A 91,578-nucleotide genomic window follows, 5' to 3' on the forward strand; every position below is an offset into this window, starting at 1 on the left:
TGAACTGGTCATTGACCACTCGGTGCAGATCGACTTCGCCGGTAACGCCGGCGCCCTTGAGCGCAACATGGAGATTGAGTACCAGCGCAATGGCGAGCGGTACCAGTTCCTGCGCTGGGGTCAGACCGCGTTCGATGACTTCCTGGTGGTCCCCCCGGGAATGGGTATCGTGCACCAGGTCAACCTGGAGTACCTGGCCCGCACGGTGATGACCCGCGAGGTCACCACCGGCGACAGCACTGTGCTGCAGGCCTACCCCGACACCTGCGTTGGCACCGACTCGCACACCACCATGGTCAACGGGCTCGGCGTCCTGGGCTGGGGTGTGGGCGGCATTGAGGCCGAGGCGGCCATGCTGGGCCAGCCCGTCTCGATGCTGATTCCCCGCGTGGTGGGCTTCAAGCTGACCGGTGAGATCCCTGCCGGCGCCACCGCGACCGACGTCGTGCTCACCATCACCGAGAAGCTGCGTCAGCACGGTGTGGTCGGCAAGTTCGTCGAGTTCTACGGCGAAGGTGTCAGCGCTGTGCCGCTGGCGAACCGTGCGACCATCGGCAACATGAGCCCCGAGTTCGGTTCGACGGCTGCGATGTTCCCGATCGACGAAGTGACGATGGATTACCTGCGGCTCACCGGCCGCCTAGAGGAAAACCTGGCACTGGTCGAGGCGTATGCCAAGGCGCAGGGCATGTGGCATGACCCGAGCAAGGAGATCGCTTTCTCCGAGTACCTGGAATTGGATCTCTCAACGGTGGTTGCCTCGATCGCCGGCCCGAAGCGCCCCCAGGACCGGATTGACCTGTCGCGTGCCAAAGACCAGTTCCGGAAGGACATCCACGACTACGTCAGCTCGGTGGACGACGCAGCGCTCGACGAGGCCCTCGAGGAATCGTTTCCGGCCTCTGATGTCCCCGCGATGACCTCCACGGTGAGGCATGCAGGGCGCTCACGCGTAATGGGTCGGCCTTCGGACGCAGTCCAGGTCACCCTGTCGGATGGTCGGGCGTTTGAGTTGGACCACGGCGTCGTCACGATTGCGTCGATCACCTCGTGCACCAACACGTCCAACCCGTCGGTGATGATGGCCGCGGCTCTGCTGGCCCGCAACGCTGTGGACCGCGGGCTCACCGCGAAACCCTGGGTGAAGACCTCGATTGCTCCCGGCTCCAGAGTGGTGACTGACTATTTCGACACATCAGGCCTGACCCCCTACCTCGAAAAACTGGGATTCTATGTCGTTGGATACGGCTGCGCCACGTGCATTGGAAACTCGGGTCCCCTTGAAGAGGAGATCGCTGCAGCTATCCAGGAAGAGGGCCTGGCGGTCGCCGCGGTGCTCTCCGGGAACCGAAACTTCGAGGGTCGGATCAACCCTGACGTGGTGATGAATTACCTCGCCTCACCGCCGCTGGTGATTGCTTACGCCCTCGCCGGCACCATGGACTTCGACTTTGAATCAGATCCCCTGGGGCAGGACCGGGAGGGGACCAATATTTTCCTGAAGGATATCTGGCCCACCCCGGCGGAGATCCAGCAAACCATTGACTCCTCAATCGACCGGGAAATGTTCGACAGGGGCTACGAAGGAATCTTCGACGGCGACCACCGATGGAAGGCACTCGACACCCCTCACGGAAGCACTTTCGCCTGGAGCGCGGAATCCACCTATGTCCGCAAGCCACCGTACTTCGAGGGGATGAAGGCGACGCCGGACCCGGTCGCCGACATTGCGGGCGCGCGGGTGCTCGCCGCGCTCGGTGATTCGGTGACCACCGACCACATCAGTCCCGCCGGATCCTTCAGGGGGGACAGCCCCGCGGGACGCTACCTGCTCGAACGCGGGGTGAACCGAAAGGACTTCAACTCCTATGGGTCCCGCCGTGGCAATCACGAGGTGATGATTCGTGGCACCTTCGCCAACATCCGGCTGCGCAACACCCTGTTGCAGGGGGTCCAGGGAGGATTCACCCGGGACTTCACGCAGACCGGGGGCCCACAAACCTACATCTACGACGCCGCCGTGAACTATCAGGCAGCCAAAATCCCCCTGGTGGTTCTGGCCGGAAAGGAATACGGTTCCGGCTCCTCCCGCGACTGGGCGGCGAAAGGCACCGCGCTGTTGGGCGTCCGTGCCGTCATTGCCGAGAGCTTTGAGCGGATCCACCGGTCCAACCTGATCGGCATGGGGGTGTTGCCCCTGCAATTTCCGTCGGGGCAGAGCGCGGCAAGCCTGGGCCTGACCGGCACCGAGACCTTCGCCGTCGCAGGGGTGACGGAGCTTAACGAGGGCAGGACCCCGAAGACGGTCCGAGTCAGTGCCGAGTCGGAGGAGGACGGCGACACGATCACGTTTGACGCGGTGCTGCGCATCGACACTCCGGGGGAGGCCGACTACTACCGCAACGGTGGAATCCTCCACTATGTGTTGCGACAGCTCACAGCCAACCCGCGTTAGAGTTAATAACCCGCAGGCGTAGGTCCAGCGGGAATGACCAACACAAGGAGGCACCGATGGGACTCTTGGAAACCATCCGCCACCCCCAGGATCTGAGCAAGCTCAGCGGCGACCAGCTGGCGCGACTCGCAGGTGAGATTCGTGACTTCCTGATCACGAACGTTTCCCGGACCGGAGGGCACCTCGGCCCCAATTTGGGGGTCGTTGAACTCACCCTTGGCATGCACCGTGTCTTTGATTCCCCGCGTGATTCGATGATCTTCGACACCGGTCACCAGTCCTATGTGCATAAACTCCTCACCGGTCGCCAGGATTTCAGTACGCTGCGCCAACAGGGCGGGCTCTCCGGATACCCTTCGCGGGCTGAATCCGAGCACGACGTCGTCGAAAGCTCCCACGCATCATCCTCCCTGTCCTGGGCGGACGGCATATCCCGTGCCCGGGTCCTCGCAGGCGAGGGCGACCGCTACACGGTAGTTATGGTGGGCGACGGCGCCCTGACCGGCGGGATGGCCTGGGAAGCCATCAACAACATCGCCGCGGACAAGCGTCGCCGCGTAGTGATCGTCGTGAACGACAACGGCAGGTCCTACGCACCGACCATCGGGGGAGTGGCCGACTATCTGGCGTCCCTGCGTCCCACGCTAGACACGGTCCGTACCCACCGCGTCTATGAGGGCACTCTGGACTGGTCCAAACGACGCCTCCAGAACGGCGGGCCGCTCGGACGGTTCGCTTACAAGAGCCTGCACGCCACCAAGAAGGGCATCAAGGACTGGTGGGCGCCCCAGGGGTTGTTCGAGGACCTCGGAATGAAGTACATCGGGCCCATCGACGGCCACGATATGCCAGCCGTTGAGCATGCGCTCCACCAGGCACGCAACTACGAGGGCCCGGTGATCGTGCACGCGATCACTGAAAAGGGGTACGGCTACGCGCCGGCCCGGGCCCACGAAGCTGACCAGTTCCACGCGGTAGGCATCATTGATCCAGAGACCGGCCAGCCCATCGGTGCAGCTGGACCACAGTCCTGGACCAGTGTGTTTGCCGACGAAATCGCTGCCTTGGCCGACGAGCGCAAGGACATCGTCGGCATCACCGGCGCCATGCTCATTCCCGTCGGTCTCCACAAATTTGCTGAGAAGTACCCCGACCGCGTGTTCGACGTCGGGATCGCCGAGCAGCACGCCCTCACCAGCGCCGCGGGCATGGCCTTCGGCGGGTTGCACCCGGTCGTGGCGCTGTATGCAACGTTCCTGGGGCGCGGATTCGACCAACTCCTGATGGACGTTGCCCTGCACAAAGCGGGGGTGACAGTGGTTTTGGACCGCTCGGGCGTGACCGGCCCCGACGGCGCCAGCCATCACGGCATGTGGGATATGGCGATGCTCCAGATCATCCCCGGATTGCACCTGGCAGCTCCACGGGATGCCACCAGGCTGCGTGAGGAACTGAGGGAAGCGATAGCGATTGGCGACGCGCCGAGCGTGGTGCGCTACTCCAAGGGCGCCGTTGGCGCTGAGGTGCATGCGATTGAACGGCTCGACGACGGCGTCGAGGTGCTGTCCCGCCGCCCAGTGGGGTCCAGCAACAACGATGTCCTCATTGTCAGCGTCGGCGCGATGAGCGAACTGGCCCTCGACGTGTCCAACCGGTTGGGTGCCCAGGGGATCAGTTCGACCGTGATTGATCCACGCTGGGTGCTCCCGGTGCGCAAGTCAGTGATCAGGATGGCCGCCGAACACCGGATCGTCATTGTGATTGAGGATGGTGTGCGGGCTGGCGGTGTCGGGTCACGGATCCGGCAGGAAATGCGCGCCGTCGGCGTGGATACCGCTTTGAACGAGGTGGGACTGCCCGTCGAGTTCCTCGACCACGGCACGCGCAGCGAAGTGCTGGAACGCGTTGGGCTGACCGCGCGCAAGGTGGCCCAGGACGTCGTCGAGCAGGTACTGGGTACCCGGGTGCCGGTTGCTCGTCCCCTCCCGGGACAGAATGCCCCCGTCACCGGGCAGTTGCCCAAGCTCTGATCGGGTGGGCACAGAAAGTCGACGGCCAAAAGCCGGGCGCCTGAAACAGTCTGTGAGACAATGAACGTGGCTGGCAGGGGAACCACATTCCCCGGCCGGTCCAGTGACAGGCTTCCGGCTTCGCCGGCGACGCTTCAGAGCGCATCGTGAAAACATCCGAACGGATGGGATGCCGTGAATCCGCTGTGCAGGCCAACCGCTGGGAAAGCAGCGGATAAGGAAAAGCGCCACTGGTCTTCGAGTGATGCCGCACCCCACGGATGGTGCGACCTCGAAGCTCACTTAGACGACTTCCGGTAGACGCGAGGCGCCAAGGTCCGCGAACAACCGACATATTGCCCCCGGGGGCGTCGGAATGTGGCCGACGCCGCAGGGGCTGGAGCAAAACACCATATGGATACTCAGCAGAACCCGACAGAGCAGAATCCCACAGAGCAGAATCCGGCCGAGCAGAGTCCGGCCGGCCAGGTCCAGGACACCGCGGTGGAGCAGCCCGATGTGCCAGTGAAAAAGGCCACGAGGACCCGCCGCAAAAAAGCGGATCCTGTAGCTGGCGACGCAGCCTCGACGACGGTCGATCCGGCAGAAACGGCAGAACCGGCAGCCGCACCGAAGCGTCGTGCTACTCGCAGCCGTAAGGCCGCCACCAGCGATATTGTGCTCCCCGATGAGCCCACCACACCACCCACCGGCGCCGAGTCCGGGTCTGAACCAGCAGCTGCTGCGGCGGAGCCAGTGAAGGCACCCGTCCGACGCCGGACCACCCGCAAGGCCGGTAGCCCCAGCGGGGCACCAGTCGCGGTCGAACCCGTGGCCACAGCGCCGGATGAGGCCGCCGTCGGCGAGACGGTTGATGTCGCTGATGTCCCGCCAGCCGAGGACGTGCAGACGCCCGTGAAAAAGACGACCCGGCGCCGTTCCACTGCAGCTCAGAAGAAGGCTCCCGCCGCCGAAGAGGCTGCAGCGCCCACCGATCAGGGCGGCGATGCCGGCCGTAGCGCTCCGGTTCAGGAGGACCCTCCCGCCGCGCAGGCCCAGGAGAGCGCCCCCGTCCAGGAACCCATCTCCGTATCAACGGCGTCCGATCCCTTCAGCATCCCCGCGTCGCTGTTCCATGCGCCGGACCTGAGTGTTGCGGTAGCGCCGGTTAGGAAGGCTGAGGTTCCCGCCGACGCTGACGCCGACGCAGATGACGACGAGGATGGCGATAGCGAGTCCGGGGGGCGCCGCCGCCGTCGGAACCGCCGCAGCCGTGGCAAGGGTCGCGTCGACCAGGATGGCGCCGCGGACGGGAACGCCTCAAACCCTGACGCGGGTCCGGAGGAGGACACCGGCGACGGCGTGACCTCCCGCCGCCGTCGCAGGCGCCGCCGTGGAGACCAGGATCTCGAACTGACCGGTGGTCAGGATGACGATCCACCCAACACCGTGACCCGGGTTCGTGCGCCGCGGCAGGCCCAGGAGTCGGCTCCGTCCAACAAGGTCACCAGCGTCAAGGGTTCTACCCGGCTCGAGGCCAAGAAGCAGCGACGCCGGGAGTCCCGCGACACGGGCCGCCGCCGTCAGGTCATCACCGAAGCTGAGTTCCTTGCCCGCCGGGAGTCCGTGGACCGTCAGATGATCGTCCGCCAGCGCGACGACAGGATCCAGATTGCTGTGCTGGAGGACGGATTGCTCGCGGAGCATTTCGTCTCCAAGACCCAGCAGGATTCGCTGATCGGCAACGTCTACCTGGGCAAGGTTCAGAACGTGCTGCCCAGCATGGAAGCAGCATTCGTTGACATTGGCCGCGGCCGCAATGCCGTCCTGTATGCAGGTGAAGTCAACTGGGACGCCTCACGTCTCGACGGGCAGCCGCGCCGGATCGAACTGGCATTGAAGTCCGGTGACACCGTCCTGGTGCAGGTCACCAAGGACCCGGTCGGCCACAAGGGCGCCCGCCTGACCAGCCAGATTTCCCTCCCAGGCCGCTACCTGGTGTATGTGCCGGGCGGTTCAATGACCGGTATCTCCCGGAAGCTCCCTGACGTGGAACGCAACCGGCTCAAGCGGATCCTGAAGGATCGGCTCCCCGAGAACGCCGGTGTCATTGTGCGCACCGCGGCGGAGGGGGCCAGCGAGGAAGAGCTGACCCACGACATCAACCGGCTGCGGTCGCAGTGGGAAACCATCGAGGCGAAGTCGGGCTCCACCAAGTCCCTGGCCCCCGAACTGCTGTATGGCGAGCCTGACCTGACCATCAAGGTGGTCCGGGATGTCTTCAACGAGGACTTCTCCAAACTGATCGTCTCCGGTGAGGAAGCCTGGGACACCATTGAGGCCTACGTGATGTACGTGGCACCCGACCTGGTGGGACGCCTCGAGAAGTGGACCGGCAACGAGGACATTTTCCTCGCCAGCCGGATCGATGAACAGATCCACAAGGCACTCGACCGGAAGGTGTACCTGCCCTCTGGCGGGTCACTGGTGATCGACCGCACCGAAGCCATGACCGTGGTCGACGTCAACACCGGCAAGTTCACCGGCAGCGGTGGCAACCTGGAAGAAACAGTCACCAAGAACAACCTGGAAGCCGCCGAGGAAGTTGTCCGCCAGCTGCGCCTGCGCGATATTGGCGGCATCATTGTCATTGACTTCATCGACATGGTCCTGGAAGCCAACCGTGACCTGGTGTTGCGCCGGATGGTGGAATGCCTGGGCCGCGACCGGACCAAGCATCAGGTTGCTGAGGTCACCTCCCTGGGGCTCGTCCAGATGACGCGGAAGCGGATGGGCACCGGGCTGCTGGAGGTCTTCGGTGAGAACTGTGAGCACTGTGGCGGGCGCGGCGTCGTCACCCATGACGAGCCGGTGGAGCACAAGCGGCACGCCGTCGCCCCCGATAACCACCAGCAGCATCTGCGCCAGGAGAAGGTCTCCCGCAGCGAACGCAAGCGAAACCGGAGCCGGTCCAACTCGCCCGCCGACGAGGACCAGCAGACACCCGAGGCGCCGCAGGACGACGCCGAGCGTCAGGCCCGGGCTGAAGCAGCCCGGGTGGCACTCGCCAGCATCGCCGCAGCCACCCACGCAGCGCACGAGGCTGAGGGGCATCCTGTGACCGACGATGCAGCCGAGGTAGTCCTGACCATCAACGGCGAGACGGTGAGCCTGCCCCGCGCCGAGGCCAGCGATGCCGAAGTGCAGGAAGCCCGCCGGCTCACGCTCGATAGCCTCACCCAGGCCTTCGACCGCAAGCCAGCGTCAGCCGACTCCGCAACCGACCCGGTGGTCGAGCCGGCTGCGGAACCGGTCGTGAGCCCCGAGCCCGCTCCTCGCAGTCCACGACGTAACCGCCGGAGGGCTGCCAGCAGCCCCCAGGGCACGGCTGCGACGTCGGCTATCGAGCGGCAGCAACCGGGACAGGGGGAGTCAACGGGCCAGCCGGCGGCACAGTTCGTCGCCAGCGTCCAGGCGGCACCTCGCCGGGACGGGACGGCGGCGCCTGCCAAGGATGAGCCGATGATCCTCGGTGTAGGGGTTCCAGCGTCCGAGTTGTAGCCGCAAGCCGGGCACGCGACGCGCCCACACACCGGGGGATTTGCAGGAAACCGCCGAACTGGCGTAATCTTGATCTTCGGTGCGTTCGCCTTCTAACCGGTTATCCGGGGCGTCGATGCACAGCGTCAGCGGCAGGGCCAAAGTAGTGTGGTTTGCCGGTGTAAGTACGCACATAGTAGTTTTCCAAGCATAGTTGTCGAGAGAAGTGAGTTCCCAAGTGGTGTACGCGATTGTCCGCGCAGGCGGCCGCCAAGAAAAGGTTTCCGTGGGAGACCTCGTAACCCTTGACCGCGTCACCGGTAAGGCCGGCAGCAGCTTTCAGCTGCCCGCCCTCCTTCTGGTCGACGGCGACAAGGTAACCTCAGCAGCAGACGACCTGGCAAAGGTCGCTGTGACTGCCGAGATCATTGAGAATCTTCGTGGACCGAAGATTGTCATCCAGAAGTTCAAGAACAAGACCGGCTACAAGAAGCGCCAGGGTCACCGTTCAGAGCTGACCCGCGTCAAGATCACAGGCATCAAGTAACCTCTTCGTTCTTTATCAAAAGGTAGGCAAAGCAGATGGCACATAAGAAGGGTGCGAGTTCCACTCGCAACGGTCGCGATTCAAACGCCCAGTACCTTGGCGTCAAGCGGTTCGGTGGACAGGTTGTCAAGGCTGGCGAAATCATCGTCCGCCAGCGTGGCACCCACTTCCACCCCGGCGCTGGCGTTGGCCGCGGCGGAGACGACACGCTGTTCGCGCTGGAGGCCGGCTCGGTTGAGTTCGGTAGCCGTCGTGGACGCCGCGTTGTCAACATCGTCGGCGCAGTCGCAGAGTAGTTTCTGCGCACCAAGCATTAGGCAGTGAGGTGGGGTGAGCCGATCCGGCTCGCCCCACCTTCTTTTTAAGCCGGGATAGACTCGGCATCAATTCACAATCTTGAAGGAGTTCAACGTGGCAAGCTTCGTTGACCGGGTGGTTCTGCATGTGTCGGGCGGTACCGGCGGTCACGGCTGCGTTTCCGTCAAGCGGGAAAAATTCAAGCCCTTGGGTGGTCCCGACGGCGGTAACGGTGGCGACGGCGGCAGCGTGATCCTCCGCGTCGACTCGCAAACCACCACCCTCCTGGACTACCACCACGCACCACACCGGCACGCCACCAACGGCGGCAACGGGATGGGCGACTGGCGTGGCGGCAAGCAGGGCGAAACCCTGATCCTGCCGATGCCAGACGGCACAGTCATCAAGACCAAGGATGGCGAAGTACTCGCCGACCTGGTCGGCGAAGGCGCCGAGTTCATCGCGGCCTCCGGTGGTCAGGGCGGCCTCGGAAACTCCTCGCTCTCCTCACAGAAGCGCAAGGCGCCCGGCTTTGCCCTGCTCGGCATCCCCGGCGACGCCCGGGACATCGTGCTGGAGCTCAAATCCATTGCGGATATCGCGTTGGTGGGTTTCCCCTCTGCTGGCAAATCAAGCCTCGTCGCAGCGATGTCCGCAGCTCGCCCCAAGATCGCCGACTACCCCTTCACCACACTGGTGCCGAACCTCGGAGTCGTCGAGTCCGGCGACGTCCGGTACACCATCGCCGACGTGCCTGGTCTCATCGAAGGGGCCAGCGAAGGCAAGGGCCTGGGCCACAACTTCCTGCGCCACGTCGAACGCTGCGCCGCCCTGGTGCACGTCCTGGACTGCGCCACCCTGGAATCTGACCGCAACCCGCTGAACGACCTCGACATTATTGAGCGTGAGCTGGAAAAGTACGCGGTCGATATGAGTTTCGCAGGCCCCGACGGCGACGTCGTTCCACTGAACCAGCGACCCAAACTGATTGCCCTGAACAAGGTCGATGTGCCCGACGGAAAGGACATGGCGTCCTTCGTCAGGCCCGAACTGGAGGCCCGCGGCTACCGCGTGTTTGAGGTGTCGGCGTCCAGCCACGAGGGGCTCCGGCAACTCGGGTTCGCGATGGGCGAGATTGTTTCCGCCGCCCGCGCCGAGCTCAAAGCCACCCCACCCAAAATTGTGCCGCCAGTGCTGCGTCCCCGTGCGGTCAACTCGCGCGGCTTCATCATCCGCAACGAGGAGAAAAACCTGCTGCCACTGTTCCGGATTCTCGGCGAGAAGCCCGAGCGTTGGGTCAAGCAGACGGACTTCAACAACGACGAGGCGGTCGGCTACCTGGCCGATCGGCTCGCAAAGCTCGGTGTGGAAGAGCAGTTGTTCAAGAGCGGCGCCAAACCCGGCGACACGGTGGTCATCGGCGAGGACGACGGCGTCGTGTTCGACTGGGAGCCCACCATGATGGGCGGGGCCGAGCTGCTGGCGTCTCCACGCGGCACCGACATCCGGCTCGCTGAGTTTGTCAGGCCTACCCGCGACGAGAAGCGCGAGGACTACCAAGACCGCAAGGACGCCCGCGCTGCGGCACGGCTCGACCTTGAAACCGAGCGTAAAGCCGGGATCTGGACCGAATCGGTCAACTACAAAACCCGGACCTCCCCGGGAACCACCATCGAAACCTCCCAGGCTGTCCCGGACAAGGCTGGAGACGACGACGTGCCGGGGGACAACCCGGCGCCGGCCTCAGATAGCGAAGAAGCCGGACACTAAGGTGACGACGACTGTGAAACGGCCCCTCAAAACCCGGTCCGGTCTGGCGAAAGCCAAGCGGATCGTCGTCAAGGTGGGTTCGTCGTCGCTGACGTCCATCACCGGCGGTCTGTCGGAGGAGGCCCTGGTAGGGCTCTCCAACGTCCTGGCTGCCCGCCGGAACGAAGGCACCGAGGTCATCCTCGTCTCGAGTGGTGCCATCGCAGCAGGGCTGGCGCCCCTCGGGCTGAAGCGCCGACCCAACCAGTTGTCATCCCAGCAGGCCGCAGCGAGTGTGGGCCAGGGCCTGCTGATGGCGCGCTACACCGCAGCGTTCGGGGCCCACGGCGTGACGGTCAGCCAGGTGCTCCTGACCGCCGAGGATCTGATCCGCCGCGGCCACTACGCCAACGCCCATCGGGCGATGGAACGGCTACTGAACTTCGGCGTCGTCCCGATCGTGAACGAGAACGACACGGTTGCGAGCCACGAAATCCGGTTCGGTGACAACGACCGGCTGGCTGCCCTGGTGGCTCACCTGGTGAAAGCCGATGCGTTGGTGCTCCTGTCCGACGTCGACTCCCTCTACGACGGTCCACCAAAGGACGGTGCGCAGCGGATTCCCGAGGTGCGCGGCCCCGAAGACCTTGAGGGAGTCGAAATCGGCCGCACCGGCAAGGCCGGCGTCGGAACCGGCGGCATGGTCACCAAGGTTGAAGCGGCAACGATCGCGGCGAGCTCGGGCATCCCCGCCCTCGTCACCTCGGCCGAGAATGCCGCCGCCGCGCTGGCAGGGGAAGACGTCGGTACCTGGTTCAGCACCAACGGTCGCAGGAAACCCATCAGGCTGTTGTGGCTCGCCCATCTCGCTGACATTCGGGGCACGCTCACCCTCGATGACGGTGCGGCGAAAGCCATTGGGGAGCGCCGTCGCTCACTGCTACCGGCAGGAATTGTGTCAGTCGGAGGGGACTTCGAAGCTGGCGATCCGGTGGCGATGACTGACACCAGTGGTGCGGTCGTGGCCCACGGGCTGGTCAACTACAGCTCGTTCGAACTGCCGAGAATGCTGGGCCGAACCACCCGGGAGCTGTCCAAGGAACTCGGGCGGGAGTACGAGCGTTCGGTAGTCCACGTGAACGATCTGGTGGTGCTTCGTTAGACTGGGTCAATGACTTCAGTGACCGAACAGCAGACAGATGTGACAGCCGCAGTGCACGCGATCGCTGATCGTGCGCGTGAGGCAGCCCGTCAGGTGGCAACCGCGAACCGGGCGTCCAAGGACGGTGCCCTGCTCGCTGTCGGCGCGGCCCTCGTCGCCAACAGCCCAGCGATCCTTGCAGCCAACGCGTTGGATGTTGAAGCGGGACAGGCCAACGGCACCTCCAAAGCCCTCCTGGATCGGCTCAGCCTCACCGAAGAGCGAATCGAGGGGCTTGCGACTGCGTTACAGAACCTTGCCGGGCTCCCTGATCCCGTGGGATCGGTGGAGCGGGGGCAGACCCTTCCCAACGGGGTGCGGATGCGTCAGATCCACGTACCGCTCGGCGTCGTCGCCGCCATTTACGAGGCGCGACCCAACGTGACGGTTGACATTGCTGGCCTTGCTCTCAAGAGTGGCAACGCTGTCATCCTGCGCGGCGGAAGCGCAGCAGCACACACAAACTCGGCGTTGCTCGGCATCATTCGCGACGCCCTGGTGAGCTCGGGTCTGCCGGCCGATGCTGTGCAGAGCGTCGATGATTATGGGCGCGAAGGCGCCAACGTCCTGATGAAGGCGCGAGGCCGGGTGGATGTCCTGATTCCCAGGGGCGGACGCGACCTGATCCAGACGGTCGTGACCAACTCGGCTGTGCCGGTGATCGAGACGGGCGAGGGCAACGTCCACATCTACGTCGACCAGAGCGCGGACCCCGCGATGGCGGTGGACATCCTGTTGAACGCCAAAACCCAGCGACCCAGTGTTTGCAACACCGTCGAAACCCTCCTCGTGCACCGCGATGCGGGCGCTACCGCGGACGTCCTGAGGGCGCTGTCCAACGCAGGGGTGCGGCTGCATGTAGACCAGCGCACCCTCGACAGCCTGCCCGACGGCGTGACCGCCGATCTTGCCACAGATGACGACTGGGCCCGCGAGTACATGGACCTCGATCTGGCGGTGGCCACGGTGGACTCCATGGAGGAAGCCATCGCTCATATTCGTCAGTGGACCTCAGGTCACACTGAAGCCATCATCACGAACGACCTGGGCAACTCCGAACAGTTCATCGCCGGCATCGATTCGGCCGCAGTGATCGTCAACGCATCAACCCGTTTCACCGACGGAGCCGAGCTGGGGTTGGGCGCCGAAGTGGGTATCTCCACCCAGAAAATGCATGCGCGTGGTCCGATGGGACTGCGTGAGCTGACGACCACCAAATGGATCCTTCAGGGCGACGGCCAGGTCCGGTCCTAGGACGACGCTGCGAAGCGCGTAACATGGTAGGGAACCTATCCACCGGTTGGTGCTGACCGGTACGCCAACACTTGATTTCTAGGGGAAATTTATGCTTTCTCAGCTTCTCAACGCCACACTCGTCGCCAGCGAGACTGGCGGGGGCCACGGGGGACACGTCGAACTGCCGATGGACCCGGTGCTGTACGGGGTTATCATCATGGGTGCGTTGGTCGCCTTGATGCTTGTCACCCTTGCCTTCTCGAGCCTCGGCAATCGCCACGAGGCTGTCGAAGAGCATGCGGATCCCCACAAGCAGCACCCCAACAAGCACGACCACGGCGAAGCCTCACACCGCTAGTCGCGGGGCGGGGAAGGTACCTGAGTCGCACCACGTGAATCCAGCTGACAGAGCACACCCGGACGGAAGTCCGTGGCGCCTAGGCGTCATGGGCGGCACCTTCGACCCCATTCACCACGGACACCTGGTGGCTGCGAGTGAAGTCGCAGCCGTTTTCAACCTCGACGAGGTAGTATTCGTGCCGACCGGACAGCCATGGCAGAAGGCCGAACGTGAGGTCAGCGCGGCCGAGCACCGCTACCTGATGACAGTGGTCGCGACAGCTTCCAATCCGAGCTTCACGGTCAGCAGGGTGGATATCGACCGCCCGGGTCCCACCTACACCATCGACACCCTCCGGGATCTGAAGGCCGAGCGGCCTGAGGCGGAGTTGTTCTTCATCACCGGGGCTGACGCGATGGCCCAGATTCTGTCGTGGAAGAATGCTGACGAACTATGGTCGTTAGCCCACTTCGTCGGGGTCACCCGTCCTGGCCATGAACTCGATGGCAAGGGTAAGGATGTGAGTTTGCTGGAGGTGCCCGCCATGGCAATTTCCTCCACCGATTGTCGACGGCGAGTTGCCGCCGGCGATCCAGTCTGGTACCTAGTGCCGGACGGCGTGGTGCAATACATCGCCAAGCACGGACTGTACCGCGACATCCCAGGAGCTCCTGGACCACACGTTTCACACGACGACACAAAATCTACTACTGGGTGAGAAAGCAATGAGTAACGGCAACGAATCCGCACAGAGCCGGAAGTCTCTTCGGCATACCCGCGGGACTAACGCCGACGGTCAGACTCCCGACCTGTCCGATCCCGAACCGATCCATCCGGAGCGGCGCAGTCGTCGCGCCGCTGACGCTCCCGTCGATGCGGCGTCAACCCACCCGGTCGAGCGGGTTTCGCAGACTCGTGCCCGCGACCGGGAAGCGCTCAGGGCCTACCGCGCCCTGGCGGAGCAGCGCCCTCCTGCTGAGGCTGTACCCGAGCCCTCACGCCGCCAGCGCCGCGTCCAGCAGCTTGGTGCCTCCACTCCGAGTCATCAGACACTTCCGCCGACGGCTGCTGAGACAGCGCCCGAGGTGGACCGCCCCGTCGCCGGTTTGGGGCCCGTGCGCGAGGGCGGCAGGCGGGACCGCCGTCGTCGGATGGACGGACCGACCGACCGGGCTGAGGGGAATGCTGCCAAGCCGACCGGACAGGCAGCCGGGCCAGAGGACGATTCGGCCGCTGTGCCAGTCGACCAGATGAGTGTTCAGCAGGCGCTGGCCGCGCGCGAAGCCATCGTGCAGCAGGCCCAGGAACAGGTCGCACAGATGGAGACTGTTAACGACGACGATCCTTTCACGGTCGACCTGGAAATCCTTGCGCAGCAGAAAGCACTTGCTGAACGTGCCGCCGTCCTCAACAGCCGCGCCCAGAAGATGCAGCAACTCGCGCAGGCCAACGAGCAGTGGAAGCCGAGCGCCAACGACCCCACCACGGCTCACAACCTGTCGATTGTGTCGCCCAAGGAGTTCATCCGGGTTCCAGGGGTGCCCCATGAGGTCCACTCAGCGGGGCCAACGGCGCCAACCTCGGACGCGGCCGTTCCCATTGGGGCACGCACGGCTCACGGGCTTGAACCACTCGATGCCATGACGGCGGGGCTGGCGCGCGTCAAGCGCCTGCAGCTATTGCAATATTCCATTGTCAGTCTGGGCGCTTTGGCGCTGGTCACCGGAATCATGATGATTTCAGGTGTCTTCAATTGAACAAGACGGCTGACCACACTCAAGGAGATAAGTGAGCGCTAACGAAACGTCCATCGCGATTGCCCGGGCCGCTGCACATGCAGCGTCGGAAAAAATCGGTCAGGACATTGTGGCTATTGACGTCAGCGAACGGCTGGCGATTACCGACGTCTTCCTGGTTGCCTCGGCTTCCAGCGAACGGCAGGTCAACTCGATCGTCGATGGTATCGAGGAGGAGCTGTCCAAGCAGGGTTTGAAGCCTGTTCGCCGTGAAGGGCGCAGCGAAGGCCGGTGGGTACTGCTGGATTACCTGGACGTCGTCATCCACGTCCAGCATGAAGAGGACAGGGTTTTTTACGCCCTGGAACGCCTGTGGGGGGACTGTCCGGTCATTGACCTGCAGCTCGACGCCACGCCACCGGCTTCGGCTGACGCCGCTTCCACTGTCGAGTGAGGTTCGCCGCCACTGAATCGGCTGGCGCTCGAAGGATCATTTTTTGGCGGCACGGACGGACCGACTGGAATGCTCGAGGGCTGTTCCAGGGTCAGGAAGACATTCCGCTCGACGAGCTGGGCAGGCAGCAGGCACGGGAGGCTGCCGCCGAGCTGGCTCATTTAGCGCCCGTCCGGCTGGTGTCCTCAGACCTGGCTCGGGCGGCCGATACTGCGGCCGAGCTGGCGTCCCTGACCGGGCTTTCGGTGGAACTGGACCCGCGGGTTCGGGAAACCTTCGCCGGGCAGTGGCAAGGGTTGGCGTTTGCCGAGATCGCGGCGCGGTTTCCTGCCGACCAGTCGGCCTGGCGATCGGGCGATCCTGGGGTACGTGCCGGTGGCGGAGAGAGCCGGGTCGACGTCGGGCAGCGTATGGCTGCAGGGACGCTCGACGCTGTTTCCAGCCTCTCCGCCGGGCAGACGCTGGTCGTTGCGAGCCACGGCGGTTCGATCCGGGCCGGTCTCGCCGCTCTGATGGGTATGCCTCCCGAATTATGGTCTTCGCTCTCGGGCGTTTCGAACTGTCACTGGTCGGTGCTGGAGGAACTCGATCAGGGTTCTACGGCGATCAGCCGGTGGCAGCTGACCGAGCACAATGTGGGTCTGTCCTCGATGCCTTCCACCCCGTTGGAAGGTTAATAGCGGGCTGACAGTGGCATGGAAACGGCCGATTTTGCAGGGGGCGGATTGTTGACTAAACTAAGTAAGTTGCTCCGGCCAGTTCGGCGGGGTGGCACCAAGGAATTGGGGCTATGGCGCAGCTGGTAGCGCACCTGCATGGCATGCAGGGGGTCAGGGGTTCGAATCCCCTTAGCTCCACCACCTGATCCGCTGGAACAATGGCTTGTGGTCGTTGGTCCAGCGGATTTTTCTTTGTCCGAATGAATTCAGTACGGCGCCCGGCGTTTCGAAGCAGGTAATTAATCGGCACCCGCCGCGCAGACGCTACTCGTGGCTCCGCTTCCGCGCTTGCGGCCCTAGACCGTCGAGACTTCGCGCAGTGTGACCCCGACTGTATCGCCGTCCCAGAGGACCGGCGGAAACACCATGCGCAAATACGCTCAGCAGGACCGTAAAGGCCACAATAGAGACTGCCTGACCCACGACGGACGGCTCATTCAGCTGTTCCACGGCCAGGAGTGCAAACACAATTGAGGCCAGGCCACGGGGCCCGAACCAGCCGATGAACAGCACGGTCTCCCTGTCCATAGTGGTGCCCACGAGGCTGAGCCCGACGGGAAGCATACGGATTACGGTGAGGCTCAGAACGGCGTAGAGGAGAGTAGCTGGTGAGAAGTATTCGAACGCAACCGGCACCAGCGCAGCGCCAAAAAGAAACCACACACCAAGTGCGAGCACCTCGCCGAGCAGTTCCGGCAACACAGCGATTTCGTCCACATTGGCGACATCCCGCGGGATCGTAGCGCCAAAGGCGACACCAGCGACGAATGCTGCGATGAAACCGTTGCCTCCAATGCTCATCGCGATGGCGAAGCTGCCAACCGCCGCAGCGAGTGTTGCGAGCCGCCGCCCGCCGTGGAGCAGCCAGCCCCTTCGTGATGAAAACGAGATGACCTTAGCGGACCCAAGGCCAACGGCCATCCCCACGACGACGCCGACCGCCAGCTCCATCAGCGCGCCCAACCCGTCGTTGTGTTCGCCGACTACCCCAAGTTGAGACGCGGCGATTGCGAGTGCCAGCATGACGATCGGCGTCGCAATGCCATCGTTCAGACCGCTCTCGACGTTCAGCGAGCGACGTACGCGGTCGGGGATGTTCTTATCGTTGATCACCTGGGCGCTCAGTGCTGCGTCAGTTGGTGCCAATGCTGCACCCACGAAGCAGGCAAGGGCCCAGCCCAGGTCATCGAATAACCATGCAGCGAGCACTGATCCGAAAACTATGGAGAGCATGAGGCCGATGCCTAGCAAACGCACGGGGACGCCGATGTCCTGGCGGAGCTTCGCCACATTCACCCTCGCTGCGTCCGAAAAGAGGAGCAGCGCGAGCGTTAGTTCGGCGATTGCATGGACCGATGGGGTGTCTACATCGACCGTTAGAGGTCCCCACTCCGGATTACCCAGAAGGAAACCTGCCACTACGAAGACCAGGGGCCCGGTTATGTTCGACCGGGCAAGACGGTCGGACAGCACAGCCCAGGCCAGGGCCACGATTGCGAGAACGGCTAACAGAGGCTCGGTCATCTTTTCTCACCTACCAGGTGATGTCTTCCGCGGTCGACCCGGAATTAGCAGGTGAGCTCGCTTTCCAGGTTGCTTCGGGCGGTCTTGACAGCCTCTATCTCATCTTCCAGTGACTCAGTCGCCTCAGCTAATGTGGCGTCGTCGGGAACGCCATTGACGGCGCTGCTGAACTCATCCTGGGCAGAATCCAGTTCCTCAACGCGGTCCCGGGTGACGTCCTCGGAGGAATCCACCAAATCGTCACGAGCGGCGCTCACCTCGTCCCGTGCTGAACGGATTTCATCGATCGTCGCGTCCATTGTCAGAGTGTCCTCGAAGTTTTTCAGCGCAGTTGCGTAGGCCTCAGATGCTTCGCATGTCTGCGATACGTTCTCCTCGGGGCTGGAGGAGCAGCCGGAGATCGCCACAATGGCTATCCCGAAAGTGGCAGTTCGTAGCAGAAACTTGTGATGCTTGTCCATCGGACTTTCCTCCCAGGCATGTTCGCGAGGATTGTGATCCCTCGTCGTGCGCTCTCCATCGTGGACCCGATCGCGCCTGGTCTACTTCACCTACACGGGGTGAACCTCATTGGCCTTTCAAGGCGAGGTCGTCGGATTTGATCAGAGCATCACCCGGTCAGGATGAGCCATCACCTTGCTAGATCACGCCATAATTACGAGCGACAGCACCGGAAATCACGCTTTAGGAGCCTGACATGGGTCCAGTTATTGGAGAAGTTCTTTCCTCGGCTTTGGGCATTGCCGTCAGTCCGATTCCGATTATCGCGGCCATCCTGATGCTCATGACACCGAAGGCGAAGACCACGGCTGTTGGTTTTCTCCTTGGATGGTTGGGTGGGATATCCGTCACAGCAACGGCGTTCACTCTGCTCTCGTCGCTGCTTCCCGACACCGAAGAGGACGGGTCTCAACCGATTCGCGGCGTAATCCACCTGGTTTTGGGTGTGGTGCTCTTCAGGATGGCCGCCAAACAATGGCGTAACCGCCCGAAAGAGGGCGAGGAACCCCCACTTCCGAAATGGATGCACGCCATTGATGGCATAGAGTCACCAAAGGCATTCGGGATGGGCCTCCTGTTATCAGCAGCCAACCCCAAGAACCTTGTAATGGCCGCCTCTGCTGGGCTGATTATTGGCTCCGCGTCCCTTGGTTTTGGAACCGGGACCGGCGTCATCATACTCTTCACCGTTCTGGCTGGTTCCACGGTGCTCGTACCCGTCGCCGGGTTCCTGATGGCTCCGAACCGCTTCCATAGCCGACTCAGTCGGCTTCAGATCTGGCTCGTCAGGGAAAACTCGACGACCATGTCAGTGCTCCTGCTGGTACTTGCCGTCACCTCAATCGGGGAAGGTATAGGTAACTTCTGATGGGCCGCCACCGCCGTCATTATCCGGACTGTCGACTCAAGTCGTCGACGGAGGCCCCATGGACCTGACGCAGTTGGACCTGACGCAGTACCTTCCGGCGACAACATCGTGGTGGGCGGTCCTTGCCGCGGCATTCTCGATCATCGCCGGCTGGATCACTGCCCGCTATGCACGGCGGGCGACTCTTGTGCTCCTCACCCGAACACCCGGCATCTCAGATGACCTGTCCTATCTGGTTGCCCGGATCATCCAGTATGTGTTGATACTCGGCGGGGTGGGATTCGCTTTGGCATTCCTGGGCGTGAATGTACAGCCGCTTCTCGCGATAGTAATTGTTGCTGTCGTTGCATTCGTCCTGGTTGTCCGGGGCTTTGTGGAGAATTTCACCGCCAGTATGCTCATTCAGTCGCGGCAACCGGTCCGGGTTGGGGACGAGATTCAGGTGGAGGGTCCCGAAAGCGAGATTACCGGAACTATCACGGAACTGAACGCCCGCTCCGTCATTATGGTGACGGTGGACGGACGGACCGTCCACACACCCAACGCCATCCTGCTGGGCGGTGTGGTGGTCAATCACTCCCGCCAAGGGCTGCGCCGCAGCGAAGTTCAAGTCCGGACTTCCCGAGATGACGGCGGAACGCTTGAGGCGACTCTCGCCTTTTTGCGGGCGGCCGTAGCAGAGGTCGAAGGTGTAGCGGACAGCAAACCACCCCGCGCCCTGGCCGTTGCCACGTCACCGAACCGGTGGACGGTCCGGGTTCAGTACTGGCACCATCCACTTTCGGGCCCATCAGTCACCTCAGATGTCCTCAGTGGGCTGTCGGGTGCGCTCGAGGACGCCGGACGGTCCGTCTCTGTCACTGCGGTACCAGGGGAGCCGCCGCTCATCCCGCCAGATCTGCTCTAGCTACTGCCGGAATTCACCCTGGATGGGTGAGTGCGGCGCACCCGCTGAGCGGTCTACTGGAGGCAACTGCTGCCAAGTACAAAGGAAAAGCCATCATGGCGCGTAACCAGCCGAATATTCTCGTTATTTGGGGAGACGACATCGGGATCTCCAACATCAGCACCTACAGTGAAGGCCTCATGGGGTATCGCACGCCCAATATTGACCGCCTCGCCGCGGAGGGAGCGAAGTTCACCGACTACTACGGAGAGCAAAGCTGCACGGCAGGGCGCGCGGCGTTCATCTGCGGTCAGAACCCGATCAGGACCGGTCTCACCAAGGTCGGCATGCCGGGAGCGCCTCTTGGGTTGCAGGCCGAAGATCCCACCATCGCTTCAGCGCTCAAGGAGTGCGGCTATACAACCGGACAATTCGGCAAGAACCACCTCGGTGACCGGGACGAGTTCTTACCGACCCGACATGGCTTCGACGAGTTCTACGGTAACCTGTACCACCTCAACGCGGAGGAGGAACCGGAACTTCCCGACTACCCGACGTCCGAGGACATGCCCCACTTCCGCGAAAGGTTCGGCCCCCGAGGTGTAATCCACTCTTGGGCGAAAGAAGACGGCACACAGCGTGTGGAAGATACCGGTCCTCTAACGAAAAAGCGGATGGAAACCATTGACGACGAAGTGTTCGTTGAAGCCCGCCGATTCATTTCCGACGCCAGCGCCAGCGAGAATCCTTTTTTCGTTTGGTTCAACACAACACATATGCACTTCCGAACCCACGCCAAGCCCGGTAGCAAGGGCCAATCCGGCCGCTGGCAATCCGAGTACCACGACACGATGATCGATCACGACAACCTCGTCGGAGATATGCTCAACCTCCTGGACGATCTCGGGATTGCCGACGACACGATCGTGTTGTATTCAACCGACAACGGTCCCCACATGAACTCCTGGCCCGACGCTGGCATGACGCCCTTTCGGGGGGAGAAGAACACCAACTGGGAAGGCGCCTATCGAGTACCCTCACTGATTCGCTGGCCAGGCACAGTTCAAGCAGGAACCGTGTTCAACGGCATCGTGAGCCACGCAGACTGGTTTCCGACGCTGCTCGCTGCAGCAGGCGACACGACCATAGTGGACCGGCTGAAGGTCGGCGCTGAGCTCGACGGGGAGCATTACAAGGTACATCTGGACGGCTACGATCAAAGTGACTACCTAGCAGGGCGATCCGACGAGAGCGCGCGCCAGCACTTCTTTTACGTATCTGACGACGGCGACCTGACTGCTGTGCGATTCGACAACTGGAAACTGGTGTTCCTCGAGCAACGGGCACAGGGCACGCTCCAGGTCTGGGCGGAACCCTTCGTACCCCTGAGGATCCCGAAAATGTTCAATCTGCGCACGGACCCCTACGAGCGCGCCGACACCACGTCGAACACTTACTACGATTGGGTCCTTGACCATGCGTGGGTCGTCGTTCCGATGCAAGCCTACGTCCAACAAATGCTCAAGACCCTGGAGGACTTTCCGATTCGGCAAAAGCCTGCCAGCTTTAGTCTTGCACAGGTGTTGGACAAGCTGCAGAGCGGAATATCCAATTCATGACCGTGACCACAACCCTTGCGGACAGAGGCCGACGGGAGGGTATGCACTTCATCAACGGTGGCTCATTCACCATGGGGTCCGACGTCCACTACCCCGAGGAGGCTCCCGCCCGTCGCGTCCAGATCAATGGTTTCCGGGTGATGGTTGGTCCCGTGACCAACGCCCAGTTTGCCGCTTTCGTCAGGGACACTGGCCACCGGACGGTTGCCGAACGGCCGTTGCGCCCCGAGGACTATCCCACCGCGCCTCCAGAAAACCTGGTACCAGGATCACTGGTTTTCGTTGGAACCGCTGGTCCAGTGGACTTGAGGCATCTGAGTCAGTGGTGGCGCTGGACCCCTGGCGCGTGCTGGCGACGGCCGGAGGGACCGGGGAGCCGCCTGGCGAATCGGGCCGATCACCCGGTCGTGCATGTTGCCTACGAAGATGCAGAAGCCTACGCATCCTGGGCCGGCCTCACCCTGCCGACCGAGGCGCAGTGGGAGTACGCCGCCCGGGGTGGCATTGAGAGTGCCACCTTCACCTGGGGCGCTGAACCAGAGGCGGACTCTGAGGCCTTGGCGAACTACTGGCATGGAGACTTCCCCTGGCGGGCGGAGCGTGGCTACGGGGCAACTTCTCCCATTGGATCCTTTCCCGCGAACGGGTACGGACTGTACGACATGGCGGGCAATGTATGGGAGTGGACGAAGGACTGGTATGTCAAAAACCGCTGGTCCGACGTCCACGGTTGCTGCGTGCCGCTTGATCCGCGAGGAGGGACTATGGCTGACAGCGTCGACAGAAGGCAACCACAGTTTGCTGTGCCGCGGAAGGTTGTCAAAGGCGGATCCTACCTCTGCGCCGACAGCTACTGCCTCCGCTATCGTCCGTCCGCACGCCGTCCGCAGATGGTCGACACCGGAATGAGCCATATCGGATTTCGCTGCGTCGAATCGATTGGAGTGTCCAAAGTCGACTAATTGGAGACGTTCGGCGTCGCCAGTCTTTGGGGCGGCTTCTGTTGTCGTCATGGGTGGGCTAACGCTTGTCGACCCTACCCACCCGGACGATCGGGACCGCCGCACGATGCGTGTGGCCTACGGTGTTGTGTCGGGCCTTAACGCAGGCGTCACGATCGGTGGCAAGCAGCTACCCCTGAGGGTCCTGGCAGGCCTCGCCTCAGGGGTGGCCGCGCTTCGCTTCGCTGCCGCCAGCGAGTCAATCGACTTACGACTGGAGAGGAAACTTTGCCAGTTTGGAGTTCAGCACCCACGACGATGGATGGCCGTGGGCACGGCAGTGTTCATCTTCGCCGGATATCTCGCGGACCGTGCTGCGGCCAAGCAGGAACGCCGCCTTGAGGAGCATGCCGAGCTGGTGAGCGACGTCGTCGTCGATCATTCCGACGGAACAACCACACTGATTTAGGAAGACGGCTCCGAGTCGTGTTTCGGCCGATGTCCGGCGATTGCGGCGCGGACGTCTCCCTCTTCGTGACCGCCCTCTTTTTTGCCGAACGGCAACACTTTGAGCAGCGGGTGCAGCACGGCCATCACCATCAGACCCCAGGCGAGTCCCAGGACGGTCGAGCAGAGGGTGTTCACGAGCCAGCCCAGGAAACCGCCGACCACTGCGATCCCGACGACGGGGGCCTCGAGGGCATGGACCAGGTCGTATGGTAGGTGCCAACCAAGGTCATACACACCCTGCAGCATGATGTGCCCGCCGACCCACAGCATGGCGATTGTGCCGATGAAGGTGATGGCGGCGAGGACGGAGGGCATCCCCTTCACGAGCGCCTCGCCGAATCGTTTGGAGCTGGCGGAGTCTTTGGTGGTCAGGTGCAGGCCGATGTCGTCCATCTTCACGATCAAAGCGACGGCTCCGTAGACGATCACGGTGATCGCAATCGCCACGACGACCAGGATGATGGCCCTGACCCAGATCGATTCATCAGCCACCTCGTTCATCGAGATGACCATGATCTCGCAGGACAGGATGAAGTCGGTGGTGATGGCACCCTTGGTGACCTTAGCCTCCGCCTCCGGCCCCCGGTCCACTGCCGGTGCCTTTTCCGCATCGTGATGCCCGCGGAGCTTGTGCCAGACTTTCTCAGCACCCTCATAGCAGAGGTAGGTGCCGCCCAGCATGAGGATGAAGGGGATGACCCACGGGATGAAGGCACTGATGAGCAGCAATGCCGGAAGAATGATCAACAGCTTGTTACGGAGCGATCCCCAGAAGATCTTCTTGATCATCGGCAATTCGCGGGACGGGTCCGCCCCGGACATGTACTGCGGGGTGACGGCGGCGTCGTCGATCACCACGCCTGCCGCTTTGGCGCCAGCCTTGGCAGCACCAGCAGCAACATCGTCCACCGAGGCAGCCGCGATGCGGGCGAGGGCTGCGACATCGTCCAGCAGGGCGACGAGACCGCCGCTCACAGTAAAGGTCCGGACTGTTTGCGAGCGGAGAACCGGGCGCGTGGGCCTCGGCTGAGGCGTGTGATCAGCATGCTTCAAGTATATGGTCGGATGCGGATTCGACGGGGATAGCGAGGCAGGCGACGGTGACGGATCCGATCTCTGCGGCGGCCATCAGCCGCCAGCCCAACTTGCTCCAGAAGAAAACGTCGGTTCATCCAATGCGGGTGATGCGGTGACCTCCGCGGAGGAGCACAGTGCTGAGGTATAAGCATCGGGACCCACCGCGGGCCCCGGTGATCCATCGCTGAAGGAGCGCAAGTGGAAATCCTTTCAACAGTCTGGGACTTCTTTTGGTTACTGATCTGGATCTATGCAGTGATCGCTTTCCTGACCCTGCTGTTCTCGGTTGTGGCGGATCTGTTTCGCGACGAGACACTGTCAGGTTGGCTCAAAGCGGCATGGCTCATTTTCCTGGTGTTTGTGCCGTTCATTTCCATCCTCGTCTACCTGATCACACGGGGCGACGGGATGGCGGACCGTGGCCAGCGATTGGCCACCGAACGCAGGGAGGCCCAGGCCGAGTACATCCGTTCGGCCGTTGGGACCAGCATCAGCGACGAGATTTCCAAGGCCCGTGCTCTCCTCGACGCGGGAACCATCAGTGCCGAGGAGTACGAGCTCATCAAACAGCGGACGCTAGCCCGGTAACGCAGTTGCGCTGCCAGACAACACCCGACGCTCACGGCGTCACCTTCTAGGGAGTAGCTATGGATTTCTGGAACAGTTTTTGGAACATCTTCTGGTTCCTTTTCTGGATCTACGCAGTGCTGGCTTTTGTCACAATTCTGTTCTCAGTCATCGCTGATCTTTTCCGGGACAAAAACCTCAAAGGATGGCAAAAGGCGGTCTGGCTGGTAGGCCTCATTTTCCTGCCTTTCCTGTCGATCCTCGTGTATCTCATTGTGCGCGGCAACGGTATGACTGCTCGGAACGAACAGCAGGCAATTGCCCGGCATGATGCTCAGTCCGCGTATATCCGGTCGGTATCCGGTGTCAGCCTCAGTGACGAGATCAATAAGGCGAGAGCGCTCCTCGATGCGGGGACCATCACCGATCAGGAGTACACATTGATCAAGCAGAAGGCACTGAGCGCCTAGACCGGGTCAGTGTGGTGTGATGATTAATCGGCCGATGGTTTCACCGGTCTCGAACGCACGGTGCGCCTCTGCGACCTTGTCCATCGGGAAGGACTCGGCGATGTGGGGTTTGATGATGCCGTCGGTGAGCAGTTGCGAAGCGTGCTCGATTGCGCTGGGGGCGGGCTGGCCGGCGAAGCCGCGGACCCGGCGCCGACCGGCCGGGATCGAGGCGAACACCGCTCCGAATGCGGACGGTGACTTGAGTGCCGCGGTCGTCACCATGCGCCCGCCTGATTTCAGTCGCTTCCGCCACGCCAGGAGATCGACGCCAGTCGTATCGAAGATACCGTCGACGCACGGGATGTCGCCGGGGCCGGTCCGGCGGTAGTCCAGGACCTGATCGGCACCGAGGCCCATAACGAAGTCGGCCATCTGGTCGGTCGCGATGCCGATGACCCGAGCGCCGCGGTGTACGGCCAGCTGGACCATCGCCGAGCCCATCCCTCCTGCAGCGCCGCGAACAACGACGGTGTCCCCGGGCGCGACGGGGACATGCTTCATGGCAGTCCAGGCGATGGTCGCAGGGACCAGAGCGGATGCCGCTTCCTCAGGGGTCAGACCGGTTGGAGCCGGCGCCGCGGCCTTGGAAGGAAGCAGCGCGTAGTCGGCGAGCATCCCCACCGGGAGCGAGAACGCGTTACCAAGGACCCCCCAGACCCGGTCGCCCGGCACAAAGCGGGTGATCTTCTCCCCGACGGCGTCAACGACGCCCACCAGGTCGATGCCCGTGCCGTAGGGCGGCTTCGTTCGGGTGACGCGTTCATACCCACCAGCTCGGGCAAGCACATCGACATGGTTGACGCTCGTTGCTTCGACGCGCACACGGATCTGATTCTTACCGGGATTTGGCATGTCCACGGTGACCTCGGTGAGGACCTCGGGGGATCCATACGATTCGATCTGAATTGCTCTCATGGGGCTTCCTTACTACGATATGTGGAGCACCTGCTCCAGGTACTCTGTATAGCATAAGTGGATTACCTACTCCAGTTAGGGGGATTGCGTGCGTGCCGACGCCGAGCGCAACCGCGAGCGAATCATCGAATCAGCTTCCAATCTGTTTGACGACATTGGCACATCGGTCTCGCTCAACGACATTGCGGCAGGCGCCAACGTGGGCATCGCCACGCTTCTGCGACGGTTTCCCGACAAGCAGGCCATTATCGACGCGGTGTTCACCCGCGACCTCGACCTGTGGCTGGCCAGCGCAGGCCGGGCGCGCACCTCGGACAGCCCGGGGATGGCGTTTCTGGACCTGGTCCGAGCCCTGCTCACCAACCAGGCGCGTCACCCGCACTGCGCAGACCTCGTGGTCCATGCATTCTTGCGATCAAAGGACTTCGCCGAGCAACGCGAGACATTCCGTGCAGATGTGGAGTCACTCGTGAACAGGGGCGTTACAGAAGGCGTCATCCGCCCCGGCACCACGTGGAGTGACCTGGTACTGCTCATGGAGTCGGCCGGGGCACTCGCCCTGTTGGACCCGCACCACGCCGAAGAAAAAATTCTTCACCTGCTGGAGCATTTCGAACGTTCGTTCAGCGTCATCCCGAGCTGAAGGAGCGCCCGCCGCCAGGAAATAACGGCATCAACTGCTCCAAACTGCTGCCGGTCAGGTCAGGGTGGGCCTAATCGGTTGCACCCGCCGTCCGCTCATTGCGAGGGGTTTGAATGTGCATTTTCGGAGCCCGGGCCACCAGGAGCCATACCGGAAGGACAGCGACGCAGAGGACGGACAGGAGGGTAATGTCGCCCGCCACGACGATCGCGATGAAGAGCGCAATCCAGCCATCCCGGCACTCCGCCAGGACGGCTCCCAGTACACCTGAGGCGATGGCCAAGCCCAGCGGTAGCCCTGGCACCAGCGCCTGGGCTACCAGGCCCGTTGCCACCCCGATGAAGACCGCCGGAAAGATCCGACCGCCACGGAAACCGGCGGTGGCCGCTACAAGGAGAGCGGCAAGTTTGATGGCAACGATGAACAAGAGCTGAGCGGCGGTATAGTCCTCAGTCTGTTGGACCAGGTCCACCATTTGCTGACCCCCTTTGAAAAGGGTCACCGGCCCACCGATAGCTCCCAGCAGTCCAAGCAGCATTCCACCCAGCGTCGTATAGATCCAGGGTCTTTCCAACCTGCGGAACAGGACGTGCATGGGACGGAAGAGAACAGCCCCGCCCACGATCACCAAGGCAGCCACGCTCGCAATGACCGCAGCCGAAAGAACGTGTGCCACCTGCGGTGGTCCCAGGGGCGGGATACCCGTTGGCCCGAACTGGGGGCCATCGATGAACCTCATGGTGATGGACCCGGTGCCAGCCGCAAGCAGCGGGAGGAAAAGTCGGTCCCACAGCGCCCCGCCGGATTTCGCTGCGGCTACGACGCCCGTGAAGACAAGTGCTGCCGCGACCGGTGTCCCAAAGAGGGCGCCAATGGTTCCCGCAGCGGTGACCATCACGATAAGGTCCACTCCGATACGGGGCCAGATGCGTGCCACCACGGCAACGATGATTGCCGTGTTGATAGCGATGATGGGAGATTCCGGTCCAAGGCTGACACCTCCTGCGAGCATCAGGACTGTCACCAGAAGCAACCCGGGCACGACGGCGAGCGCCACCGGGGGTGCGATGAGCTCGACCGTTGCGGTGTCACGCCCGCCGTGGCCGGGAACGTAGGTGACAAGTAGACCAATTGCCAGTCCGACAGTGCTGAGAATGCCGAAGATCCACCAGCCTGAGTCGGGTGGAACATTCAACGCATCCGGAAGGTCAACCCATAGGAGATGTTCGAGGAGTTGAGCTACCTCCTCGACGAGGAACAGGCTGAGCGCGGCCACGACTCCGACGGCAGCCACGGGCAGCGACAAGGCCAGGAGCGTTCGGATCGTTGGTTCCCCTTGTCCATCCACACCTGCAATTGTCCTCAGGCGGATCAGTTTCAACTCACCCGGGGTGGGTGATCCGGTGAATGGATCTCGGCGGTGACATCGTTGCGCGTCAGACTGGAGTCGGTGAGAAGGAGGAGACTTCTGCCCGTGCCCCCTGCACTACGAGGGTGGAAGCTTCCGGAACTTCCTGCCACGCGCCTTCAAGATCGCCGAGCGGTTCCGAGACCACCAGCCGGGCGTCAGCGGAGAGTCCCTGCAGTAGCTCGTGGGTCGGATGCAAGGCACGCAAGGCCGAAATATCAGTACTCCGGAAGAGCGAACGGGACTTTTCTTCGGTGGAGTAGCGGAAGGCCCACGTGGTTTCCCCGTCAGTGGTAGCGACGGTCATCTGCATCGGATATTCCACGCCATGGTTCCGGCCGATAGCCTCGATCACCCCGACAGCTCGAGCGACCGCCCGGGGTGGGTCGTTTTCCAGACCATAGGTGAGGGCCAGGTAGAAGAACAGTTCGGAGTCGGTGGACCCCTCGATCAGGGGAAAGAGTGCGGGGTCGACCGCGAGGGTCATGTCACGTTTGATCGTGGAAAAGTCATTGATGAGACCGTTGTGCATCCAGAGCCATCGGCCATAACGGAAAGGATGGCAGTTGGTTTGCTGCACGGCCGTCCCCGTGGACGCACGGATATGGGCGAAGACCCGTCCGGACCAGGCCAGCGCCGACAGCTCGCGGAGATTCCGGTCGTTCCACGCGGGGTCGGTGCTGTGGAACAGTCCAGGGCGCGGAGGCCTCGAGTACCAGCCAATCCCGAATCCGTCCCCGTTGATCGTTTCGGCACCCAGCCGGGAGTGTTTGCTCTGCATCACCAGGGAGCGCTCCGGTTTGTACAGCAGGTCCTCCAGATTGACTGGCGACCCGGAGTAGGCAATCCAACGGCACATGAGAGTCCTTTCCGCCAACATCACACCACCTCGAGGCTGGCCAGAAATCACCCTCTACGGGTGAACCCACCTTCGACCAGGCTCATCGCGCGGGGGTGCGATGAGGCGATCCGCTCAGTAATCCTCGGAGAACCGGTACATGAACGCTGCCATCGCGTCCCGGTTCACGGGGGTGAGGGCACGGTAGGTTCTGGTGCCGTTGGGTCCGGCCCAGCCGGTGCTGATGCCGGTGGAAGCCAGCCACGCCATCTCCCGATAGAACTTCTGGCCGGTGTGCACATCGGTAAAGGGTGATCTTGTGGGGGCGCTGTATGCCGGGCTGCCCGCCAGCCGGTACATGAACGCTGCCATCGCGTCCCGGTTCACGGGGGTGAGGGCACGGTAGGTTCTGGTGCCGTTGGGTCCGGCCCAGCCGGTGCTGATGCCGGTGGAAGCCAGCCACGCCATCTCCCGATAGAACTGCATGCCCACCGGGACGTCACTGAATGGCTGCGGCGTAGCGGCCGGTGCTACAGCTTTCACCGCCGCCGCAGCATCAACCAGCCCGGTCCCGCAACCTCCGGTATAGCAAACCCCGGGGAACGGGCGGGTGGTTGCCTTGAGTTGCGACTCGACCTCAGCCGGGGTGAGTGAGGAATCAACCGACAGCATCAGCGCCGCGACACCCGCCACATGAGGCGTCGCCATGGAAGTCCCCTCCAGATAGCCGTAACTCTCGGTCTCCGGGCCGGCGGCGCCGCTGTTCAGGGTGGACAGGATGGCGCTGGAGCGGCCGGTTGATGCATCGCCCCCGGGAGCGCTGACATCGACTTCAGGCCCATGGTTCGAGTAATTCGCCTTGTTACCCTCACGACCGGTGGCTCCAACCACGATGACGTTGTTGCAGTTCGCTGGCGACGTGTACTTGACGAACGTGTTTTCATTGCCCGCGGCGGCTATGACGACGGCGTTTCGGCTGTTTGCATAGTTGATGGCGGCCTGGAAGGTTGTTCCGCAGGTACCGGCGCCGCCCAGACTGAGGTTGATGACCTGCGCCGGGGTGGGGTTCAGGGGGACGCCCGGCACGCTACCGCCAGCGGCCCAGAGAGTGGCGGCAGCAACATCGCTGGTGTACCCACCGCAGGCTCCAAGGGCGCGGATTGGCTGAATCGTTGAGCCGTGGGCAACTCCGGCAATGCCTTTCGAATTGTTTGCTACCGCACCAATCGTTCCGGCGACGTGGGTGCCGTGCCAGGACGACGGATCGGAATTACACCGGTCGCCTTCGTCGGTCGGGTCTGAATCACGGCCGTCATTGTCACCGGCGATTTGTGGGCTGGTGATGAAGTCGTAGCCGGGAAGGATGTTCCCAGCCAAATCGCTATGCTCCGTAATTCCGCTGTCAATGACTGCCACGGTTACCCCCACGCCAGTTGACCGTTCCCAGGCCGATTCGACGCGCATCCCCGCCTGCGCTTCGAACAGGTTCCACTGGGAGTCGTACAGGGTATCGTCCGGAGCGATCGCCGTCGGCTGCAGGAAAACATCAATCTCGGCGTATTCGACATCACCGCGCGATTCCAGAGCGGCGACGACGTTCTCCGATTGCTCGGCGGTCAGGTCCTGTGTCGCTTCCACCACCGTTGCGCCGTCGACGGTGGAACCCACCTCAGTGACCGGTACCCCAAGACTGTTGACGGTGCTTCGGTAGGTGCTACCCCGTTCGCCGATGCTGGCACCGTCGTCGGCGAACTTCACAATGAAGCGGTCTGCAGGTTCGCCTGCGGGAAGGCTGTCCGGCGTCAGCGCCTCGGGGCCGCCAGCGGTTTCGTCGGGCTGTTGTCCAGCAAAAGCGGGCAAGGTCGTGATCGACCCGGCCAGCAGGACCGCAGCAGCAACTGAAGCGACTGATCGAGTCAGCCAGGAACTTTTCGGATGCCGCGGGCTGGGGCCAATTGTCATAACAGGTTCCTTGAGAGCGAGGTCAAGGGAACACCATGACATCCCCCACCGGCATCATACAACCGATCAGCATTCCCATCTCAACGCCCCCATCCACCTCCTGCTTTGCCTGGGGTGATCCAAAGGTGGGTGGATCATCCGATCGGACTAGGCCGCGTGGGGGAGTCGTGGCGCACCACCCGCTGACTAGACTGGCACTCATGATGGATCCCGCGCGCCCTGCTCCCGGAAGGCCGGTTCGGTGAACCTGCTCGCCCGCGTGAAATCGCAGACGGTCGACAACCACGACAACAATTGGGAACGCCCCGGTCCCACGAAGGATGAGCTCCGCAGGGACGTCATCGGCGTCGTCATCTTCGCGCTGGTCAGCGCCTTCGCCCTGGAACTGACCCGCGGCTTCGGGATGCTGGAGGAGGACAACCACCCGGTATGGGTCCAGCACGGAGTGCTGGCGCTGATGATCGTTCCCCTGGTGCTCAGGCGCAAATACCCGGTCCTGGTCATGCTGGTGATGTCTGCCCTCTTCATTGGGCTGAGCCTGCTGTCACCACTGGTATCGCTCCAGCTCTCGTACCAGGTGGCGTATTTCGCCTCCCTGTATTCGGCTATTGCATGGGCCAGGGACCGTCGGATGTTGTGGTTGGGCATCGTGGTGGTGGTAGCGGCGATGACCCTGTGGCTCATCCTCGCCCTGACGGTGGCCAACACTTTCGACGGCGTCCTGGCGCAGAGTGACGACAACCCCGACTTCGTGGGGGGTATCCTCGATCCATTGGCGTCGGTGGCGCTCTACAACTTCCTGGTCAACTTTGCGTACTTTGGCGGCGCCATCCTGGCCGGAATGACCTCGTGGCGCAACGCCCTGCAGCGAACCCAGTTGGCCGAACAGGCCGCAAAAATCACCCGCCAGGCCGACGAGCTGGCGCGGCGTGCAGTGGTGGAGGAGCGGTTGCGCATCGCGCGTGAACTGCACGACGTCGTCGCGCATCACGTTTCGGTGATCGGCGTCCAGGCGGGTGCGGCACGCCGGGTAATCGACAAACGACCAGAGGTCGCCGTCGAATCACTGCGCACCATCGAGCAAGCGAGCCGGCAAGCGGTGACGGACATGCGGAACCTTCTGGGCGTGCTCCGATCCGAGAGTACCGATCTCGGCGATACCGGAGACGGAGGGCGGCGTCCCGAACCCGGCCTGGACGATCTGGAAGGACTGGCGCGCCAGCACCGGGAACTCGGATTGACCGTCAAGTTTGGCACGGTGGAAGACATCCCCGGCGCGCTGGCCACAGTTTCAGCACCGCTGGCACTGTCCCTGTTCCGGACGGCCCAGGAATCACTGACCAACGTGCAACGCCACTCGACTGCCGGTGCCGCAGTGATGACGCTGCGGACCGGACTCGTCGGCGACCAGCGGTGGGTCGAGCTAGAAACAGTGGACAATGGGATGCCGCGTGCCAAATCCGAGCCAGGATCCGGGTTTGGTCTGCAGGGCATCCGAGAACGGGTGGCACTGCACCGGGGCACCGCCGAAATTGGACCACGCTCCGAAGGTGGCTGGCGTGTCCGCGCCAGGTTCCTGGTCCACTAACCCAGAAGGACACCCCATGGATTCAATCCGCGTTCTGCTTGCCGACGATCAGGCCCTGGTTCGGGCGGGTTTCGCCACCATGCTCTCCATTGAGGAGGATATCGAGGTGGTCGGCCAGGTCACCAACGGTCAGGAGGCGGTGGATTTCGCTCTCCAGCACGACGTCGATGTCATCCTGATGGACGTGCAGATGCCCCTCATGGATGGCATCCAGGCCACCGAGTTGATCGCCCGGGCCGGTCGCGGGAAAGTCATCATCCTGACCACTTTCGAACGCGAAGACTATCTCTTTGACGCCATCCGCGGCGGTGCCAGCGGATTCCTCCTGAAGAACGCCGACCCCGATGACCTGATTGCCGCAGTCCAGGCTGTCGCAGGTGGGTACGCGCTGCTCGCACCCGAGGTGACAGTCCGGGTGATCGAGCGTTTCGCGAGATCCCTCGACGCCGAGGAGACGGCTGCCCCCGGGATCCGGCCCAGCGCCGAACTCCGCAAACGGCTTGAGTCGCTGACCCAGCGGGAGAAGGAAATCCTCACCAGCCTGGCCACCGGCCTCAGCAATGCCGAACTGGCCGCTACGTTCTTTCTGGCGGAGGCCACGGTCAAGTCGCACGTGTCATCGCTGCTGGCGAAGGTGCAGGTTCGGGACCGGGTGCAGGCAGTGGTCTTTGCCTACGAAAGTGGTCTCATCCGTCCGGGGGAGTAGCAGGTTCAGCCCTTTGACTCATCCCCCAGGCGGGGGCGTTGCCTAGGGTTGATTCCAGGGAAAACTACAGGAGGACACCACATGCTGCAGGTCCAGAACCTCACGCGACGATTCGGTGAGAATACCGCCGTCGACAATGTCAGCTTCGCCATCCCGTCCGGCCAGATGACCGGATTTGTTGGCGCCAACGGTGCCGGTAAAACCACCACCATGCGGATGATCATGGGAGTGCTCACATCGCATGGTGGGGAGGTGCTGGTGGACGGCCGCCCCATTACAGCCGACGACCGGTCAACCTTTGGCTACATGCCCGAGGAGCGGGGGCTGTACCCGAAGCAGCCCATCCTCGATCAGCTGGTCTACCTCGGCCAGCTGCACAGGATGACTGCCTCCGACGCGCGGAGCCAGGCCCAGGACCTGCTGGATCGGTTTCAGCTCGGCGGCCGTGGCAAGGACAAACTCGAATCGTTATCCCTCGGGAACCAGCAGCGCGTCCAGATTGCCGCGTCGCTACTTCACCGGCCCACCGTACTGATCCTCGATGAGCCGTTCTCCGGGCTGGACCCGGTAGCAGTCGACTCGATGGTCGAACTGTTGCGTGACCGGACAGCCGACGGGGTGCCGGTCCTGTTCTCCAGCCATCAGCTGGACCTGGTGGACCGGTTGTGCGACAACCTGGTGGTCCTGCGGCAAGGTCGTCTCGTGGCGTCCGGCTCCGGCGACGACCTCCGGGCAAAAGCACCCCGGCGCCACCGGTTGTCGGTCGACCCCGATGCCGGCTGGGTGCGTGAGGAAGCCGGGGTACGGGTCATCGACGTCGCAGGACAGGACGCGGTGGTGGAATTCGACGACGACGACGCCGCGCAGCGCGTGCTCGCCTCAGCGTTGACCCGAGGCAGTGTGCATGAATTCAGCCGGATCAGGCCCAGCCTGAGCGAAATCTACCGGGAGGTCTCCCAATGAGCACCGAAACTCCAGTCAAAGAGCGCGACGGCGGTTCGGCGTCGCCAGCATCAGGGCCCAGCCCGCAGCCACAAGGGACTCAACCGCCCTGGGTGATCGTGACGCTGCGCGAGGTCATGATCAAGGCGAAGGATCGCAGCTACGCGATCAGCACGATGATCACGCTGGTACTGATCGTGGCCGGTGTTGTGTTCAACGCCTTCATGATGAACCGTGGCGACGACTTCACTATTGCTGTGCAGTCTGATTCAGCAGCCGCTGCAGTCGTGGAGCTCGCCGATCAGGCGGGCGGCGCCGACGACGGCAATGTCACCTTCACCGCGGTCGTCGCCGGATCCGCGGATGCTGCCGTGGAACTGGTACGCACCGAGGAAGCTGACGCTGCGTTGCTGCACGAAACCGACGGTAGCTGGCAGCTCCTGGGAAAGACTGAGGTCGATTCGGGGATCAGCCAGCAGCTCGGGGAGTCCCTCAACGAGTATGTGCTGGACCGAAACGCGGCAGCGGCGGGAACCACCGCGGAGCAGCTGCTCTCCGGGGCCGATGTGGAACAAGCGCTGCTTGAAGGCAGCGAAGAAAACCAGTTGCTCGCTACGATCGCCGGATTCGTCTTCAGTTTCCTGTTCTATATGGCGTCCATTATCTTTGGCATGGCCATCGCCAACTCGGTGGTCGAGGAAAAGCAGAACCGGGTGGTGGAGATCCTGGCTACCGCGATCCCGATCCGCCAGCTGCTCTACGGCAAGGTCTTGGGCAACACCATCCTTGCCATGGTCCAGTTGGCGCTCTACGGCGGTGCTGCCCTGCTGGCCCTGAACCTGACTGACACAGCTGATCTGGTGGGGAGCATCATTCCGGCTTCCGGCTGGTTCCTGGTGTTCTTCCTCTTCGGATTTCTGATCCTCGCCGCGATCTGGGCCGTTCTCGGGTCGCTGGCGAGCAGGCCGGAGGATCTGAACAACAACTCGACGCCGGTGATGGCCCTGATCTTCGCCGCCCTCTTTACCGGATTGTTCGCCTCCGGCCAACTCCTGGTGGTGGCTTCCTACATCCCCGTGGTTTCATCGGTGGCAATGCCGATCCGGGTCCTGAACTCGCCGGTGGCTCTCTGGGAGCCGCTGCTATCACTGGTGATCGCTTTGGCGGCAGCCGTTGCATTGCTGCACCTCGGTGAGAAGATCTACCGACGTGCGGTCATGCAGGGTGGTGGGGCGTTGAGCCTACGAAAGGCAATCAAACTGGAGCAGTAGCATCGGCTACGGCGTCCAGGTGGAGACAACCTCAATGAGGGCAAACCGCTTGGCCGCTTCCGATTCCTCGAAACCAAGACCAGTAGGAATTGCCATGAGACCGTAATCGCCGGGCGCGAGATCTGGTGCCAGGCTGATCTGGAAGGTGTAGTTACCGTTGGCATCGGCATAGACCAGGGGGTATCCGATCAGCGAGGAATCCGTTTGGGCGGGTCCGAAGTTCATCTGGATTTCCGCACCGGGCGGATAGCCGGAGCCGACGACGTTCCAGGTGGTTCCGACATGGCGCACCACCCTTAGCCCATCCCAGGTGGAGACCAACTCAAGGTCATCGTAAGAACCCGACAACCCAGGAATCGGGGGTTCGGACGTTTCGGTGATCGGGGCCTCGGTCGGCGCTGCGACACTGGTAGCGTCTTCGGTCGGTTCTGATGCTGATGCTGGTGCTGTTGACGGTTCGGTGTCCGGCGCAGGGCTAGTCGATTCGGTGGCGTCAGGAGCTTCCGCGGGCGACGGCGAACCCTCAGCCGACGGCGCGGGGCTGGCCGACGCCGTCGCGGAAGGGGAGGAACCCGAATCTGAACCGGTCACCTCCGCTGAGGGCTCGGTGTTCGAGACGCAACCGGCAAGGAGCAAGGCTGCGATGGGGAGAGCAAGAAGGGGCGAGAGCTTCTTCACTGGCTGTGCTTTCATGAGGATTGGTCGGTAGATAGCTTGGACACTACCGATAGGGCGCGCTCACCGACAGCACGACTTGGTTACGTGAGCCAACCGTTATACAACGTCATGGTGACTCGTGGTGTGCTCGTAGCCGTTGCGGATCAGTTGCTCAAGGATCTTCAGGTCGATATCAGCCAATTTATTGATATAGAGACACGAACTTCCACGTTTGTGTTTGCCAAGCTGCTTGAGTAAGAAACCATATTCTGATCCCTCGGTGAGCCCGTAAAGGACCAGGTTGGCTTTGCGGGGAGAGAACCCGACCGCTGCCGCGTCACCTTCCCGCCCGGAATCGTAGCGGTAGTGATAACTGCCGAAGCCAATAATGGTGGGCCCCCACATGGTGGGCGGTTGACCAGTGACGTCGGTCATCAACTCCACCAGAATCTCGGCATCTTTGCGCCTGACGGGGTGGGAAACTGCGGCAACGAATTCGAGGGGGTCGGCCCCGGTGGGGTGGGATGCTGACTCAGTCATTGACCCTGTATCCCACCGGCATGGCACTGTTTACGCGATACATAGGCAGAATGGGTGGCTCGCCGGATCAAGAAAGACCCGAAAGGTCTCACCGGGCTGGACCGCGCATTTGGTACCGCCGAGGGCGAGCACCGCGGTCTCGCCCTCGTCGAGATCTTCAACCATCAGGTCGAAGTGCATCTGCTGCGGGCTGACCTGGTCCGGCCAGGCAGGAGGTCGATAATCCTCCACCTGCTGAAACGATATGCAGTTGCTCGCGTCGTCGGGTCGGATATCCGCCCAGTCATCGCTGGCGTCCACCGTCCACCCGAGCAGAGCCCCGTAGAAGGTTGCGAGGGACGCCGGGTCGGGGCAGTCGATGACGACACTGGGATAGCGGGCGATGGCCATGACGGAAGCCTACTGCCGTACCTCGCCAAAATGAAGGGGAACGCTCGGTCGACGAACAGATACACAAAGATTAAAACTTCCGTCATTGTTAATCTTTTTTTCGAGTGTAGGGGTTATTCTGACAGAAGTAGGCGGAACGCTAAGCACCCTTTGGTTTACTGTTTGCTATCAATGCCGTTTTTCGTCTCCTCATCTCTCGCGAGCCAAATCGAGGTCCTTCACTGTGGACGTCCCTGCAGTGGGATCGAGCTCTTGGACGCACTCTCTCGCTGCTGGAAGGCATCCACATGGGCACCACTCGAAGTCATCGTCAATCCACCCACTTTGCCAGTCCACCGACTCGGGCCGTGGTGGGTGTCATTGCCGCCACCACCGCCGGGTTCATGGTGCTGGTCGGAGCTCTCACCGGGCAGCCGTCGGCGTTCGCCGCCGACGCCCCGCTCCTGGGGACTGCGGCCAACTACTCGGTCCTCGCCGGATCGACTGTCACCAATACCGGAAACAGTGTCCTCAACCGCCGGCTTGGGCTTAGTCCGGGCACGTCGGTGACAGGGTTCCCTCCGGGAGTCTCGGCTGGGCAGGATGTTGCGAACGCAACGGCTGTGCAGGCAAAGTCAGACCTCGGAATTGCCTACGACAACGCTGCGGGCGAACCCAGTACAGCCAGCGTGGCACAGGAGCTCGGCGGGCTCACTCTGGTGGAAGGCGTGTATACCAACGCCACAGCCCTTGGGCTCAATGGGGCATTGACTCTCGACGGCCAGAACAACCCCAATGCCGTCTTCATCTTCCAGGCCGGGTCAACCCTCACTACCGGTTCGAATAGCAGCGTCCAGTTCATTAACGGCGCCCAGGCCTGCAACGTCTTTTGGCAGGTGGGTAGTTCGGCGACGCTGGGTACCGGTACCGCTTTTGCTGGGACCATCCTCGCGCTGACCTCAATCAGTGTGAATGGTGGTGCAACCATCGACGGGCGCGTGCTCGCCAGGGAGGGTGCTGTGACACTTGATAACAACGTGTTCACCAGCTCGCCCTGCAACGTCGCGACCGAAGGTCCCACAGCAACGGCGACCCCGACAGTGTCGGCAAGTCCTACGGTGGCGCCTACGGGGATTCCCACGGTGACGGCACCTCCGACCACGGCCCCGACGGCACCTCCGACTGGAGTTCCGACGTCGACGCCAACAGCACCTGAGCCGACCACAGCCCCGACGGCAGGTCCAACTGGAGTTCCGACGCCGACGCCAACAGCACCTGAGCCGACCACGGCCCCGACGGCACCTCCGACCGGAGCGCCGACACCGACGCCAACAGCACCTGAGCCGACCACAGCCCCGACAACTCCGGTGCCGACTGCCACGGAAACCACTACCGCTCCAGCTCCAACCCCGACTCCCACGGAAACCGAGGTTGGCATTGGAACCGGATCCGGAGTCGGCGGTGGCAGCGGGGGGACAGGTACCGGCAGCGGGGGGACCGGTACCGGCGGCGAGGCAGCGACAAACCGAGGTGCCAACATCCAGTCGGCGGCTGACGCATCCAGCTATCCGGCCCCTGCCGTCCTGGCTGGATTTGGCGCGGTTGCTCTGGCGCTCATGGCGGTCCTGGCTTCAGTCACCCGTCGAGCACCCCGGAAGCACTGACCCGTCATCAACGGTCGGTTGTGGTGCCCCGGCCGGGCACCACAACCGACCGCTTCGCCAGGGAAGGAGATGGTGTTGGGCAGACGAAGCAGGGCATCAGCTGGGCCGAGGTTCGTACATCCGGACACACGGGCCCGGGTCTTCCCGGCACTCTTTCTTGCAGCCCTGATTGGGTCGGCGGCATTTGGTGCGCTTCAGGCGCCAGCCGAAACCACCGCCGCAGCACCGGCTACTGCCGTGCCGTCGGAAAGTGGTCCGGCTGAAGCTGAACCCGACGCGGCCAAACCAGCGGCAGCCCAGCCAGTGCGACTCACTATCGAGGCTGCGGGAATCGACGTGACGATCCTTCCCCTCACCCCGACCGACGCCGAGCTTGCTACCCAATCGATCATCCCGCCGTTCACCGATGACGGTTACTGGCTGTCGTCCTACGGTCAGCCCGGCCGGGGCTCAACAAATACCACCTACCTCACCGGGCATAGCTGGGAAGGCAGGGACGCACCGTTCAACCGGCTTAGCACGCAAGCAGCTCCAGGCAATCTCGTCACCGTCGAGACCGCAACGGGAACCCTGAAGTACAGTGTCGACTCCATCACCACCTACAACAAGGACACACTCAAGGACAGCGAGATCTGGGATGTCATCCCCAACCAGCTGGTGATCATCAGCTGTCACACGGAGGATTTATGGGGCAAGAACGTGGTGATTACCGCCTCTCCGGCCTAACAGCGGAGCCGGTCAGGTGTTTCCCAACGACTTCAGGGCGCGCCCCGAAGAGCCGCCCAAATTCCAGTCAGCAGTCATTTTCTCGATCCGGTCCCGCTGATCTGCGTCGAGGGGCTGGATTCTCGCGTTCAACGCCCCGAGGTCAAGATCGCGGACTACATTGACCACTGTTGGCGCCACCGCCAGGTAGTCGGCCGCGGTAACAATCTTGGCGCGCATGGAGGCGGACAGCGAGGACCCAGGGTTGTTGGCTGCCGCAACAATCCCGTCCAGGTCGTCGAACTCCTGCAGAAGGCTGGCGGCCGTCTTGTCACCAATCCCCGGCACTCCCGGCAGGCCATCGGAAGTATCCCCGCGTAAGGCAGCGAAATCCGCGTATTGAGCCGGCAGTACCTTATATTTGCTGACCACCGTGGCGTCAGTCAGGACTTCCAGTTTGCTCATGCCCCGGGCGGTGTAGATCACCCGAACGTCGCGGCTATCATCGATCAGCTGAAACAGGTCGCGGTCACCTGTAACAATGTCAACGGGGAAATCGGCCTGGGCCGCCAGGCTGCCGATGACGTCGTCGGCCTCATGCTCGGAAGCTCCAACCACCGTAATCCCAAAGGCGGCCAGGGCCTCACGGATCATCGGCACCTGGGCCACCAGTCCTTCCGGCACCTCCTCTACGTCGACGCCGTCGTTCACCGCGGTGACCATCCGGTGGGCCTTATAGCTCGGGATGAGATCGACTCGCCAGGCGGGGCGCCAATCGTCGTCCCAGCAAGCGACCAGGTGGGTCGGCTGATAGTCAGCAACGAGCCGCGCGATCATATCCAGCAGGCCGCGCACGGCGTTGACCGGAGTTCCGTCGGGAGCCCTCAGAGAATCGGGCAACCCGTAGAAAGCGCGGAAGTAGAGGGAAGCGGTGTCAAGGAGCATCCGTCGATTAGCCACACCGTGATCCTCTCACGCGAGGGCTCAAATACAAGGTCAAGCATGCGTTCCGCCGGTTGGAAGAGAGTGCGGTGAGTGGGAGTTATTGTTCTTCAGCGGAGGGCTTGTTTCGCCCGCCCGCTGAGTAGCGGCGCATCATCCGCCGCGCAGGGCCAGCCCAGGACAGTAAAAGAATAACGGTGAAGAGGTTATTCAGCATTCCGCCCAGCAGGTTCACCGGCATCACCTGGGTGAGAAGAATGACAATCATCCCCGCCCCCAAGACCAATTTCGCGATGTGTAGGACTCGGCTATTCACCGGAATCGGCCACGGGTGAAGGTCGACGGTCGACGAGTCGTTCCGCTTGTTGTTGGACATCTGCACCCCACCCCTTCGTCAGCATCAAGGATACCCTGTGACCCGTGGCAGCGTCTCCGCAGGCTGACCGAACCGGTGGGTAGGAGGAAGTTTTTCTAGCGTATTCTCAGAGGGATTATTGCCGGAATAGTTGGTCTCATTGAGAAGGAATTAAACGATATGGCTGAACATTCCGGCACTCGGGCGGGATTCCGTGGGCGTTTTCTGACGGCTGCGGCGACGATGGCAACAGTGATGCTTGCGTTGGCCGGTTGTGGGGTCGCCCCGCCTGCCTCTGCTCCCGACGTATTGGACGTTGTGCACGCAGCGAATGTGCCCACAAAGGGTGCGGGCTGGCTGCACACTGACGGCGGAACAATTCGCGACGCTGCCAACAAGCCCTATGTCATCCGGGCGGCCAACTGGTTTGGCCTGGAGACGCCTGACTGTGTCCCCCACGGGCTGTGGACCATCAATCTCAATGACGGGCTACGGCAGATCAAGTCGATGGGCTTCAATACCATTCGACTGCCGTACTCCAACCAGTGCATCACCACCGGCAAAGTCAGCTCTGACACCAACTTCTATGCCAACCCGGATCTGGCGAAAAAGAGCCCCCAACAGGTGATGGACCTTTTCATCGCCAAGTCCAAGGCCTTGGGACTAAACGTCATTCTTGACCGACACCGCCCGTCCTCAGCCGCTCAGTCAGAGCTCTGGTACACCCCCCAGTACAGTGAGGCGCAGTGGATTGCCGACTGGAAGAAGCTCGCCACCCGCTACAAAAACGAACCAACGGTGATCGGCTTCGACCTGCACAACGAGCCCCACGGCGCAGCGCGTTGGGGCGGTTCGAACCCCGCACATGACTGGCACGCTGCCGCAACCCGCGCTGGAAAAGCAGTTCAAACAGTGAACTCCAAGCTCCTGATCATCGTTGAAGGCGTCGAGGCCCAGGGCAACGGCTCTTGGACCTGGTGGGGTGGGGGCCTCGCAGATGTGGCTAAGAAGCCCGTGAAATTGACGGTGCCCAATCAGGTTGTCTACTCACCGCACGATTACCCAGCATCGGTATATCCGCAAAAATGGTTCTCGGCCTCTAATTATCCGGCGAATCTAACGGGGATCTGGGACGCGAACTGGGGCTATATTGCCAAGAACGGGATAGCGCCAGTCCTGGTCGGCGAATTCGGTTCAAAACTGGAAACCACCTCTGACAAGCAGTGGATGAGTAAACTCGTGAGCTATTTGGCAGCGAACGGAACAAGTTTCGCCTACTGGTCTTTCAATCCCAACAGTTCCGACACCGGCGGGCTGTTAAAGCCGGATTGGCGGACCCCGGAAACCGCCAAACTTGCCGCGCTGCAGCCCATCCTTCGGCCCGTGGCGGCTTCCTCACCTACCCAGTCGGCCGTTCCTGCACCAACGTCGAAGCCGTCCCCTGCCCCGACACCCAGCAAGACGGCCATCCCGGTTCCGGGATCAGGATCGGGCGCGGTTGCCGCGAAGTGGGCGTTGCAAAGTTCGTGGAACGGGGGGTATGTTGCCCAGATATCCGTCAGTGCTTCCAGGGCCGTGAACTCGTGGTCAGTGACATTCACCGACCCCAACGTCCTCAGTGTTGCCAATTCCTGGGGCATGAAATGCTCGTCGGTGACGAAGAAATCGGTCACCTGCGTCGGCTCCGACTGGACCAAAACCCTCCGAAAGGGTCAGTCGGCGACGGTCGGTCTGCAAGTGAACGCACCCAAGCCGCCAGTCAAGCCCGTAGTCACGGTTAGCGCTAAGTAGCTGCCGCGGGAAGGTAATCCCCGTCGGACTCGGGGCTGTTCCCGGGGTGCTCGTGGTCCTTTATCGCCGTTCTGCGGAGCGAAAGCCAGAAAAGGTCGGCGTCCGCCGACCGCTCGGCCTGAATGATTGAGTCCACCAAGAGGGTGTCGGCCCAGTGCTGCACCATGTCATGGTGGAAGACGAACTCCTCGAGGGCGTTTCGTTCGGGTAACGCCAACTTCGCTAGCTGCTGACCGTGGGGCAACTGGTCAATTGCGGCGATGATCGATTCCAGAGTACGGCGGACCGTTTCCGGGCCGCGAGACTGCTCGGGAATCCGACCGAGGTCTTTGGCTGACGCAATTTCCGCCCGGAGCGACTGGGTGTAGGCCGCCCAGTCGCGGGCCTGGCCGGGGTGGACAGTCATTGTGCCGAGCGTTCCCGGCGCGAGCAACCTGTCAAAGATGACGTAACCACCTCGCCCATTGTGCTTGGCCGAATACATCGCCTGGTCCGCCTCCTGGAGGAGCACTTCGGCCTCGGCGCCTGTTGAGCTGACGGCAAGGCCAACGCTGACGCTCATGTCCAACTCGACGCCGGGCAGGCTAAAGGGTGGGCTGACGGCCGCGAGGATGCGCCCAGCCATGCTCGGAGCCTCCGCCCTGGGAGTGCCAGGGAGGATCAGGGTGAACTCGTCCCCTCCGTTGCGCGCCGCAGTGTCGCCGCCCCTGATGCAAGACTGCAATCGCTGCGCGAGCTCGACCAGGAGGGCATCACCGGTGGCATGCCCGTAGGAGTCGTTGACGGGTTTGAAACCATCAATGTCGACGGTGATCACCATGACCGACGTCCCGGTCCGCTGGCTTAGGCTGAGAGCCTGGTTGAGTCGATCGTGGAGGAGAGTCCGGTTGGCCAGGCCTGTCAACGGGTCGTGGAGGGCCTGGCTCGCGAGACGATCCAGGAGAGTATTCTCCTCGCGTCTGGCCCGCTCGTGGATGGTCCAGTGCACAATGCTGGTGACGCACATGGCCAGAAACAACGCGCTATGGATCAGGGACCATGTCACCGGGCTGTCGATGGCAGCCTGGTGGTTATAAACGGTGGTCGGGGAATGAAGACCCATGAAGGCGTGGTGGCCGAGTACCAGCAGAGATGCTGTCGCCAACGGCGCCCAGTCCTCGTAGAGCGCGACGACCGGAACCAGAATAAAAAACAGAAAATGGGCTTCGATCGTGCCACTGAGATGTACCACTAGGGCGGCGGTCAGCATGAGCGATGCGGAACTCAGCGACGCACTAAATCTCCGACCGATGGGAGCTCTCCATGCCACCAGGGCCACCGCCGCCGGCGGAACCCCAAGCGACAAGGCCATCCACAGGGAGGTCCCCAGGGCGAGGGCGACTGCGGTAACAACCCCGGACGCCACCAGCGCAAAGAGGACGATGATCCGGTGTCGGGAGTTCCAGGCGGGATCCGGGAGTCGCGAACCGCGCGGAAATGCAGCGAGCACAGACTTCCCCCACCGAAATATCACTGAGACGCTCCCGAATCTGTTGAAGGGCACGCCACGCGCCCCGCCACGGTCAGTGTGGCACCCCTACGGTAGCGCCAATTCGGTCATCTTAGGTGGACATCGTGACATACAGCGGAAATATTGCGGAGAGGCACTCATCCGGGCCTGCGAACAAGCTGATGATATTAGAGGGGTCCTGGAGGCATGTCACCTGAGAGCGAGATCCATGCAGCGACGAGCGAACCAGCGATGATGACTGCGAACAGCAGCAGCCAGACCGGCGACGGGACGCCGGTGCTGCGGTAGAGCAGGTAAGCGTCGGAAGACTGCAGCTCCCGACGCCGTCGCAGATGGACCGACAGCACCTTGCCCAGATCACGGACCGAACCGACAAGCAACGCCAGCCCAAGGGCAACCACCACGTGCCCGGTCAGGTCCTCAGGCACTGCCAGGACCAGCACCAACGAAAGGCTGACTGTGGCCAGCAGAATCAGTACGCCGCTGCCATTGCGGATGAACGCCAGGGCAGCCAGGAGGATCAAGGCGCCGGTCGACAGGGCGGCCGGACCCCAGCCGTTCACCCCAGCCCACGTCAGGATCGCCCCGAGTGCAGCCGGCGTCGGGTACCCCCAGAAACCTGACCAGGCGGAGCGCCACCCTGGCCGGCCGATCGTCGTCGTCGTACCCGCATGGTCCATGGTCAGGGTGATTCCTTTGAGGACACGACCCGTCATGAGGGCGGCGAACGCATGGCCCAGCTCATGCACAGTTGTGGTGAACAAGCCGAAATACCGCCAGGTTGCCCGGGGGAGTGAAAGCAGCGCGGCCGCAATCACCATGATCAGCAGTTCAACGACGCTGATCTCCGGAGGCGCGGTCCGGGCGAATCCACCCAGGAGCTGCTGCCACCACGTCTCGATCATTGGACCACCTTACTGAACGAAGGTGGGTGCGCTGGCGTGAAAGACTGGTGGCATGTCATCGAGCACCTCATCAAGTCAGCCCGACCCGCAGCGCGACGGGGTCAAGGAACCTACCCACCTCGGACTACGGATCGACGACGCTTGGCACTCGGTTCAGACCAATGTCGCCATCAAGCGTGGGCATGTGGAAACCATCATTCCCTACACCGGTTACGGCTCGGCATCCTGGATTCGGGTGCTTGCCCGGGTGGTTCTTGCTGATCCAGCGGAGATGGCGCCCATCAAGGGCGGTGAAGTGCTGAAGACGATCAAGGAGGGCATTCGTGGCTGGCGCAATTTCACCAGTGCGCCGGTGCGCTATGCGAAGGTCACAGTGGAGATTGACGGGGAAACCCATGAGGTGACCGCCGATCGTGGCGGGATTGTCGATGCGCGCATTGATGCGCAGCTGGCCCCCGGGTGGCACACCATCAAGTTGCGGTCGGCCGATGACATCCTGGTGGAGTCGCCGGTGCGGGTTATCGAGTCGGGCACCACTTTCGGAGTGGTGTCTGATATTGACGACACGGTGATGGTCACAGCCCTGCCCAGGCCCTTCCTGGCGGCCTGGAACACATTCGTCCTGGATGAGCATGCCAGGGCAGCGACGCCCGGCATGGCAGTCCTGCTCGAACGGATCACCCAGGAGACCCCTGGTGCGCCGGTGCTCTACCTGTCCACCGGGGCATGGAATGTTGCGCCCGCGCTAACGCGGTTTCTCTCCCGGAATCTCTACCCGGCAGGTCCGAAGCTACTCACCGATTGGGGCCCCACCCGGGACCGGTGGTTCCGCAGCGGGCCCGAGCATAAGCGCAGCTCACTGAAACGGCTCGCCGCTGAATTCCCCGAGATCAAATGGCTTCTCATCGGGGACAACGGGCAGCATGATGAAGAAATCTACGCCGACTTCGCGGAAAATTACCCGCAGAATGTGCGTGCCGTCGCCATCCGCCAACTCACCATGGGTGAGGCGGTGCTGGCCGGTGGCCGATCGAAAACGAAAGCATCAGCGCGGACGCCTAATATTCCATGGGTCTATGCACCGGATGGCGCCGGAATGTCGGCGCAGCTCGCTGACCTCGGCATTATTGATCATTCGTTTCAGGAGCCTGCAGACTAATTCCGTCCTGGTCCTGGGGGCCGGCGTCGGCGCGGATGGTCAGCAGGATGCGCCTCAGCGACATGCCCAGCGACGCCGTGGCTTCGATGCGATCATCCGGTGAGACGTGTTTGACGTGCTGCATCAAGTCTTCGACCGCCGCTTCGGCATCGGTCATCGAATCAGCTGTGGTGTCCCACTCTTCAACAGCGGCAGCGGTCAGTTTCACGGCGTGGGCGAGCGGCGGTCCCAGGGGCTTGGGCAGAGGGGTGGTCTCCGGCGATCGCCAGATGACGTCGGCGAGCAACTCGGTCATGTCCTCCACATAGAAGGTGATTCGCTCCATTGACTGCAGCGAGTGGAAATCTGCGGCGAGGTCCCTTTTGTGACGGTACTGACGGATATTGCCGTGGCGGCTCGAATCGGCGAGTTGAACCGCTGTACGCACTTCCTGGCTGAACGTCGTGAGTTTGTTCTGGCGATCGGCCCACTCCTTGTGCTCGGGTGGCCATTGTTCCCTCAACGCCTCACCCATGTCTTTGAGCTGGAGGGATAGTGCCGACCTGAGGCTGTCGAGCCCGGTGACCACACCAGTGAGATGCAGGGGCGGGACGATCAGGATGTTCACGATTAGCCCCACACTCACGCCCACCAGCATCTGGAGCAGATACCCGAAGGAGTACCCATCGGGATCGTCGCCACCGAGCAGGAGCACAAACAGGGCAGCGATGGGGATCCAATCCCGTCCTGCACCGATGCGCGGCAGACCACCGGCCAGCACCCCAAAGCCAACCACCAGCGCGATGGAGATTACCGAGCGATCGCCCAGGAAAATGATCGGGAACGCTAGGGCAAACCCGATAGCCAGCCCCGCAAGGGTCTGGACTCCCTGTTTGGCTGAACCAGCGATGGTCGGATACATGCAGGCGACGGCGCCCAGTGGTGCGTAGTACGGGTACTCGGCGGCGACTCCCGGAACCTGAAGCGCGATCACCCAGGCGATTGACGCGGCGAGCGCAGCTTTAAAGGCGAGCAGTATCCGTTTGTGTCGGACCAGCCCACCCATTTGGGTTAACAGTCGAGCACCGGATGGTTTTTTCAGCATGCTTGCTATTCTCCCAGCAATGCCGACGACATCCAATGACGCAGCATTACGCGGCGGATACTTGATGCCACGGGGCCGACGGCGTAGCGTAGCGACCAAGTTACTTCAGTAACGGGTCAGCGACTCTCCAGCGGAGAGTGTGGGTGCCCCCATGTGGGCCTGACATTTGTTTGCAGAAGTTTGAGTGGTGTTCGGCCGCGCGCCGCCTGAACTCCTGCTCTGCTTCCCTCCTGGTTCTTCACTCATCTGATGCATCACCGTTTCAGTAGTGACCTATCGACAAGGACACAAATGTCTATCGCGCATTCGCCCCCGCACACCTACCCCGCCCTGTCGTACGAACTCTTTCCGCCTCGGACCTCCCGCGCCGATGAGGGCCTCTGGCGGACCATTCGAGCCCTTGAGGACACCCGCCCCGATTTCGTCTCCGTCACCTACGGGGCGTCCGGCTCCAACCGTGACACGGCCATCGGCCTGCTCATGCGGTTGCTCGACGAGACCACCCTGAAACCGCTGGCCCACCTGACCGGCGTTGGCAATTCGCGCGACTACCTCATGGAGCTGGTCGATGAACTGATTTCCCGGGGAGTGCGCGGCATTCTCGCCTTGCGGGGTGACCGACCCCAGGACCTGTCACTGCCAGCAGGTGACCTGCACTATGCCAGCGAGCTGGTCGAGCTGATCCGGCAGGTGGAGCGTCAGCTGACGGCGCATTTGTGTGCAGGCAAGGTAGCAGTCGGGGTCGCCGCCTACTCCACCAAACACCCGGAGTCACCCAGTCTCGAACATGACATCGAGGTGCTGCTGGCCAAACAGTCCGCTGGCGCCGATTTCGCGATCACCCAGGTGTTTTTCGCTCCCGATCATTACCGCCGGCTCCTGCGTACCGCACGCCGGGCCGGGGTGGAAATTCCCATCATTCCCGGTGTTGTCCCCTTCACCAGCGTGAGGCGGCTTGAACGACTCAGCGAGCTCGCGGGTATCGAGGTTGACGCGACACTCAAGGACCGGCTGATGAATGCCGATGACGACTCCGCGCGCCGCCGCATCGGCGTTCAGGCCACCGTGGACCTCGCCCATGCGGCGCTCGACGACGGCGCCCCGGGTCTCCACATCTACACCTTCAACGAACATGGGGCGGCACTTGACGTCCTGGACCGGCTTGAGCTCAGCAGGCCCCCGGTGCCAGGCCTTAGCCAATCCGCCTAATCCCTCCCACTCCCGAAGGACCTACCTCATGAGCACTGCATTCCCAGCAGCCACCATTATCGGCTACCCCCGGATCGGCCCCCACCGCGAACTGAAAAGGGCAGTCGAATCCTACTGGGCGGGTGAGAGTACGGCCGCCCAGTTGGAGGACACCACGCGGAGGCTGCGGCTGAACAGCTACGGGCACCTCGCCGCCCTTGGCCTGGGGGAATCCACGTCAGCGATTCCCGCGTCATTCTCCCTCTACGACCAGGTGCTCGACACAGCTGCGACCTTCGGCGTCGTTCCCGACCGGTTCCGCGACCTCTACGACGACGACGGGCGGCTGGGCCTGGACGCCTACTTCACCCTGGCGCGGGGCGACGCCGGGAGGCAGCCCCTGGAAATGACCAAGTGGTTCGACACCAACTACCACTATCTGGTCCCCGAAATTGGGCCGGGCACCCGCTTCACGCTCGCCAACAACTGGATACTGCGCAACGTTGAGGAGGCGGCCGAACAGGGTTTCACCGTCCGACCGACCATCATCGGTCCGGTCACCTTCCTGTTGCTGAGCAAGGCAGCCGACGAAGCGCCAGCAGGGTTCGACCCGTTCAGTCGTCTCGATGACCTGCTGCCGCTGTACGTTCAGTTCCTCGAGCAGCTGGCCGAAGCGGGGGCACAGTGGGTGCAGCTCGAGGAGCCCGCCCTGGTGGCAGACCAGGCGGTTCCCACGGCAGAGCTGGCCGACGCCGTCGAACGGGCGTATCGTCTTCTCGCCGCTGCGAAGGAGCGACCCGCGGTCCTCGTCACCACCCAGTACGGCTCGCTAGGCGGTCTGCTGCCGATCCTTGGGAGCACGGGAATCGACGCGCTCCACCTGGACCTGGTCAAAGGCGGGCTGCCCCCTGCGGCCGACCTTGCCGCCCTGGGCGATACCACCCTGATTGCCGGAGTGGTGGACGGCCACAACATCTGGAAGGCTGACCTGGCGCGGGCGGCCACAACACTGTCCACCCTCACGGCGTCGGTGTCCCGGGTGAGCGTCGCCACTTCGACGTCCCTGCAGCATGTGCCGCACAGCGTCGAGGACGAGCCGCAGCTCAACCGCGAGTTGCGGACGTGGCTGGCGTTCGCTGATCAGAAGGTGGAGGAGGTTGTGACCCTGTCCCGGCTGGTCGATCATTCACCGGCGGGGACCATTGACGCGGCAATAGCCGAGGCGTCGGCTGTGCTTGCCGCCCGCGCCGCCACCGAAGGAGTGATCCGCAGCGAGGTGAGAGCCCGCGTCGGGTCGCTCACGCCGTCGGACTTCACCCGCGTCCCCTATCCGGAGCGGTCGGCCGCGCAGGAAACAGCCCTGCAGCTGCCGGTGCTACCGACCACCACGATCGGGTCGTTTCCGCAGACCGCCGAGGTGCGCTCAGCCCGGGCCCGGTTCCTGCGGGGCGACCTGACCGCTGAGCAGTACACCAGCCTGATGCAGGAAGAAATCTCCCGGGTGGTCGCTCTGCAGGAGGACCTGGGGTTCGACGTCCTCGTCCACGGCGAACCGGAGCGGAACGACATGGTGCAGTACTTCGCCGAAAACCTGGACGGTTTCGATGTCACGGTGAACGGGTGGGTGCAGTCCTACGGTTCACGGTGTACCCGGCCATCCATCCTCTGGGGCGATGTGAGCCGTCCAGACGCCATCACCGTGCGATGGGCCGAGTACGCCCAGTCCCTCACCGAGAAGCCGGTCAAAGGAATGCTCACCGGACCGGTCACCATCCTGGCGTGGTCGTTTGTGCGGGATGACCAGCCGCTGGGGGAGACCGCCAACCAGGTGGCTCTTGCCCTCAGGGACGAGGTGAGCGACCTTGAGCGCGCCGGTATCCGTGTCATCCAGGTCGATGAACCAGCGCTGCGGGAGCTGCTGCCACTCAGGAAGTCGCTGCAACCGGACTACCTCACCTGGTCGGTGGCATCGTTTCGGTTGGCGACGGCCGGGGCAACGCCAGCTACGCAGATCCACACCCATCTCTGCTATTCAGAGTTCGGCGCCATCATCGACGCAATCGATGGGCTCGACGCCGATGTCACCTCCATCGAGGCCGCCCGCTCGCGGATGGAAGTGGTCCACGACCTGCAAGGGCAGCAGTTCGCCCGGGGGGTGGGTCCGGGCGTCTACGACATTCATTCGCCACGGATCCCCGGCGAGGATGAGGTGGTAGAACTCGTCGAGAAAGCGGTTCGGCACGTCCCAGCCCGCCAGCTTTGGGTGAACCCGGACTGTGGGCTGAAAACCCGGGGATACACCGAGACCACTGAGTCGCTGCGGAATCTGGTCAACGCTGCGATCCGGGTGCGGGCCCAGCTCTAGCGGCGGATCGGCTCGATGCTCTGTGCCTTCAGGATGCCGGCCAGCTGATCCATGAAGAGCCCCACCCTGGTGGTCTGTTTGTCACTGATCTGCAGAGCGAAAATGCTTCGAGCGAGACGAATCTCCGGTACGTCAAGCGCCACCACACCGGCCGGGCCGTGCGTCATCGCCAGGTCGGGAACCAACGCGGCGCCGAGGCCGGCCGCAGCCAGCTCGAGACTGGCATTGAAATCGTCGCAATACGCCACCACCCGGGGATGCAGGTTGCAGCTGGCGAACAACCGCTCAATCACCGTGGCATCACTGGTTCCCGGGTGGTGCATGATCCAGGGCATGTCGGACAGCTGGTCGGCGCTTACCGCAGCCCCCGGTTGGATGCCCCAGGCAGCGGGCAGCACAACCCGGAAATTGTCGTCCCCGATCCACTGACGGCTGACCGATGACGGCCACGCCAGCCCACCCTGGCCCACCTGGAACACCAGCGCCAAATCGAGTTCGCCGCCGGTCCGCAAGCCCTGGATGGTCTGGCCGGGTTCGGCCACGTACACCTTCAGGCTGATCCCCAAACGTCGCCACTCAGGGGTGCCCAGTAACCGCGGCAGGGCATAGGTCGCCAGGCTCGGGAAGATCCCCAACCGAAGCTCCTGGGTGGACTCCGCCTCGGCACGCGCGGTGGACGCCAGCAGGGCGTCAATATCGGTGAGAACCTTCGCGGCGTGACGCGCCATCACCAGCGCCGCTTCGGTGGGGACGGCGCTTCGTGCCGACCGTTCAAACAGGGTGGCCCCGGTGTCCCGTTCCAGTGCTGACATTTGTTGCGACACGGCCGACGCCGTGTACCCCAGCCGGGACGCAGCAGCGGTAAAGGATCCGAGGCGAATGACTTCCAGAAGAGTGCGCAAATGCACTGGGTTGACCACGGCAATCCTTTCGTCTGCTGACGCTCTATCCCTGCCGTCTGGCCTGGTCCATCGCACCAATCCGGAAAACGTCCGTCTCCGAACACTAACCAAACTATATTTACAACAGGCGTTTTCCTTCTAGGAGGCCTGCAGTGGCGAGTTGACCGGCCAATTGGCCGGCAGCGAAGTCCCACAACCCACGCGGAGGAGCGCAGATGACCGACGATCAGCATGACACTGGCCCCCAGGGGGCCGACCGTAGCGAGTTCCGCGCACGACGCAGGATCGCCGTCATTGGCAGTGGTGTCGCCGGGCTGACAGCGGCCTACGTGCTGAGCCGTCACCATTCGGTCACGCTGTACGAGGCCGACCACCGCGCGGGCGGGCACGCCCACACCCACCAGATGCCGATGTCCGACGGCACCACCTCGGGGGTGGACACCGGGTTTATCGTTCACAACGACCGGACCTATCCCACGTTGCTGAGGCTCTTCGGCGAGTTGAGAGTTCCCACGCAGGACTCCGACATGACCATGTCGGTGCGGTGCGATGGCTGCGGTCTCGAATACGCCGGCGCGAAGGGCCGTCGCGGGGTGTTCGCGCAGCCGGGAGTGCTCCGACGTGGGAAATACCTCAGGATGCTGCTCGAAGTGTTGCGCTTCCAGCGCGACGCCCGCGCACTGCTGACGGAAACCAGCGGGTCTGAGGGACACACGGACAACCCCACCGTCGACGACGGCATGACCCTCGGGGAGTTTCTCGCCAGGGGAAAGTTCAGCGACTACTTCACGTCCCACTTCATGACTCCGGTGGTCTCGGCCGTGTGGTCCTGCGACCCGGCCACGGCGCTCGCCTACCCCGCGCGGTACCTGTTCTCCTTCATGTCACACCACGGGATGCTCACCATCAAAGGATCGCCCCAGTGGCGCACGGTCACTGGCGGGTCGGGGGAGTACGTTACCCGGGTGCTGGAACACATCGAAGACGTGCGGCTTGGCTCACCGGTGACTGATGTGAGCAAGGTGGGGGACGGCGTCGTCGTCACGGTGCTGGGCGATGCCGCGCACGGGGCCACCGAAACCTACGATGCGGTGGTCATTGCCACCCACCCGCATCAGGCGCTCGCCATGTTGGGGGACCCCGATCCGCTGGCGGCCGAAGTCCTCGGAGGCATGCCCTACTCCACCAATCACACCCTGTTCCACACCGATGAGTCGGTGCTGCCGCGCACCGACGCCGCGCGGTCGTCGTGGAACTATCGGTTGCCGTCCTGCGGCGCCAGCCCCGACCGCGTGCTGGTCACGTACGACCTGACCCGCCTGCAGCGGCTCGAAGGCCGGACCGACCACCGGTTCCTGGTCAGCCTGGGTGAGGGCGACGAGATAGCCCCATCGTCAGTGCTGCGGTCCATGACCTACGAACACCCGCAGTACACGCCGTCGTCGTTGGCCGCCCAGCGCCGGTTGGCCGAGCTCAGCGACGATCGCATCGCCTTCGCCGGGGCTTACCACGGCTGGGGGTTCCATGAGGATGGCGCCCTGTCCGGGCTGCGTGCGGCCGAACGCCTGGGCGGATCCTGGGACGCCGAGCGACTCGACGCGGCGCTGGAGGACGCTCCGTCATGACCGCGGCCCTGTACCCGACGACAATCCGACACATCCGCCGGACGCCGTTACACAACGAGTTCACGTACCGCAGCTACAGCTGGTTCGTGGACCTGGCTGATCTGCCGGTGCTCCCGCGCGTGCTCAGGCCGTTCGCGGTATTTTCGGCAGCCGACCATCTAGGGGACCCGGCGCAGTCCATCCGGTCGAACGTGGCGACCTATTTGGCAACCCAGGGCATCGACGACGACGGCGGCCGGGTAACCATGCTGGCCAGCGGTCGGGTACTCGGTCACGTATTCAACCCGCTCAGTCTGTTTTGGTGCCATCGTGCCGACGGGTCGTTGGCCGCGGTGATCGCCGAGGTACACAACACCTACGGGGAGCGTCACTGCTACCTGCTGAACCCTGATGAGGCCGGCCGTGCCACCACTGAGAAAGCGTTCTATGTGTCGCCGTTTAACGACGTTTCAGGAAATTATGAGATGCGGGTTCCGGAACCGGCGGAGCGTCTGAAGGTTGCAATCACCCTGCACCGGGACGGCCAGGCCCCTTTCATCGCCACCATGGCAGGGCACCGGTTGCCGGCCACCACCCGAAATGTTGTTCGGATGATCACGGCCATCCCTGTTGCACCTCTGCGCGCAGCTGCGCAGATCCGGTGGCAGGGAGTTAAACTCTGGAGGCGTCGTTTGCCAGTGCGCACCCGCCCACACCATGAATCACAGGAGGCAGTTCGATGAGTACCCTTGTCCGTTCCGAGGCTGACGCTGACCCGGAGTATTGGCCCGGTATCGCCAACGTTCCGTCGGGTCCGAGGAACAAGGTTGCTGCAGCCCTCGCCGAGAAGATTTTCGCTGCCGCAGTGAACCGCCTGCAGCTGCGGGTGGTGTACGACGACGGCACGGTGCTCGGCGCGCCGGGCGGCGGACCTCGTCCCGAGATGCGCATCCACCGGCCTGCCGACTTTTTCGCCCGTCTGGGCGACAATGGTCTGATCGGTCTGGGTGAGGCCTACATGGCGCAGGACTGGACGGCGTCGGACCTCACCGAGGTGATGCAGGTGTTCGCCGCACAGGCTGCGCATCTGGTCCCGGTGCCGTTGCAGAAGCTCCGCGGACTGTACCTGCCGAAGCCGCCCCGCAAGGAGCGCAACACCAAGGTCAACACCCGGTCAAACATTTCCCGGCACTATGACCTGTCCAATGATCTGTTCAAGCTGTTCCTGGATGACACCATGTCCTATTCCAGTGCACTGTTTGACGCCAACGGCCCGCAACTGCTGGACGCCCGGTGGGATGACCTTCCAGAAGCTCAGCAGCGCAAGGTTGACCGTCTGCTGGACCAGGCCGATGTCGGGGAGGGCACCCGGGTGCTGGAAATCGGCACCGGCTGGGGTGAGCTGGCCATCCGTGCGGCACGCCGCGGCGCCACCGTAGTCTCGGTGACCCTGTCGAGTGAACAGAAGGAACTCGCCGAACGTCGCATTGCAGACGCCGGGCTCTCCGATCGTGTGACCGTGGAGCTGAAGGATTACCGCGCCGTCGAGGGCCAGTTTGATGCGATCGTGTCAGTCGAGATGATTGAGGCTGTGGGCTATGAGTACTGGGGCGTGTACTTCCAGACCATTGACCGGCTGCTGGCGCCGGACGGCCGGGTGGCTATTCAGGCGATCACCATGCCGCACGAGCGGATGATGGTGACCCGCCGGTCCTACACGTGGATCCACAAGTACATTTTCCCGGGAGGCTTCATCCCCTCGGTGCGAGCGATTGAGGACATCACCGACCGCTACACCAGCCTTCGGGTCCGGGAGCGGCTCTCCATGGGCGACCACTACGCGCAGACCCTCCGGCTGTGGGAAGAGCGGTTCCTTGCCCACACCGATGACGTATCGGAGCTGGGCTTCGACCAGGTCTTCCAGCGGATGTGGCAGTTCTACCTGTGCTATTCGAGGGCCGGTTTTCAGTCCGGGTACCTCGATGTGCAACAGCTCATCTTCGACCGCCGGCCATAACCATCAGGAGCATCCCCTTGACTCAACCAGACGCCACACTGCAGGCCGCCAGCATCGATAAGGACATCGCCGGAAAGCTCGCGCGGATCCTCGAACCCATCGTCGGCGGTGAACTGCCCGTCCATCTGCGGGCCTGGGACGGCAGCACTGCCGGGCCAAAGGACCAGCCAGAGGTGCAGATCAACAGCGCCAACGCGCTGCGGCGGTTGCTCTGGAGCCCGGGGGAGTTGGGTGCGGCCCAGGCCTATGTGACCGGTGAAATCGATGTGCCAGGTTCCCTCGAAGCAGCGCTGACACATCTGTGGAAGGTGGTGGCCTCGCGTGATCTGTCGATGCCGAAGCTCACTCCCGCATTGGTATTGCAGCTGACCCGGCTGGCCCGCGAGCTGGGGGTCTTCGGACCGCCGCTCCCAGCACCGGCGTCGCAGGCGAAGATCAAGGGCCGGCTGCATAGCCTGCTCCGTGATCGCGAGGCAATCAGCCACCACTACGACCTGTCGAATGCCTTCTACGAACTGATCCTTGATGATCACATGGCCTACTCCTGCGGCTACTGGTTGTCCGACGACCAGGACTATACGCTTGAGGACGCCCAACGGGACAAGCTGGACCAGGTCTGCCGCAAGATCGGACTGGACACCATGCCCGGACAGCGTTTCCTCGACGTGGGCTGCGGCTGGGGTTCGCTGAGTCTCTTCGCCGCCGAGCACTTCGGTGCCAAAGTCACCGGTGTGACCATCTCCAGGGAACAGAAGGCCTTTATCGATCAGCGCATCAAGGAACGTGGCCTGCAGGATCGGGTAGAGATCCGGTTACAGGACTACCGCGATGTTCGCGATGGGCCCTACGACGCGGTGGCCTCACTGGAGATGGGTGAGCATGTCGGTGAAGAGAACTACGGCACCTACACCTCGACCCTGTTCCGCAACGTGCGACCCGGCGGGAAGGTCCTGATCCAGCAGATGTCGCGTCATGGCAAGCATCCGGGTGGCGGACCGTTCATTGAATCCTTCATTGCCCCGGATATGCACATGCGTGCTGTCGGGGACACGGTCAACCTGATCGAAAACGCCGGATTCGAGATCCTTGGGGTCGAGGCCATGCGGGAGCACTATGTCAGGACCATTGACGCCTGGCATGACCGGTTTGACGCCAACTGGGATCAGGCTGTTGAGATGATGGGCGAGGAAGTGGCCCGTGTCTGGCGTCTCTACCTTGTGGGCGCGATGATGACCTTCCGTGACGGACGCATGGGAGTGGACCAGATCCTGTCTCAGAAGCCGCTCGGTTAGGCTTCTTCGGCTGCCTCAACCATGAGCAGCTGGAATGTCTTGTGCAGCTCTGGTGGGTGCGACGCGGTCGCACCCACCAGAGCTGCGCTTTTGCGTTCTCTCTGTGTGGCCTTACCCGCCAGTACTGCGCACTTGTTCACCACGCCGGCGGCGGTTCTGGTGTGACGACGACGATATCGACAATGGCGACGACAACAATCGACGATGTTGACGGCGGCCTCGGGCCTTGGTCTATCGACGCCTGCCCTGGAGGCAAAGGGGTATGACCCAGATGCTGACCTTACGTGACCGCGACACGCCGAGGACACGCGACACAGAAGTATTTTGCCTGTGCGCAAGTACTCCACAGGGGTGTGGATGACGGTCACGGATTCGCTGGTTTCCGCACATTTTCACGAGGTTCACTTGTGGATTGTCTGTGGACGAACCAGCCGATGAATGACATACTTGTAATACATCATCTTGGGGTCGCATCCATCGGTTTGCACTAGATGTAGTATTTATATATCGAACCGCTGGCAAGGTAGGCATAGGCGGAGCAGCCCGAAACATCATCGGGTAGCCCACTTTTGAAGCCCTCCAATTCCTGAATATGCGTCGATAACAAGCTAAGAATTACAAGGGGAGAGGGACTATGACCGTCACGGTTTACACCAAGCCAGCATGCGTACAGTGCAACGCCACGTACCGGGCATTGGACAAGAAGGGCATCACCTACCAGAGCGTGGATATCTCACAGGATCCAGCCGCTTTGGAGCGTGTCCGCGCATTGGGCTACATGCAGGCTCCAGTAGTCATCACTGAGCAGGATCACTGGTCGGGTTTCCGTCCAGACAAGATCAACGAACTGGCAGAACTCGGCCAGGCATCGGTCAGCTCGGTCGCCTGATCTGACCGGAAACGGATCTTCTATGGAACAGGCGTTCACCGCGCCGTCGTCAGGAAGCATTCACCTTATGACCATCGCAGCAACGGACACCACACCCACCGCAGCGGCTCCCAACGAGCCGGGCGGGGTGACCAATGCCCGACTGATTTATTTCTCGTCGTCCTCAGATAACACCCACCGTTTTGTGCAGAAGCTGGACGGGGCAATGGGCTCGGTCTCAGCACGGATGCCGTTACTGACGCGAGATCCGACTCTTAGGGCACTCCAGCCATATGTTCTGGTTCTTCCCACCTATGGGGGAATTTCCGGGCGGGGCGCAGTGCCCAAGCAGGTGATCAAGTTCCTCAATGACGAGGGAAATCGATCCTTGATCCGAGGCGTTATCGGCGCTGGAAACACGAACTTCGGGGAGACCTACTGCCTGGCGGCGGACATCATCGCAGCCAAGTGTGGAGTACCTGTTCTATACAGATTTGAACTAATGGGAACGTCTGAGGACGTTGACCGCGTAGCCCAAGGATTGGAAGCGTTTTGGATATGACTGTTGCAGAGACAGAGACAAAGGGAGCAGGCGGCACCGCCGCACCTGCGCTAGAGCGGTTCCACGGCATGGGCTATCACGAGCTCAATGCCATGTTGAACCTCTACGGCCCCAACGGAGAGATCCAGTTTGAGGCCGACCGCGAGGCTGCACACCAGTACTTCCTGCAGCACGTCAACAACAACACCGTGTTCTTCCACGACCTCGAGGAAAAGCTCGACTACCTCGTAAAGAACGAGTACTACGAGCGGGAAACCCTCGACCAGTACTCGATGAACTTCATTCGCGATCTCTACAAGCGTGCCTACAACAAGAAGTTCCGCTTCGAGACTTTCCTCGGCGCCTTCAAGTTCTACACCTCCTACACGCTGAAGACGTTCGACGGCAAGCGTTTCCTGGAGCGCTACGAAGACCGTGTCTGCATGGTGGCACTCCACCTGGCCCGCGGCGACCAGCAGCTCGCACTCCAGATGGTCGACGAGATCATCGAGGGTCGCTTCCAGCCAGCCACCCCCACCTTCCTCAACGCTGGCAAGCGCCAGCGTGGCGAACTGGTTTCCTGCTTCCTGCTCCGCATCGAAGACAACATGGAGTCCATTGGCCGGTCCATCAACTCGGCGTTGCAGCTGTCCAAACGTGGCGGCGGTGTGGCGTTCGCGCTGACCAACATCCGCGAGGTGGGTGCGCCGATCAAGCAGATCGAGAACCAGTCCTCGGGCGTTATCCCCGTGATGAAGCTTCTTGAGGACAGCTTTTCCTACGCCAACCAGCTGGGTGCCCGTCAGGGTGCCGGGGCTGTGTACCTGCACGCGCACCACCCTGACATCTACCGCTTCCTCGACACCAAGCGTGAGAACGCTGACGAGAAGATCCGGATCAAGACCCTGTCGCTTGGCGTCGTGATTCCGGACATCACCTTCGAGCTGGCCAAGAAGGATGAGGACATGTACCTGTTCTCGCCCTACGACGTCGAAAAGGTGTACGGCATGCCGTTCTCCGACGTCTCGGTCACCGAGAAGTACTACGAAATGGTTGACGACGCCCGGATCAAGAAGACCAAGATCAAGGCTCGCGACTTCTTCCAGACCCTCGCGGAGATCCAGTTCGAGTCGGGCTACCCGTACATCATGTTCGAAGACACGGTGAACCGGGCCAACCCGATCGACGGCAAGATCATCATGTCCAACCTGTGCTCCGAGATCCTTCAGGTCTCACAGCCCACCACGTACCACGATGATCTGTCCTACGACGAGACCGGCAAGGACATCTCCTGCAACCTGGGTTCGCTGAACATCGCGAAGACCATGGATTCGCCGGACTTCGGTCTGACCATCGAAACGGCCATCCGGTCGCTGTCGGCTGTGTCTGACATGTCGAACATTGTCTCGGTTCCGTCGATTGCCCGCGGCAATGACCAGAGTCACGCGATTGGCCTGGGCCAGATGAACCTGCACGGTTACCTGGCACGCGAGCGGGTGCACTACGGTTCCGAAGAGGGCCTGGACTTCACCAATATCTACTTCTATTCGGTGGTTTACCACGCGGTGCGGGCATCGAACCTGTTGGCGATCCAGACGGGCACCACATTCGGTGGCTTTGAGAAGTCCAAGTACGCCAGCGGCGAGTTCTTCGACAAGTACACCGACCAGGCCTGGGTTCCGCAGACGGAGAAGGTTGCCGAGCTGTTCAAGAACATCCACATTCCTACCCAGGAGGACTGGAGCGCACTGAAGGCTTCGGTCATGGAGCACGGCATCTACAACCAGAACCTGCAGGCGGTACCGCCGACCGGTTCGATCAGCTACATCAACAACTCCACTTCGTCGATTCACCCGGTGGCGTCGAAGATCGAGATTCGTAAGGAAGGCAAGCTGGGGCGCGTTTACTACCCGGCGCCGTACCTGACGAACGACAACCTCGAGTACTACGAGGATGCGTATGAGCTGGGTTTTGAGAAGGTCATTGACACCTATGCAGCTGCCACGCAGCACGTGGATCAGGGCTTGTCGTTGACGTTGTTCTTCAAGGACACCGCCACCACGCGCGACATCAACAAGGCTCAGATTTACGCCTGGAAGAAGGGCATCAAAACCATTTACTACATCCGTCTCCGCCAGCTTGCGCTGGAAGGGACCGAGGTAGAGGGCTGCGTCAGCTGCATGCTGTAACCAGCTGCTGCTGACTACCGGTACGACGGCGGGTACGCGCCCGTCGTCGTACGCTTTAACTAAGAACTAACCCACCATTTAGGGGATGACATGACCGAGAAGGTCAAGCTGCTCAGCCACGTTGAGGCAATCAACTGGAACCGCATCCAGGACGACAAGGACGTGGATGTCTGGAACCGTCTGGTCAACAACTTCTGGCTGCCCGAGAAGGTGCCGCTGTCCAACGATGTTCAGTCGTGGGCGACACTGACTCCTGACGAGCAGCAGCTCACCATGCGGGTGTTCACCGGTCTGACTCTGTTGGACACCATCCAGGGCACCGTTGGCGCTGTGAGCCTGATTCCTGATGCGATCACTCCTCACGAAGAGGCTGTGTACACGAACATTGCGTTCATGGAGTCGGTGCACGCCAAGAGCTATTCGTCGATCTTCTCCACGTTGGCTTCCACCAAGGAAATTGACGAGGCGTTCCGGTGGTCGACAGAGAATGAGAATCTTCAGCGCAAGGCTGAGATTGTCATGAACTACTACCGCGGTGACGATCCCCTGAAGCGCAAGGTGGCGTCAACGCTGCTCGAGAGCTTCCTCTTCTACTCAGGTTTCTACCTGCCGATGTACTGGTCGTCGCGGGCGAAGCTGACCAACACGGCTGACCTGATCCGTCTGATCATCCGCGATGAAGCCGTCCATGGCTACTACATCGGCTACAAGTTCCAGAAGGGTCTTGAAAAAGAGTCGGCTGAGCGGAAGCAGGAGATCAAGGACTACACGTTCGAGCTCTTGTTCGAGCTGTACGAAAACGAAGTTCAGTACACTCACGATCTGTACGACTCCGTTGGCTTGGCGGAGGACGTCAAGAAGTTCCTTCACTACAACGCCAATAAGGCGCTGATGAACCTGGGCTACGAAGCGATGTTCCCGGCGTCGGTCACTGACGTGAACCCTGCGATCCTGTCGGCGCTGTCGCCGAATGCTGATGAGAACCACGACTTCTTTTCGGGTTCGGGTTCGTCCTACGTCATCGGCAAGGCAGTCAACACCGAAGATGACGACTGGGACTTCTAGTTCCTGGGGATCGACCTTCCACATAGCCTGAGCCAAAACGGTCCTGCACGGTGCATTGTGCAGGACCGTTTTGCATTTCAAGCGACGTTCCCAAGTCCAGTTGGGACGACCTGACCTTACGGAGCGCCAAGCCGCGCAAGCACATCGCCTACCCACTCGGTCGCGCGTTCGAGCTCGCCGTCCACAAGGGGCCCTTCGTAACCATGGACGTGGAAGGTTTGCTGTTTGCCTTGTGTGGCGAATCCAAGAGAGCGCAACTCGTGCCTCGCCGCCTTCGCCGCGGAACCGGGGAGTCTCGGTTTGTCGACCCGGGTGTCGAACGCGAAGGCGGGGATCCCGGTACTGGGCCGTTCGACCTGGTTGAGCCATTCCCGGATGCCACGGATCGGCTCATGCGGGGCCGAGTGGGACTTGACTGCGTCCGCTCGGGTCGATGCTCGCGTCATAGAGAAAGCGTGCGTCGGGCCACCAACCACCAACAAGTCGTATCCATCAATTAACGTTGGTGCTGCATCCGAGTCAAGCACTTCAACGTCGGCATTGACGGCAAGTCTGGCGCCGATCGCTCGCGCTACCTTCTCGGTATTGCCCCACAAGGACTCGTAGACCACGAGAGCGCGCATCGTTACTCCTAATGTAGAGACCACGATTAATGCCGTGTTCACAGCCTATCCGGGATGCCTCCTCAAGTCTGCCCCCGCCAGGTTCATGGTGCTCACGCCTGAGAGCGGTTGTGCACCGACTAAAGCGTGGATCCCGCTCGGCGCGAGAAGTTAGGTGCAGTTTGGGGGAGTTGGATTGAGCCGGGCCTGAAGGTCCAGGACCACGCAGGGTCAGGTCCGGTATCGGGCTCCGGGTAGCGGCGGGGCGGTGGAGTGGTATGTGTGTCCGGTGGGGGTCGTGATGCGGAGGGCGTGCCTGGGGTCCTTACCCGGGCCCGGGCGTGGGCGCGGGTGGGCTTTCCAGCCGCTGACTTCTTTGGTGTGGTTGCAGGCTTCGCAGAGTCCGGCGCCGTTGGTGATCGTGGTTGGTCCGCGTCGGTGCCAGGGGATGATGTGATCGACGTGGCGGATGGGTGCGTCGCAGTAGGGCATCCGGCAGGTGTCATCGCGAGCGACAATGAACCGCTTCTGTGCCTTGGTGAAGAGCCGGGCCTTCGAATCCATGGCGACGAGTTCCCTGGTGGCGGGTGCGGTGTAGAGGCGTCGCAGCCAGACGTTATAGGCGTGGCGTTCGGTGGCCGGTGCTGAGTTGTCGGATGGGTCAGGGTGGATGAGGTCTCTTGCCCAGGCGGAGGGGACGATGCCGTAGCCGGTGATTCTGGCTGGTTCGCTGTCGCCTTGGAAGAGGGCGCGGTCGGTCATGATGACTTGCAGTTCGACGCGGGTGATGCCTCCGGGGACGCCGGTGGTGCGTTCGACGAGGGTGTCGGCCATGAGTTGGCCTCGGGATCGGGTGTCCCCGGATGCCCGGGCGCCGTCGGCAGTTCTGGTGAGTGCTGCGTAGGCGGCGACGGCGTTCTTCACCGGCAGTAGGGCGGTGAGGTAGGCCATGGTGTCCGGTGCTGGGCGGATGCTGACGAATCGTTCGTTGGCTGCGTGGGCGGCGCGGTTGACCACTGAGCGCGGGTCTCGGCGGTATGCGGCGGCCTTGGCTGCGGCGGTGATGGTTTTGTCGCCGCAGCCGGTGAAGGTCCCAGTGTCGGGGCTGAGTTCTTCATCCACGGCGGTCCGGTCGGCGCTGGAAAGGCATGCTGTCTCTTTCACCAACAGGGTGGCCCGCCACTCGTTGAGCTGGCCGGTGTGCAGAGCAGTCAACGTGTGGGGCATTTCCGTGACCAGGGCCCGAGCCAACCCCAGGAGCCGGCTGCCGCGGGCCGGGGATTCACGCCGGGCCAGCGCCACCTGGGCGCCGACACTCTTGCCTTGCTCCGCGGTGGGCACCCCGGCTTGGGCTTGGTGCTGGCGTTCAGAGCGGTCGAAGGCGACAGTGATCTGGGCTTGGACCCCGGCGATGGCGGATTTGAGGTCTTCCAGGCCGCGGAGCTGATCGATCATCCCGGCCGAGGATGTGGCGGGCTGTAGTGCCGTGAGGGCGGCGAGCAAAGCACGCGTACCAGCATCAGCGGTAACGCCATTCGTGCTGCGGCCACCGGCAGTACTGTCCTCCGGGGTACGGCTATCCGGGGTACGGCTATCCGGGGTACGGCCTGGGCCGGAAGGGCCGCGCGGAGCCGTTCCGGGGAAGGGGAATTCCTTCTCAGTCAACGATGAAGCCCTGCTGCCGTCCATACCTCCATTGTCCCAAACCCACCCCGACAACCCAGAGAATTACGGGCCTATGTGGACAACTCTATCGAACGAATATTCGAACCGGGACGCCAGTAAAATGGTACCTCGTGACGTAGCACTGCCCAGGGAGTAGGTTGAGCATGAAACTCATTGCAGGGGGTAGTGCTCAATGGAGGGTAAACCGGCCAACTCCGACCCTGGAGACTTCCAACGGGCGCCCACGCCACGGCATCCCAAACCGATTCTTAGCGTGACGGTCAATCCCGCATTGGACGTTTACACGGCCACTGACCGGGTCATCAGCAAACACAAGCTCCGATGCACCGCGAGCCGACTGGAACCGGGCGGCGGTGGAATGAACGCGGCAAGGGTGATCCAGCGACTCGGCGGACAGGTGCTCGCCGTCTGCACGGCCGGTGGTCCAACCGGGGAGGCATATCGTCGCCTCATCGAAGCCGAGCGGATCCCGGTCCTCGTAGCACCCATCAACGGAAGTACTCGCGAAAGTTTCACCGTCGATGAGACGGGGACGGGTGCCCAATTCCGGTTTGTCCTCGAAGGCCCAGAGCTCAGTAAATCCGAGTGGAAAGCCTGTCTCGCGCTGGTGGCGGAGGCGATACTGCCGGAAGGGTATGTCATAGCCAGCGGAAGCCTACCTCCCGGTGTGCCGGACGATTTTTATGCCAGGGTGGCGCGCCTGGCCAAGAAAGTAGGCGCCCGCTGTGTGGTGGATGCCTCGGGTGCAGCACTGTCCGAGGCCATGGCCGAAGGGGTATTTCTGGTGAAGCCCAGCCGGCGGGAGTTGGCAACCCATCTCGGCCGGGAGCTCGACACAGAGCAGGATCAGATTGAGGCGGCGTCCGGTCTGGTCGCGGATCGGGCAGCGGAATATGTCGCGCTGACCCTTGGCCAGGCCGGGGCAGTGCTTGCATCCGAGGCTGGCGTCATCCGGCTACCGGCCCCGTCGGTGCAGGTCGTCAGTACTGTAGGAGCAGGCGATAGTTTTCTCGGTGCGTTTGTTCTCCGCCTTGCACAGGGCGCACCCGTTGACAGCGCCTTCCTGACAGCTCTGGCTGCCGGAAGCGCTGCAGCGATGACACCTGGCACAGAGCTCTGCCATCGAAAGGACATAGTGCGTCTCGAAGCGGAACTGACTGCCCAGCGCGCCCCCCTCGCCAGCCACTTCTCTGGACACCTAGGCCGCTATCCCTTGCCAGAAAGGACTGACGCGGGCTAGCTCCAGAAGACCGCTACCGCTACGTTGATCAGGGCAAGACCGCCGACGCCGTGAGCCAGTCCCTTGGCGACGTCGTGTCCGGATTTGGCCTTGCGGCGACCGATAAACGCCGCGACGACCACGCCGATGGTCAGGACCAGCTTGACGGCGATCTTGGCATGGTTCGGGCCGTCGCCGTCACCCATCTCAGCGAGACCCACCAGCAGCAGGCCCGTGACCAGCTGGGTGAGCGCGCCGATCCACTGCCACTGCGTGACGGTGGGGTGCTTGAAAGTGGCCAACCAGCCGCCCACGATGGCGGCTGTCCCGAGAATGTGGAGAAAGACAAGCAGAAGCCGAAGGAAGTCCATGGCACAAGCATAGGGCAGCCGCGCCAGCGGGCCCTTGGACTCTGCCACCTGGTGGCAGATGGGTGCACTCTGGAGGTCATGAACATGAGAGGAGCTACCCATGGCTGAACACCAGCTGGCATTACGGGCGGTCAAGTCTTTCCATACCGCCGCCTGGTTCTCCATCGAAGCATGCATGGTCTATCTGCTCTACTCCGGGTGGAGGGGAAAGACAGACCAACGAGCGGGAGTCGCTGCAGCCGTTGTCGGCAGTGAGATTCTTGTTTTTGCCGGCAACGGCTTTCGTTGTCCGCTCACCCCATTGGCTCAACGTCTCGGCGATTCCACCGGTTCAGTGACTGATATCTACCTGCCCCGGTGGTTCGCCCACAACCTACCCGCAATTCATGTGCCGCTGATCTTTCTTGCTGTCTGGGCCCACGCCCGGAATATTGCGCACGCGCGTCATATCTAGAGCGCCCGGCTGCCTCTAGAGCGCCCTGCTGAGGCTGCGCCGCAGCAGGAAGGAGCCGAGAGCCAGCAGAGCCGCTGCCATCCCTGCAAGCACCGCAAGCTGCGGAAGAATACCCGTCAGTGTGCCCTCATGGCGTTGGATCTCAGCGAAGGCGTCATAAGCCCACCGGTGCGGGGTCAGACGGGACACGGTTTGAAGGGCGTCGGAGAAGAACTCCGGGGGCACCATAGAGCCGCCCAGGCCCGCCAACACGAGACCGAAGCCCACTCCCACTCCCGACGCAGCGCTGTCGTTATCCATGACCGAACCGATCACCATCGCTGCAGCAGCGGAGACCGCGCAGAAGAACGCCAGGACCAGTCCTGCCAACCAGGGATTGCCCCACTGAACCCCAAACAGCACAGCTGTGCCGACCATGATGTACGAACCCTGGACAACCGCAATACCGAACCGTCCCAGCGCCTGCCCCGCCACAGCCTGCCAGCTTGTCACCGGGGCGGCCATCACACGGGAGATCACCCCGAGACGCCGCGCGTTGATCAGGGTCGCAGCCCCGGTGAGGGAACTCAGGAAAACGAAAAGCAGAAGTTGCTGGGTGGCGCCCAGATCGAACTGTCCCAGGCCTAAAAACTCCTGCGATACATCGTCGGTATCCACAATTTCCAGTCCGGGGGGTACCACAGAGGTTTCCGCCCGCTCCAGGGCGGTGGTCGCCTCGGCTGCGCTGACGCCCGCTTCCTGGAGCAGTAATCGCTGAAGCTGTGCCGTACTGACCGTCTGGACTGACGTCCGCACCTCCTGCAGGACAGCCTGTGCCGAGGCCTGCGACGCTGCTATCACCTCGAGGTCGGCTTCCTGACCCGCGGAGTAGGCCGCGGCGTCGTCGTCGCTGATGAAAATGCCGACGTCGATCCGGGCACGGCCCAGCTGCTGTTTTACCGTTTCCGCACCGGCAAACGACACCTGAAGGTCATCCTCTTCCAGCTGGACCTTCAAAGCGTTTTCCAGGGCCGTACCGGAACCGCCCGACAGCGCCACCTGGGACCGTCCGCTATTGGCCCCGAATTGGGAGCCGAGCAACAGAATCAGGAGCATAGGAAAAATGAAGACAAAGAAGATGTTTGACCTGTCCCGGAGAAAACGTTGCACCTCTACCCGGGCAATCCCCATGATGTGTCTCACAAGCGGGCACCCCGGTCCGGCAGCAGGCGCGATATCACGGTGGCAAGGACAGCAAAGCCGAGCATGATCGCCAGGGGGACAGCGACGTCCGCCACCCCGCCGCCTCCGGAGGTGATGCCGAGTCCGCGAATGAAAGCTGAAATCGGATTAAAGTCCATCAGCGTCGCGACAATTCCTGAGGTCTGCAAAGGAAAAAAGGCTCCGCCAGCGACCCCCAGGACCATGGCAAGGATCGATTGGGCGACATTCGCCTGTTCGGCGCTTCGCACCAGTTTCGCGACGACAAAGGTCAGGCTCGTTGCCGCCGCCGCAACCGCCAGGATCAGGAGCCCCACCACAGCTGGGGACCCAAAGGAGACGTCAAACAACAAACTGCCGACCGTCAGCAGAATGGATGAGGCAACCACTCCGAGAATGAATCCGACCAGGGCCTTCGCCCAGATGATGGTACCGGGAGCGACGGGAGCCGACCGCAGCCTGGTCAGGGTGCCCCCTTCCCGCTCCGCCAGCAGTCCCAAAACACCAAACCCGACGGTGAACAACAGGAATAGCCCGGTCTGGCCGGCCACCAGGGAGCCACTGAGGGACAGTTGCTCGGCGGATGCCTGGCCTTCCGAAAGGGTCAAGGCGGCCGGGCCAGCGGCTGTGCGTTGCGCCAGGTCGGCGAGTTCGTCCTCCGGAAGCCCGGCCACACCGCCTGCCGTGGCAGTCACGGTGCCAGCAGCGAACTGCTGAAGCACCCCGTCCACCACCGAGATCAGCACATTGGTTTCGATGCTTGCAACATCACCTTCGATGACCTCGACGGTAGAGGCCTCGCCGGAGGTTACCGCCGTCGTGAACCCTTCCGGCAGGATAAGCCCCAGCTCAGCCCCGGTGTCCTTTGTCTCGCCGCTGACCTCGTCGGCAGCCACCCTGGTGACGGTGACGTCCATCATGGGGAGGGTGTCGAGGGCCGCGAGTAGCGCGTCCCCGAGCTGGCCGCTGTCTTCAGCACTTGCGACGACGACGGCGGGCTGCAAATCGACGCTGTCCGTTCCGCCGCCTCCAAAGGAGAGGTTCAGAACCCCCATCAAGGCCAACGGGACGAGGAGGGAGAAAATGAACACCGACCTGTCCCGGATCCGCAGCCTGAGGTCATTGGAGACCATGGTCCTGAGCCCGCGCACATCAATCCCGCAGGGCTTTGCCAGTGAGGTGCAGGAAGACCGATTCCAGATCGGGTCTGACGATCTCCACCGAGGTCAGCGCCATTCCCGCACCGCCGGCTTCGGCCACAATGGGTGCCAGAAGACCTGGACCGTTGTGGACGGTCAACAGCAGGTTTGAGGGACCACTATCGACCTGTTGTACGCCTGGTAGCTGACGGAGCGCCGTGGCTGCGTTGCTGGTGCTACCGGTGCCGCGCAGATCGATGCGGTCCACCCCGCCGGTCAGTTCGATCAATTGATTCCGGTGCCCTCCGCCTGAATCCGGCCCTGATCGATGATCGCAATCCGGTCGCAGAGCCGTTCGGCTTCCTCCATATAGTGGGTGGTGTACAGGACAGCCATTCCTTCCGAGGCAAGAGTCTCAACGGATTCCAGGATGGAATTGCGCGACTGCGGGTCCACCCCCACGGTTGGCTCATCCAGAATCAGCAGGGTGGGTCGATGGAGCAGGCCGATGCCAATGTTCAACCTGCGTTTCATTCCACCTGAGAATTTCTTGGTCTGCTCTCGCGCACGGTCGCCGAGGCCAATCAGGTCCAGGACCAGGTCCGTCCGCTGTCTCAGTTCCTTCCCTTTAAGCCCCTGCAACCGGCCAAAGAACATCAGATTCTCTTTGGCCGTCAGATCCGGGTAAATGGCAAGTTCCTGGGGGACCAGCCCAATGTGCCCTTTGACCCGTGTACTGGTTGGCGTCATGACCGCACCCATGAGCTCGATCGATCCGGAGTCGGCGGGGATCAACCCCGCCACCATTGAAATGATCGTCGTCTTACCTGCGCCGTTGGGGCCCAAAAGTCCATACGTTTCGCCAGCTTCGATGTGGAAGGAGACATCATCGACAACTGTGCGGGTGTCATACCGCTTCACCAGGGAACTCACTCCCAGGATGGGAGCGCTCTGAAGCTGGCCGGCAGCCGTCATTGCGGTTCCACGGGATGGATAACTGAACTCAGCTGGCGGGTTAGATCGGCTGCACTGCCCAAAATTACTGAGCCGTGCCTGGTCGCGTAGGCAACAAGATCATTCATGATGTGAGCCTTGGGTGAAAGGGACGATTCAGACCACGGGCCAGACAACTTTGGTTACCCACTTCGACGGGTCGGGCTCCGCCTCCGGATCAGTCAAGTAGGATTCCCAGGCGATGTCCGCGGGGGTGAGACCCGCTGATTCAATGGCGGCCTGAAGGAGTTCGTAGGTTTGGCCGAGGGTGTCAAACGGCCCAACATGGATGGCTTCAAAGGCATCGGTTTCGGGCAGCACGGACTGCGATACTCCTTCAGCTTCCGCGAAGTGTCCTGCAATCGGGAAGCCAGCCTCCACATCGACGGTCTCGCTGGACATCCCATGGTAGAGGGCGACGGGTGGGCCGGCAGGGCTCGTTCCTTGCGTCTGGGTCGCTGTCATCACCTGATGGAACGCACGACCGAAGAAGTCAGTGAGCGAGTCCATCCGAACACGCTCGCGAACCACTGCAACGGGTTGTTCGACGGTGTGAACTTTTGTGAGCTGGGGTGCATTGTCATTCATTCCATTAGGGTGGCGGCCGCGAGTAAACGGTGACAGGGCCTTACGACCCTATTCAGGAACGGTTGCTGGCGGGACCTTAGACTCTGCATCAGCCAGGCCTGGCTGGCCAAGATGGACCCATGACTTCAACAGCGAGTGCGGACGTGTACGTGGTGTGGCTGCAGGACGTAGGAATGGCTGACGTTCCTTCGGTCGGAGGGAAGAACGCGTCACTGGGTGAACTCACGCGTTCCCTCATCGGGTCAGGTGTGCGGGTCCCCGACGGTTTCGCCACGACAGCGGCAGCCTACCGCGCCTTCATCGCCGCGAACGGTATTGAACCCGGCATCCGTGACACAGTCAGCCGCTATCATGCCGGCGAGTCGACTCTGCGGGAAGCAGGAGAGACCATTCGGGCGTTGATCCTGGACGGAGAATTCCCGGCAGACATCGCCGCCGACCTTGCCGGTCGCTATCGGGCACTGTCTTCCCGGACCGGCAGGCCGTCAGCCTCTGTGGCAGTGCGCAGCAGTGCGACCGCTGAAGACCTCCCCGACGCGAGCTTCGCGGGTCAACAGGAGACGTATTTGAATATTTCAGGAGAACGGGAACTCCTTGAAGCCTGCAGACGGTGTTTCGCCTCGCTTTTCACCGATCGTGCGATCAGCTACCGGGAGATGAAGGGATTCGACCATGTGGGGGTCGCCCTGTCGGTCGGCGTGCAGCTCATGGTGCGTTCGGATCTTGGTGCATCGGGGGTGATGTTTTCCATTGACACGGAGTCAGGTTTCCCGCGCAGCGTGGTGATCAGCGCGGCCTGGGGGCTGGGAGAGACAGTTGTTCAGGGAAGTATCAACCCGGACAAATACCAGGTCTTCAAGCCCCTGCTTGCTACACCCCGCTTTGTGCCGATTATCGAGAAGACGGTCGGCTCCAAGGAGCGAAAAATGGTGTACAGCCGCGGTGGACACGCGCGCACGCGGACCATAGATACGACCGATCTGGAGCGGGAGTCGATTGTGCTTTCCGACGACGAGATCCTGACGCTGGCCCGCTGGGCTGTCTCTGTGGAGGAGCACTACGGGAGGCCGATGGATATGGAGTGGGCCAAGGACGGAGAAACCGGAGAGCTGTTCATGGTCCAGGCCCGCCCGGAGACCGTTCAGGCGCAACGCAGCGAAACCACGTTCAGCGTGTATCACCTGCGGGAATCGGGGCGGCGCCTGCTCTCGGGCGCGGCCATAGGCGAGGCAATCGCACACGGCGACGCCTGTGTTGTGCTTGATGCCCAGGACATCGACAAGTTTCGGGACGGTGCCATTCTGGTCACCAGGATGACGGATCCGGACTGGGTACCGGTGATGAAGCGAGCTGCGGGAATCGTGACCGATCATGGCGGACCCACCAGCCACGCGGCGATTGTCAGCCGGGAATTGGGGGTACCAGCCGTGGTGGGTACCGGGAAAGGAACCTCGGTACTGAGGGATGGCTCGTCGATTACTATCTCGTGTGCCGGAGGTGAGGATGGGGGAGTGTATGAGGGGACGCTTGCCTTTGAGGTGGAGGAAGTTGACCTCGGCGCCCTGCCGGAAACCAGCACCGCGGTCATGGTCAATATCGCCAGCCCCGCTGCTGCCTTCCAATGGTGGCGGCTCCCGGCGGCAGGCGTTGGCCTTGCACGGATGGAATTCATTATCAACAACCTCATTCGTATCCATCCGATGGCACTTGTTCACCCGGAAGCTGTGACTGATCCCGACGAGAAGGCGCAGATCAAGCAACTCACCCGCGGTTATGAGAATGTGCGCGAATACTTCGTTGACGTTCTCTCAAGGGGCATCGCAAAAATCGCGGCGCCCTATTACCCGGCACCGGTGATCGTCAGGCTCAGCGACTTCAAAAGCAACGAGTACGCCCATCTGATCGGTGGAGGTTTTTTTGAGACCCCAGAAGAGAATCCCATGCTGGGGTTCCGCGGGTCATCGCGCTACTACGACGAGCGTTACCGGGAGGGATTTGCGCTTGAATGTCTGGCAATCAAGCGGGTCCGCGAGCAACTTGGCTTCGCAAACGTCCTGGTGATGGTGCCGTTCTGCCGCACGCCCCGCGAAGCCGAGCTTGTGATCGAGGTCATGGCGGAGAACGGTCTGGTCCGGGGGAAAGAAGGACTGCTGATTTACATGATGTGCGAAATACCGTCGAACGTTATTCTCGCCTCGGAGTTCGCCGAGCATTTCGACGGGTTTTCGATAGGTTCCAACGATCTGACACAACTGGTCCTTGGTGTCGACCGCGACTCGGAGCATTTGGCACAACTGTTCGACGAACGAGACGAGGCCGTCACGTGGATGATCTCGCGTGCCATCGAGAAAGCTCACGCCGCGGGAATAAAGATCGGCATCTGTGGTCAGGGACCGAGCGACCATGAGGATTTCGCCGAGTTCCTGGTAAAGCAGGGGATCGACTCCATCTCGCTGAACCCCGATACTTTCCTTCGCACCGTTCAGGTCATCGCCGCGGCAGAAAAATCACAAACGGAGGTTAAAAAATGAAAACTTCGCACAGCCTGCCATTTGGGGCTCGGCGCTGTCTGTTGGTGAGGCAACTCTGGGAGTCCTACTGCTTCGCGGCGGCGCCCCGGCGAAGGCCGGTTGGCTCGGAGTCGTCGCCTTTCACCTCGGGTTGATGGTGTTTGGCTGGGGGTTTTGGCTGTGGAGTGTGCCTTTCCTCGCCCTGGTGCTGCCAACCGCTGTGCGCGACGTTAGGGCGCCTATTCCAGCCCGGCACGCATAGCGTCATCCAACCGACCGCCCCAGGCGAGCGGTGCAGCGATGCGGAACCGTCGCCCACTGATGCTTTCGGGAACAATTCGAACAAAATGGTCCTTCTTGCCTGCCTCCCACGGCACAAGTAGTCGCCCCACAGAGTTGAGCACCTCCGGCGTACGGTCCAGCCTGTACGCGGGGCCTTTAACGATGACGCTCCACGCGATGACTCCCGCCTTGTCGACTCCATCCGCCTCCAAGGCAACCTGCTTGCCCAACGCGGCGGCCAGCTTGGACCCGTGGCCGGTCCGGAAGATGAATTCCCCGTCCTCGATTTTGTAGTTGATGGGAAAAATTTCAGGCTGATCGTTGGCCGAGACGGCTAGTCGGCCGATCGAACCTCGTCGGAACAGTTCCCAGCATTCGTCAGCTGAGAGGGTAGTGGTCCTGGGTGTTTCGGCGTCGGAAGTCATGACCCCGAGCCTAGATTGATCCGCGGCCAACTCCTAGGGCCCAAAGACCCTTCACTGAGGGAGTTGGCCGCCGCCAGCCGCTTAGTCCTCATGCCTAACTTTGTGAATCGGGGTTATCACCGTGGGACAGGGGAGATGACCAAGCACTCCGTGGGCAGTCGAGCCCAGCAGCAGCCGCCTGAAGCCTCCCCGCCCGCGGCTGCCGAGCACGAGGAGACGCGCACCGGCTGCTGTCAGAACCAGGGCCGCAACGGGTTTTGCATCGGTGACCATCACTTTTCGCACGAGAAGTCCCGGGTAGTCCTCCCGGACGCCCGAAACCGTTTCAGACAATACGACCTGTTCCTCCTCTTCGAGGGCTTTGTCCAGGGTGGGCGAAAGGAGGCCCTTATCGAGGAGATGGTTTGGTGTATTCAGGGAATACACCACGATCAATTCCTGGCCATCCCTGTCGGCTTCGGCGGCAGCAAAGGCAACCGCCTGGATGGACTCCTCCGAACCGTCGACACCAACAACAACGCCCATCCCGTTGTCCGCATGATCGCCAATCACCGCAACGGGGCAGGTGACAGTTGCCGCGATCTGCAATGCCCTATCTGTGAGAGCGCCACCCAGATGTGCGCTGCCCGAACCAACCACCAGCATTGACACGTTGGCTGAGAACTCGCCGAGCGCCTCAGCGACACCACCCTCCAGCAGCTTGGTGGTGATGTCGACGCCGGTGCTCCCGCGGACCCGTTGCGCCGCGGTGTCCAGCAGCTTCTGCCCGCTGGCCAGCAGACTGTCCGTCCAGGGAATCGGCTCGGTCACCCAACGGTCGTCGACGACGTGCACAATAATCAGCGGCACTCCCGAACGATCAGCGCGAGCGGCAGCCCAGGCCACCGCCGCCTGACCACGAGCATTATCAGTGGTTGCAACGGCGATCGGTTTAGACGATTCCATGGTGGCCTCCCAGCGCGATGGTTAGGAGACCAACTGTCCTGCACCGCCCCACCAGCCGATAGGGCCCAAAGTCACGAACATCGCGGTCTCCAACACCATCTCCGCGATGAACGCCATCAGCTGCGGGTAGCGCCGGAAAGTGCCATGGGTCCGGCCTCGCTGCGCGAGGCGCGACGAGGCATGGAACTGGCCGAAGAACTTGGCCTGCCGCTGCTGACCGTGGCTGATAAGGCCCTGGTTGACGAGCGCGACGACGACGCCGAGGAAGCCAAGGCGTTTTGCCTTCGGATGGGCGCAGCTATCGACCGCGATCTGGGGCCCCGATTGGCTGCCAGGACGGGTTAGCAGTACATCCTCGGGCACGTCTGTCACCTGGGGTTAAACACCCGGTGGGGTACGCTGAATTGACACCCACAATTTGGAGACGACCATGCAACTCGACACCTCAGAGCTGACCCCAGTCATCAACCGCCTCAAGCGGGCGCAGGGCCAACTGGCTGCCGTCACCCGAATGCTTGAAGAGGGTCAGGACTGCAAGGACGTCATCACCCAGTTGGCGGCCGTGTCGAAGGCTTTGGACCGCGCAGGATTCGCAATCATTGCTACGGGGCTGGAGCAGTGTCTTACCAGCGATGACGCGACCATGGACAAAAAGGATCTCGAAAAGTTGTTCCTGTCCCTCGCCTAGCGTCCCTCCGCGTGTCAGGGGGCGCGCCGGGGCCGTCTGCTATTGCGAGCGGGCGGTTTGGATGGCATAGTTCGGACGGTGCGGGGCGCCGCAGAGCTCTCGCGCTGCCTGGTCTCGACCCCCACAATGACTCATCGGTGAGGTCTCATGTCTTACAGCAGTAGGTTCGGTCCGGTTGACCCTCCCGTTCAGGATCCCGCCCAGAGTCACTCCCTGGCGGACCTGCTTGCCCGCACAGCTGATGGAGATCAGGAGGCTTTTGCCGCCCTGTATGGGCTGACCTGCAAACGGGTCTACGGGCTGGTGCTGCGGGTGATCCAGAACGCAGCAATCGCGGCCGAGGTGGTGCAGGAGGTGTATCTGATGCTGTGGGCATCGTCGGGCCAGTTTGACCCTGATCGTGGCTCTCCCCACAGCTGGATTTTGACCCTCGCTCACCGGCGTGCCGTCGACCGGGTGCGTAGCGAGCAAAGCGCTATCGGACGCGACGCCGCGTATAGCCTGCGGTCAGCGGCGGTCCGGCCAAACAGCGTTGAAGACGTGGTGCACCACACCCTGATGTCAGAGAGCGTCAGAAAGTGTCTGGGGTCCCTCACCGAGCGGCAAGCAGAGGCCATCAGGCTGGCCTACTACGGCGGAATGACCTACGTCGAAGTCGCCGAAACGCTAAAGATCAAGCTTCCCACCGCCAAATCGCGGATCCAGGCAGGGCTGACCCGCCTGCGGGATGCCATGGAAGCCGACGGCTACGACGCCCTCTCCCGGTGAGCAGGAAGAAAGGCAACCCAATGGACCCGTACCTGCAGCAGTGGTTCACGCGCCTAGCAGTCATGACGTCAGGATCTGACCTCAACGCCGTCTGGACCAATTACACGGAAATTGGAGGGACCTGCGACGTCGTCGAGTTTGAGGGGTACGTTCACGGCCTGATGCAACTCGAGCAATTCCAGCGGGATATGGTCTCCCACGCCATCAACGAGATACTTGACGACGAGGATTCACCAGTACGCCGTGCGGCGTACACCACTGACGACGTTTCCCTCGCCACAGGTGTCCCCGCCGAAAGCAGCTTCGAAAGCCTGACCGATCCGGCGCTGCGACGCCTGACGACGACGGCCGCTGCACTGTTCCCGGTCAACCAGGCCGAATCGCTGCGGCTACAGTCACTGCATCGGACCGGGCTGATGGGATCGGCTCCCGAGGAACGATTCGACCGGATCACCCGACAGGCGCAGCAGCAGTTTGGTGTCAGCTCCGCCTCGATTGCCCTGATTGGCCAGCACCGTCAGTTCATTAAATCGGTGACGGGCCCCATTGGTGAGAATGTTCCGCGCCGGATTTCCTTCTGTGACCAGACCATCCGCAGCGAACGGGTGATGGTGGTGCGTGATGCGCTGGTCGACAGCAAATTCCGCAACAATCCGCTGGTTCGGCTGAAACCGCACATCAGGTTCTATGCGGGATACGCGCTGCGCGGCCCCGGTGGTTGGCCGGTCGGCACGCTGTGCATTATTGATGACCGTACGCGGGACTTCTCCAAGGCCGATGAGCTGGCCTTAAAGCAGTTGGCCGCCGAAGCCCAGAACCAGATGCAGATGAATCGGTTCTAGGACTCCAGCGGCCAACAGCCTGTCCGGGCTATTTTGCGGGAGCCATTGACATGGGCAGAACCCGCCGCATGACATCTGAGAGCGTAATGACGCCGATGAACTTGCCGTCGTCCATCACGGCAGCAAGCTGAACACTTGCGCTCCGGATCTGAGCCAATGCCTCATAGACCGGAACATCTGCCTCCAACAGGAAGGCTGCACTCGCCAGCTCCCGGACCGGTCGGCCCGCTGGCTCGAGGAGCGTGTCCCGAACGTGGATCACGCCGGGAGGCGTACCGGCGTTGCCCTGCACCAGAATCCGGAGGTGCTTCGACCGCGCCGCCGCTTCCTGAACATCGGCCATCGTCGCGGTGTCCGGCACCACCGTGGGCACGCCGCCGGGAGCGATGAGCGAACGAACCGTGAGGCTTTCGAGCTCCAGAGCACCCGACAGTTGCGTCTCGTAGGACGCCTCAAGCGCACCGGTCGCAGCAGAATGCTCCACCAGGTGGCGAATCGATCCGGCGTCCAGCCCGCCGACCGCCGCCCGGTTCACAGGTGTGACACCGCTGGCCGCGACGAGGCGGTTGGCGATGGCATTGACCCACACCAGCAGAGGCCGGACGAGCCAGATGAAGCCGCGTGACGGCAGCCCGATGAGCTTGGCTGACCTCTCGGGGTGAGCGATGGCCCACGATTTGGGCGCCATTTCTCCGACGACCAGGTGAAGGAAGGTCACGAACAGGAGGGACAGCCCAAAAGCGGTACCGCCGGCAACTGCTTCCGGGATGCCCCAGGAGGCAAGTACCGGCCCCAGCCAGGCGTCAACAGCTGGTTTGGTGATGGCGCCGAGCGCAAACGTGCAGGCGGTAATGCCCAGCTGGGCACCCGCCAGCATGATGGTGAGCTCGTTGATGCCCCGCAGCGCGGCACGCGCAGAGCGGTTGTTGGCCGCTTCGGCCTCAAGCCGGTAGCGGCGCGCACCCAGCAGGGCGAATTCGATCACGACGAAGAAGGCACTAAGGACGATGAGTAGCACCGTTACCAGGGTTACGATCATCGGGTTTCCTCACTTGTTTCGTCAGATGCGTCGGTGCGGCGCTCAGCGCGCTCACCGGCGTCGGCGTTTTCCGGGGTGAGCTCGATCAGCCGCACCAGCAACTCGCTCGGTACATGGCGGGTCACGTCGAGGACCTCGACGTCGAGCACCCGGCGTACGGGCTCATCCTCGACCAGGTCGCGAGGATCGTCAGGGAGGACCACCGTGACTGTTTCGCCGACGGCTGGCAGCTCGCCGCGAACGGCGATCAGCACACCCGAAATTGTCTCGTAGTCGCCCTCGGGCAGTTCGTGCCCGATAGCGCGCTCCACCTCATCGACGTGCACGTCACCACTCATCCGCCAGATGAAGTCCTCTTCGGGCTCGATCGTCGGCGGTGCTTCGTCGTCGTGCTCGTCGGTGAGTTCGCCGACCAGTTCCTCGGCGAGATCCTCGACGGTAATGACGCCGGTAAAGCCGCCATACTCGTCGATCACGCAGGCAAGCTCGTTGCGGGAGTTCATCAGTTGCTCCAGCGCATTGGGCAGGGACATCAGGGTGGGCAGCACCAGCGGCGGGTGCATGACCTCAGTGACCAGCATGTCGTCGCTGATGCTTGCCTGCAGAATATCCGCGAGCTGGACGACGCCGAGGGGTTCCTCGGTTTCGGACACCACGGGATAGCGGGTGTGGGCATCGGCCATCAAAGTGCGGACATGCCCCACCGTTGTCTCAGGTCCGACAGTGCCGACCTGTGACCGGGGGATCATCGCGTGCTCAATATCCCGGTCGGGGAAGTCGAGGATCCGGTCGATGAGCATCGACAGCTCCTCGGGTAGATCACCACTCTGGCGGGAATCGGCGACAATGCGGTCCAGATCCTTCGCTGTTGCGGTGGTATCGACGTCGTGGACTGGTTCAACGCGAACGAGCCGCAGCAGGGCGTTGGCTGAGTGGTCGAAGACCGTGATCAGCCAGCCAAATACGGCAAGGTAGATGGTGGTCGATCGAGCCAGTCCGCGTGCCATCGGCTCAGGGTTGGCGATGGCCAGGTTCTTCGGATACAGCTCACCGAAGATCATCTGGACAACCGCCGCTAGAACCAGCGCCAGGACCGTGCCAATCGAGATGCCGAGTGCCATGGGCACCCCAGCTCCGCCGAGCAAAAGGCCCAGCGACTCACCGACTAGCGGTTCGGCCACGTAACCGACCAACAGACCGGTGACGGTGATGCCCAGTTGGGCACCCGAGAGCATGAAGGACGTTCTCTTGGTGACCTTCAGGGCCCGTTGGGCGGAGACATCACCCGCTTCGGCGAGTACCGCGAGTTTGGTGCGGTCCACCGACATATAGGCAAATTCCTGGGCCACGAAATAGCCGTTGGCGGCGATGATGGCGAGGATGATGATGATGCCGAGCAAGAGGGTGAGCAGGGTGATCGTCATTTGGTGGACCCCCCACTGTCGGCCGGCGTGAACCCACGGCCGAGACTTGACTCAGGATTCAGAGAGAAAGAACAACAATGACTGGGGTCATCAGAGGACCCCGGTAGCGTACGCAGTTAGACCAGCACCTTTAGCAGTCTTGGAGATATTGACATCAACTACTATACCGAGAGCCCTGCGGTGATCAGTGGCCCGCCAGACAGTGGCGGCGTTCGGCTGGCCGCCTGAGCAGTGAAGAATTGAGCAGTGAAGAATAGGACTGTGAGTGAGGCAGGGCAGTTCATCGACACCGCGCTGCAGCGCGAGGCGTCATGGGAGCGGGCCGACGATCGAGGTGGCGGGGGTCTCCGGCTTTATGGATCGTCGGTGGGCGCGGTCCGGGGCGCCGTCCGCGATGCATTCCGCCGCTACCGCGGGCTGGAGCACGACGCCGTGCTGGCGCTCAGTTCGGAGCTGTGGGCGGTAGCCGTGTTCGAACGCCGGCTGGCGGCCATCGTGGTGCTGCAGTCGCAGCTTGCACTCCTTCAGGTGACAGACCTGACCAGGTTGGAGGGATTCCTGCGTCAGGGGGGCAGGCCGGAGCTGGTTGATCCGCTTGCCCTGGACGTGGTGGGCCCGTTGACCGACCGGTTGAGCCAACAGGACCGGGTCCGTGCAGCAGCAATACTGGACCGGTGGGCGACCGACGGGGACCCCTGGCTCGGCCGCGCGGCGGTCCTGTCGTCGCTTCGCCCGTTGCGTGCCGGAGGCGGCGACTGGGACGGCCTGGTGCGGCGGGTCAAAGCCGCGAGGGCAGCACACCGCGGCGGGGTCGGTCGGGACGTCGTCGGCCAGGCGATCGACCTGATCGCCCGGGAGTTGGCCACAGCGCGGCCGGAACTGACAGTGCCGCTGGTATAGCGCCGCCACCGTAACAGCCGCGGAACGCGTCATAGACTGGTGCTGCGGCGGTCCCGGGTTGGGGTCAGCCACCCACCGTAGTCCAGCAAAGGTGCTCCTTCATGCCAGATTCCTACTATCGCCCGCTGGGCGAAGGCAGTTTCGAATCCACCATCCACGCGCAGGGTGCCTGGAACCCCGAAGAACAACACATGGCGCCGGCGGCCGGATTGCTGGCTCATTGCCTCGAGCAGTGCAGTCCTCGACCTGACCTGCGGATGGCGCGACTGAGCTTCGACATCCTTGGCATGATTCCCGGAGGCACGTTCGATGTGCTGGTGAAGGTCATCAGGCCTGGTAAGACCATCGAACTGCTCGAAGCGGAGATGGTCTCCGGCGGGCGGACGGTGATCCGAGCCAAAGCCTGGCGCCTGGCGAAAGCCGACAGCGCGGCGGTTGCGGCAATCGAGGACGCACCTATGCCAGGCCCTGACCAGGCGGGTCCCTTCGCAGAGATGACCGCCTGGCCCGGGGGATATATCGAGTCACTGGAGTTTCGTGTTGTTGAGGGTCATCGCCCGGGACGTGGGCGGGTCTGGTTGCGTACACCACACCAGATGGTGGAAGGCACTCCGACAGCAGATCTGGTGCGGCTGATCGGCCTGATTGATACAGCGAACGGCGTGTCGGCACGTGTGCCTCCCGGGCCGGGCAGCTGGATGTTCCCTAACCTGGACCTGCAGGTTCACCTGTACCGCGAACCAGCGGGGGAGTGGCTGGGTCTGGAGACGAGCGTCAGTTTCGGTACTGACGGGATTGGGCTGACTTCCGCGGTGCTGCATGACACCACGGGTCCCTTCGGCCGGGCCGAGCAGATCCTCACTATCCGGAAGCTGTAGCGCCGCCCTGCCAAGCGCCGCCCTGCCAAGGGCCGCCCTGCAACTAGTGTTGATAGGAGTTACACCAGTCGATCCAAAGGAGCAGCACGATGGAATACCGCACGCTTGGCAACAGCGGCACTGCAGTGTCGGCGTACGCCCTGGGCACGATGACCTTCGGCGCGGAGGCCGATGAAGCGACGTCCCACCAGATTCTCAGCGCCTACGCGGCCGCTGGCGGCAACTTCATCGATACGGCGGACGTCTATACACGCGGCGCCTCCGAAACGATCATCGGTTCATGGCTGGCCAAGAACCCCACGGAACGCGACCAGATGGTCCTCGCGTCAAAGGGCCGTTTCCCGATGGGTGATGGTGTCAACGATCTTGGTCTGTCCCGCCGTCACCTGCGCCGGGCGCTCGATAACTCACTGGCCCGGCTGGGCGTGGACCACATTGACCTGTACCAGGTGCACTCGTGGGATCCGCTCACCCCGCTGGAGGAGACCCTGGGTTTCCTCGAGGATTCGATCCGCAACGGGAAGATTGGCTACTACGGTTTCTCCAATTTTTCCGGCTGGCAAATGACCAAGGCCGTCTGGCTGGCCAAGTCCCACGGCTGGAACGCACCGGTCACGTTGCAGCCCCAGTACAGTCTGTTGGTCCGTGAGATCGAGTCGGAAATCGTTCCGGCGGCGCTCGACGCCGACATTGGCCTTCTGCCCTGGTCGCCGTTGGGCGGGGGCTGGCTCACCGGAAAGTACCAGCGGGATACCTCTCCCACCGGCGAGACGCGTCTGGGGGAAAACCCCGAGCGAGGCATGGAAGCCTGGAAGGAACGCAACGCCAAGGAGCGCACCTGGCGCATTATCGACACCGTCGTAGAGATTGCAGCTGAGCGTGAGATCACGGCATCTCAGGTGGCCCTCGCCTGGGTGGCTCAGCAGCCAGCTGTCACCTCGGTCATCCTGGGGGCACGGAACACCGATCAGCTCACCGACAACCTCGGCGCAGACTCGGTGACCCTGAGCGCAGCCGAGGTCGCCAGGCTCTCAACGGTCAGTGCACCGGAGGTCTCCGACTACCCCTACGGTGTACCAGGCCAGGAGCAGCGCAGCCGCAAGATCGACGGCGGGCGCTAGGGCACGTTCTGCTCGACCGTCGCGGAATTCCGGAGCGGGCACATTCGTTGATGGAGGATAGGTGCCCGCTCCGAGCACTGTGATCGAAAGGCCAGCACCATGGCAAAGGCACTATGGAACAACACCGTCATCGCAGAGTCAGACCGGACGGTAATGGTGGAGGGAAACCATTATTTCCCCAAGGACTCGGTCAGGACCGAGTACCTGACCGACAGCAGTATGACCACCGTCTGCCCCTGGAAGGGAACCGCCAAGTACTTCTCCTTGACGGTGGCCGGTGCCACGAATGACGACGCCGCCTGGACTTACCCGGAACCGAAGGAAGAGGCTGAAAACATCCGAGACCATGTGGCGTTTTGGCGCGGAGTCGTTGTCACCGACTGATTCCTGCCGCCACCGGCTGGTTAGGGCAGGTTCGGTAGCTCCGGCTGGTACAGCCAGGGCTGGAGGATGGCTGCGGCGTCGAAGCCAGGGACCCCGGAGCAGTTCGCGTTGGCCAGGTCGATCAGGTCGGCAGTGCTAACGTTCCGGTGCCTGAACCGTGCGGTCCAGTCGCGAAGCATCCCAAAAAAGAGCTCGTCCCCGGCGGCGGTCCTCAACGCGTGAAGCGCCAGAGCGCCGCGTTTGTAAACCCGGTCGTCGAACATGTCCGAGCCGCCGGGGTCCCCGATGATCAGATCCTCCGGTTCTGCGGCGAGCCCGCGCCACGCCTCGGCAGCTCGTTGCGAGGTGGAAAGGGACCCCGACCGTTCCGACCACAGCCATTCGGCGTAGCAGGCAAAGCCCTCGTGCAGCCAGATATCCCGCCAGGCACTCGCCGTCAAAGAGTTACCGAACCACTGGTGGGACAACTCATGGGCGATGAGCCGCTGAGATTCCCACCCAGTGGTGAGGTGGTTGCTGCCCAGAATCGACAACGACTGCGCTTCCAACGGAATCTCCAGGACATCGTCGGCCACCACCACGGTGTACGCATCAAACGGGTAAGGGCCGAAAAGCTCGGTGAAGGCACTGACCATCTCGTGCTGACGCGTGAGTGCGCGCCGTGCCGCTTCCCGCAGCCCCACGGGCGCGGCCGTGAACTGCGGTACGGGGGTGGTGCTGGACCGCTCCAGCTGGTAGCGGCCAATCTGGACGGTGGCCAGATAGGTGGCCATCGGCTCTGGCTGGTCGTACACCCAGGTGCCGCGACTCGCTTTGGGCGTATGGGATACCAGCCGGCCATTGCAGATTGCGCGGTAGTTCGCGTCGGTGGTGACAGCCATCCGGTAGGTGGCTTTGTGGCTGGGATGGTCGTTGCATGGGAACCACGAAGGGCCGCCGGTGGGCTGTCCAGCGACGAGGACGCCGTCGGTGAGCTCCTCCCAGCCCACCTCGCCCCAGGTGCTTCTGGTGGGTTTGGGGTTTCCGCCGTACTTGATGTCGAGGGTGAATTCCTGACCACCGCCGATGGGTTCACTCGGGGTGACGATCAGCCGGGATCCCCGTGTGGTGAAGCGCAGAACCTGCCCGCCGCTCAGGGTAACCCTGCTGGCTTTCAACCCCGCCAGATCCAGCTCAATCCGCTCCAGAAGCTGGGACGAGGAACCGGCGGCGCGACCGGTGACGACAGCGCGGCCGGTCAGCCGGTTGCTGGCTAGCCGGTAGTCAAGATCAAGGTCATAGTGCACGGCCGTCCAGTCGGCGGACCCATGCCCTGGGGTATAGGGATCGAGCGTGTCACCCAAGCGGCCGACAATGCTCTTGATGGCTTCTCTCATGGCGATACCGCCGGACTTTTCCACGGGCTGACCGGGTTGCCGATCCAGTAGCTTCCCGCCGGGACCGTCTCGCCCCGCATCACCAGTGACGCCGGTCCAACCGTTGACCCGGTAGCCAAGCAGGCGGCAGGAAGTATCACTCCGTGTGGTCCCATGGTTGCGCCATCCTTCAAGGTTACGGTGTCCATGGACATCACCCGGTCATGGAAGAGATGGGTCTGGATGACGCACCCCCGGTTGACCGAGCTGCTGTCACCCAGGGTCACCAGGTCCGCTTCCGGCAGCCAGTAGCTTTCGCACCACACGCCGTGGCCGATCTTGGCTCCCAGAGCCCTCAACCACCACACAAGTGCGGGAGTGCCGCTCGCCGCCCGGGCAAACCATGGGGCGGTAACCGTTTCGATGAAGGCGTCGACAACCTCGTTGCGCCAGATGAACGAACTCCAGAGAGGGTGTTCACCCGCACTGATTCGGCCGACCAGCAGCCATTTGACGGCGACCGCGCTCACAGCCGCCACCGCGCCGGCCGTGATCATCACCAGTCCGCCCAGAAGTGCAGCAACCAGGTAGCTCCACTGCCCGGCAATGGCATCGAGTCCCACGAGCACCAACACTGCGATCACCACGGTCAGCAGCGTCGCGGCGAGCCGGCACACCTCCCATGCACCCCGTGCCACCTTCAACCGTCGGGGTGGGTCGAAGGTCCGGGTCTGATCGGCGTCCATCTGGGTGCGGCGCAACCGGACCGGAGGGCTTCCCAACCAGGACGTACCGGCCTTGGCCTTGGCGGGGGTAGCGGACAGCACCGCCACCAGCGAGTTTTTGGGAACCCGGCGGCCCGCGGCGGTCATCCCCGAATTGCCGAGGAACGCCCGTTTCCCGATTTTCGCCGGCGCTACCTTCATCCAGCCGCCACCGAGCTCGTAGGATGCGACCATCGTGTCATCGGCGAGGAAGGCGCCGTCGCCAATGGTGGTCATTTTCGGAACCAGCAGCACCGTCGAAATCTCGACATTCTTGCCGACCCTAGCGCCGAGCAGTCGCAGCCACACCGGCGTGAACAGGCTCGCATACAGGGGGAAGAGGAGATCACGGGCCAGGTCAAGGACGCGTTCGGTGGCCCAGACCTGCCAGCCCACACGGCTCCGGACCCGGTGATACCCCTCCCGCAGCCCGATGCCGAGCAGCCTGACGGCTGCCAGGATCAGGATCATCGTTGCCACAAACCAGAGCAGGCCAGCGATGGGCGCCGACCAGGCGAGTTGAGGCAGGGCGTCGGACAACCCTGACGTGCCGCGCAGGACGGCGAGGATCGGCAGGGCAGCAATCGCGGCGGCCAGATAGGGGATGCCCGAGAGGACCCCCGAGGCGGCAGCGAACGCCGGGAAGCTGAGGGTAACCGACGGCGACGACGCCGGTGCATCGGGCCAAATGGGCTTGGCCTTCCCGATCCGGGTGGCAGGTGACCCAGCGTACTGTTGGCCGGGTCGTACCTTGCCCAGAACCGCCGACCCCGGGGCGACCTGCGAGTCGGCTCCCACTCGCGCACCGGGCATGAGCGTGCTTCTGGTGCCGATGAGGGCCCGTTCCCCGATGCTGATCCTGCCGATGTGGACCAGGTCGCCGTCGATCCACCAGCCGGAGAGGTCCACCTCGGGTTCGACGGAGCTTCCGCTGCCAAGATGAAGCATTCCGGTGACCGGGGGCACCGAGTGGAGGTCGACGTCGCGCCCGATCTTTGCCCCCAATGCCCGGGCGTAGTAGGTGACCCACGGGGCGCTGGCAAGGCTGACGGCGGCTGCCATGTCCGCGATTTGTTCGGCCAGCCAGAGTTTCAGGTGCACCCTGCCACTGCGGGGATAGCTGCCCGGTTGGACCCCGCGCAGCAGGATCCTCGCGGCGACAACCGAAATACCCATCCGCCCCAGCGGGCTGACGAACACGATCCAACTGGCAAGGATCCACCACCAGGACAGCGTGGTCGGCGCGGCGATCCCGGAGATCACGAGAACCTGGTTGATGATCATCAGGTAGGTCAGCCAGCGCATCCCCACCAGCATGAACAGGGGAATGCCCATCAGCGTCTGGAAGATCTGGGCCTTGCGGGTGGTGCGGGCGACATTTCGCTCAATCCTGATCGTGCCGCCGACCGGTTCCGATCCCTTCACCATCTCAATCAGTGCGCCCACCCGCGGGTGGGCGTAAATGTCGGCAACCGTGACCGTCGGATACTGCTGTCGCAGCGCGGACACCAGTTGCGCCGCAGACAGGCTGCCGCCACCGTGGGCGAAGAAGTCCGCGTCCAGTCCCGACGCCGGAACGCCAAGTACCGCCGTCCACTGATCGACCACCCACCGGGCTTCGTCGTCGAGGGCCGGGACGGCGTCGTCGCCGGGCTGGGCGAGTGGCCAGGGGAGAGCCGACCGGTCCACTTTTCCACTGGTTTTGGTCGGTAGCGAGTCGGTTTCACTGAGCATTGGAATCAGTGCCGCGGGGAGTGAGCCAGCGAGCTGGGTGCGCAGCTCCGGCAGGTCGAGCGGCGCTCCGGCAGCGACAAGATAGCCCACCAGGATCTGGTTACCCGCGGCGGTGGTCTGCACCGCCGCTGCGGCACCTGCGACGCCGGGCAGGGACTGCAGGGCGGCGTCCACCTCACCGAGTTCGATCCGTCGGCCGCCCAGCTTCACCTGTTCATCGGCGCGTCCCATGAACTCGAGCCCAGCCGGGTCGAACCTGACCAGGTCCCCACTGCGGTAGGCGCGGTCCCAACCCAGCGACGGCATTGAAGCGTATTTTTCCTTGTCCTTCTGCGGATCTAGGTAGCGGGCCAGCCCAACTCCGCCGATGATCAGCTCACCGACCTCGCCGGCGGCTACCGGGATGCCTGAACTGTCGACGACGGCGAGATCCCAGCCGTCCAGGGGTAGCCCGATGCGCACCGGTCCTGGGCCGCCGAGCAGCGCGGCACACGCGACGACCGTCGCCTCTGTGGGGCCGTAGGTGTTCCACAGCTCCCGGTCCTCGGTCGCCAGTCTCGCTGCGAGCTCGGGTGGGCAGGCCTCTCCGCCGAAAATCAGCAGTCTGACGGCTTCGAGAGATTCGACCGGCCACAGGGCAGCAAGGGTAGGAACCGTCGAAACCATGGTGATGCCGTGGGTGATGAGCCATGGACCGAGATCCATGCCCGATCGCACCAGGGCTCGCGGGGCCGGAACCAGGCAGGCGCCGTTTCGCCACGCCAACCACATTTCCTCGCAGGAGGCGTCGAAGGCGACGGAGAGTCCGGCGAGGACCCGGTCGGTGGGGCCGGCCGGGTCGGCCTGGAGGAACAAACGGGCCTCAGCATCGACAAATGCCGCCGCCGAACGGTGCGACACTGCAACACCCTTGGGTGTTCCGGTGGAGCCGGAGGTGAAAATGATCCAGGCGTCGTCGTCGGGGGTTGGCATCCTCGGTGCAGGGAAGGGCGCCTTCCGTCCCTTTTGAACCACAGGTGTGCGGCCCGCGCGCAGGATGCCCGCGACCTTCGCTTCGGAGAACACAAGTTTGGCGCGTTCGTCGGGGTCGTCGGCGTCCACCGGGACGTAGGCAGCGCCAATCATGAGGACCGCAAGGATGGCGATGTAGAGCTCGGCGGTTCCGGACGGAATGCGCACCCCGATCCTGTCGCCTGCGCCCAGCCCGGCCAGGTGAAGCTTTTTCCCCATCGCCCTGACGCTCGAGAGCAACTCGGCGTAACTGAGGCTGGTGGTGCCGTCGTCGAGCGCTGAAGCGTCAGGAAACGAGTCCGCCGTGGAGGTGAGGATATCAATCAGGGTGCGCGGCTGCGGGGCCGCTGACCGGCGGGATAGTTGCGGGGTATGCGGCGTCACCTGATAAGTGTCCCACCCGGAATCGGGACTCGTGGCGGCTACACGCCGTCGTCGGTCACAAACCGGATCACACGAAAACCAGGTATGTCACGACGGTGATCAGTCCGGTCAGTGCGGCACCCCAGGCGAGGTCCACGGCGATCAGGACCGCCGGCCACCGTTTCAGTGTCGAGGCGTTGGTGAGGTCATAGGTTGCATAGGCGAAAAAGCCCAGCGCCCCACCGTAGCCCAGCGCTGCCAACCAAGACTCGGCAGCCAATGCGGGTTGGACGGCGAAGAGCACGATGCCCGCTATATAGATTAGGTAGAACGCTGCCGCATAGAGAAAATTGGGTTTGTCGGCCAGCTGGTCGCCGAGGTGCCGACGATAAAACTTGCTCATCGATTTGAGCCATACGGCGTCCAGCAGCAGGAATGTTGCTGCGGCCACCAGAAACTGCAGGAAGATCATGGACAGGAGCCTAACCCAGATGACCGGTGCTGACCTGTTCGTGGTGCGCCGTCTTGCTTCGGCCGGTGCCGCCGCTGACCTGGTGGAGGGCATCACCTTGCTGCGCGCTGTGGCGGCGGGGGATCGTCCGGCAACGCTGCGACTGTACCGGCCGGAGCCCACCGTGGCGTTCGGGCAACGCGATACGCGGTTGCCGGGTTTCCCGGCCGCCGAGGACGCTGCGCGGGCGCTGGGGTTTGAGCCGCTGGTGCGCCGGGCGGGAGGCAGGGCCGCTGCCTATCATCGTGGCTGCCTGGTGATCGATCATGTGGAGCCGCAGACCGACGCGGTCGCCGGGTCGCGGAACCGCTTTTCTGGATTCGGTGAATTGCTTGCGTCGGCGTTGCGTTCGGTGGGTGTGACCGCGGCGGTGGGGGAAATTCCCGGCGAGTATTGTCCCGGGGAATACAGCGTGCACGGCATTGGCGACGACGGTCGGCGCGTGAAGCTGGTGGGGACAGCCCAGCGGGTGGTCGCCGGGGCCTGGCTCTTCTCCTCGGTCATTGTGGTGGAAGACTCGGCACCCATCCGGGAGGTGTTGACGTCGTCGTACGCGGCGATGGGACTCGACTGGGACCCGGCCACGGCCGGCGCCGCGAATGACCTGGTGGGTGGTCTGACCGTCGACGACGTCGAAGACGCTGTCCTGGCCGCCTACCGCCGCTCGGGCTATGGGTTTGAGCCGTCGGAGACTTCCCCAGTGATCCGGCCCAGCGTATCCTGACAGCCAGAATGACCGTGGGGAGCTGATCGCGCCGGTTTCCACCGGGTCTACGGTGGGGGTCTTAACCAGCGAACCGCCCCGCGGCCAGCTGGCCACGGGGCGGTCGTCGTCGTCCTGGTTGTGCTCTACGTGGCACGCAGGGTCTAGTGGCCGCGCGCAATCCATTCATCAAGTGATGGTGCCTCGGCGCCCACCGTCGTTGAATCGCCGTGTCCGGGGCGAACCACCGTATCAGCCGGGAGGCTGAGCAGGCGGTCCCGGATGGATTCGATGATGGTGGGGAAGTCGCTGAAGGACCGGCCGGTCGCGCCGGGACCGCCCTGGAACAGGGTGTCGCCGGTAAAGACGGTGCCTGCCTCTTCGAGGTAGAAGCTCACGGACCCGGGGGAGTGACCGGGGGTGTGCAGCGCCTTCAGGGTGACGCCAGCGACCGTGAACTCGTCGCCGTCCTTGATATCCTGGTCCGGTGCTGGATCGGGGTAGACCTGGTCCCACAGCATCCGGTCGGCCGGATGCAGGTGGATGGGTCCCCGGACGGCGTCGTAGACGTCGCCGACCGCACGGATGTGGTCATCGTGCCCATGGGTGAGCAGGATGGCTCGGACCTGCCGGCCATTGATCTGTTCCACTACTGCTGCAGCGTTGTGAGCAGGGTCGATGACGATGCACTCGGTGTCATCGCCGATGATCCAGACATTGTTGTCAACGTCCCAGGTGCCGCCATCGAGGGAGAAGGTTCCGCTGGTCAGCAGGTGTTCAACGCGCGCGGCCATCAGAGTTCCACCACCGAGCGCAGCACCGAGCCGTCGTGCATCTTGTCGAACGCGGCTTCAACCTGGTCGAGTGTGATCCGTTCGGTGACGAAGGCATCCAGGTCCAGGTTGCCCTGCTGGTAATGGCTGACCAGCATCGGGAAGTCCCTGGAGGGGAGGCAGTCGCCGTACCAGGACGACTTGAGCGAGCCGCCGCGGCCGAAGACATCGAGCAGCGGCAGTTCCAGCACCATGTCCGGGGTAGGCACGCCGACTAGCACCACGGTGCCGGCGAGATCGCGTGCGTAGAACGCCTGCTTGTAGGTTTCGGGGCGGCCGACGGCGTCGATCACCACGTTGGCGCCGTTGCCGTCGGTGAGGGCCTGGATGGCCTCGACGGCGTCCTGGTCCTTGGAGTTGACCGTGTGGGTGGCCCCCAGTTTCCTGGTTGCCTCAAGCTTCCGGTCATCGATGTCTACGGCGATGATCGTCGTCGCACCCGCGAGCTTGGCGCCGGCGATGGCTGCACTGCCCACACCGCCGCAACCGATGACGGCTACCGAGTCGCCGCGGCGCACGTTGCCGGTGTTGATGGCGGCGCCGATGCCTGCCATGACGCCACAGCCCAGCAGGCCGACGGCGGCCGCGTCCGCTGCGGGATCCACCTTGGTGCACTGGCCGGCGGCAACGAGAGTCTTCTCGGCGAACGCACCAATACCCAGGGCAGGAGAGAGCTCGGTGCCGTCTTCAAGAGTCATTTTCTGGGTGGCGTTGTGGGTGTTGAAGCAGTACTGCGCTTCACCGCGACGGCAGGCACGACATTCGCCGCAGACCGCACGCCAGTTCAGGATGACGCGGTCGCCGGGTGCTACCTCGGTGACGTTGTCTCCGACGGCGCTGACCACACCGGTGGCTTCGTGGCCGAGGAGGAAGGGGTAATCGTCGCTGATTCCACCCTGCTTGTAGTGCAGATCGGTATGGCAGACGCCGCAGGTGAGGATATCGACCAGTGCTTCACCCGGTCCTGGATCTGGCACGAGGATGGTCTCGATGCTGGCTGGTGCGTTCTTTTCCCTGACAACTACGGCTTGGACTTTATGAGCCATTTCAACACGGTCCTTTCGGTTGGGTACCGGGCGGTATCCCAAGCATAGGCACGGAGTCGGACAGTGGCTCAATCAGGTGATCTTTCCCCCACTTTGGGCAAGTTCAACGAGTTCTAGGGTGGACGTGACCCGGGTAGGTTGCTCGGGCGAGGCGACCGGATCTGTGCTGGATACCGGTGCTCGAACCTTGTTCGCTGTGGGCTTAATCTGGGTGGGTCCTGACGGCCTGTTTGGCGCCGAAAAATGTCGGTGGCAGGTGATGTGATGGAGGTATGAAGCAGCAGGAGGAAGCCGGTGTGGACCGTAGCATCGCTGCGGCGGCCACCGAGGTTGAACTGGCTGGCCCCGAATCCCTGGTGGCCATGTTGCTGCCCGGGGAAGCCAACCGTGTCCCCACGAAGGAACCCGCCGGACAAGCCGCTGACGGACCGGCTGACAAACCATCTGAGGCTGCTGACGAACCATCTGAGGCTGCGTCGGATCCGGTGGCGACGATCTCGGATTTGTTACTGGCCGCGGATCGGTTGCTGTCCTGGGTGACTGCCCGGCAGGCCGAGCTGGTCGCTGATCTGCACCGGGAAGTGCAAAGCCTCGCCGCCTCCGGCTCCTCGTCCCGGCAGGGTATCGGCACAGGGCTCGGGTTCACCCTCACCGCCGAGGAACTGGCACCCCTGCTGAATCTTTCCGGGCGGGCCGCCCACCGGCTGTTGGGTCACAGCCTGACGCTGGCCCTGGACCTCCCGGAAACCCTGCAGTGCCTGGGAATGGGTGTGATCTCGGTCCGGCAAGCCCAGATCATCGCCGACGAAGCCCTGTTCCTCCCGGCCGAGGTGCTGTCCGGGTTCGAGGATCAAGTCCTCCAACGCGGAGCGCACCTGACTCCACCCCGGTTGACAAGCCTCTGCCACCGGATCCGGGAAAAGCTCCACCCCGATTCCATCACCACCCGCAAGGCCGCAGCCGTTGAGGACCGGCACGTGGAACTCACCCCCGCCCACGACGGCATGGCCTGGTTCTCGGCCTACCTCCCCGCCGAACAGGCCTGCGGCATCGAACACCGCCTGACCTTCATGGCCCGTGCCCTGCAACACCCGCACGAGGACCGCACCCTCACCCAACTCAAAACCGACGTCCTCACCGACCTCCTCACCCACCACTGCGAACCCAGCACCACTGGCAATCCAGGCACCACCAGCACACACACCACCGGCACTGGCAATCCAGCAACCGGCGCTCCAGCAACCGGCGCTCTAGGGACCGCTGGCGGTGGGGGTGTATCCAGCGGTGCTGGTGGGGTGGATTTGGCGGCGGTGCTGGGGGTGCACCCGGTGGTGTTCGTGACCGTACCCGTGATGACCCTGCTCGGCGGCGAAGCACCAGCGGACCTGGCCGGGTATGGGCCGATCGACCCGGACACCGCCCGGAACCTCGCCGCCCACGCCAAGGGATTCACCCGGATCCTCACCCACCCCGAGACCGGTGCTGTCCTGAGCGTCGGCCGGGACCGGTATACGGTCCCGGAAAGTC

Annotated in this window: 84 protein-coding genes, 1 tRNA gene and 1 pseudogene; 53 read left to right on the plus strand and 33 right to left on the minus strand. The window is 62.8% G+C overall.

Annotation, left to right across the window (positions count from 1 at the left end):
- The 14 genes from acnA to ABD059_RS15255 all read left to right on the plus strand — a co-directional run.
- Positions 1-2,455, plus strand: a 2,455-nt coding sequence (gene acnA / locus ABD059_RS15190) for an aconitate hydratase AcnA (RefSeq protein ID WP_343881553.1), incomplete at its 5' end; no start/stop codon positions are given.
- Between the two features lie 56 nt (positions 2,456-2,511).
- On the plus strand, positions 2,512-4,485 hold the full coding sequence (gene dxs, locus ABD059_RS15195; RefSeq protein ID WP_343881555.1) for a 1-deoxy-D-xylulose-5-phosphate synthase: 1,974 nt from the start codon (positions 2,512-2,514) through the stop codon (positions 4,483-4,485).
- A gap of 393 nt (positions 4,486-4,878) precedes the next feature.
- On the plus strand, positions 4,879-8,025 hold the full coding sequence (locus tag ABD059_RS15200; RefSeq protein ID WP_343881557.1) for an Rne/Rng family ribonuclease: 3,147 nt from the start codon (positions 4,879-4,881) through the stop codon (positions 8,023-8,025).
- A gap of 217 nt (positions 8,026-8,242) precedes the next feature.
- Positions 8,243-8,551: a 50S ribosomal protein L21 gene (gene rplU / locus ABD059_RS15205; RefSeq protein WP_019482657.1), complete on the plus strand. Its 309-nt coding sequence runs from the start codon at positions 8,243-8,245 to the stop codon at positions 8,549-8,551.
- A 35-nt stretch (positions 8,552-8,586) separates the two neighbouring features.
- Positions 8,587-8,847 (plus strand): 50S ribosomal protein L27, encoded by a 261-nt coding sequence (rpmA, locus tag ABD059_RS15210; RefSeq protein WP_081743419.1) that lies wholly within the window; start codon positions 8,587-8,589, stop codon positions 8,845-8,847.
- Between the two features lie 115 nt (positions 8,848-8,962).
- Entirely contained in the window at positions 8,963-10,618 is a 1,656-nt protein-coding gene (gene obgE / locus ABD059_RS15215; RefSeq protein ID WP_343881558.1) for a GTPase ObgE, read from the plus strand.
- 13 nt (positions 10,619-10,631) lie between these two features.
- On the plus strand, positions 10,632-11,759 hold the full coding sequence (gene proB, locus ABD059_RS15220; protein ID WP_343881561.1) for a glutamate 5-kinase: 1,128 nt from the start codon (positions 10,632-10,634) through the stop codon (positions 11,757-11,759).
- A gap of 9 nt (positions 11,760-11,768) precedes the next feature.
- Positions 11,769-13,052, plus strand: coding sequence for a glutamate-5-semialdehyde dehydrogenase (locus tag ABD059_RS15225; RefSeq protein ID WP_343881563.1), 1,284 nt, complete (start codon positions 11,769-11,771; stop codon positions 13,050-13,052).
- A gap of 91 nt (positions 13,053-13,143) precedes the next feature.
- Positions 13,144-13,392 carry a hypothetical protein gene (locus ABD059_RS15230; RefSeq protein ID WP_343881565.1) on the plus strand — a complete coding sequence of 83 codons (249 nt, stop codon included), beginning with the start codon at positions 13,144-13,146 and terminating at the stop codon, positions 13,390-13,392.
- Entirely contained in the window at positions 13,337-14,092 is a 756-nt protein-coding gene (gene nadD, locus ABD059_RS15235; protein ID WP_377959697.1) for a nicotinate-nucleotide adenylyltransferase, read from the plus strand. Before ABD059_RS15230 ends, nadD begins: the two co-directional genes overlap by 56 nt.
- Positions 14,093-14,099: 7 nt before the next feature.
- Positions 14,100-15,131 carry a hypothetical protein gene (locus ABD059_RS15240; RefSeq protein ID WP_343881569.1) on the plus strand — a complete coding sequence of 344 codons (1,032 nt, stop codon included), beginning with the start codon at positions 14,100-14,102 and terminating at the stop codon, positions 15,129-15,131.
- Between the two features lie 31 nt (positions 15,132-15,162).
- Positions 15,163-15,564 carry a ribosome silencing factor gene (rsfS, locus tag ABD059_RS15245; RefSeq protein ID WP_343881571.1) on the plus strand — a complete coding sequence of 134 codons (402 nt, stop codon included), beginning with the start codon at positions 15,163-15,165 and terminating at the stop codon, positions 15,562-15,564.
- Positions 15,561-16,241: a histidine phosphatase family protein gene (locus ABD059_RS15250; RefSeq protein WP_343881573.1), complete on the plus strand. Its 681-nt coding sequence runs from the start codon at positions 15,561-15,563 to the stop codon at positions 16,239-16,241. The genes rsfS and ABD059_RS15250 overlap by 4 nt, the downstream gene beginning before the upstream one ends.
- A 107-nt stretch (positions 16,242-16,348) precedes the next feature.
- Positions 16,349-16,424: transfer RNA gene (locus ABD059_RS15255), tRNA-Ala, on the plus strand.
- A gap of 123 nt (positions 16,425-16,547) precedes the next feature.
- Here the strand turns inward: ABD059_RS15255 and ABD059_RS15260 are convergent.
- Positions 16,548-17,807 (minus strand): cation:proton antiporter, encoded by a 1,260-nt coding sequence (locus tag ABD059_RS15260; protein ID WP_343881575.1) that lies wholly within the window; start codon positions 17,805-17,807, stop codon positions 16,548-16,550.
- A 44-nt stretch (positions 17,808-17,851) separates the two neighbouring features.
- The gene (locus tag ABD059_RS15265; protein ID WP_343881577.1) at positions 17,852-18,268 is read right to left on the minus strand and encodes a hypothetical protein; all 417 of its coding nucleotides are present in this window, start codon (positions 18,266-18,268) and stop codon (positions 17,852-17,854) included.
- A gap of 236 nt (positions 18,269-18,504) precedes the next feature.
- On the opposite strand from ABD059_RS15265, the gene ABD059_RS15270 reads away from it, so the two are divergent.
- Genes ABD059_RS15270 through ABD059_RS15290 form a run of 5 tightly spaced genes read left to right on the plus strand, consistent with a single transcriptional unit; the run spans position 18,505 to position 23,091 of the window.
- Positions 18,505-19,176 carry a GAP family protein gene (locus ABD059_RS15270; protein WP_343881579.1) on the plus strand — a complete coding sequence of 224 codons (672 nt, stop codon included), beginning with the start codon at positions 18,505-18,507 and terminating at the stop codon, positions 19,174-19,176.
- Positions 19,177-19,234: 58 nt separating this feature from the next.
- A complete protein-coding gene (locus tag ABD059_RS15275; RefSeq protein WP_343881581.1) occupies positions 19,235-20,083 on the plus strand; it encodes a mechanosensitive ion channel domain-containing protein in 849 nt (282 codons plus the stop codon).
- A 26-nt stretch (positions 20,084-20,109) separates the two neighbouring features.
- Entirely contained in the window at positions 20,110-21,681 is a 1,572-nt protein-coding gene (locus ABD059_RS15280; protein WP_343881583.1) for an arylsulfatase, read from the plus strand.
- Complete coding sequence (locus ABD059_RS15285) at positions 21,678-22,643, plus strand: formylglycine-generating enzyme family protein (RefSeq protein WP_343881585.1); 966 nt, start codon at positions 21,678-21,680, stop codon at positions 22,641-22,643. The genes ABD059_RS15280 and ABD059_RS15285 overlap by 4 nt, the downstream gene beginning before the upstream one ends.
- A gap of 49 nt (positions 22,644-22,692) precedes the next feature.
- On the plus strand, positions 22,693-23,091 hold the full coding sequence (locus tag ABD059_RS15290) for a hypothetical protein (RefSeq protein WP_343881587.1): 399 nt from the start codon (positions 22,693-22,695) through the stop codon (positions 23,089-23,091).
- Here ABD059_RS15290 and ABD059_RS15295 read toward each other — a convergent pair.
- Positions 23,088-24,107: a DUF808 domain-containing protein gene (locus ABD059_RS15295; RefSeq protein ID WP_343881589.1), complete on the minus strand. Its 1,020-nt coding sequence runs from the start codon at positions 24,105-24,107 to the stop codon at positions 23,088-23,090. The genes ABD059_RS15290 and ABD059_RS15295 overlap by 4 nt on opposite strands.
- Positions 24,108-24,407: 300 nt before the next feature.
- On the opposite strand from ABD059_RS15295, the gene ABD059_RS15300 reads away from it, so the two are divergent.
- Together ABD059_RS15300 and ABD059_RS15305 are read left to right on the plus strand one after the other, a co-directional pair.
- Complete coding sequence (locus ABD059_RS15300) at positions 24,408-24,797, plus strand: SHOCT domain-containing protein (protein ID WP_343881591.1); 390 nt, start codon at positions 24,408-24,410, stop codon at positions 24,795-24,797.
- A 59-nt stretch (positions 24,798-24,856) separates the two neighbouring features.
- On the plus strand, positions 24,857-25,246 hold the full coding sequence (locus ABD059_RS15305) for an SHOCT domain-containing protein (RefSeq protein ID WP_343881593.1): 390 nt from the start codon (positions 24,857-24,859) through the stop codon (positions 25,244-25,246).
- A gap of 6 nt (positions 25,247-25,252) precedes the next feature.
- On the opposite strand, the gene ABD059_RS15310 is transcribed toward ABD059_RS15305, so the two are convergent.
- Entirely contained in the window at positions 25,253-26,203 is a 951-nt protein-coding gene (locus ABD059_RS15310; RefSeq protein WP_343881595.1) for a quinone oxidoreductase family protein, read from the minus strand.
- Between the two features lie 88 nt (positions 26,204-26,291).
- Between ABD059_RS15310 and ABD059_RS15315 the strand changes: the two genes are divergently transcribed.
- Positions 26,292-26,846, plus strand: coding sequence for a TetR/AcrR family transcriptional regulator (locus ABD059_RS15315; protein WP_343881597.1), 555 nt, complete (start codon positions 26,292-26,294; stop codon positions 26,844-26,846).
- 70 nt (positions 26,847-26,916) lie between these two features.
- On the opposite strand, the gene ABD059_RS15320 is transcribed toward ABD059_RS15315, so the two are convergent.
- The 3 genes from ABD059_RS15320 to ABD059_RS15330 all read right to left on the minus strand — a co-directional run bounded on the left by ABD059_RS15320 (position 26,917) and on the right by ABD059_RS15330 (position 31,054).
- The gene (locus ABD059_RS15320) at positions 26,917-28,194 is read right to left on the minus strand and encodes an ion channel protein (protein WP_343881599.1); all 1,278 of its coding nucleotides are present in this window, start codon (positions 28,192-28,194) and stop codon (positions 26,917-26,919) included.
- Positions 28,195-28,282: 88 nt separating this feature from the next.
- Positions 28,283-29,113 carry a class II glutamine amidotransferase gene (locus ABD059_RS15325; RefSeq protein ID WP_343881600.1) on the minus strand — a complete coding sequence of 277 codons (831 nt, stop codon included), beginning with the start codon at positions 29,111-29,113 and terminating at the stop codon, positions 28,283-28,285.
- A 114-nt stretch (positions 29,114-29,227) separates the two neighbouring features.
- The gene (locus ABD059_RS15330) at positions 29,228-31,054 is read right to left on the minus strand and encodes a S8 family peptidase (RefSeq protein ID WP_343881603.1); all 1,827 of its coding nucleotides are present in this window, start codon (positions 31,052-31,054) and stop codon (positions 29,228-29,230) included.
- A gap of 259 nt (positions 31,055-31,313) precedes the next feature.
- On the opposite strand from ABD059_RS15330, the gene ABD059_RS15335 reads away from it, so the two are divergent.
- From ABD059_RS15335 to ABD059_RS15350, 4 genes are all read left to right on the plus strand, one after another.
- Entirely contained in the window at positions 31,314-32,642 is a 1,329-nt protein-coding gene (locus tag ABD059_RS15335) for a sensor histidine kinase (protein ID WP_343881605.1), read from the plus strand.
- 16 nt (positions 32,643-32,658) lie between these two features.
- Positions 32,659-33,348 (plus strand): response regulator, encoded by a 690-nt coding sequence (locus ABD059_RS15340; RefSeq protein ID WP_343881607.1) that lies wholly within the window; start codon positions 32,659-32,661, stop codon positions 33,346-33,348.
- A gap of 81 nt (positions 33,349-33,429) precedes the next feature.
- Complete coding sequence (locus ABD059_RS15345; RefSeq protein WP_343881609.1) at positions 33,430-34,311, plus strand: ABC transporter ATP-binding protein; 882 nt, start codon at positions 33,430-33,432, stop codon at positions 34,309-34,311.
- Positions 34,308-35,561 carry an ABC transporter permease gene (locus tag ABD059_RS15350; protein ID WP_343881611.1) on the plus strand — a complete coding sequence of 418 codons (1,254 nt, stop codon included), beginning with the start codon at positions 34,308-34,310 and terminating at the stop codon, positions 35,559-35,561. Before ABD059_RS15345 ends, ABD059_RS15350 begins: the two co-directional genes overlap by 4 nt.
- A gap of 6 nt (positions 35,562-35,567) precedes the next feature.
- On the opposite strand, the gene ABD059_RS15355 is transcribed toward ABD059_RS15350, so the two are convergent.
- The 3 genes from ABD059_RS15355 to ABD059_RS15365 all read right to left on the minus strand — a co-directional run bounded on the left by ABD059_RS15355 (position 35,568) and on the right by ABD059_RS15365 (position 37,148).
- On the minus strand, positions 35,568-36,254 hold the full coding sequence (locus tag ABD059_RS15355; RefSeq protein WP_343881613.1) for a hypothetical protein: 687 nt from the start codon (positions 36,252-36,254) through the stop codon (positions 35,568-35,570).
- 81 nt (positions 36,255-36,335) lie between these two features.
- Positions 36,336-36,758 (minus strand): DUF1801 domain-containing protein, encoded by a 423-nt coding sequence (locus ABD059_RS15360; protein WP_343881615.1) that lies wholly within the window; start codon positions 36,756-36,758, stop codon positions 36,336-36,338.
- Between the two features lie 30 nt (positions 36,759-36,788).
- Complete coding sequence (locus tag ABD059_RS15365) at positions 36,789-37,148, minus strand: VOC family protein (protein ID WP_343881617.1); 360 nt, start codon at positions 37,146-37,148, stop codon at positions 36,789-36,791.
- Positions 37,149-37,435: 287 nt separating this feature from the next.
- On the opposite strand from ABD059_RS15365, the gene ABD059_RS15370 reads away from it, so the two are divergent.
- Positions 37,436-38,791: an ice-binding family protein gene (locus ABD059_RS15370; protein WP_343881619.1), complete on the plus strand. Its 1,356-nt coding sequence runs from the start codon at positions 37,436-37,438 to the stop codon at positions 38,789-38,791.
- A 75-nt stretch (positions 38,792-38,866) separates the two neighbouring features.
- Entirely contained in the window at positions 38,867-39,517 is a 651-nt protein-coding gene (locus tag ABD059_RS15375) for a class F sortase (RefSeq protein WP_343881621.1), read from the plus strand.
- 12 nt (positions 39,518-39,529) lie between these two features.
- Here the strand turns inward: ABD059_RS15375 and ABD059_RS15380 are convergent, their stop codons facing one another.
- Both ABD059_RS15380 and ABD059_RS15385 read right to left on the minus strand, forming a co-directional pair.
- A complete protein-coding gene (locus ABD059_RS15380) occupies positions 39,530-40,441 on the minus strand; it encodes a 5'-3' exonuclease (protein ID WP_343882155.1) in 912 nt (303 codons plus the stop codon).
- A 97-nt stretch (positions 40,442-40,538) separates the two neighbouring features.
- Positions 40,539-40,814 carry a hypothetical protein gene (locus ABD059_RS15385; protein WP_343881623.1) on the minus strand — a complete coding sequence of 92 codons (276 nt, stop codon included), beginning with the start codon at positions 40,812-40,814 and terminating at the stop codon, positions 40,539-40,541.
- A gap of 159 nt (positions 40,815-40,973) precedes the next feature.
- Between ABD059_RS15385 and ABD059_RS15390 the strand changes: the two genes are divergently transcribed.
- A complete protein-coding gene (locus ABD059_RS15390) occupies positions 40,974-42,584 on the plus strand; it encodes a cellulase family glycosylhydrolase (protein WP_343881625.1) in 1,611 nt (536 codons plus the stop codon).
- Here the strand turns inward: ABD059_RS15390 and ABD059_RS15395 are convergent.
- Both ABD059_RS15395 and ABD059_RS15400 read right to left on the minus strand, forming a co-directional pair.
- A complete protein-coding gene (locus ABD059_RS15395; protein WP_343881627.1) occupies positions 42,577-44,073 on the minus strand; it encodes a diguanylate cyclase domain-containing protein in 1,497 nt (498 codons plus the stop codon). The two genes, ABD059_RS15390 and ABD059_RS15395, sit on opposite strands and share 8 nt — an antisense overlap.
- Before the next feature lie 188 nt (positions 44,074-44,261).
- Positions 44,262-44,999: a M50 family metallopeptidase gene (locus tag ABD059_RS15400; RefSeq protein WP_343881629.1), complete on the minus strand. Its 738-nt coding sequence runs from the start codon at positions 44,997-44,999 to the stop codon at positions 44,262-44,264.
- A gap of 52 nt (positions 45,000-45,051) precedes the next feature.
- Between ABD059_RS15400 and ABD059_RS15405 the strand changes: the two genes are divergently transcribed.
- Positions 45,052-46,158: an App1 family protein phosphatidate phosphatase gene (locus ABD059_RS15405; RefSeq protein WP_343881631.1), complete on the plus strand. Its 1,107-nt coding sequence runs from the start codon at positions 45,052-45,054 to the stop codon at positions 46,156-46,158.
- Here the strand turns inward: ABD059_RS15405 and ABD059_RS15410 are convergent.
- On the minus strand, positions 46,124-47,242 hold the full coding sequence (locus ABD059_RS15410) for an FUSC family protein (protein ID WP_343881633.1): 1,119 nt from the start codon (positions 47,240-47,242) through the stop codon (positions 46,124-46,126). The genes ABD059_RS15405 and ABD059_RS15410 overlap by 35 nt on opposite strands.
- A gap of 291 nt (positions 47,243-47,533) precedes the next feature.
- Between ABD059_RS15410 and ABD059_RS15415 the strand changes: the two genes are divergently transcribed.
- Positions 47,534-48,451, plus strand: coding sequence for a methylenetetrahydrofolate reductase (locus ABD059_RS15415; protein ID WP_343881635.1), 918 nt, complete (start codon positions 47,534-47,536; stop codon positions 48,449-48,451).
- Positions 48,452-48,479: 28 nt separating this feature from the next.
- Positions 48,480-50,795, plus strand: coding sequence for a 5-methyltetrahydropteroyltriglutamate--homocysteine S-methyltransferase (gene metE / locus ABD059_RS15420; RefSeq protein ID WP_343881637.1), 2,316 nt, complete (start codon positions 48,480-48,482; stop codon positions 50,793-50,795).
- Here metE and ABD059_RS15425 read toward each other — a convergent pair.
- Positions 50,792-51,715 (minus strand): LysR family transcriptional regulator, encoded by a 924-nt coding sequence (locus tag ABD059_RS15425; RefSeq protein WP_343881639.1) that lies wholly within the window; start codon positions 51,713-51,715, stop codon positions 50,792-50,794. The genes metE and ABD059_RS15425 overlap by 4 nt on opposite strands.
- 197 nt (positions 51,716-51,912) lie before the next feature.
- Between ABD059_RS15425 and ABD059_RS15430 the strand changes: the two genes are divergently transcribed.
- The 8 genes from ABD059_RS15430 to nrdF all read left to right on the plus strand — a co-directional run bounded on the left by ABD059_RS15430 (position 51,913) and on the right by nrdF (position 61,273).
- Positions 51,913-53,322 carry an NAD(P)/FAD-dependent oxidoreductase gene (locus tag ABD059_RS15430; RefSeq protein WP_343881641.1) on the plus strand — a complete coding sequence of 470 codons (1,410 nt, stop codon included), beginning with the start codon at positions 51,913-51,915 and terminating at the stop codon, positions 53,320-53,322.
- Positions 53,319-54,044, plus strand: coding sequence for a DUF1365 domain-containing protein (locus ABD059_RS15435; RefSeq protein ID WP_343881643.1), 726 nt, complete (start codon positions 53,319-53,321; stop codon positions 54,042-54,044). The genes ABD059_RS15430 and ABD059_RS15435 overlap by 4 nt, the downstream gene beginning before the upstream one ends.
- Entirely contained in the window at positions 54,041-55,318 is a 1,278-nt protein-coding gene (locus ABD059_RS15440; protein WP_343881645.1) for a class I SAM-dependent methyltransferase, read from the plus strand. Before ABD059_RS15435 ends, ABD059_RS15440 begins: the two co-directional genes overlap by 4 nt.
- A 17-nt stretch (positions 55,319-55,335) precedes the next feature.
- The gene (locus ABD059_RS15445) at positions 55,336-56,610 is read left to right on the plus strand and encodes a class I SAM-dependent methyltransferase (RefSeq protein ID WP_343881647.1); all 1,275 of its coding nucleotides are present in this window, start codon (positions 55,336-55,338) and stop codon (positions 56,608-56,610) included.
- A gap of 634 nt (positions 56,611-57,244) precedes the next feature.
- Positions 57,245-57,499 carry a glutaredoxin-like protein NrdH gene (gene nrdH, locus ABD059_RS15450; protein WP_019482491.1) on the plus strand — a complete coding sequence of 85 codons (255 nt, stop codon included), beginning with the start codon at positions 57,245-57,247 and terminating at the stop codon, positions 57,497-57,499.
- 67 nt (positions 57,500-57,566) lie between these two features.
- Complete coding sequence (gene nrdI, locus ABD059_RS15455; protein ID WP_343881650.1) at positions 57,567-58,040, plus strand: class Ib ribonucleoside-diphosphate reductase assembly flavoprotein NrdI; 474 nt, start codon at positions 57,567-57,569, stop codon at positions 58,038-58,040.
- A gap of 68 nt (positions 58,041-58,108) precedes the next feature.
- On the plus strand, positions 58,109-60,208 hold the full coding sequence (nrdE, locus tag ABD059_RS15460) for a class 1b ribonucleoside-diphosphate reductase subunit alpha (protein WP_343882157.1): 2,100 nt from the start codon (positions 58,109-58,111) through the stop codon (positions 60,206-60,208).
- A gap of 90 nt (positions 60,209-60,298) precedes the next feature.
- Complete coding sequence (gene nrdF, locus ABD059_RS15465; RefSeq protein ID WP_019482488.1) at positions 60,299-61,273, plus strand: class 1b ribonucleoside-diphosphate reductase subunit beta; 975 nt, start codon at positions 60,299-60,301, stop codon at positions 61,271-61,273.
- Positions 61,274-61,389: 116 nt separating this feature from the next.
- Here the strand turns inward: nrdF and ABD059_RS15470 are convergent, their stop codons facing one another.
- On the minus strand, positions 61,390-61,896 hold the full coding sequence (locus ABD059_RS15470; RefSeq protein ID WP_343881652.1) for a flavodoxin family protein: 507 nt from the start codon (positions 61,894-61,896) through the stop codon (positions 61,390-61,392).
- 210 nt (positions 61,897-62,106) lie between these two features.
- A complete protein-coding gene (locus tag ABD059_RS15475; RefSeq protein ID WP_343881654.1) occupies positions 62,107-63,564 on the minus strand; it encodes an HNH endonuclease in 1,458 nt (485 codons plus the stop codon).
- 169 nt (positions 63,565-63,733) lie between these two features.
- Here ABD059_RS15475 and ABD059_RS15480 point away from each other — a divergent pair, with 169 nt between their 5' ends.
- On the plus strand, positions 63,734-64,801 hold the full coding sequence (locus ABD059_RS15480) for a 1-phosphofructokinase family hexose kinase (RefSeq protein ID WP_343881656.1): 1,068 nt from the start codon (positions 63,734-63,736) through the stop codon (positions 64,799-64,801).
- Here ABD059_RS15480 and ABD059_RS15485 read toward each other — a convergent pair.
- Positions 64,798-65,253 (minus strand): hypothetical protein, encoded by a 456-nt coding sequence (locus tag ABD059_RS15485; protein WP_343881658.1) that lies wholly within the window; start codon positions 65,251-65,253, stop codon positions 64,798-64,800. The genes ABD059_RS15480 and ABD059_RS15485 overlap by 4 nt on opposite strands.
- Between ABD059_RS15485 and ABD059_RS15490 the strand changes: the two genes are divergently transcribed.
- Positions 65,252-65,605, plus strand: a complete 354-nt coding sequence (locus ABD059_RS15490; protein ID WP_343881660.1) for a hypothetical protein — start codon at positions 65,252-65,254, stop codon at positions 65,603-65,605. The two genes, ABD059_RS15485 and ABD059_RS15490, sit on opposite strands and share 2 nt — an antisense overlap.
- Before the next feature lie 15 nt (positions 65,606-65,620).
- Here ABD059_RS15490 and ABD059_RS15495 read toward each other — a convergent pair whose 3' ends face one another.
- The 5 genes from ABD059_RS15495 to ABD059_RS15515 all read right to left on the minus strand — a co-directional run bounded on the left by ABD059_RS15495 (position 65,621) and on the right by ABD059_RS15515 (position 69,525).
- Positions 65,621-66,787 carry an ABC transporter permease gene (locus ABD059_RS15495; RefSeq protein ID WP_343881662.1) on the minus strand — a complete coding sequence of 389 codons (1,167 nt, stop codon included), beginning with the start codon at positions 66,785-66,787 and terminating at the stop codon, positions 65,621-65,623.
- Positions 66,784-67,956, minus strand: coding sequence for an ABC transporter permease (locus ABD059_RS15500; protein WP_343881664.1), 1,173 nt, complete (start codon positions 67,954-67,956; stop codon positions 66,784-66,786). The genes ABD059_RS15495 and ABD059_RS15500 overlap by 4 nt, the downstream gene beginning before the upstream one ends.
- A 1-nt stretch (position 67,957) precedes the next feature.
- Positions 67,958-68,233 carry a hypothetical protein gene (locus tag ABD059_RS15505; protein ID WP_343881666.1) on the minus strand — a complete coding sequence of 92 codons (276 nt, stop codon included), beginning with the start codon at positions 68,231-68,233 and terminating at the stop codon, positions 67,958-67,960.
- Complete coding sequence (locus ABD059_RS15510; protein WP_343881668.1) at positions 68,230-68,919, minus strand: ABC transporter ATP-binding protein; 690 nt, start codon at positions 68,917-68,919, stop codon at positions 68,230-68,232. The genes ABD059_RS15505 and ABD059_RS15510 overlap by 4 nt, the downstream gene beginning before the upstream one ends.
- A gap of 135 nt (positions 68,920-69,054) precedes the next feature.
- Complete coding sequence (locus tag ABD059_RS15515) at positions 69,055-69,525, minus strand: GyrI-like domain-containing protein (protein ID WP_343881670.1); 471 nt, start codon at positions 69,523-69,525, stop codon at positions 69,055-69,057.
- A gap of 119 nt (positions 69,526-69,644) precedes the next feature.
- On the opposite strand from ABD059_RS15515, the gene ppsA reads away from it, so the two are divergent.
- On the plus strand, positions 69,645-72,056 hold the full coding sequence (ppsA, locus tag ABD059_RS15520; protein WP_343881672.1) for a phosphoenolpyruvate synthase: 2,412 nt from the start codon (positions 69,645-69,647) through the stop codon (positions 72,054-72,056).
- A 218-nt stretch (positions 72,057-72,274) separates the two neighbouring features.
- Here the strand turns inward: ppsA and ABD059_RS15525 are convergent, their stop codons facing one another.
- Both ABD059_RS15525 and ABD059_RS15530 read right to left on the minus strand, forming a co-directional pair.
- Positions 72,275-72,742, minus strand: coding sequence for a pyridoxamine 5'-phosphate oxidase family protein (locus tag ABD059_RS15525; protein WP_343881674.1), 468 nt, complete (start codon positions 72,740-72,742; stop codon positions 72,275-72,277).
- 81 nt (positions 72,743-72,823) lie between these two features.
- Positions 72,824-73,687 carry a universal stress protein gene (locus ABD059_RS15530; protein ID WP_343881676.1) on the minus strand — a complete coding sequence of 288 codons (864 nt, stop codon included), beginning with the start codon at positions 73,685-73,687 and terminating at the stop codon, positions 72,824-72,826.
- Between the two features lie 138 nt (positions 73,688-73,825).
- On the opposite strand from ABD059_RS15530, the pseudogene ABD059_RS17785 reads away from it, so the two are divergent.
- The 4 genes and pseudogenes from ABD059_RS17785 to ABD059_RS15550 form a co-directional block, all read left to right on the plus strand.
- Positions 73,826-74,032 (plus strand): annotated as a pseudogene (locus ABD059_RS17785) (hypothetical protein); the annotation flags it as partial.
- Positions 74,033-74,117: 85 nt separating this feature from the next.
- Positions 74,118-74,375 (plus strand): metal-sensitive transcriptional regulator, encoded by a 258-nt coding sequence (locus tag ABD059_RS15540; protein ID WP_343881678.1) that lies wholly within the window; start codon positions 74,118-74,120, stop codon positions 74,373-74,375.
- A gap of 147 nt (positions 74,376-74,522) precedes the next feature.
- Positions 74,523-75,143, plus strand: coding sequence for an ECF RNA polymerase sigma factor SigK (sigK, locus tag ABD059_RS15545; protein ID WP_343881680.1), 621 nt, complete (start codon positions 74,523-74,525; stop codon positions 75,141-75,143).
- Positions 75,144-75,163: 20 nt separating this feature from the next.
- Positions 75,164-75,985, plus strand: a complete 822-nt coding sequence (locus ABD059_RS15550) for a GAF domain-containing protein (RefSeq protein ID WP_343881682.1) — start codon at positions 75,164-75,166, stop codon at positions 75,983-75,985.
- 28 nt (positions 75,986-76,013) lie between these two features.
- On the opposite strand, the gene ABD059_RS15555 is transcribed toward ABD059_RS15550, so the two are convergent.
- On the minus strand, positions 76,014-77,024 hold the full coding sequence (locus ABD059_RS15555; RefSeq protein WP_343881684.1) for a CNNM domain-containing protein: 1,011 nt from the start codon (positions 77,022-77,024) through the stop codon (positions 76,014-76,016).
- Positions 77,021-78,448: a hemolysin family protein gene (locus ABD059_RS15560; protein ID WP_343881686.1), complete on the minus strand. Its 1,428-nt coding sequence runs from the start codon at positions 78,446-78,448 to the stop codon at positions 77,021-77,023. The genes ABD059_RS15555 and ABD059_RS15560 overlap by 4 nt, the downstream gene beginning before the upstream one ends.
- A 261-nt stretch (positions 78,449-78,709) precedes the next feature.
- On the opposite strand from ABD059_RS15560, the gene ABD059_RS15565 reads away from it, so the two are divergent.
- From ABD059_RS15565 to ABD059_RS15580, 4 genes are all read left to right on the plus strand, one after another.
- Positions 78,710-79,348 carry a DNA alkylation repair protein gene (locus tag ABD059_RS15565; RefSeq protein ID WP_343881688.1) on the plus strand — a complete coding sequence of 213 codons (639 nt, stop codon included), beginning with the start codon at positions 78,710-78,712 and terminating at the stop codon, positions 79,346-79,348.
- Positions 79,349-79,449: 101 nt separating this feature from the next.
- Positions 79,450-80,226, plus strand: a complete 777-nt coding sequence (locus ABD059_RS15570; protein ID WP_343881690.1) for a thioesterase family protein — start codon at positions 79,450-79,452, stop codon at positions 80,224-80,226.
- A gap of 89 nt (positions 80,227-80,315) precedes the next feature.
- Positions 80,316-81,347 carry an aldo/keto reductase gene (locus ABD059_RS15575; RefSeq protein WP_343881692.1) on the plus strand — a complete coding sequence of 344 codons (1,032 nt, stop codon included), beginning with the start codon at positions 80,316-80,318 and terminating at the stop codon, positions 81,345-81,347.
- 99 nt (positions 81,348-81,446) lie between these two features.
- Complete coding sequence (locus ABD059_RS15580; protein ID WP_343881694.1) at positions 81,447-81,731, plus strand: DUF427 domain-containing protein; 285 nt, start codon at positions 81,447-81,449, stop codon at positions 81,729-81,731.
- 20 nt (positions 81,732-81,751) lie between these two features.
- Here the strand turns inward: ABD059_RS15580 and ABD059_RS15585 are convergent, their stop codons facing one another.
- From ABD059_RS15585 to ABD059_RS15595, 3 genes are all read right to left on the minus strand, one after another.
- Positions 81,752-83,107 carry a M1 family metallopeptidase gene (locus ABD059_RS15585; protein WP_343881696.1) on the minus strand — a complete coding sequence of 452 codons (1,356 nt, stop codon included), beginning with the start codon at positions 83,105-83,107 and terminating at the stop codon, positions 81,752-81,754.
- A complete protein-coding gene (locus ABD059_RS15590) occupies positions 83,104-86,979 on the minus strand; it encodes a Pls/PosA family non-ribosomal peptide synthetase (protein ID WP_343881698.1) in 3,876 nt (1,291 codons plus the stop codon). The genes ABD059_RS15585 and ABD059_RS15590 overlap by 4 nt, the downstream gene beginning before the upstream one ends.
- A 67-nt stretch (positions 86,980-87,046) precedes the next feature.
- Positions 87,047-87,430, minus strand: a complete 384-nt coding sequence (locus ABD059_RS15595; RefSeq protein WP_343881700.1) for a DUF2177 family protein — start codon at positions 87,428-87,430, stop codon at positions 87,047-87,049.
- Between ABD059_RS15595 and ABD059_RS15600 the strand changes: the two genes are divergently transcribed.
- Entirely contained in the window at positions 87,429-88,193 is a 765-nt protein-coding gene (locus tag ABD059_RS15600) for a lipoate--protein ligase family protein (RefSeq protein ID WP_343881702.1), read from the plus strand. The two genes, ABD059_RS15595 and ABD059_RS15600, sit on opposite strands and share 2 nt — an antisense overlap.
- Before the next feature lie 143 nt (positions 88,194-88,336).
- On the opposite strand, the gene ABD059_RS15605 is transcribed toward ABD059_RS15600, so the two are convergent.
- Both ABD059_RS15605 and ABD059_RS15610 read right to left on the minus strand, forming a co-directional pair.
- Positions 88,337-88,966, minus strand: coding sequence for an MBL fold metallo-hydrolase (locus tag ABD059_RS15605; RefSeq protein WP_343881704.1), 630 nt, complete (start codon positions 88,964-88,966; stop codon positions 88,337-88,339).
- Positions 88,966-90,051: an S-(hydroxymethyl)mycothiol dehydrogenase gene (locus tag ABD059_RS15610; protein ID WP_343881706.1), complete on the minus strand. Its 1,086-nt coding sequence runs from the start codon at positions 90,049-90,051 to the stop codon at positions 88,966-88,968. The genes ABD059_RS15605 and ABD059_RS15610 overlap by 1 nt, the downstream gene beginning before the upstream one ends.
- A gap of 272 nt (positions 90,052-90,323) precedes the next feature.
- Here ABD059_RS15610 and ABD059_RS15615 point away from each other — a divergent pair.
- Positions 90,324-91,578 (plus strand): DUF222 domain-containing protein (locus tag ABD059_RS15615; protein WP_343881708.1); only part of this gene is annotated, 1,255 nt, incomplete at its 3' end.

It is taken from the genome of Arthrobacter flavus, from assembly GCF_039526005.1.
Classification (GTDB): domain Bacteria; phylum Actinomycetota; class Actinomycetes; order Actinomycetales; family Micrococcaceae; genus Arthrobacter_D; species Arthrobacter_D flavus.

Excerpts from the sequence above, each read along its gene's own strand:
- dxs (WP_343881555.1), top strand. The coding sequence starts at position 2,512 with ATGGGACTCTTGGAAACCATCCGCCACCCCCAGGATCTGAGCAAGCTC.
- ABD059_RS15200 (WP_343881557.1), top strand. The coding sequence starts at position 4,879 with ATGGATACTCAGCAGAACCCGACAGAGCAGAATCCCACAGAGCAGAAT.
- rpmA (WP_081743419.1), top strand. The coding sequence starts at position 8,587 with ATGGCACATAAGAAGGGTGCGAGTTCCACTCGCAACGGTCGCGATTCA.
- ABD059_RS15225 (WP_343881563.1), top strand. The coding sequence starts at position 11,769 with ATGACTTCAGTGACCGAACAGCAGACAGATGTGACAGCCGCAGTGCAC.
- ABD059_RS15230 (WP_343881565.1), top strand. The coding sequence starts at position 13,144 with ATGCTTTCTCAGCTTCTCAACGCCACACTCGTCGCCAGCGAGACTGGC.
- ABD059_RS15240 (WP_343881569.1), top strand. The coding sequence starts at position 14,100 with ATGAGTAACGGCAACGAATCCGCACAGAGCCGGAAGTCTCTTCGGCAT.
- ABD059_RS15260 (WP_343881575.1), bottom strand. The coding sequence starts at position 17,807 with ATGACCGAGCCTCTGTTAGCCGTTCTCGCAATCGTGGCCCTGGCCTGG.
- ABD059_RS15265 (WP_343881577.1), bottom strand. The coding sequence starts at position 18,268 with ATGGACAAGCATCACAAGTTTCTGCTACGAACTGCCACTTTCGGGATA.
- ABD059_RS15270 (WP_343881579.1), top strand. The coding sequence starts at position 18,505 with ATGGGTCCAGTTATTGGAGAAGTTCTTTCCTCGGCTTTGGGCATTGCC.
- ABD059_RS15275 (WP_343881581.1), top strand. The coding sequence starts at position 19,235 with ATGGACCTGACGCAGTTGGACCTGACGCAGTACCTTCCGGCGACAACA.
- ABD059_RS15285 (WP_343881585.1), top strand. The coding sequence starts at position 21,678 with ATGACCGTGACCACAACCCTTGCGGACAGAGGCCGACGGGAGGGTATG.
- ABD059_RS15290 (WP_343881587.1), top strand. The coding sequence starts at position 22,693 with ATGGGTGGGCTAACGCTTGTCGACCCTACCCACCCGGACGATCGGGAC.
- ABD059_RS15305 (WP_343881593.1), top strand. The coding sequence starts at position 24,857 with ATGGATTTCTGGAACAGTTTTTGGAACATCTTCTGGTTCCTTTTCTGG.
- ABD059_RS15310 (WP_343881595.1), bottom strand. The coding sequence starts at position 26,203 with ATGAGAGCAATTCAGATCGAATCGTATGGATCCCCCGAGGTCCTCACC.
- ABD059_RS15325 (WP_343881600.1), bottom strand. The coding sequence starts at position 29,113 with ATGTGCCGTTGGATTGCCTACTCCGGGTCGCCAGTCAATCTGGAGGAC.
- ABD059_RS15330 (WP_343881603.1), bottom strand. The coding sequence starts at position 31,054 with ATGACAATTGGCCCCAGCCCGCGGCATCCGAAAAGTTCCTGGCTGACT.
- ABD059_RS15340 (WP_343881607.1), top strand. The coding sequence starts at position 32,659 with ATGGATTCAATCCGCGTTCTGCTTGCCGACGATCAGGCCCTGGTTCGG.
- ABD059_RS15345 (WP_343881609.1), top strand. The coding sequence starts at position 33,430 with ATGCTGCAGGTCCAGAACCTCACGCGACGATTCGGTGAGAATACCGCC.
- ABD059_RS15350 (WP_343881611.1), top strand. The coding sequence starts at position 34,308 with ATGAGCACCGAAACTCCAGTCAAAGAGCGCGACGGCGGTTCGGCGTCG.
- ABD059_RS15355 (WP_343881613.1), bottom strand. The coding sequence starts at position 36,254 with ATGAAAGCACAGCCAGTGAAGAAGCTCTCGCCCCTTCTTGCTCTCCCC.
- ABD059_RS15360 (WP_343881615.1), bottom strand. The coding sequence starts at position 36,758 with ATGACTGAGTCAGCATCCCACCCCACCGGGGCCGACCCCCTCGAATTC.
- ABD059_RS15365 (WP_343881617.1), bottom strand. The coding sequence starts at position 37,148 with ATGGCCATCGCCCGCTATCCCAGTGTCGTCATCGACTGCCCCGACCCG.
- ABD059_RS15370 (WP_343881619.1), top strand. The coding sequence starts at position 37,436 with ATGGGCACCACTCGAAGTCATCGTCAATCCACCCACTTTGCCAGTCCA.
- ABD059_RS15380 (WP_343882155.1), bottom strand. The coding sequence starts at position 40,441 with ATGCTCCTTGACACCGCTTCCCTCTACTTCCGCGCTTTCTACGGGTTG.
- ABD059_RS15385 (WP_343881623.1), bottom strand. The coding sequence starts at position 40,814 with ATGTCCAACAACAAGCGGAACGACTCGTCGACCGTCGACCTTCACCCG.
- ABD059_RS15390 (WP_343881625.1), top strand. The coding sequence starts at position 40,974 with ATGGCTGAACATTCCGGCACTCGGGCGGGATTCCGTGGGCGTTTTCTG.
- ABD059_RS15400 (WP_343881629.1), bottom strand. The coding sequence starts at position 44,999 with ATGATCGAGACGTGGTGGCAGCAGCTCCTGGGTGGATTCGCCCGGACC.
- ABD059_RS15405 (WP_343881631.1), top strand. The coding sequence starts at position 45,052 with ATGTCATCGAGCACCTCATCAAGTCAGCCCGACCCGCAGCGCGACGGG.
- ABD059_RS15410 (WP_343881633.1), bottom strand. The coding sequence starts at position 47,242 with ATGCTGAAAAAACCATCCGGTGCTCGACTGTTAACCCAAATGGGTGGG.
- ABD059_RS15415 (WP_343881635.1), top strand. The coding sequence starts at position 47,534 with ATGTCTATCGCGCATTCGCCCCCGCACACCTACCCCGCCCTGTCGTAC.
- metE (WP_343881637.1), top strand. The coding sequence starts at position 48,480 with ATGAGCACTGCATTCCCAGCAGCCACCATTATCGGCTACCCCCGGATC.
- ABD059_RS15430 (WP_343881641.1), top strand. The coding sequence starts at position 51,913 with ATGACCGACGATCAGCATGACACTGGCCCCCAGGGGGCCGACCGTAGC.
- ABD059_RS15435 (WP_343881643.1), top strand. The coding sequence starts at position 53,319 with ATGACCGCGGCCCTGTACCCGACGACAATCCGACACATCCGCCGGACG.
- ABD059_RS15440 (WP_343881645.1), top strand. The coding sequence starts at position 54,041 with ATGAGTACCCTTGTCCGTTCCGAGGCTGACGCTGACCCGGAGTATTGG.
- nrdH (WP_019482491.1), top strand. The coding sequence starts at position 57,245 with ATGACCGTCACGGTTTACACCAAGCCAGCATGCGTACAGTGCAACGCC.
- nrdI (WP_343881650.1), top strand. The coding sequence starts at position 57,567 with ATGACCATCGCAGCAACGGACACCACACCCACCGCAGCGGCTCCCAAC.
- nrdE (WP_343882157.1), top strand. The coding sequence starts at position 58,109 with ATGGGCTATCACGAGCTCAATGCCATGTTGAACCTCTACGGCCCCAAC.
- nrdF (WP_019482488.1), top strand. The coding sequence starts at position 60,299 with ATGACCGAGAAGGTCAAGCTGCTCAGCCACGTTGAGGCAATCAACTGG.
- ABD059_RS15470 (WP_343881652.1), bottom strand. The coding sequence starts at position 61,896 with ATGCGCGCTCTCGTGGTCTACGAGTCCTTGTGGGGCAATACCGAGAAG.
- ABD059_RS15475 (WP_343881654.1), bottom strand. The coding sequence starts at position 63,564 with ATGGACGGCAGCAGGGCTTCATCGTTGACTGAGAAGGAATTCCCCTTC.
- ABD059_RS15480 (WP_343881656.1), top strand. The coding sequence starts at position 63,734 with ATGGAGGGTAAACCGGCCAACTCCGACCCTGGAGACTTCCAACGGGCG.
- ABD059_RS15490 (WP_343881660.1), top strand. The coding sequence starts at position 65,252 with ATGGCTGAACACCAGCTGGCATTACGGGCGGTCAAGTCTTTCCATACC.
- ABD059_RS15485 (WP_343881658.1), bottom strand. The coding sequence starts at position 65,253 with ATGGGTAGCTCCTCTCATGTTCATGACCTCCAGAGTGCACCCATCTGC.
- ABD059_RS15510 (WP_343881668.1), bottom strand. The coding sequence starts at position 68,919 with ATGACGGCTGCCGGCCAGCTTCAGAGCGCTCCCATCCTGGGAGTGAGT.
- ABD059_RS15515 (WP_343881670.1), bottom strand. The coding sequence starts at position 69,525 with ATGAATGACAATGCACCCCAGCTCACAAAAGTTCACACCGTCGAACAA.
- ppsA (WP_343881672.1), top strand. The coding sequence starts at position 69,645 with ATGACTTCAACAGCGAGTGCGGACGTGTACGTGGTGTGGCTGCAGGAC.
- ABD059_RS15525 (WP_343881674.1), bottom strand. The coding sequence starts at position 72,742 with ATGACTTCCGACGCCGAAACACCCAGGACCACTACCCTCTCAGCTGAC.
- ABD059_RS15530 (WP_343881676.1), bottom strand. The coding sequence starts at position 73,687 with ATGGAATCGTCTAAACCGATCGCCGTTGCAACCACTGATAATGCTCGT.
- ABD059_RS15540 (WP_343881678.1), top strand. The coding sequence starts at position 74,118 with ATGCAACTCGACACCTCAGAGCTGACCCCAGTCATCAACCGCCTCAAG.
- sigK (WP_343881680.1), top strand. The coding sequence starts at position 74,523 with ATGTCTTACAGCAGTAGGTTCGGTCCGGTTGACCCTCCCGTTCAGGAT.
- ABD059_RS15550 (WP_343881682.1), top strand. The coding sequence starts at position 75,164 with ATGGACCCGTACCTGCAGCAGTGGTTCACGCGCCTAGCAGTCATGACG.
- ABD059_RS15555 (WP_343881684.1), bottom strand. The coding sequence starts at position 77,024 with ATGATCGTAACCCTGGTAACGGTGCTACTCATCGTCCTTAGTGCCTTC.
- ABD059_RS15560 (WP_343881686.1), bottom strand. The coding sequence starts at position 78,448 with ATGACGATCACCCTGCTCACCCTCTTGCTCGGCATCATCATCATCCTC.
- ABD059_RS15570 (WP_343881690.1), top strand. The coding sequence starts at position 79,450 with ATGCCAGATTCCTACTATCGCCCGCTGGGCGAAGGCAGTTTCGAATCC.
- ABD059_RS15575 (WP_343881692.1), top strand. The coding sequence starts at position 80,316 with ATGGAATACCGCACGCTTGGCAACAGCGGCACTGCAGTGTCGGCGTAC.
- ABD059_RS15580 (WP_343881694.1), top strand. The coding sequence starts at position 81,447 with ATGGCAAAGGCACTATGGAACAACACCGTCATCGCAGAGTCAGACCGG.
- ABD059_RS15585 (WP_343881696.1), bottom strand. The coding sequence starts at position 83,107 with ATGAGAGAAGCCATCAAGAGCATTGTCGGCCGCTTGGGTGACACGCTC.
- ABD059_RS15600 (WP_343881702.1), top strand. The coding sequence starts at position 87,429 with ATGGACAGGAGCCTAACCCAGATGACCGGTGCTGACCTGTTCGTGGTG.
- ABD059_RS15595 (WP_343881700.1), bottom strand. The coding sequence starts at position 87,430 with ATGATCTTCCTGCAGTTTCTGGTGGCCGCAGCAACATTCCTGCTGCTG.
- ABD059_RS15605 (WP_343881704.1), bottom strand. The coding sequence starts at position 88,966 with ATGGCCGCGCGCGTTGAACACCTGCTGACCAGCGGAACCTTCTCCCTC.
- ABD059_RS15610 (WP_343881706.1), bottom strand. The coding sequence starts at position 90,051 with ATGGCTCATAAAGTCCAAGCCGTAGTTGTCAGGGAAAAGAACGCACCA.